Source organism: Leifsonia sp. Leaf264 (assembly GCF_001422325.1).
Lineage (GTDB): Bacteria > Actinomycetota > Actinomycetes > Actinomycetales > Microbacteriaceae > Orlajensenia.
Genome location: NZ_LMMR01000005.1, coordinates 107,529 through 218,140 on the forward strand (window position 1 = coordinate 107,529; position 110,612 = coordinate 218,140).

General features: G+C 65.6%; 127 protein-coding genes (2 of these 127 cut by a window edge). 45 read left to right on the forward strand and 82 right to left on the reverse strand.

Annotated elements, in window-relative coordinates; translation table 11 throughout:
- The 24 genes from ASF30_RS09520 to ASF30_RS09635 all read left to right on the forward strand — a co-directional run.
- Nucleotides 1-198, forward strand: partial view of a flagellar basal body rod protein FlgC gene (locus tag ASF30_RS09520; protein WP_055905236.1) — the 3' end only. 198 nt of this gene lie to the left of the window's left edge; 198 of the gene's 396 nt are visible here — the last part of the coding sequence; its start codon lies off the left edge, out of view; it ends in the stop codon at nt 196-198.
- Nucleotides 198-506 (forward strand): flagellar hook-basal body complex protein FliE, encoded by a 309-nt coding sequence (locus ASF30_RS09525; RefSeq protein ID WP_055905239.1) that lies wholly within the window; start codon nt 198-200, stop codon nt 504-506. Before ASF30_RS09520 ends, ASF30_RS09525 begins: the two co-directional genes overlap by 1 nt.
- Nucleotides 506-2,068: a flagellar basal-body MS-ring/collar protein FliF gene (gene fliF / locus ASF30_RS09530; protein WP_055905243.1), complete on the forward strand. Its 1,563-nt coding sequence runs from the start codon at nt 506-508 to the stop codon at nt 2,066-2,068. The genes ASF30_RS09525 and fliF overlap by 1 nt, the downstream gene beginning before the upstream one ends.
- Nucleotides 2,065-3,084, forward strand: a complete 1,020-nt coding sequence (gene fliG, locus ASF30_RS09535; protein WP_055905246.1) for a flagellar motor switch protein FliG — start codon at nt 2,065-2,067, stop codon at nt 3,082-3,084. Before fliF ends, fliG begins: the two co-directional genes overlap by 4 nt.
- Nucleotide 3,085: 1 nt before the next feature.
- Complete coding sequence (locus ASF30_RS09540; protein ID WP_055905249.1) at nt 3,086-3,685, forward strand: FliH/SctL family protein; 600 nt, start codon at nt 3,086-3,088, stop codon at nt 3,683-3,685.
- Complete coding sequence (locus tag ASF30_RS09545; protein WP_055905252.1) at nt 3,682-5,004, forward strand: FliI/YscN family ATPase; 1,323 nt, start codon at nt 3,682-3,684, stop codon at nt 5,002-5,004. The genes ASF30_RS09540 and ASF30_RS09545 overlap by 4 nt, the downstream gene beginning before the upstream one ends.
- Complete coding sequence (locus tag ASF30_RS09550) at nt 5,004-5,429, forward strand: flagellar FliJ family protein (protein ID WP_055905255.1); 426 nt, start codon at nt 5,004-5,006, stop codon at nt 5,427-5,429. Before ASF30_RS09545 ends, ASF30_RS09550 begins: the two co-directional genes overlap by 1 nt.
- 6 nt (nt 5,430-5,435) lie before the next feature.
- On the forward strand, nt 5,436-6,116 hold the full coding sequence (locus tag ASF30_RS09555; RefSeq protein WP_055905258.1) for a C40 family peptidase: 681 nt from the start codon (nt 5,436-5,438) through the stop codon (nt 6,114-6,116).
- A 2-nt stretch (nt 6,117-6,118) separates the two neighbouring features.
- Nucleotides 6,119-7,483 (forward strand): flagellar hook-length control protein FliK, encoded by a 1,365-nt coding sequence (locus ASF30_RS09560; protein ID WP_055905261.1) that lies wholly within the window; start codon nt 6,119-6,121, stop codon nt 7,481-7,483.
- Nucleotides 7,484-7,492: 9 nt separating this feature from the next.
- Nucleotides 7,493-7,930, forward strand: coding sequence for a flagellar hook assembly protein FlgD (locus ASF30_RS09565; protein ID WP_055905264.1), 438 nt, complete (start codon nt 7,493-7,495; stop codon nt 7,928-7,930).
- Nucleotides 7,931-7,959: 29 nt separating this feature from the next.
- The gene (locus ASF30_RS09570; RefSeq protein WP_055905267.1) at nt 7,960-9,123 is read left to right on the forward strand and encodes a flagellar hook protein FlgE; all 1,164 of its coding nucleotides are present in this window, start codon (nt 7,960-7,962) and stop codon (nt 9,121-9,123) included.
- A 119-nt stretch (nt 9,124-9,242) separates the two neighbouring features.
- The gene (locus ASF30_RS09575; RefSeq protein WP_055905270.1) at nt 9,243-9,518 is read left to right on the forward strand and encodes a flagellar FlbD family protein; all 276 of its coding nucleotides are present in this window, start codon (nt 9,243-9,245) and stop codon (nt 9,516-9,518) included.
- Complete coding sequence (locus ASF30_RS09580) at nt 9,518-10,282, forward strand: motility protein A (RefSeq protein WP_055905273.1); 765 nt, start codon at nt 9,518-9,520, stop codon at nt 10,280-10,282. The genes ASF30_RS09575 and ASF30_RS09580 overlap by 1 nt, the downstream gene beginning before the upstream one ends.
- 6 nt (nt 10,283-10,288) lie before the next feature.
- Nucleotides 10,289-11,212 (forward strand): OmpA/MotB family protein, encoded by a 924-nt coding sequence (locus ASF30_RS09585; RefSeq protein WP_082467669.1) that lies wholly within the window; start codon nt 10,289-10,291, stop codon nt 11,210-11,212.
- Nucleotides 11,213-11,323: 111 nt separating this feature from the next.
- Nucleotides 11,324-12,202 carry a flagellar motor switch protein FliM gene (locus ASF30_RS09590; RefSeq protein ID WP_235480316.1) on the forward strand — a complete coding sequence of 293 codons (879 nt, stop codon included), beginning with the start codon at nt 11,324-11,326 and terminating at the stop codon, nt 12,200-12,202.
- Nucleotides 12,199-12,855 (forward strand): flagellar motor switch protein FliN, encoded by a 657-nt coding sequence (gene fliN, locus ASF30_RS09595; protein WP_082467671.1) that lies wholly within the window; start codon nt 12,199-12,201, stop codon nt 12,853-12,855. Before ASF30_RS09590 ends, fliN begins: the two co-directional genes overlap by 4 nt.
- A complete protein-coding gene (locus ASF30_RS09600) occupies nt 12,855-13,313 on the forward strand; it encodes a FliO/MopB family protein (protein WP_055905281.1) in 459 nt (152 codons plus the stop codon). Before fliN ends, ASF30_RS09600 begins: the two co-directional genes overlap by 1 nt.
- Complete coding sequence (gene fliP, locus ASF30_RS09605) at nt 13,310-14,164, forward strand: flagellar type III secretion system pore protein FliP (RefSeq protein ID WP_055905283.1); 855 nt, start codon at nt 13,310-13,312, stop codon at nt 14,162-14,164. The genes ASF30_RS09600 and fliP overlap by 4 nt, the downstream gene beginning before the upstream one ends.
- 2 nt (nt 14,165-14,166) lie before the next feature.
- Nucleotides 14,167-14,442 (forward strand): flagellar biosynthesis protein FliQ, encoded by a 276-nt coding sequence (gene fliQ / locus ASF30_RS09610; protein WP_055905286.1) that lies wholly within the window; start codon nt 14,167-14,169, stop codon nt 14,440-14,442.
- 4 nt (nt 14,443-14,446) lie between these two features.
- On the forward strand, nt 14,447-15,211 hold the full coding sequence (locus tag ASF30_RS09615; RefSeq protein ID WP_055905289.1) for a flagellar biosynthetic protein FliR: 765 nt from the start codon (nt 14,447-14,449) through the stop codon (nt 15,209-15,211).
- Nucleotides 15,208-16,308, forward strand: coding sequence for an EscU/YscU/HrcU family type III secretion system export apparatus switch protein (locus ASF30_RS09620; protein ID WP_055905292.1), 1,101 nt, complete (start codon nt 15,208-15,210; stop codon nt 16,306-16,308). Before ASF30_RS09615 ends, ASF30_RS09620 begins: the two co-directional genes overlap by 4 nt.
- A gap of 3 nt (nt 16,309-16,311) precedes the next feature.
- Entirely contained in the window at nt 16,312-18,363 is a 2,052-nt protein-coding gene (locus ASF30_RS09625) for a flagellar biosynthesis protein FlhA (RefSeq protein ID WP_055905295.1), read from the forward strand.
- Nucleotides 18,344-19,276, forward strand: coding sequence for a hypothetical protein (locus ASF30_RS09630; protein WP_055905298.1), 933 nt, complete (start codon nt 18,344-18,346; stop codon nt 19,274-19,276). Before ASF30_RS09625 ends, ASF30_RS09630 begins: the two co-directional genes overlap by 20 nt.
- Nucleotides 19,277-19,374: 98 nt before the next feature.
- Nucleotides 19,375-19,647, forward strand: a complete 273-nt coding sequence (locus ASF30_RS09635) for a carbon storage regulator (protein WP_235480317.1) — start codon at nt 19,375-19,377, stop codon at nt 19,645-19,647.
- An 80-nt stretch (nt 19,648-19,727) separates the two neighbouring features.
- On the opposite strand, the gene ASF30_RS09640 is transcribed toward ASF30_RS09635, so the two are convergent.
- The 9 genes from ASF30_RS09640 to ASF30_RS09675 all read right to left on the reverse strand — a co-directional run bounded on the left by ASF30_RS09640 (nt 19,728) and on the right by ASF30_RS09675 (nt 30,085).
- Nucleotides 19,728-20,096 (reverse strand): flagellar assembly protein FliW, encoded by a 369-nt coding sequence (locus ASF30_RS09640; RefSeq protein WP_055905304.1) that lies wholly within the window; start codon nt 20,094-20,096, stop codon nt 19,728-19,730.
- Nucleotides 20,093-20,977: a flagellin N-terminal helical domain-containing protein gene (locus tag ASF30_RS09645; protein WP_082467674.1), complete on the reverse strand. Its 885-nt coding sequence runs from the start codon at nt 20,975-20,977 to the stop codon at nt 20,093-20,095. The genes ASF30_RS09640 and ASF30_RS09645 overlap by 4 nt, the downstream gene beginning before the upstream one ends.
- Nucleotides 20,974-22,392 carry a flagellar hook-associated protein FlgK gene (gene flgK, locus ASF30_RS09650; protein ID WP_055905310.1) on the reverse strand — a complete coding sequence of 473 codons (1,419 nt, stop codon included), beginning with the start codon at nt 22,390-22,392 and terminating at the stop codon, nt 20,974-20,976. Before flgK ends, ASF30_RS09645 begins: the two co-directional genes overlap by 4 nt.
- Before the next feature lie 2 nt (nt 22,393-22,394).
- The gene (gene flgN, locus ASF30_RS09655; RefSeq protein WP_055905313.1) at nt 22,395-22,883 is read right to left on the reverse strand and encodes a flagellar export chaperone FlgN; all 489 of its coding nucleotides are present in this window, start codon (nt 22,881-22,883) and stop codon (nt 22,395-22,397) included.
- Between the two features lie 140 nt (nt 22,884-23,023).
- Nucleotides 23,024-24,256: a hypothetical protein gene (locus ASF30_RS09660; protein ID WP_055905316.1), complete on the reverse strand. Its 1,233-nt coding sequence runs from the start codon at nt 24,254-24,256 to the stop codon at nt 23,024-23,026.
- A 41-nt stretch (nt 24,257-24,297) separates the two neighbouring features.
- Complete coding sequence (locus ASF30_RS22650) at nt 24,298-24,453, reverse strand: hypothetical protein (RefSeq protein ID WP_157497144.1); 156 nt, start codon at nt 24,451-24,453, stop codon at nt 24,298-24,300.
- Nucleotides 24,454-24,822: 369 nt separating this feature from the next.
- Nucleotides 24,823-25,296, reverse strand: coding sequence for a hypothetical protein (locus ASF30_RS09665; RefSeq protein ID WP_055905319.1), 474 nt, complete (start codon nt 25,294-25,296; stop codon nt 24,823-24,825).
- A gap of 45 nt (nt 25,297-25,341) precedes the next feature.
- Nucleotides 25,342-26,883 carry a CCA tRNA nucleotidyltransferase gene (locus ASF30_RS09670; protein WP_082467676.1) on the reverse strand — a complete coding sequence of 514 codons (1,542 nt, stop codon included), beginning with the start codon at nt 26,881-26,883 and terminating at the stop codon, nt 25,342-25,344.
- Nucleotides 26,884-26,911: 28 nt separating this feature from the next.
- A complete protein-coding gene (locus tag ASF30_RS09675) occupies nt 26,912-30,085 on the reverse strand; it encodes a WD40/YVTN/BNR-like repeat-containing protein (protein ID WP_055905324.1) in 3,174 nt (1,057 codons plus the stop codon).
- Nucleotides 30,086-30,168: 83 nt separating this feature from the next.
- On the opposite strand from ASF30_RS09675, the gene ASF30_RS09680 reads away from it, so the two are divergent.
- On the forward strand, nt 30,169-30,594 hold the full coding sequence (locus ASF30_RS09680) for a DUF4279 domain-containing protein (protein ID WP_055905326.1): 426 nt from the start codon (nt 30,169-30,171) through the stop codon (nt 30,592-30,594).
- Here ASF30_RS09680 and ASF30_RS09685 read toward each other — a convergent pair.
- The 6 genes from ASF30_RS09685 to ASF30_RS09710 form a co-directional block, all read right to left on the reverse strand.
- Nucleotides 30,591-31,019 (reverse strand): hypothetical protein, encoded by a 429-nt coding sequence (locus tag ASF30_RS09685; RefSeq protein ID WP_055905328.1) that lies wholly within the window; start codon nt 31,017-31,019, stop codon nt 30,591-30,593. The two genes, ASF30_RS09680 and ASF30_RS09685, sit on opposite strands and share 4 nt — an antisense overlap.
- An 88-nt stretch (nt 31,020-31,107) precedes the next feature.
- On the reverse strand, nt 31,108-31,563 hold the full coding sequence (locus ASF30_RS09690; RefSeq protein WP_055905331.1) for a hypothetical protein: 456 nt from the start codon (nt 31,561-31,563) through the stop codon (nt 31,108-31,110).
- A 5-nt stretch (nt 31,564-31,568) separates the two neighbouring features.
- Nucleotides 31,569-33,353, reverse strand: a complete 1,785-nt coding sequence (locus ASF30_RS09695) for an RCC1 domain-containing protein (RefSeq protein ID WP_157497146.1) — start codon at nt 33,351-33,353, stop codon at nt 31,569-31,571.
- Nucleotides 33,354-33,364: 11 nt separating this feature from the next.
- Nucleotides 33,365-34,048 carry a PulJ/GspJ family protein gene (locus tag ASF30_RS09700; RefSeq protein ID WP_055905337.1) on the reverse strand — a complete coding sequence of 228 codons (684 nt, stop codon included), beginning with the start codon at nt 34,046-34,048 and terminating at the stop codon, nt 33,365-33,367.
- A 3-nt stretch (nt 34,049-34,051) separates the two neighbouring features.
- Nucleotides 34,052-34,813 (reverse strand): hypothetical protein, encoded by a 762-nt coding sequence (locus ASF30_RS09705; protein ID WP_055905340.1) that lies wholly within the window; start codon nt 34,811-34,813, stop codon nt 34,052-34,054.
- 227 nt (nt 34,814-35,040) lie between these two features.
- The gene (locus ASF30_RS09710) at nt 35,041-36,585 is read right to left on the reverse strand and encodes a hypothetical protein (protein ID WP_055905343.1); all 1,545 of its coding nucleotides are present in this window, start codon (nt 36,583-36,585) and stop codon (nt 35,041-35,043) included.
- A 172-nt stretch (nt 36,586-36,757) separates the two neighbouring features.
- On the opposite strand from ASF30_RS09710, the gene ASF30_RS09715 reads away from it, so the two are divergent.
- Entirely contained in the window at nt 36,758-37,123 is a 366-nt protein-coding gene (locus tag ASF30_RS09715; protein ID WP_055905346.1) for a hypothetical protein, read from the forward strand.
- Nucleotides 37,124-37,256: 133 nt separating this feature from the next.
- On the opposite strand, the gene ASF30_RS09720 is transcribed toward ASF30_RS09715, so the two are convergent.
- The 13 genes from ASF30_RS09720 to ASF30_RS09780 form a co-directional block, all read right to left on the reverse strand.
- Nucleotides 37,257-37,880, reverse strand: coding sequence for a hypothetical protein (locus ASF30_RS09720; RefSeq protein WP_055905349.1), 624 nt, complete (start codon nt 37,878-37,880; stop codon nt 37,257-37,259).
- Between the two features lie 152 nt (nt 37,881-38,032).
- Entirely contained in the window at nt 38,033-38,386 is a 354-nt protein-coding gene (locus tag ASF30_RS09725; RefSeq protein WP_055905352.1) for a hypothetical protein, read from the reverse strand.
- A gap of 29 nt (nt 38,387-38,415) precedes the next feature.
- A complete protein-coding gene (locus ASF30_RS09730; RefSeq protein ID WP_055905355.1) occupies nt 38,416-38,754 on the reverse strand; it encodes a hypothetical protein in 339 nt (112 codons plus the stop codon).
- Nucleotides 38,751-39,236 (reverse strand): hypothetical protein, encoded by a 486-nt coding sequence (locus ASF30_RS09735; protein ID WP_055905358.1) that lies wholly within the window; start codon nt 39,234-39,236, stop codon nt 38,751-38,753. The genes ASF30_RS09730 and ASF30_RS09735 overlap by 4 nt, the downstream gene beginning before the upstream one ends.
- A gap of 173 nt (nt 39,237-39,409) precedes the next feature.
- Nucleotides 39,410-39,976 carry a hypothetical protein gene (locus ASF30_RS09740; RefSeq protein WP_055905361.1) on the reverse strand — a complete coding sequence of 189 codons (567 nt, stop codon included), beginning with the start codon at nt 39,974-39,976 and terminating at the stop codon, nt 39,410-39,412.
- Nucleotides 39,973-40,500, reverse strand: a complete 528-nt coding sequence (locus ASF30_RS23160; RefSeq protein ID WP_200918456.1) for a hypothetical protein — start codon at nt 40,498-40,500, stop codon at nt 39,973-39,975. The genes ASF30_RS09740 and ASF30_RS23160 overlap by 4 nt, the downstream gene beginning before the upstream one ends.
- Nucleotides 40,497-41,186 carry a hypothetical protein gene (locus tag ASF30_RS22655; RefSeq protein WP_157497148.1) on the reverse strand — a complete coding sequence of 230 codons (690 nt, stop codon included), beginning with the start codon at nt 41,184-41,186 and terminating at the stop codon, nt 40,497-40,499. The genes ASF30_RS23160 and ASF30_RS22655 overlap by 4 nt, the downstream gene beginning before the upstream one ends.
- The gene (locus tag ASF30_RS09755) at nt 41,183-41,401 is read right to left on the reverse strand and encodes a hypothetical protein (protein WP_055905364.1); all 219 of its coding nucleotides are present in this window, start codon (nt 41,399-41,401) and stop codon (nt 41,183-41,185) included. Before ASF30_RS09755 ends, ASF30_RS22655 begins: the two co-directional genes overlap by 4 nt.
- A gap of 58 nt (nt 41,402-41,459) precedes the next feature.
- Entirely contained in the window at nt 41,460-42,065 is a 606-nt protein-coding gene (locus ASF30_RS09760) for a hypothetical protein (protein WP_055905367.1), read from the reverse strand.
- 52 nt (nt 42,066-42,117) lie between these two features.
- Nucleotides 42,118-42,468: a hypothetical protein gene (locus tag ASF30_RS09765; protein ID WP_157497150.1), complete on the reverse strand. Its 351-nt coding sequence runs from the start codon at nt 42,466-42,468 to the stop codon at nt 42,118-42,120.
- 143 nt (nt 42,469-42,611) lie between these two features.
- Nucleotides 42,612-43,028, reverse strand: coding sequence for a hypothetical protein (locus ASF30_RS09770; RefSeq protein ID WP_055905372.1), 417 nt, complete (start codon nt 43,026-43,028; stop codon nt 42,612-42,614).
- A gap of 36 nt (nt 43,029-43,064) precedes the next feature.
- On the reverse strand, nt 43,065-43,259 hold the full coding sequence (locus ASF30_RS09775; RefSeq protein ID WP_055905375.1) for a hypothetical protein: 195 nt from the start codon (nt 43,257-43,259) through the stop codon (nt 43,065-43,067).
- A 101-nt stretch (nt 43,260-43,360) separates the two neighbouring features.
- Nucleotides 43,361-47,995, reverse strand: coding sequence for a DEAD/DEAH box helicase family protein (locus tag ASF30_RS09780; RefSeq protein WP_162240743.1), 4,635 nt, complete (start codon nt 47,993-47,995; stop codon nt 43,361-43,363).
- A gap of 204 nt (nt 47,996-48,199) precedes the next feature.
- Here ASF30_RS09780 and ASF30_RS09785 point away from each other — a divergent pair, with 204 nt between their 5' ends.
- The 3 genes from ASF30_RS09785 to ASF30_RS09795 all read left to right on the forward strand — a co-directional run bounded on the left by ASF30_RS09785 (nt 48,200) and on the right by ASF30_RS09795 (nt 49,837).
- Nucleotides 48,200-48,625, forward strand: coding sequence for a hypothetical protein (locus ASF30_RS09785; protein ID WP_055905381.1), 426 nt, complete (start codon nt 48,200-48,202; stop codon nt 48,623-48,625).
- A 62-nt stretch (nt 48,626-48,687) separates the two neighbouring features.
- Nucleotides 48,688-49,059, forward strand: coding sequence for a cytotoxic translational repressor of toxin-antitoxin stability system (locus tag ASF30_RS09790; protein WP_200918457.1), 372 nt, complete (start codon nt 48,688-48,690; stop codon nt 49,057-49,059).
- A 43-nt stretch (nt 49,060-49,102) separates the two neighbouring features.
- Entirely contained in the window at nt 49,103-49,837 is a 735-nt protein-coding gene (locus ASF30_RS09795; RefSeq protein ID WP_157497154.1) for a hypothetical protein, read from the forward strand.
- Nucleotides 49,838-49,858: 21 nt separating this feature from the next.
- Here ASF30_RS09795 and ASF30_RS09800 read toward each other — a convergent pair whose 3' ends face one another.
- The 6 genes from ASF30_RS09800 to ASF30_RS22975 form a co-directional block, all read right to left on the reverse strand.
- Nucleotides 49,859-50,380: a hypothetical protein gene (locus tag ASF30_RS09800; protein ID WP_055905390.1), complete on the reverse strand. Its 522-nt coding sequence runs from the start codon at nt 50,378-50,380 to the stop codon at nt 49,859-49,861.
- A 22-nt stretch (nt 50,381-50,402) separates the two neighbouring features.
- On the reverse strand, nt 50,403-50,960 hold the full coding sequence (locus ASF30_RS09805; RefSeq protein ID WP_055905393.1) for a 3'-5' exonuclease: 558 nt from the start codon (nt 50,958-50,960) through the stop codon (nt 50,403-50,405).
- 4 nt (nt 50,961-50,964) lie between these two features.
- Nucleotides 50,965-51,501 carry a hypothetical protein gene (locus ASF30_RS09810; RefSeq protein ID WP_055905395.1) on the reverse strand — a complete coding sequence of 179 codons (537 nt, stop codon included), beginning with the start codon at nt 51,499-51,501 and terminating at the stop codon, nt 50,965-50,967.
- 77 nt (nt 51,502-51,578) lie between these two features.
- Complete coding sequence (locus ASF30_RS09815; RefSeq protein WP_055905398.1) at nt 51,579-54,737, reverse strand: hypothetical protein; 3,159 nt, start codon at nt 54,735-54,737, stop codon at nt 51,579-51,581.
- A gap of 57 nt (nt 54,738-54,794) precedes the next feature.
- Nucleotides 54,795-55,682, reverse strand: coding sequence for an NAD-dependent epimerase/dehydratase family protein (locus ASF30_RS09820; protein ID WP_055905401.1), 888 nt, complete (start codon nt 55,680-55,682; stop codon nt 54,795-54,797).
- Nucleotides 55,682-56,431, reverse strand: coding sequence for a hypothetical protein (locus ASF30_RS22975; protein WP_055905404.1), 750 nt, complete (start codon nt 56,429-56,431; stop codon nt 55,682-55,684). The genes ASF30_RS09820 and ASF30_RS22975 overlap by 1 nt, the downstream gene beginning before the upstream one ends.
- Between ASF30_RS22975 and ASF30_RS22235 the strand changes: the two genes are divergently transcribed.
- The gene (locus ASF30_RS22235; RefSeq protein ID WP_162240744.1) at nt 56,430-57,125 is read left to right on the forward strand and encodes an HAD hydrolase-like protein; all 696 of its coding nucleotides are present in this window, start codon (nt 56,430-56,432) and stop codon (nt 57,123-57,125) included. The genes ASF30_RS22975 and ASF30_RS22235 overlap by 2 nt on opposite strands.
- Before the next feature lie 24 nt (nt 57,126-57,149).
- Here the strand turns inward: ASF30_RS22235 and ASF30_RS09835 are convergent, their stop codons facing one another.
- The 14 genes from ASF30_RS09835 to ASF30_RS22980 all read right to left on the reverse strand — a co-directional run bounded on the left by ASF30_RS09835 (nt 57,150) and on the right by ASF30_RS22980 (nt 69,512).
- On the reverse strand, nt 57,150-58,973 hold the full coding sequence (locus ASF30_RS09835) for a putative Ig domain-containing protein (RefSeq protein ID WP_055905411.1): 1,824 nt from the start codon (nt 58,971-58,973) through the stop codon (nt 57,150-57,152).
- Between the two features lie 87 nt (nt 58,974-59,060).
- On the reverse strand, nt 59,061-59,693 hold the full coding sequence (locus ASF30_RS09840) for a hypothetical protein (protein WP_055905414.1): 633 nt from the start codon (nt 59,691-59,693) through the stop codon (nt 59,061-59,063).
- Entirely contained in the window at nt 59,690-60,061 is a 372-nt protein-coding gene (locus tag ASF30_RS09845; RefSeq protein ID WP_055905417.1) for a hypothetical protein, read from the reverse strand. Before ASF30_RS09845 ends, ASF30_RS09840 begins: the two co-directional genes overlap by 4 nt.
- Nucleotides 60,062-60,164: 103 nt before the next feature.
- Nucleotides 60,165-60,665: a hypothetical protein gene (locus ASF30_RS09850; protein WP_055905418.1), complete on the reverse strand. Its 501-nt coding sequence runs from the start codon at nt 60,663-60,665 to the stop codon at nt 60,165-60,167.
- Nucleotides 60,662-61,195, reverse strand: a complete 534-nt coding sequence (locus ASF30_RS09855; RefSeq protein WP_055905421.1) for a hypothetical protein — start codon at nt 61,193-61,195, stop codon at nt 60,662-60,664. The genes ASF30_RS09850 and ASF30_RS09855 overlap by 4 nt, the downstream gene beginning before the upstream one ends.
- Before the next feature lie 14 nt (nt 61,196-61,209).
- Nucleotides 61,210-61,956: a hypothetical protein gene (locus ASF30_RS09860; RefSeq protein WP_055905425.1), complete on the reverse strand. Its 747-nt coding sequence runs from the start codon at nt 61,954-61,956 to the stop codon at nt 61,210-61,212.
- Nucleotides 61,957-61,975: 19 nt separating this feature from the next.
- Nucleotides 61,976-62,101, reverse strand: coding sequence for a hypothetical protein (locus tag ASF30_RS23455; RefSeq protein WP_268765549.1), 126 nt, complete (start codon nt 62,099-62,101; stop codon nt 61,976-61,978).
- Complete coding sequence (locus ASF30_RS09865) at nt 62,098-62,766, reverse strand: hypothetical protein (RefSeq protein ID WP_055905427.1); 669 nt, start codon at nt 62,764-62,766, stop codon at nt 62,098-62,100. Before ASF30_RS09865 ends, ASF30_RS23455 begins: the two co-directional genes overlap by 4 nt.
- Before the next feature lie 94 nt (nt 62,767-62,860).
- Nucleotides 62,861-63,607, reverse strand: a complete 747-nt coding sequence (locus ASF30_RS09870) for a J domain-containing protein (RefSeq protein ID WP_055905430.1) — start codon at nt 63,605-63,607, stop codon at nt 62,861-62,863.
- 49 nt (nt 63,608-63,656) lie between these two features.
- The gene (locus ASF30_RS09875) at nt 63,657-64,739 is read right to left on the reverse strand and encodes a J domain-containing protein (protein ID WP_055905434.1); all 1,083 of its coding nucleotides are present in this window, start codon (nt 64,737-64,739) and stop codon (nt 63,657-63,659) included.
- A 227-nt stretch (nt 64,740-64,966) separates the two neighbouring features.
- Complete coding sequence (locus ASF30_RS09880; protein ID WP_055905437.1) at nt 64,967-66,655, reverse strand: UvrD-helicase domain-containing protein; 1,689 nt, start codon at nt 66,653-66,655, stop codon at nt 64,967-64,969.
- 37 nt (nt 66,656-66,692) lie between these two features.
- Nucleotides 66,693-67,691, reverse strand: a complete 999-nt coding sequence (locus ASF30_RS09885; RefSeq protein ID WP_055905440.1) for a J domain-containing protein — start codon at nt 67,689-67,691, stop codon at nt 66,693-66,695.
- Between the two features lie 12 nt (nt 67,692-67,703).
- Entirely contained in the window at nt 67,704-68,828 is a 1,125-nt protein-coding gene (locus ASF30_RS09890) for a hypothetical protein (protein ID WP_055905444.1), read from the reverse strand.
- Nucleotides 68,829-68,855: 27 nt separating this feature from the next.
- Nucleotides 68,856-69,512, reverse strand: a complete 657-nt coding sequence (locus ASF30_RS22980) for a hypothetical protein (RefSeq protein WP_055905447.1) — start codon at nt 69,510-69,512, stop codon at nt 68,856-68,858.
- A 138-nt stretch (nt 69,513-69,650) separates the two neighbouring features.
- Here ASF30_RS22980 and ASF30_RS22985 point away from each other — a divergent pair, with 138 nt between their 5' ends.
- The 3 genes from ASF30_RS22985 to ASF30_RS23460 all read left to right on the forward strand — a co-directional run bounded on the left by ASF30_RS22985 (nt 69,651) and on the right by ASF30_RS23460 (nt 71,691).
- Nucleotides 69,651-70,571 (forward strand): DUF2637 domain-containing protein, encoded by a 921-nt coding sequence (locus ASF30_RS22985; RefSeq protein ID WP_055905450.1) that lies wholly within the window; start codon nt 69,651-69,653, stop codon nt 70,569-70,571.
- A gap of 44 nt (nt 70,572-70,615) precedes the next feature.
- A complete protein-coding gene (locus ASF30_RS09905; RefSeq protein ID WP_055905453.1) occupies nt 70,616-71,494 on the forward strand; it encodes a hypothetical protein in 879 nt (292 codons plus the stop codon).
- Nucleotides 71,495-71,565: 71 nt separating this feature from the next.
- A complete protein-coding gene (locus tag ASF30_RS23460; protein ID WP_268765550.1) occupies nt 71,566-71,691 on the forward strand; it encodes a hypothetical protein in 126 nt (41 codons plus the stop codon).
- An 86-nt stretch (nt 71,692-71,777) separates the two neighbouring features.
- On the opposite strand, the gene ASF30_RS09910 is transcribed toward ASF30_RS23460, so the two are convergent.
- Genes ASF30_RS09910 through ASF30_RS09920 form a run of 3 tightly spaced genes read right to left on the reverse strand, consistent with a single transcriptional unit; the run spans nt 71,778 to nt 72,709 of the window.
- On the reverse strand, nt 71,778-72,095 hold the full coding sequence (locus ASF30_RS09910; protein WP_055905461.1) for a hypothetical protein: 318 nt from the start codon (nt 72,093-72,095) through the stop codon (nt 71,778-71,780).
- Between the two features lie 47 nt (nt 72,096-72,142).
- Nucleotides 72,143-72,397 (reverse strand): hypothetical protein, encoded by a 255-nt coding sequence (locus tag ASF30_RS09915; RefSeq protein WP_157497162.1) that lies wholly within the window; start codon nt 72,395-72,397, stop codon nt 72,143-72,145.
- A 21-nt stretch (nt 72,398-72,418) separates the two neighbouring features.
- Complete coding sequence (locus ASF30_RS09920) at nt 72,419-72,709, reverse strand: hypothetical protein (RefSeq protein WP_157497164.1); 291 nt, start codon at nt 72,707-72,709, stop codon at nt 72,419-72,421.
- A gap of 126 nt (nt 72,710-72,835) precedes the next feature.
- Here ASF30_RS09920 and ASF30_RS09925 point away from each other — a divergent pair, with 126 nt between their 5' ends.
- A complete protein-coding gene (locus ASF30_RS09925; protein ID WP_055905471.1) occupies nt 72,836-73,216 on the forward strand; it encodes a hypothetical protein in 381 nt (126 codons plus the stop codon).
- A 94-nt stretch (nt 73,217-73,310) separates the two neighbouring features.
- Here ASF30_RS09925 and ASF30_RS09930 read toward each other — a convergent pair whose 3' ends face one another.
- The 12 genes from ASF30_RS09930 to ASF30_RS09990 all read right to left on the reverse strand — a co-directional run bounded on the left by ASF30_RS09930 (nt 73,311) and on the right by ASF30_RS09990 (nt 83,906).
- Nucleotides 73,311-74,753 (reverse strand): flotillin family protein, encoded by a 1,443-nt coding sequence (locus ASF30_RS09930; RefSeq protein ID WP_055905474.1) that lies wholly within the window; start codon nt 74,751-74,753, stop codon nt 73,311-73,313.
- 187 nt (nt 74,754-74,940) lie between these two features.
- Nucleotides 74,941-75,474 carry a hypothetical protein gene (locus tag ASF30_RS09935; protein WP_055905477.1) on the reverse strand — a complete coding sequence of 178 codons (534 nt, stop codon included), beginning with the start codon at nt 75,472-75,474 and terminating at the stop codon, nt 74,941-74,943.
- A gap of 79 nt (nt 75,475-75,553) precedes the next feature.
- Nucleotides 75,554-76,312, reverse strand: coding sequence for a hypothetical protein (locus tag ASF30_RS09940; protein ID WP_055905480.1), 759 nt, complete (start codon nt 76,310-76,312; stop codon nt 75,554-75,556).
- 46 nt (nt 76,313-76,358) lie between these two features.
- Nucleotides 76,359-76,874 carry a hypothetical protein gene (locus ASF30_RS09945; protein ID WP_082467686.1) on the reverse strand — a complete coding sequence of 172 codons (516 nt, stop codon included), beginning with the start codon at nt 76,872-76,874 and terminating at the stop codon, nt 76,359-76,361.
- A 44-nt stretch (nt 76,875-76,918) separates the two neighbouring features.
- Complete coding sequence (locus tag ASF30_RS09950; protein WP_055905486.1) at nt 76,919-77,347, reverse strand: hypothetical protein; 429 nt, start codon at nt 77,345-77,347, stop codon at nt 76,919-76,921.
- Nucleotides 77,348-77,411: 64 nt separating this feature from the next.
- Nucleotides 77,412-77,816, reverse strand: coding sequence for a hypothetical protein (locus ASF30_RS09955; RefSeq protein ID WP_055905488.1), 405 nt, complete (start codon nt 77,814-77,816; stop codon nt 77,412-77,414).
- A gap of 20 nt (nt 77,817-77,836) precedes the next feature.
- On the reverse strand, nt 77,837-78,289 hold the full coding sequence (locus ASF30_RS09960) for a macro domain-containing protein (RefSeq protein ID WP_055905491.1): 453 nt from the start codon (nt 78,287-78,289) through the stop codon (nt 77,837-77,839).
- A 967-nt stretch (nt 78,290-79,256) separates the two neighbouring features.
- On the reverse strand, nt 79,257-80,075 hold the full coding sequence (locus tag ASF30_RS09970; RefSeq protein WP_055905497.1) for a hypothetical protein: 819 nt from the start codon (nt 80,073-80,075) through the stop codon (nt 79,257-79,259).
- A gap of 156 nt (nt 80,076-80,231) precedes the next feature.
- Entirely contained in the window at nt 80,232-82,433 is a 2,202-nt protein-coding gene (locus ASF30_RS09975) for an Ig domain-containing protein (RefSeq protein ID WP_055905501.1), read from the reverse strand.
- A 198-nt stretch (nt 82,434-82,631) separates the two neighbouring features.
- Nucleotides 82,632-82,949, reverse strand: coding sequence for a hypothetical protein (locus tag ASF30_RS09980; RefSeq protein ID WP_055905504.1), 318 nt, complete (start codon nt 82,947-82,949; stop codon nt 82,632-82,634).
- 91 nt (nt 82,950-83,040) lie between these two features.
- Nucleotides 83,041-83,394 carry a hypothetical protein gene (locus ASF30_RS09985; protein WP_055905507.1) on the reverse strand — a complete coding sequence of 118 codons (354 nt, stop codon included), beginning with the start codon at nt 83,392-83,394 and terminating at the stop codon, nt 83,041-83,043.
- 38 nt (nt 83,395-83,432) lie between these two features.
- Nucleotides 83,433-83,906, reverse strand: coding sequence for a macro domain-containing protein (locus ASF30_RS09990; protein WP_162240746.1), 474 nt, complete (start codon nt 83,904-83,906; stop codon nt 83,433-83,435).
- 141 nt (nt 83,907-84,047) lie between these two features.
- Between ASF30_RS09990 and ASF30_RS09995 the strand changes: the two genes are divergently transcribed.
- Entirely contained in the window at nt 84,048-84,536 is a 489-nt protein-coding gene (locus tag ASF30_RS09995) for a hypothetical protein (protein WP_055905513.1), read from the forward strand.
- Between the two features lie 19 nt (nt 84,537-84,555).
- On the opposite strand, the gene ASF30_RS10000 is transcribed toward ASF30_RS09995, so the two are convergent.
- A complete protein-coding gene (locus tag ASF30_RS10000; RefSeq protein WP_055905516.1) occupies nt 84,556-85,122 on the reverse strand; it encodes a hypothetical protein in 567 nt (188 codons plus the stop codon).
- 115 nt (nt 85,123-85,237) lie between these two features.
- Between ASF30_RS10000 and ASF30_RS10005 the strand changes: the two genes are divergently transcribed.
- Nucleotides 85,238-85,699 (forward strand): hypothetical protein, encoded by a 462-nt coding sequence (locus tag ASF30_RS10005; protein ID WP_055905519.1) that lies wholly within the window; start codon nt 85,238-85,240, stop codon nt 85,697-85,699.
- Between the two features lie 3 nt (nt 85,700-85,702).
- Here ASF30_RS10005 and ASF30_RS22245 read toward each other — a convergent pair whose 3' ends face one another.
- The 4 genes from ASF30_RS22245 to ASF30_RS10025 all read right to left on the reverse strand — a co-directional run bounded on the left by ASF30_RS22245 (nt 85,703) and on the right by ASF30_RS10025 (nt 88,920).
- Nucleotides 85,703-86,257 (reverse strand): ribonuclease HI, encoded by a 555-nt coding sequence (locus ASF30_RS22245; RefSeq protein ID WP_082467692.1) that lies wholly within the window; start codon nt 86,255-86,257, stop codon nt 85,703-85,705.
- Entirely contained in the window at nt 86,251-86,487 is a 237-nt protein-coding gene (locus ASF30_RS10015) for a hypothetical protein (protein ID WP_055905524.1), read from the reverse strand. The genes ASF30_RS22245 and ASF30_RS10015 overlap by 7 nt, the downstream gene beginning before the upstream one ends.
- A 65-nt stretch (nt 86,488-86,552) precedes the next feature.
- A complete protein-coding gene (locus ASF30_RS23165) occupies nt 86,553-87,266 on the reverse strand; it encodes an HNH endonuclease (RefSeq protein ID WP_055905527.1) in 714 nt (237 codons plus the stop codon).
- 325 nt (nt 87,267-87,591) lie between these two features.
- Nucleotides 87,592-88,920: a WGR domain-containing protein gene (locus tag ASF30_RS10025; RefSeq protein ID WP_082467694.1), complete on the reverse strand. Its 1,329-nt coding sequence runs from the start codon at nt 88,918-88,920 to the stop codon at nt 87,592-87,594.
- Between the two features lie 108 nt (nt 88,921-89,028).
- On the opposite strand from ASF30_RS10025, the gene ASF30_RS10030 reads away from it, so the two are divergent.
- The 4 genes from ASF30_RS10030 to ASF30_RS10045 are packed head-to-tail and all read left to right on the forward strand — an operon-like array spanning nt 89,029 to nt 91,377.
- A complete protein-coding gene (locus ASF30_RS10030) occupies nt 89,029-89,490 on the forward strand; it encodes a hypothetical protein (RefSeq protein WP_055905532.1) in 462 nt (153 codons plus the stop codon).
- 10 nt (nt 89,491-89,500) lie between these two features.
- The gene (locus tag ASF30_RS10035) at nt 89,501-89,980 is read left to right on the forward strand and encodes a hypothetical protein (RefSeq protein WP_157497168.1); all 480 of its coding nucleotides are present in this window, start codon (nt 89,501-89,503) and stop codon (nt 89,978-89,980) included.
- Between the two features lie 53 nt (nt 89,981-90,033).
- Complete coding sequence (locus tag ASF30_RS23465) at nt 90,034-90,780, forward strand: amidase domain-containing protein (RefSeq protein WP_055905538.1); 747 nt, start codon at nt 90,034-90,036, stop codon at nt 90,778-90,780.
- Between the two features lie 60 nt (nt 90,781-90,840).
- Nucleotides 90,841-91,377 carry a hypothetical protein gene (locus ASF30_RS10045; protein ID WP_157497170.1) on the forward strand — a complete coding sequence of 179 codons (537 nt, stop codon included), beginning with the start codon at nt 90,841-90,843 and terminating at the stop codon, nt 91,375-91,377.
- An 84-nt stretch (nt 91,378-91,461) separates the two neighbouring features.
- On the opposite strand, the gene ASF30_RS10050 is transcribed toward ASF30_RS10045, so the two are convergent.
- Nucleotides 91,462-91,965 carry a GNAT family N-acetyltransferase gene (locus tag ASF30_RS10050; protein ID WP_055905544.1) on the reverse strand — a complete coding sequence of 168 codons (504 nt, stop codon included), beginning with the start codon at nt 91,963-91,965 and terminating at the stop codon, nt 91,462-91,464.
- A 134-nt stretch (nt 91,966-92,099) separates the two neighbouring features.
- Here ASF30_RS10050 and ASF30_RS23470 point away from each other — a divergent pair, with 134 nt between their 5' ends.
- Nucleotides 92,100-94,529 carry a collagen-like protein gene (locus ASF30_RS23470; RefSeq protein ID WP_055905547.1) on the forward strand — a complete coding sequence of 810 codons (2,430 nt, stop codon included), beginning with the start codon at nt 92,100-92,102 and terminating at the stop codon, nt 94,527-94,529.
- Between the two features lie 141 nt (nt 94,530-94,670).
- Here the strand turns inward: ASF30_RS23470 and ASF30_RS10060 are convergent, their stop codons facing one another.
- The 5 genes from ASF30_RS10060 to ASF30_RS10075 all read right to left on the reverse strand — a co-directional run bounded on the left by ASF30_RS10060 (nt 94,671) and on the right by ASF30_RS10075 (nt 96,211).
- Nucleotides 94,671-95,009, reverse strand: a complete 339-nt coding sequence (locus tag ASF30_RS10060) for a hypothetical protein (RefSeq protein ID WP_055905548.1) — start codon at nt 95,007-95,009, stop codon at nt 94,671-94,673.
- A 13-nt stretch (nt 95,010-95,022) separates the two neighbouring features.
- Nucleotides 95,023-95,385: a hypothetical protein gene (locus ASF30_RS10065; RefSeq protein ID WP_055905549.1), complete on the reverse strand. Its 363-nt coding sequence runs from the start codon at nt 95,383-95,385 to the stop codon at nt 95,023-95,025.
- A 43-nt stretch (nt 95,386-95,428) separates the two neighbouring features.
- Entirely contained in the window at nt 95,429-95,572 is a 144-nt protein-coding gene (locus ASF30_RS22665; RefSeq protein ID WP_157497172.1) for a hypothetical protein, read from the reverse strand.
- A gap of 88 nt (nt 95,573-95,660) precedes the next feature.
- On the reverse strand, nt 95,661-95,858 hold the full coding sequence (locus ASF30_RS10070) for a hypothetical protein (RefSeq protein WP_055905551.1): 198 nt from the start codon (nt 95,856-95,858) through the stop codon (nt 95,661-95,663).
- A complete protein-coding gene (locus ASF30_RS10075) occupies nt 95,855-96,211 on the reverse strand; it encodes a hypothetical protein (protein ID WP_235480318.1) in 357 nt (118 codons plus the stop codon). The genes ASF30_RS10070 and ASF30_RS10075 overlap by 4 nt, the downstream gene beginning before the upstream one ends.
- Before the next feature lie 284 nt (nt 96,212-96,495).
- On the opposite strand from ASF30_RS10075, the gene ASF30_RS10080 reads away from it, so the two are divergent.
- From ASF30_RS10080 to ASF30_RS10095, 4 genes are read left to right on the forward strand one after another with little or no spacing between them, the layout of a single operon-like run.
- Nucleotides 96,496-98,037 (forward strand): DUF2397 domain-containing protein, encoded by a 1,542-nt coding sequence (locus ASF30_RS10080; protein ID WP_055905558.1) that lies wholly within the window; start codon nt 96,496-96,498, stop codon nt 98,035-98,037.
- A complete protein-coding gene (locus tag ASF30_RS10085) occupies nt 98,034-99,203 on the forward strand; it encodes a TIGR02678 family protein (RefSeq protein WP_055905561.1) in 1,170 nt (389 codons plus the stop codon). The genes ASF30_RS10080 and ASF30_RS10085 overlap by 4 nt, the downstream gene beginning before the upstream one ends.
- A complete protein-coding gene (locus ASF30_RS10090) occupies nt 99,200-103,285 on the forward strand; it encodes a TIGR02680 family protein (RefSeq protein WP_055905563.1) in 4,086 nt (1,361 codons plus the stop codon). The genes ASF30_RS10085 and ASF30_RS10090 overlap by 4 nt, the downstream gene beginning before the upstream one ends.
- Complete coding sequence (locus ASF30_RS10095) at nt 103,285-104,553, forward strand: TIGR02679 family protein (protein ID WP_055905565.1); 1,269 nt, start codon at nt 103,285-103,287, stop codon at nt 104,551-104,553. The genes ASF30_RS10090 and ASF30_RS10095 overlap by 1 nt, the downstream gene beginning before the upstream one ends.
- Nucleotides 104,554-104,599: 46 nt before the next feature.
- Here ASF30_RS10095 and ASF30_RS10100 read toward each other — a convergent pair whose 3' ends face one another.
- From ASF30_RS10100 to ASF30_RS10135, 8 genes are all read right to left on the reverse strand, one after another.
- The gene (locus ASF30_RS10100; protein WP_055905568.1) at nt 104,600-104,830 is read right to left on the reverse strand and encodes a hypothetical protein; all 231 of its coding nucleotides are present in this window, start codon (nt 104,828-104,830) and stop codon (nt 104,600-104,602) included.
- The gene (locus ASF30_RS10105; protein ID WP_055905573.1) at nt 104,827-105,309 is read right to left on the reverse strand and encodes a hypothetical protein; all 483 of its coding nucleotides are present in this window, start codon (nt 105,307-105,309) and stop codon (nt 104,827-104,829) included. The genes ASF30_RS10100 and ASF30_RS10105 overlap by 4 nt, the downstream gene beginning before the upstream one ends.
- Entirely contained in the window at nt 105,306-105,566 is a 261-nt protein-coding gene (locus tag ASF30_RS10110; RefSeq protein WP_055905576.1) for a hypothetical protein, read from the reverse strand. Before ASF30_RS10110 ends, ASF30_RS10105 begins: the two co-directional genes overlap by 4 nt.
- 70 nt (nt 105,567-105,636) lie before the next feature.
- Nucleotides 105,637-106,077, reverse strand: a complete 441-nt coding sequence (locus tag ASF30_RS10115) for a hypothetical protein (RefSeq protein ID WP_055905579.1) — start codon at nt 106,075-106,077, stop codon at nt 105,637-105,639.
- Between the two features lie 33 nt (nt 106,078-106,110).
- Nucleotides 106,111-106,881: a hypothetical protein gene (locus ASF30_RS10120; RefSeq protein WP_157497174.1), complete on the reverse strand. Its 771-nt coding sequence runs from the start codon at nt 106,879-106,881 to the stop codon at nt 106,111-106,113.
- A 289-nt stretch (nt 106,882-107,170) separates the two neighbouring features.
- Nucleotides 107,171-108,922 carry a BspA family leucine-rich repeat surface protein gene (locus tag ASF30_RS10125; protein WP_162240748.1) on the reverse strand — a complete coding sequence of 584 codons (1,752 nt, stop codon included), beginning with the start codon at nt 108,920-108,922 and terminating at the stop codon, nt 107,171-107,173.
- A gap of 134 nt (nt 108,923-109,056) precedes the next feature.
- Nucleotides 109,057-110,025: an ATP-dependent DNA ligase gene (locus tag ASF30_RS10130; RefSeq protein WP_235480319.1), complete on the reverse strand. Its 969-nt coding sequence runs from the start codon at nt 110,023-110,025 to the stop codon at nt 109,057-109,059.
- Nucleotides 110,026-110,102: 77 nt separating this feature from the next.
- Nucleotides 110,103-110,612, reverse strand: partial view of a potassium channel family protein gene (locus ASF30_RS10135; RefSeq protein WP_235480320.1) — the 3' portion only. Its footprint extends 222 nt past the window's final position; only the last 510 of its 732 coding nucleotides appear in the window; its start codon lies off the right edge, out of view — the gene reads right to left on this strand; its stop codon occupies nt 110,103-110,105.

Below are 110,612 nucleotides of genomic sequence, written 5' to 3' on the forward strand. Positions count from 1 at the left end.
GACGCAGAGGGCCGACTCGCTTACGAACCCGACAACCCTCTCGCCGACGAGAACGGCTATGTCCGCTACCCAGACATCGATCTCAGCTCCCAGATGAGCCAGCTCATCATGGCGCAGCGCGCCTACCAGGCGAACGCAGCCGCGATCGATCGCTCACAATCCATCGCCCAGGCCGGAATCAAGATCGGACACGCATAATGCCCATCACCCCCATCGCAGCAGTGGAAGGTGTGACCGGAACCGGTTACATCACCGAAGCACCTGCTGTCGCCGCCCCCAGCGGAGGTGACAACTTCGCCGCCTCCCTCGCTGGCGCAATCGACTACAGCCAGTCACTCCAAGGCGACGCGAAGACCAAAGCCGTCCAGGCCGTCACCGGCGACCTCGACGACATCCACGACGCCACCATCGCAGCCACCCGCGCGCAGGTCCAGCTTGAGCTCGTCTCCGCTGTCCGCGGGAAGTTCGTCGAAGGGTTCAACGAGATCATGAGGTTGCAGGCCTGATGCCCAAGCAGATCACCGCCATCCTGACGCGCCTGAAAGACTCAGCCGCCGGGTTCTCCACCGCACAGAAGACCATCGCGATCATCCTGATCGCCGTCCTCGGCCTCGGAGTGTTCGCCCTCACATCCTTCGCGTCCAAGCCGAGCATGACCCCTCTGTTCACCGGCCTCGCCGCCGAAGACGCTTCCGCCATCGTCGACCAGCTCAAGACCGACAAGGTCGCGTACGAGCTCGCAGACGGCGGCAACACCATCATGGTCCCGCAGGAATCCGTCTACGACGAGCGACTGAAGGCAGCCTCCGCTGGCCTGCCGTCCTCCTCAACAGGCGGCTACTCCCTGCTCGACAAGATGGGCGTCACCTCCTCCGAGTTCCAGCAGAACACCACGCTGAAGCGCGCCATGGAAGGTGAGCTGGAGAACACCATCTCCGCCCTCGACGGCATCCAGCTCGCGAAGGTACAGCTGGCCATCCCGAAGGACTCCGTCTTCGTCGACGAGAAGCAGGACCCCACCGCCAGCGTGTTCATCGACACGAAGGCCGGCGTCACCCTCTCCACCGACCAGGTCAACGCAATCGGCCACCTCGTATCCGCCTCCATCGAAGGCATGAAGGCCGAGGACGTCTCCGTCGTCGACGCGGAAGGCAACGTCCTGTCCACGATCGGCGCCGGAACGTCCGGCTCTGCTGACAAGCAGGCCTCCGACTACGAGGAGAAGGTTCGCACCAACGTGCAGGCCATGCTCGACCGCATCGTCGGCAGCGGAAGCTCCACCGTTGCAGTGTCAGCGACCGTGTCCAACGAGACCGCACAGGTCACCAGCGAGAAGTTCTCCCAGCCGAAGGACGTCGACCCGCTCAGCGAGTCGACCGACACCGAGAAGTACACCGGCAGCGGCTCCACAGCCACCGGAGTCCTCGGACCGGACAACATCGCAGTCCCCGAGGGCGAGGACGGCAACGGCAACTACGAGTCCACGAAGTCGGTGAAGAACAACGCCGTCGACAAGACCACCGAGGTGCGCAGCATCCCCGCCGGCGCTGTCGCCAAGCAGACCGTCTCCGTCGCCATCGACAAGAAGGCAGCCGCGGACTTCTCCAAGGCTGACATCCAAGCTCTCGTAGCCGCAGCAGCCGGCATCGACACCGACCGCGGTGACAGCGTCGCCGTGCAGATGGTCGGATTCAACGACACCAGCGCGAAAGCAGCCCAGGACGCCCTCGACCAGGCCCGCGAGCAGCAGGAAGGCGACCGCGTCGCCGACCTGACCCGCACCGGAATCATCGCCGGATCGATCGTCCTCCTCCTCGGACTCGGCCTCATCCTGTTCTTCCGCCGCGGACGCCAGACACGCGAACCGATCGAGATCGACGGACTCCTCACCGAGACCGACACCATCGAACAGGCTGAACTCCCCGAAGTCATCGACGAGGAACTCCCCGTCGCCGCACCGCCGTCGATCGACGTCAAGCGTGCCGAGATCAACCGTCTCGCCAAGAACGACCCCACCAGAACCGCAGCGTTCCTGCGCGCACTGAGCGATGAAAGGCCCGGAGCATGAGCACCATCAAGAACGAGCTGACCGGTCCGGAGAAGACCGCGATCATCCTCATGAACCTCGACTCCGACGCAGCCGCCGGGATGCTCCAGGAGCTCAGCGAGGAGGAGCACGAGGAGATCGCCTCCGCGATCGTGCGGATGCAGAAGGTATCCGCCGACGTCACCGAAGCCGTCCTCGACGACTTCTACGCCCTCGCCCTCGACGGTCGAGTCGGCGCACGAGGCGGCAAGGACAAGGCTGAGGAGCTGCTCTCCCTCGCCCTCGGCGGAGAGAAGGCCGCCGGCCTGATGCACCGGGTCACTAACTCCATGGCCGGTCGGTCGTTCGAGTTCCTCTACACGGTCGACCCCGGCCAGGTTGCAGCGCTCCTGGAAGGGGAGCTGCCGCAGACGATCGCCTTGGTCATGGTGCACCTCCCGTCCGCGCACGCCTCCAACATCATGTCCGAGCTGCGTGACCCGCTCCGCACCGACATCGCCGAATGCATCGCCGAGACCACCTCCGCCACACCGGAAGCCATCTCCGCGATCGCGTCGTCGTTGAAGTCCCGCGCAGCAGCCGTCGTAGGCACTCGCAGCCAGGCGGAGGTCGTCGGTGGCGTCCAGCCGCTCGTCGACATCATCAACCGGGCCCCCGTGGAGACGGAGAAGGCGGTCCTCGCCGGCCTCGACCTCCGCAACCCGGCACTGGCTGAAGAGATCCGCTCGAAGCTGCTGACGTTCCTCGACATCATCAAGCTGGAGGCGCGCGACGTCCAGCAGGTCCTCCGCGGCATCGACGCTGTCATCCTGGCAACCGCCATGAAGGGCGCCCCGGACCCGGTCCAGCAGAAGATCCGCGAGAACCTGTCGGAGCGCAACCGTGAGCTCCTCGACGACGAGCTCGACGCCATGGGCCCGATCCGTCAGTCGCAGGTCGAAGAGGCCCGCGCTGAGATCGTCCGCGCCATCCGCGGACTCGAAGAGCAGGGCGCGATCACCGTGCACCGCGGCGACGAGGACGGCTTCGTTGACTGACATGTTCACCGCTGTCGCTTTCCCCGACCTGACGGTCAGCGACACAGATGCGGCGGAAGCTTCCGCCGCACAGACCCGCGGGTTCGCTGTCGGGTACGCCGAAGGGCAGCGGAAAGCTGAGCAGGAGCTCGCCGAGCAACGTGCGCAGCTGACCGCTGAGTCCGAAGCAATCCGCATGCAGTCGGAGGCGCGCACGGCTCTGGCTGTGCAGGCTTTCGACCGCGCGGCGGCCGCCGTCCACGCAGTCGTCATCCCCGTCGCCCAGGAAGCCGAGGAGACCGTACTCGCAGCGGGCCTCCAGCTCGCCGAAGCCATCCTCGGAGCAGAACTGTCAGACGGTGAGACGAGTGCGACCTCCGCAATCACGCGAGTGTTCGCACACCCGTCATCCGCAGCCATCATCACAGTCCGAATGAACCCGGTCGACCTCTCCGTCATCCAGGACGACCCCCGGGTCGCCGGGAACGACGTCGAGTTCCGTGCAGATCCGTCTCTCGCCCGTGGTGACGCCGTCGCGACCCTCCCTGTCGGCTACATCGACGCGACGATCACAACGGCCGTCCAGCGCGCACAGGCGGAACTGAACGGACGTGCCGCATGACCACCGTCAGCCTCTCCGAGCGGTTCCAGGCTGCGGCCGCCGCCGGACGCCCCGAGCTCGTCGGGGAAGTCTCCTCGGTCGTCGGGCTGTCCCTCGACGTGCAGGGGCTCGACGTCGCCGTCGGAGACCTCATCACCATCGGAGACACCGAACCGGTGGACGTGGAAGTGGTCGCAGTCAACCGCGACGCCGCCCGCTGCATGCCGCTCGGCCGGATCTCCGGCATCCGCGCCGGATCCCCCGCCCGGACGAAGAACGCACCAGCGCTTGTTCCCACAGGCGGCGCCCTGTTCGGCCGTGTCCTCGACGGACTAGGCCGCCCCATCGACGGCAAAGGACCGCTGGACGTTGACACATGGGTGCCCATCCACAACGAATCCCCCAACTCCATGCTGCGCGCCCGCATCGACACGCCGCTCTCCACTGGTGTTCGCGTCCTGGACACCCTGACCACTGTGGGTCGCGGACAGCGCATGGGCCTGTTCGCCGGCTCCGGTGTCGGCAAGTCCAGCCTGCTGTCAATGATCGCGCGCGGAACCGAAGCTCAACTGTCCGTCATCGCCCTCGTCGGAGAGCGCGGCCGTGAGGTCCGCGAGTTCCTCGAAGACGACCTCGGTGAGGAAGGGCTCGCACGCAGCGTCGTCATCGTCGCGACCAGCGACGAACCCGCGCTGATGCGTCTCCGTGCAGCTTTCACTGCCACCCGTATCGCGGAGACGTTCCGCGACGCCGGCGCCGATGTGATGCTGATGATGGACTCCCTCACCAGAGTCGCGATGGCACAGCGAGAGATCGGCCTGTCAGTCGGCGAGCCGCCTGCAACACGCGGGTATCCACCATCGACATTCGCGATCCTCGCTCAGCTGCTCGAGCGCGCAGGTACGGCGGAGCGCGGCTCCGTCACCGGCATGTACACGGTGCTGGTGGACGGAGACGACCACAACGAACCGATCGCCGACGCAGCCCGCTCCATCCTCGACGGGCACATCGTCCTTGACCGCAAGTTCGCCGTTCAGGGGCACTTCCCCGCCATTGACGCTCTCGGCTCCATCAGCCGCGTCGCGTCGAAGGTGAACCCCCGCAACCGTCAGGATGACGCCACAACCCTCCGCCGAGCCCTCGACGCGAAGAAGCAGGCCCAGGACCTTCTCGACGTCGGCATGTACCAGGCCGGAGCGAACCTGATGGTGGATGCCGCGGTCACCTACGACGAGCAGATCACCGACTTCCTCCGCCAGCGCATGGACGACCAGACACCCCCGGAGAAGTCGTGGGCTGAGCTCGCGAACCTCGCCGGAATGATCAAGGCGGTGGCCTGATGGCTCAATGGTCCCTGATCGGACTTCTCCGCATCCGCAAGATGCAGGAGGACCAAGCAGCCGCCGGCCTGGCCGCGGCGAACCACCGAGTCCGCGAATCCAAGGTCAGCCAGGACCGAGTCCGGCATCGCCTCGCTTCCCTCGGAACAGAAGCCACCGACGTTGACACGCTCCGTGCGATCGCCGCCAGCCGGGCCGCCAGCGCCGCCAGCATCAGCGACTTCAACCACCTGATCAAGATGGGCGCGGCCGAAGTCGAGGAAGCCCAGACCGCCTTCGCCGAGGCGAAACGGAACACATCATCCCTCGAGAAGCTCCACACCCGCTTCACCGACGAGCAGCTAGCCGCTGAACTGCGCGAAGAGCAACTCGTCCTGGATGAAATCGCATCATCCCGTCACACCCGAAACCCAGAAAGCAAGTAACACCCCATGCCTATCAGCGAAGCCCTCGGCCGCATCGAAGAGATCAAGAACCAGATCGTCGAACTGACCACACCTGCCGAGCAGACACCTGCGACCACAGCGGTGAACAGCACCAGCGAGACCGAGTTCGCCACTGCCCTCGGCAGTGTCACCGACACCGTCCCGTCCAACGGCACGGCAACCGGAGAGTCGATCGTCGAGGAAGCGAAGAAGTACCTCGGCATCCCGTACGTGTTCGGAGCGGAATCACCTGAAGACGGTTTCGACTGCTCCGGGCTCGTCCAGTACGTCCTGAAGCAGCAGGGCATCGACGCTCCCCGACTTGCTCACGAGCAGGCCACCATCGGCACCGAAGTTCAGGGCGGTCTCGCCAACGCACAGCCCGGCGATCTCATCGTGACAACCAACTCCGACCACATCGTCATCTACGCCGGCGACGGGATGGTCGTCCACGCCCCCACCGAAGGCCGCACAGTCTCTTACCAAAAGAACTGGTTGACCGACAGTGACATTCAGACGATCAGACGCGTCGCCCCCGCCGCGACTGCGGCCGCCAGCAACACCGCCAGCACCCAGAGCCAGCAGATCGCTGAGCTTCAGAAGATGCTGAACGGCACCGCTGGCACCTCAACGAACAGCATGTCGGATCTGATCACAGCCATGCAGATGTCCTCCTTCGGAAAGTGACCATGACCATCCCACTCATCGGATCGTTCACCCCCACACCTCCCAGCGGCCCCGCCGCGGGGTCCGCCGGCGGCGGCGGAGACCAGTCAGCATTCGCAGAGCTGTTCAGCCAGGCAGCGCAGTCACAGGACGGCTCCACTGTGCCCAGCGCTGGGATCGCACCAGCAGCCACCACGTTGCCAGCTCAGGCCGAAACCACCGCCGGCAGCGGCCCTGCAGCCAGCGTTCCGGTTGCCCCCGCTGACGCCACCCTGGAGGCCCCAGCTGCCTTCCTGGCGGCTGTTGCCGCAGCCGCACCCGCCGCTGCACCCGCAGCGCCCGACGACGTCGATGAGCCCGACGAGACCGACTCGACTGACGACGGGAACCCCTCCGACGCTGGAGCCGCAACTCCGCCCCTGGTCCCAGCTCAGCTTCCTTCGACGCTGACCCAGCAGGCCCAGACCGTGGTTTCGCCCGACGCTGCACCTACAAGTTCGGACCAGGTTGAGCCTGACAACGGAGCGGTCAGCCCGCAGGGTCGCTCGGCCGCCACCCCAGCTCCCGAGGCCGAGCCGGCGGCAACCGCCGAGTCGAGCACGACGATCAAGCCTGCCCGGTCGGTGTCAACAGTCGTGAATGTCTCAGCTGAGACACCCACCACTCCGGCGGCGACCTCCTCGGCGGCGCAGTTCACCGCAGCCGACAGTGGCCGGCCATCAGCAAGCGCAGCCACGGGGTCTCCTCTGAAGACTCAGCCCGCCCAGACCACTACTGTCGGTCCGATCGCCGGACAGGAGCCCGACGAGGGCAGCCAGCAGGCGACTGCACCCACGCCGGCAGCTCCCGCGGCCACCGCTGCCCCCACACCGACTCCGGCGGCACCCGTTCAGCAGGCAAGCCCTTCAGCCCCAGCCCAACAGGTACAGGCGGCAGCCGCACCTCTCCCGCTGAACACCCAGCTCGCCCAGCCCGTCGTCCGGCTCGCCACCGCCGGCAACGGCGACCACACCCTCATCGTGAAGGTCAACCCGGACAACCTCGGGCCCGTCACCGTGAAAGCCCATGTGGACGGACAGAAGATCTCCATCGAGCTTCTCACTCCCGACGCCACCGGACGCGAAGCGGTCAAGCAGGTTCTCGCAGACCTCCGCCGTGACCTCGCAGTCACCGGGGTGAACGCCACCGTCACAGTCTCCGACCAGTCCACCGGCGGCTCAGCCGGGCGCGGCGGCAGCGACCTCAGCCAGGGCAACGGCGGAGGCACTTCCGACCGCCGCGAACCCGGTGCTAACGACAACCGCCGAGACAGCCGACAGTCACACAGTGACAGGCCACAGCGAAACGCTGCGCACATCCCCACTTCCGCCCTCGATGTTCTCGCGTAAGGAGACACCATGACCGACGCGATCACCGGAACCATTTCGAACCAGACCTACAACGGTTCGATCACCTCCATCGCCAGCGGTTCGGCGCGCACCAGCGCTCCGAAGCAGGAGATGGACTCCGAGATGTTCCTCAAGCTCCTCATCACCCAGATGCAGAACCAGGACCCGTCCAACCCGATGGACTCCTCCCAGATGGTGCAGCAGACCTCGTCTCTTGCCCAGATGGAGCAGCTCACCGAGATGTCGGACTTGACCAGCGAGTCGTTCGGACTGCAGATGCGCAACGCCGCTGCCGCCCTGATCGGCAAGCAGGTCAGCTACACCGACGCGGACGGCAAGGACATCACCGGCACAGCCACCGCCGTCTCCTACAAGGACTCAACGCCCAAGGTCACCGTCAACGGTGTCCAGGTCAACCTCGACGTCATCTCCGGCGTCACCAACTAACCACTCCAGCAACACCCGAAAGGCACATCATGCTTCGCTCCCTCGGTTCCGGAATCTCCGGAATGTCCTCCAGCCAGAAGATGCTCGACGTCACCGCCAACAACATCGCCAACGTGAACACCACCGGCTTCAAGGCCAGCTCCGTTCAGTTCCAGGACACCCTCAGCCAGCTGCTGCGCGGCCCCGGCCCCGGCACCCCCGAGGTCGGCGGAACCAACCCCGCCCAGGTCGGCCTCGGCGTCCAGGTGGCAGGCATCGCCACGAACTTCGCACAGGGCTCCGCGAAGGCGACCGGTCGCGCCAGCGACATGATGATCGCCGGCGACGGTCTGTTCGCTGTCAAGCAGGGCGGCGAGACGCTCTACACGCGCGCCGGCGAGTTCGACTTCGACACCGACGGCCGTCTCGTCACCCCTTCGGGCGGGCTCGTCCAGGGTTGGACGTTCACCGACGGCGTCCTCAACCAGGGTGCTGGCCTGCAGAACATCCAGCTGCCCCTGAACATCGTCTCGAAGGCGACCACCACCACGGCGGCGACGATCACCGGAAACCTCCCCGATGACGCTGCAGTCGGAGACGTCCTCGTCCGCGACCTCGACGTCTACGACGCCGCCGGCAACAAGAGCGTCCTCAGCATCACCTTCGAGCGCACCGCAGCAGGCTGGGACGTCGGCGACGGCTCCACCGTCAGCGGGTCCCTCTCCTACACCGGCGGAGCGCTCACGGGCAGCGGCGCCGTCAACGTCGGCGGTGTCGACATCGACCTGTCCAAGACCACCGGCTTCGCGAAGCTCACCACCATCGCTCTCAACGGACAGGACGGCCACGCTGCCGGCGGTCTCGACTCGTACTCCATCGCCCCGGACGGCACCGTGGTCGGTTCCTTCTCCAACGGTGTCACCGAGAACATCGCCCGGATCGCGCTGGCGACGTTCACCAACTACGGCGGACTGGAGAAGGCTGGCGGATCCACCTACCGCGAGACGGTCAACTCCGGGCCCTCCACCCTCACCACCGCGGGCCAGAACGGAACCGGTGCCCTCGCGGCCGGGTACGTCGAGATGAGCAACGTCGACCTGTCGCAGGAGTTCTCGAACCTGATCGTCGCCCAGCGCGCCTTCCAGGCGAACGCCCGCATCATCACCACCTCCGACAGCGTCCTGGAGGAAGTCGTCAACCTGAAGCGCGGATAGCAGTAATCCGCTCCAGCCAATCGGCCGTTCCCGCCTAACACCAAGGCGGGGACGGCCGATTGTCTTTGTGAGGGCAACCCCGCCCCTTGACGTACGCCCAACGAAAGGCCCGCCCCACCATGATTTCCGTCACCAGGCTCAACGGCCAACGGTTCGCGGTGAACCAGGACCTCATCGAACAGGTGAGAGAGATCCCCGACACCACCTTGGTGCTTGTCGACGGAACCACGTACAACATCACGGAGACGTACGACCAGGTCTCCGACCTCATCGATCTCGCCCACGCACGCGTCCTGGCTGCGGCCTACAATCTTCGCGCTGGCACCGCTGAGGTCATCCACACAGAAACCACCGTCGCCCCAGGCGCCCCCATCAGGAAGGGCGGCCTCCTCTGATGGACATCGCACTCATCCTCGGACTCGTCATCGCTTTCGGGTCCATCGTCGTCACCGTCATCATCGAAGGCGGACACCTCGAATCACTGATTCTGCCTGGCCCGATGCTCCTGGTCATCGGCGCCACCCTCGGTGTCGGCATCGCCTCAGGCCGACTCTCCGACGCCCTCCGGGCGTTCGCCACCATCCCGAAGATTCTCATCGGCAAGACGCAGAAGCCGCAGGCTGTCATCGATCAGATGGTGCAGATCGCTGAGAAGGCCCGCAAGAACGGCCTCCTGTCCCTCGAGCAGGACGCCGCAGAGACTGACGACCCGTTCCTGAAGAACGCCCTCCAGAACATCGCCGACGGCACCGACTCCGAAGAGCTCCGGGTGCTGCTGGAGGAGGACCTCCACTCCAAGATCAAAGAGAAGAAGCACGCCGGGAAGTTCTTCAAGATGCTCGGCGGGTACGCCCCCACCATCGGTGTTCTCGGCACCGTCGTCTCGCTCACCCACGTGCTGGAGAACCTCGACGAACCCGACACGCTCGGCCCGTCGATCGCCGCGGCGTTCGTCGCGACCCTCTGGGGTCTCCTGTCCGCGAACTTCATCTGGCTGCCGCTCGGCGACCGCCAGGGACGTCTCGCGCAGATCGAAGAGGACAACAAGACCCTGATCATGGAGGGCGCCCTCGCCATCCAGTCCGGAACGCCGGCACGACTGCTTGGAGAGCGTCTGCGGGCGATGGTCGCCGACCACGAACTCTCCAAAGAGAAGTAGCCCCGGATGAGCAAGCGGAAGAAGCGGGGCGGCGGTGACGTCGAGCACCACATCGATGAACGCTGGGCCATCTCCTACATGGACATGGTCACGGTCCTCATGTGCCTGTTCATCGTCCTGTTCGCGATGTCCAGCCCCGACGCCGAGAAGTACGAGAAGCTGAAAGACTCCCTCGCCACCGGGTTCGGAACCGAGCAGTCAGAGACCGTCGATGTCGCCGAAGGAATCATCGTCCCGCCCGAGCTCGAAGGCGAAGACGAAAACCTGACGAACATCGACATCGCAAAGAAGGAACTGGCGACCTTGAAGGCGATCCGCGACCACATCAACTCGAACCTCACCGCCCAGGGCAACCAGAACGCCGTCAGCTACAAGATCGACGAGCGTGGACTCACCGTCTCCCTCGTCGGCGCGGAGACCTTCTTCCAGGGAGGGTCCACGGACCTGTCAGCGAAGGCAGTTGACATCCTGAACGCGATCGGACCGGTCGTCGCACCCATCAAGAACCAGCTCAGCGTCGAAGGCCACGCCGACCCGCACGGGTCCAGCGCACCGTTCCCCACCGACTGGGAGCTCTCCTCCGGGCGTTCCACCCAAGTCGTCCGGTTCTTCACTGAACGCCAAGGCGTCGCCGCGAACAGGCTCGCCGCGATCGGATACTCCTCAGCCCGACCCGTCACACAGGACGCATCCCCTGCAGGCCAGCAGCAAAACAGACGCGTCGACATCGTCATCCTGTCCGACAAGACCGACGCGGTCCGTGCCCTCATCCCCGGACTTCTCGCAGCCGAAACCGACCCGGCGAAGGCGGCAGAAATGAAGGCAGAGGCGGAGAAGGAAGCGGCGGAGCTGAAGGGCGCCCACGAGGCAGCCGACAAGTTGGAGAAGTCGACCAAGAAGGCCGAGAAGAAGAAGTCGGGCGGACATTGACAGCCGGCCCTGTTGCTCGCGCATAGAACCACTACCGGAAGTTCCGGTCGTCTTACCCTCCCGCAGCCGCGGCCGATGGTCATAGACGTGGCAATTCGAAAAGGCTCCCCAGTGAACCACCCAGAAGAGAAGGTCGTCGAACCGTACGACTTCCGTCGACCGACCACGCTCGCCCGCGAACACTCCCGTGTTCTGGAGAACGCTTTCGAGACGTTCGCCCGGCAGTGGGGAACCCAGCTGACCGCGAACATCAGGTCCCGCTCGCAGGTGACGTTCGACTTCGTCGCCATGAACTCCTACGACGAGTACGCGTCATCGCTTCCCGGCTCCACCACGATGGTCCTCGTCGACCTCGGAGACGACGCGGCAAAGGGTGTCATCCAGTTCCCTGCCACGGCGGCGTTCGGCTGGTTCAGCCACATGCTCGGCGGCACCGGAAAGCACAAGGAAGTGGAACGCCCCTTCACTCCGATCGAGTCGTCCATGCTGAAGAAGCTCCTCGACGACCTCATCGAAGACGTCAAGTACAGCCTGTCGCAGCTCATCGACTACGACGTCACCGTCGAGTCGGTCTCCCACAACTCTCAGTTCGCCCAGGCAGCCGCCCCCACCGAGCTCATGGTGGTCTCCACGTTCACCGCCCAGACCGGCGAGCAGTCCAACATCGCCACCATCGCCATCCCCTCCGAGATCCTGCTCCGCAAGCTCGGAACCACGAACCCCGTGGTCAAGGACGAAGACACCCGAACGCAGATGGCATCCCAGCTCGCCGATGTCCCCATCGAAGTGTCCCTGCAGATCCCGCCGGTCGACACCACCGGCTACGACGTCCTCAACCTCACCGTCGGTCAGATCATCCCGCTGCGCCACCCCGCCAGCAGACCTCTCGACCTGGCCGTGGATGGACACCCTCTCGCTCGCGCCGCATTCGGCAAGAGCGGCACCCGACTCGCATGCACCATCACAGACATCAAGGAGAACCACCGATGACCACCAACGCAGCAGAGCAGCTCCTGAAGCTCCTCCCGTCCAGCATCCCCCTCACCGTCACGCCCGGCGCACAGACAGCCGACGCGCAGTCTGTCCACCCGGGTGAGGCTTTCACAGCCACCTTCGTCGGCTCCACGTCCGCAGACATCACCCTCGTCATCAAGGACCTCAGCGTCCTCCCCAGCGACGGACTCGACCTCTCCGACGTCGTGACCCCCGCGATCGAAGCGGCCGCCAAGACGATCGGCGCCGGCGTCCTGTCCGCCGTCAGCACCGGCGGCACCGTCCTGTTCGGAGACCCCGAAGCCGACACCTACACGCTCACCGGCAACGGTGTGGTCCTGGGCTACATCGCAATCCGCATCCGCGCCAACTCCTCCGCCACGAGCGCCGGAGACGTCACCGGCAAGCTCAACCGCATCAACGACGTCGAGATGGCCATGACCGTCGAGATCGGCCACACCCGCATGACGGTGAAGGACCTGCTGTCGCTGGAGCCCGGCGCCGTCGTCGAGCTCGACCGATCCGCTGGCGCTCCGGCTGACATCAAGCTGAACGGCAAGCTCATCGCCCACGGCGAGGTTGTCGTCGTCGACCAGGACTACGCCGTGCGAGTCACCCGCATCATCAAGGACGAGGACACCGCAAACTAGTGGACCTCCCCTCGATCCTCAGGGTCGTCATCTCGCTCGTCGCTGTCTTCGGGGCCATCTGGTGGACCCGCAAGAAGCTCCTCGGCGGGAAGACGGCAACACTCCTTCGCAAGCAGCAGCTCGTGAAGGTGGTGTCCCGCACCAGCCTCGGCAAGAGCGCATCCGCAGTCATCATCGACACGGACGGCCGCCGACTCCTGCTCGGCGTCACCGAGCATGGCGTGTCCGTGCTGCGTGACTCCGAAGCCCCGACGGAACCTGTGTTCGACGCGGTTCTCGCCGCTGCCGACCTCAGCCTCGCAGAAGGCGAAGCAGAGGCGGCAGCGCCTGCCGACAAGCCAGCACCGACCAAGACCACGAAGAAGCCCGCATCGCAAGGATCGCTCAGCGGGTCCATCCTCTCGCCTGACACATGGAAGAAGTCAGGCGCAGCCCTAGGAGTAGGTGCCAAGAAATGAGCATTGCCGCGACCACAACACGGTCGCGGAGCTTCGGCCGAGCAGCGGTTTACGCCGCCCTCTTCCTGATCATCGTCATCGCGATTTTCATGCTGACTTCCACAGCAAGCTTCGCTGCCCCCATCGACCCGACCGACCCGAGCGCACCCGCTGACCCGACCGCGCCGACAGACGCCGGGACCGGCGGATTCGGAATCTCCATCAACGGACCCGACGGCGGCCCGTCTTCCGCGATCGTTACCCTGATCGGCATCACCCTCCTCAGCGTTGCACCGTCACTGCTGCTGATGATGACGTCGTTCACGAAGATCTTCATCGTCCTCGGAATGACCCGCAACGCCCTCGGCCTGCAGGCGATCCCGCCGAACCAGGTCATCGCAGGCATCGCCCTGTTCCTCAGCCTGTTCATCATGTGGCCGGTGTTCACCGACGTGAACAACGCCGGCATCCAGCCGTACCTGGACGGGAAGATGAACTTCGATCAGGCCGTCGCCGCGGGAACCGAACCGTTGAAGCATTGGATGCTCAGCTTCACCCGCGAGGACGACATCGCCCTCATGACCCGCGCTGCAGACCTCCCGAACCCGAAGACGCCGGAGTCGGTGGACATGATCACGTTGATCCCCGCCTTCCTCATCTCGGAGCTCCGGTCAGCGTTCATCATCGGGTTCGTCATCTTCATCCCGTTCCTCGTCATCGACCTGGTCGTTTCGAGCTCGCTGATGGCGATGGGCATGATGATGCTCCCACCGGTCATGATCTCCCTGCCGTTCAAGATCCTCCTCTTCATCCTCGTCGACGGATGGGGCCTGCTCGTCTCCGCACTCGTCAAGTCCTACAACGGAGGCTGACCATGGACACCAGCCAGATCATGGACATCGGCATGCAGGCGTTCATCGTCGCCGGCAAGCTGGCCGCTCCGATCCTCATCACCGGCCTCGTCGTCGGTTTCGCGATCTCCCTCTTCCAGTCGATCACCCAGATCCAGGAAGCGACCCTCTCGTTCGTCCCGAAGGCGGTCGCCGTTGCGGTCGCGCTGATCGTCTGCGGCCACTGGATGATCTCCGAGATCGTCGCATTCACCACAGACCTGTTCGACAAGATCCCCGCCCTGACAGGAGTCGGATAACCCCATGTACATCCCGATCGACTTGGCTTGGATTGAGGCGGTGATGCTCGCCTCCGTCCGCATGGTGGCGTTCGTCATCATCGCGCCTCCGTTCTCGTTCAAGGCGTTCCCCGGGACAGTGAAAGGCATCATCGGGGTCGGCCTCGGCGTCGCAGTCGCCCCGCGCGTCACCGACGGGTTCGAAGTCATGGATGACTGGGAGTTCCTGCTCGCCGTCGTGAGCGAAGCGACGATCGGAGCTGCGCTCGGATTCCTCGTGTACCTGATCTTCTCCGCCATCCAGGCGACGGGTGACCTGATCGACATGTTCGGCGGCTTCCAGGTCGCATCCGGGTTCGACCCGAAGCTCAACACCAACGGCGCTCAGTTCTCCCGCCTGTTCGGCATGGCCGCGATCGCACTCATGTTCACGACCGGTGCGTACCAGGTGGTGTTCGGTGGCCTGTTCCGAACTTTCGACGCTGTCCCCGTCGGAGGGATGCTGAACCTCCCGGCCACAGCCGAGCAGCTGGTGAAGTCGCTGTCCGGCATGTTCGTCGGCTCCATCCAGGTCGCCGGCCCCCTCCTTATCGTCCTGTTCCTCGCCGACCTCGGGCTCGGCCTGCTCACCCGTGTCGCGCCTGCCCTGCAGGCATTCTCGATGAGCTTCCCGGTGAAGATCGGCCTCACGCTCATCCTCGGGGTTCTCGTGTTCACTGCATTGCCCGCGTTCGTCACCTCCCTCACCACCGCCATCGCCGAAGCGTTCGGGGCGGTGACGTCCCCATGAGCGATTCCGGAGAGAAGACCGAACAGGCAACCGAGAAGCGGATGAAGGAGGTCCGCGAGAAGGGGAAGCTTCAGAAATCCCAGGATGTCGCGGCCTGGGTTGGCGTCGGTGCAGCAGCGGCCGTACTCCCCACAGTGATCAGCGCTGGGACGAACGCAGCCACCATCCAGCTCCACACAGCTCTGGACACCATCGCCCACCCCGACCCGACCATCGCCGTGAAGGCTCTCGAGGACGGCCTCATGTCGATCCTCCCGACCATTGCGATCATGCTCGCTGTCGTCGCTGTCGCCATCATCGTCTCCACGGTCGCGCAGGGAGGCCTTCACCTGAAGAAGTTCGAGATGAAGGTGGAGCAGTTCAACATCGTCAGCGGAATCAAACGCAGTTTCGGAACCCAGGCTCTGTGGCAGGGCGTAAAGGCGCTGCTGAAGACCGCCGTCATCGGGTACGTCCTCTACTCGGTCATCCAGGGGCTCATGCCGGTCCTCACACAGGCTGGTGGGATGAGCGTCGCGTCGCTTCTCGTCTCCGCCTCCAGCGGCGTCACAGGGCTCCTGACCTCCGCTGTCGTCGCAGGCCTGATCGTCGCAGCTGCTGACGTGTTCGTCGTCATGAAGAAGAACCGGAAGCAGACGAGGATGACGAAGAAGGAAGTCACCGACGAGCACAAGAACACCGACGGCGACCCGCTGATCAAGTCTCAGCGCCGCTCCCGACAGCTCGCCATGTCCCGGAATCGAATGATCTCCGACGTCGCAACCGCCGATGTTGTCCTGGTCAACCCGACCCACGTGGCCATCGCCCTCAAATATCAGCAAGGTGTCTCCGCTCCGCGCATGGTAGCTAAAGGAAAAGGCGTCATAGCCGCCCGCATCCGAGATGAAGCAGAGAAGAAAGGCGTGCCGATGGTCAAGGACATACCGCTGACCCGTGCACTCCACGACGCCTGCAAGATCGGCCAGGAGATCCCCACCTCCTACTACGGAGCCATCGCCACCGTGCTGGCCTTCGTCGCCTCACTGAAGCGTCAAGGCAAAGCCGCCGGCGTCCACCAGATGTCCAAACCCATCCCAGTACCGACCACAGCGAGTTAGAACATGAAGAATCTCATTCCGAAGATCGGCGTCCCCATCGGGGTCGTCGGCATCCTCCTGCTCCTGATCATGCCGATCCCCAGCGTCCTGCTGGACATCCTCATCGGCTTCAACATCATCTTCGCTCTGGTCATCCTGCTGACGACGATGTTCGTGCGGAAGCCGCTGGACTTCTCCGTGTTCCCCAGCCTCCTGCTGGTCGCCACCCTTTTCAGGCTCGGCCTGAACGTCGCCTCCACACGACTTGTGCTCGGCGAAGGCTTCGCCGGCCAGGTCATCCAGGCGTTCGGCCATGTAGCCGTGGGCGGCTCCGTGATCATCGGAACCGTCATCTTCCTCATCCTCGTCGTCATCCAGTTCGTGGTGGTGACCAAGGGAGCTGAGCGCGTCGCAGAGGTCGGAGCACGCTTCACCCTCGACGCCATGCCCGGCAAGCAGATGGCGATCGACGCCGACCTGAACGCTGGACTGATCGATGACGCAGAAGCTCGCCGTCGGCGCGCCGAGGTCAGCGCCGAAGCTGACTTCTACGGCGCCATGGACGGTGCCTCCAAGTTCGTCAAGGGTGACGCGATCGCCGGAATCATCATCATCGTGATCAACGTCATCGGCGGTATCGCGATGGGCATGCTGATGAAGGGCATGGAGATCGGCGAAGCCGTCGAGCACTACACGATCCTGACCATCGGCGACGGACTCGTCACGCAGATCCCCGCCCTCCTCATGGCAGTGTCCACCGGCATGATCGTCACCCGATCCAACGCCGAATCCGACCTCGGCTCCACGACCAGCAAGCAGCTGTCGCAGTCCCGGCTCGCTCTCAGCATCGCCGGTGTCGCAGCGATCGCGATGGGGATGATCCCCGGAATGCCGTTCCTCGCGTTCGCCGCGATCGGGTTCACCCTCGTGTTCATCGGGCAGCGGATCAAGTCGAATGAGAAGAAGGCCGAGCAGGACGCGAAGGTCCAGTCGGCACTGGTCCCGCAGAAGACCGAAACCGCAGACGACATCATCGACCAGATGCGTGTCGCCGGCCTTGAGATCGCCCTGTCGCCCGACCTGGTGGACATCGTGTCCGGTGCCAGCGACGACTTGCTCGCACGTGTGCGCTCCCTCCGGAAGAACATCGCCCTGGAGATGGGGTTCATGATCCCGCCGGTTCGCACCCGCGACAGCGTTGACCTTCCGGTCGGGACCTACTCGATCTCCATCGCCGGTGCTGAGGCCGCCCGAGGCCAGGCGCCGAGTGGGATGGTGCTGGCCATCGGATCCGGTCCGGGACTGGACGCTCTGCCGGGCGAAACAACCATCGAGCCTGTCTTCGGGCTTCCCGGCAAGTGGGTCCCCAGCGAGATGCGCCGCAACGCCGAAATGGCCGGGGCAACAGTCATCGATCGGGTCTCTGTCGTGGTCACCCACCTGAACGCCGTCGTCCTCTCCAACGCACCGCGCTTGCTCACCCGCGAGGACGTGCGCATCCTCACCGACCACGTGAAGAGGTCCAACCCCAGCGCCGTGGAGGAGCTCACCCCGAACCCGCTGTCTCTCGCCGAGGTGCAGCGGGTCCTGCAGGGCCTCCTGACGGAACGCGTGGCGATCAACGACCTGCCCCGTATCTACGAAGGTGTCGGGCTCCGCGCGAAGACGACCTCCGACCCGGAGCAGCTCATCGAAGCCGCCCGCGCGTCCCTCGGTCCGGCACTCGTGCAGCCCTACCTGGAGGACGGCACCCTGAACGTGATCACCTTCGCTCCGACGTTGGAGCAGCAGCTCCTGGAGGGCCTCCGCCCGTCCGAGGGAGGCACCGTCCCGTACGTCGGCGCTGACGTCACCGAGTCGATCATCTCGTCGATCCAGACCGTCTTCTCCGCCGTGAACGACGACGGCGCCGAGACCGTCGTTGTCTGCTCACCGCAGCTGCGGCCAGCGGTGCGTCGCCTCATCGCAGCGCACAAGGAAGGCGTGCCGGTGCTGTCGTACATCGAAGCGACCGCTGTTCCCAACACCAACATCAACACCGTAGGAGTGATCCGCCATGAGCCGGCACACGTATAGCGGCCAGTCGATCGAGGAAGCCAAGCGAAAGGCGACCGACGCCCACGGACCCAAAGTCCGTTTCGTGGAGGCGAACCGCCTCCAGCAGGGCGGAATCGCTGGGTTCCTGTCGAAGACCTCGTTTGAGGTCGTGGTCGACTCCCCCGAACCCACCTCCATGTACGACCCCTCGGCGCTGCTGGGCCTGCTCGACGAGCAGGACAGCCATGTGACATCCGAAGGCGCTGTGCGGGTGTCCACCGCCTCTTCAGCGTTCGACGACGTGTTCCAGAGTGTCACGAAGACGACCGGTCACAGCGCGGAGAACACCGCGCCGCCTCAGACCGAGGACGTCGGCATGTACGGCCGACGCACCGCCGTCACACAGCCAATCCCTCCGGCCATCCAGCCTTCCGTCGAGCACCAGATCCCCGCGGCGCTGAGCGCCCCTCAGATCGGCCCACAGCCGGCCGAACCGTCCCGCGTACCCGGAGATCTGGTGCTCGTGGTCGGCTTCTCAGACGATGCCTTGGCAACCGTCAGGGCCATGGCGCGTGCCGGCAAGCCCGTCGACATCCGCGCCGGCGGCGCCGCCACCATCAAGAACACCGACCCGATCAACGACCGTCGTAGCGCCCTCCCCGCCCGAGCAGACGCCGTCGGCCGGTCACGGGCCGTCTATGTCGCCTACGGCATCGGCTCCGATATCGACCTTCGCGAAGCGGTCTCCGCGATCCAGCCCGATCAGGTGTGGGCGGTTGTGGACGCGTCGATGAAGACCGGAGACACTGCCGCCTGGGTCACCGCTTTGCCTGCTGTCGATGGCCTCGCCGTGGTGAACACCGCACGAACCAGCACACCGGAGACGGCGAACCTCCTCGGCGTCCCCATCGGCTTCGTCGACGGAGAGCCCGCCGTCTCAGCGCGACTGTAACGCCACCCGCAGAAACCCGATCGTCCGCGCATGTAAGTGGTAAGCCGTCAGCCCTGACGGTGGGCCATGGAAGGCGAAAGGGGCCACACATGCTCGTGATGACACGAAAGACTGACCAGAAGATCATCATCACCATCCCCACGGGGGAGACGGTGGAGATCAGCATCCTCGAGGTGCGAGGCGACAACGTCCGCATCGGGTTCGAAGCCCCGAGAAGCGTATTCAGCATCGACCGCCAGGAGGTGGCCGACGCCGTAGCGCAGACCAACTTGGAGGCTGCAGCAGGAACCGCAAACGACGCTGCCGAGGCTGGCCTGAAGGCCATGTTCGGTGGCAACTCCGCACAGACTGCGTTGCTAGGCAACCGCTGAGCGACTAGCTCACATCGCCGAATGGCGGAAACGACTGAAGGCCGGGAGGCGAACCTCCCGGCCTTCATTTTCGTTTGTGCCTACGCGGCCAGCTTCTGGCGCAGCGGCCAGTTCTGGCCATCCAGGATCACCTGCGCGCTCACTCCGGTGTCCCGGTGGACGATGATCGGGGCGATCAGGTTCACCGTCGTCTCCTCCTGCGCCGGGTTCACGACAACGAAGACGTCAACCTTCTCGATTGTCGTAGCCCCGATGACTGCGAGCCTGTCGGCGCTGAGCTCCGGGCTGTAGGTGGGGAGGTGGACGGCTGCGTCGAGGACGAACAGGCGCACATCCCCTCCGCGGAGGGCGTACACGGCGTCTGCACCGTCGATGGGGTCAAGGGCGAAGTCGGTCAACGAGCCGAGACCGAGCGGGGGCTGCGCGAAAGTCAGCGCTTCGGCCCTCATCGGAGGAAGTCCATCAGGTTGTGCTGGTTGGACTTGGCGGTGACGGACAACGCCGTCTGGTAGGTCAGTTCCTGCATCTGCAGCTCCATGATGATCGTGGGGAGGTCGATGTCTTCCAGGCGGACGCGCTGGTCCTCCAGGTCGACCTTGCGGGTGGCGAGGGATTCCTCAGTGGTGAGCACGACGTTGTGTCGGGCTCCGATGGTGGACTGGGCCTTGCGGACATCGTCGAGGGTCTTGTCGATCTCGCCGATCCGGGCTGACGTGGGAACGCCGGCGCGGAGGTCGGAGATCAGTCCGTCGAGCTTGGCGAAGATCGAGTCGGTCCCGGTTCCGAAGATGGCTGCTCCGTCGGCATCGACCTTGATGGTCGCTCCGTCTCCGAGGCGGCGTTCTACCGATGAGCCGGCGATACCGTTGTAGCTGTAGTCGTCGTTGAAGACGACCCCCGTGTCGCTGGTGCCTGCGTACACGGAGCGTCCCTGGTAGTTTGCGCTTGTCTCCTTCAGAAGCGAGTCCTTGATGGTGGTCAGTTCCAGCGCGATGGCCTCCTTCGCCTGAGGCGACATGGATCCGTCGTTCGCTCCCTGGACTGCGAGGTCGCGGGCACGAGACAGCTGGCTGTTCACCGTCATGAGGGACGAGTCGATGGTGGTGAGCCATCCGAGCGCGTCAGCGATGTTGCGGGTGTACTGCTCGCCGGAGGCCTGGGCCTTGTGGACGCCGAGGAGGTTGGCGGATCCGGACGGATCATCCGAGGGCGCTTGGATCCGCTTGCCGGAGGTGGCCTGGTTCTGCAGGGTGGCGTACTTGCTGCCGGCTGCCTGCAGGTGACGCGACTGCGTCTCCATGCGCATCAGGTTTGTGGTTCGTGTGATCATCGTCCAACGAGTCCTGTCTTGTTGATGAGGGTGTCGAGCAGCTCGTCCATCGCGGTCATCGCTCGGGCGGCCGCCTGGTACGCGGTCTGTGCGGAGATCAGGTTCATGCTCTCCTCGTCCAGGTCGACGCCAGCCTGCGCCTTCTGGGCGCCGGAGGCGTTGCCGTAGGAGAGGTCAGCGAGATCGGACTGGCGAAGCTCACCCTGTGAGGTGACTGCGATGGAACCGACGAATGCGTTCCACTGGCCGTCGGCGGAGAGGTTCCCGACTCCCAGCTGGGAGATCTTGTCGGCAATCGATCCGTCGAGGTTGCCGGCGCCGGCTGCGCCCACAGCGATGTCGTTGATGCCTGTGGCGATCACGTTCAGGCCGAGAGCGGCAGGTGCCCCTGGGGTGAACCCGAAGAAGTCCAGCCCGGTGACACCTTCGAAGGTGGAGCCGGTGCGGTGGACGTCGTTGACTGTGGCAGCGAGAGTGGTTGCAACCCGGTTGTACGCCTCTGCGGACTCCGCGAGGGCACCTCCGGTGCCTGTGGCATTGGCCGGCTTCAGGAGCGACAGGTGAGCGGCGAGCTCCCCACCGTCCATGGCGATCGCCAGGCCCGGGTGCTTCACCCATTCGAGGTGTACGTCGGAGCCGAGGGTGGTGCCGCCGACAGCCTTCACTTCGTTGAAGTCAGCGCCGCTGACGAGGGGGTTGCCGCCGACGAGGACGTCGATGCCTCCGTCGGAGCGGCCGACGACAACGCCGCCGGCTGTCTCCGCGACGTGCTCGGCGAGGAGGTTGCGTCGGTCGACGAGTTCGTTGGTGGAGCCGCCGGCTGCCGCCTGCTTGCGGATCTGGTCGTTCAGCTCGGCGATCTGCCGTCCGGCGTTGTTGAGCTCAGCGGTGACTGCGTCGACTGTGCCGCGGGTTGAACCCCACTGGTCGTCGATGGCCCGGTAGCCGTCCGCGAGCTGGGCGCCGAGAACGTGCGCCTGCTCGACGACAACGGAAGCTCCAGCAGCCTTACCTGCGTTGTTGGAGAGGTCCTGCCATGAGTTCCAGAACTTCGACAGCTGGGCTGCGAGCCCGTCCTTGCTGGGTTCGTTGAGAACCTTCTCGATGTTGGAGAACGCGGTGGCGCGAGTGGCGTGGAACCCGGAGTTCGACAGGGCGGTGCGGACGCGAGCGTCGAGGAACTTGTCGCCGAGCCGGTTGATGGCGTCGACGGTCACTCCGCCACCGGCGGTGGGGAGCGGCTGCTCGAGGATGCCTGCCTTGCCCACGGACGCGACGGAGGACTGCGACACTCGCTGGCGGGTGTAACCGGTGGTGTTGGCGTTGGCGACGTTCTGGCCGGCGACGTCCACGGCGGTGCGTGCGGCGGTCAAGCCCATGAATGAGGTGTTCAGGCCTGCGAAGGTGCTGCCCATGTTCAGAGTTCCTTGTCGATGAGTCGTGCTGTGGCGCGACCAGAGTGGGTGGCGCCTGAGGCGTTGTAGACCGCAGCGGAACCGTTGGCGTCGGCCAGGGTCTCCTGGGTGGAGCGGATCGCGGAGCGGATGAGGTGTTCGTTGGAGTCGCGGAGCCCGGCGAGCTCGGTGAGGGAGGAGGTGAGCGCCTTGTGGTGGGAGACGAGGATCTCCCTCCAGACGTCTTCGGCTGCGTCGCTGTCGGCCAGCTGGAGCAGGGAGGAATCCTCCGGGAGGTCCCATTCTGCGGCGACGATCGACACCTCGACTGCGAGGGCGAGGTTCACTTCGGAGAGCTTCGACTGGATCTTCTCGATCTCACCTGTCGCTCGTGGGAGCCAACGGGTCTTTCCGGCGGTCAGCAGGAGCTGTTCGGTCTCCAACTTGAAGACCAGAACGTCGAGGAGTTCACGTTCTGCCCAAAGCAGCGCACTTACTTCATGCATGCTCATCTGTGTCCCACCTCCTTTTCTTTTCTCGGGGCCGACGGCGGGGTGCCGGCCAGATTCACACGTGACTATCGGGCGGACCGGAGGGTGTGTAAGCAGGAACGGCCGCCACCTTGCGGTGACGGCCGTGTTTTCCTGTCAGGTCAGGCTCGGGTGAGCTCGCGGATGATCTCGGATGCCCGGATGAGGCCGTCCTGCTCGTCGCGGTCGGCTGCTGCGGCTGCGAGGGCTGCGGCGACGATGGCGTCGTACGCTTCGCCGAGGACGTCTGCGCGAAGTTCGTAGCCGGCGGCGAGGATCTGGTCAGCGGTGTTGCCGATCTCTTCGGGGTGGTCGATGTCGAGCCGTGCGGGCCCGCCGATCGAGGAGGAGATGAGGACGATGAGGTCGTCGCGTCCGGCGTGCTTGGGTGCGGCTGCGAACAGGTCGTCGCTGTGGTTGGTCACGGTTGTCTCCGGTGTTGGGGTGGTGGACAGGTGGGCGCTGCGGTGACCGCTGCCGAGCCCGTAGAGGTCGTCGGCGACTGCCACCCACTTCTCGACAGCGGCGATGTCGGCGGGTGCATCGGAGGATGCGATCCGGCGGGCTTCGTCGTCGCCGTGGGTGATTCGGCCATAGGTCTCGGCGATGGCGTCCCGGTCGGCGAGCGTGGGCTGCTCGGTGACGACGGCGGGGACGATGAACGACGGCGCGACGGCAGGTGCGGGTATCGGCTCAGCGGGTGTCGCCACAACAGGGGTCTCGTCTGCTGCTTCCTCGGCAACGGGGACCTCGGTGACCGGCTCGACTGCGGCGGGCTCTGCCTGCAGGATGAAGTCCGGCGCCGGCGCCAGGGTCGGCTCCGCAACTGCCGTGTCGATGATCGACTCGGATGTCGGTGCGGAGTGCTGCTCCGGCTTCCACTTCTCGGGCGTCCATGCGCCGGGTGCCCAGCCGGTCGCCGACGCCGCAGGGGCCGCGTCTTCAGGCTCCGGCTGTGGTTCGACGGACGGTTCGTCGACGGGGTCGACGGGGTCGGCGGCGACGGGCTCAGCTGTGGGTTCAGCTGCAGCCTGGGTTCCCCAGGAGGGTGCGGCGGAGAACGAACCGAACGTCGGAGCGGCCGATGGCGCGGCGGTCTCTGTGACGGTTTCGTCGGTCGGGACGGCAGCGTCGGCGAAGCTGAACTCGGCAGCGAGGGCGTCGTAGTCGAGGGTCCCCGCAGGAGCTGCGGACCAGTCGGTCACAGCTCCGAATGCGGGTGCGGGCTCGTCAGCTTTCGGGGTGCCGAAGGCGGGGAACGGGGAGGCGGGCGGTGCGGATGTCGCACCGATCTCGGGGTCGTCTTGGACCGCCGGCTCGGAGGCCGGGTCGGTCTTCTTGGTGAAGAGGTTCATACCGTGAACTGTCGGTGGTGCCGGCGGTCACGGTCAGTGTCTCAGCGTTCGATTCCGAGGTCTTCTAGGATCCGTCGCTCGTCTGCAGTGAGAGGTGCAGCGCAGAGGCTGTCGGTGTTGATGGCCCCGCAACGGATGCAGAGGTCGGTGTTGTCGTTTGCGGGCGCGTGGGCGCCGAGCTTGGGTGGGAAAGTCATATGGGTGTTTCGGTCTTTCGGTGTTTCAGGTCTGAATGGAACAGCTTCCCGCCTGCCGGTGGCGTCGGGATGTGTGGGCGATGTCGTCGCTGTTCGGGACGGATCGCATGCGCGACAGCTTGTCGCGGATGATGCCGGGTGTCCGCTTGTTCTTGGCGGTTCTGCCAGCCGGGTTTGGTCTCCGGCGGCGTGGTCGTTCAGGAAGGTGACGGCGGTGACGGTCTGGCCAGTCACGGCATCGGTGCGTCGTCCGGGACGGCGCGGAATGGTTCGCGTTTCGCTTCCATGTCACATACATGTGCGGATGCGGCGAGAACCGACTGATCAGACTATCTGAAGTTCTTTCACCACGCGAATCGGGGCTGGAAGTCAGAACGGAGGGTTGCCGTCCCCGCCGTTGAGGAATCGGCTGACGGCAAGCCGAACAACCCCTTCAGGTGCGATGCCGAGTTCCGCTGCAGCCGAGTCCAGACCATCCAAGCCGGTCAGGTCCACCTCGACGGTCCGAGCGGGGCTCGGGGCGTACTCAGCAAGGATCCGCTCTGCGAACACCGGGCCTGCTGCAACGAGGATGTCGTCGGCGCAGTCCGGTCGGCCGCAGACGTCGTCTGGCAGGTAGCCGTCGGGGACTGAGGTCTCCAGCTTCGCTGCGACCGCCAGCACCTCCGCGGTGATTGCTTCGGCGGCCACCTCGGCCGCTGCCAGCAGCATGAAGTCCTCGTCGTGGATCCCGAGGATGCGGCTGTCGCGACGGTGCAGGTCGACGGTGCCGCTGTCCTCCCGGATGGCGGCAGCACGAACAGCAAAGTCAGCAGCCAGCTGTGCTGGCGTGGGGACGGTCATCGATGTGCTCCTGCGGGGTCACCGTCAGGGCATGTGGCGGAACCTTCAGCTGAGCTCAGCGAGGTGCTTGTCCAGCCAGGCGACAGCCCCGGCTTCGTCGGTGAACTCCCCCGCATCCTGCGCCTCCACGGACGCGGCGAGGATCGGCTTGAACTCCTTGCCGGGGGCCATGCCGCGTGACATCAGGTGCTCACCGCGGAGGATGGAGATCCGGGGCCGGCCGTTGCCGTTCTCGTACACGTCCAGCCACTGCGCGGCAGGTGAGATTTTCGCCCCGGGCCCGCGGCCAGCCTGATCTGCGTCGACGACAGCGGCCCATTCACGGAACGGGACATCCCCGAGAGCTCGGGCGAGCTTCCGGACGGCGTAGGCGGAGGGCTTGGTGCCTTGATTCGCGGCTGTGCGCATGTGGAACTGCACAACGGTGCTTACCCATTCAGCTGTCTGGACGGGCGCTCCGATCGACAGAAGGAAGTCGTGGACGACGGGCGCCCCGGATTCGGCGTGGCCGTGGGAGGTGATCCGTCCGTCGTCGTGGAACTGGGTGTCAGTGACCTTTCCGAGGTCGTGCAGCATCGCGCCGAGCACAACCCGTTCCCGTGCTTCCGCGTCGAGCTCGTACCGGGCAGCTGCGTCCACAGCTTCGTCGGCTGCCAGCGACAGGTGGGTGAACACGTCACCTTCCGGGTGCCAGGTGCTGTCCTGCTGGATGCCGCGGGTGTCGTTCAGGGCGGGGAACCAGGTGATCCACCCGGTCTGCACCAGCACGTCGAGGCCGCGGGACGGGGTGACGCCGACACGGGCGAGTTTCCTGAACTCCTGCCAGACGCGTTCCTTCGCGATATGCGGGAACTCGTCATGGATGGATGCTGCCAGGTCGGCTGTTTCCGGGGCCAACGTCATGTCGAACCGGGCGGCGAATTGGACGGCACGCAGCACCCGGAGAGGATCCTCACTGAAAGCTGCGGTGGTATGCCGGAGGACCCGGTCATGGAGGTCGGCGATGCCGGCGTACGGGTCAACGAGCTCGCCGGCGGCGGTGTCGTAGCCGATGGCGTTGACGGTGAAGTCCCGGCGCCCGAAAGCCGCCACCTCGTCCAAGGTGGGGTCGACTTCGACGTCGAACCCGGTGTGTCCGTCACCGGTCTTCGAGTCCCTTCTCGGCAGCGACACGTCGAAGTCTTCCCCGTCGACGGTGAGCTTCAGGACCCCGAAGGACACCCCGAACAGGTCGACTGAACCGAGCTTCCCGAGCTCGCGGGACAGCGGCTCGTACCCGGTGAGTCCGTGCACTTCGATGTCGACATCCTTGGGCTGGTGTGCGCCCTCATGGAGGGCGTCACGGACCGATCCGCCTACGATCAGCGGCTGGCCTCCGGCTGCTCTACAGGCCGCGAGAACGCGTTCTGTGGCCGCTGTGAGTGTCAGCAGGCCGGGAGCGGCGCAGCGGTGCGACACGGCTCGAGGGCGCTCCGTCCCGCAGTTCGCGCAGATGGTCGACTCGGTACGGATCGGAGCCTCCGACGGGTTCAGGTAGCGGGCGTACCGGCCAGCGGTGTCGCGGGGCGGGTTATCGGATTCTGGCACGCCTCTTAGGTATGTGGCGGCACCGCTGTCAGTTTGCCGAGTACCGAAGCGATGCGACCATCTGCGGCTTCACCAGGGTGACGTATTTGCCGTTCGCAGAAGCGACGCTGTCAGACCAGGCGCTGGTTGCTCCAGTGGTCTTCGGCGACCAGGTGTTCCCGGTGTCAGCTGACGCCCAGACGGTCCCGTCGCTGACGGAGCCGGTGAGCTTCACTGCGTCGTCGGAGATGGTGACCTGGCGCCATCCTTTGGCGCCTGCCGCGGTGATCGGAGCCCAGGTGGCGCCGGCGTCCGTGGAACGGAACAGGTTCTGGCTGTCGGCGCCGACGACCATCGTCTTCCCGTCAGCGGTGACAGCGGATGTGGTCCACGAGGCTGACGCCGGCCAGACACCGCCGGTTCCCGGCGCCGTCCAGGTGGCTCCACCGTCCTTCGACACGTAGAACGCACCGGTGGTCGCGGTGGTGGCGATCATGGACAGACCGTCGTCGGTCATCTGGATGTTCGACCAGGTCCTCGATCCGGAGCCAGTCCGTTTCGTCCAGTTGACGCCGGCGTCAGCGGAGGTCCACACGTAGTCGCCGTTCACAGCCAAGGCGATCCGTTGGCCGTCGCGGGACATCGCCACCTTGTAGCCGGTGCCGGTCCACGGCTTCGCCGTTGCGGTCCAGGTGACTCCGCCGTCGATGGATCGGTACAGGTTGACGTAGGCGCTGGCGCGAACGAGCAGGGCAACCTTCCCGTCATCGGCCATGGCAACGTCGGTGACTGCAGTGGTGTCGATTGCGGGCCGCTCCACCCAGCTGACCCCGAAGTCGGTGGAGGTGTAGATGTTGGAGTTCCCGCCACCACCAGGCGCGGCGATGAGTGCGGAACCGTCCGAGGAGGATGCCACAGACCCGAACGTCTGCGACCCCATCCCCGAGGTCCAGGTGGCACCGCGGTCGCGGCTGAGGTAGAGCTGCCCGGATGCCGTACCGGCAGCCAGGAGGACTGACCCGTCTGCGGAGGAGGTGAGCTCATTCCATGTGCGGGTTCCGGCGGTCGGCTGCGCCGTCCAGGAGGTCATGTTCGTGGTGGTGTAGATGGTGCCGTTGGCGTGGGCGACCCACAGCTGGGCACCGTCACCGCTCATGGCGATCCGGTAGGCGTTCCCCACCCATCCGATTGGGATCTGCGTCCAGGTGGCCCCGGCGTCGACGGAGCGGAACACGTTCGCCGATCCGCTCTCACGGAGCGCTGTCATCGTGTTGCCGTCGGAGGAGATCGCGACGTCAGTCCACTTCTGACCCGCCCCGTAGATGAACCGCTGGGACCAGGTGCGGCCTGAGTCGATTGAGGTGTACACCGAGTCGCCGGTTCCTTGCGGGGCGGCGATCAGCTTGGTGCCGTCGGCGGTGGCCGCGACGGTGGTGTACCCGATCGCTGGCGCCAATGTCCACCATGTGGCCCCTCCGTCGGAGGAGTGGAAGATGACGCTGCTGGTCCCGATCGTGGCAACCAGTTTGAGTCCATCGGAGGATGCGGACAGTGAGTTCCAGGCGCGGGTCCCTGACGACGCGCGGGCTGTCCAGTTCTGCCCTCCGTCGGTGGACGTCCAGAAGATTCCGCTGGTGAGTGCGGCGGAGATCCGCAGTCCGTCAGCGGAGATGGTGGCGGCTTTCGTGTTCCCCGACCAGGGGCGAGGCAGCAGGGTCCAGCTGGCCCCGTAGTCGACGGATCGGAAGAGTGCGCTGGACCCGCTGTCCCGGACGGCGAGCATGTACTTTCCGTCGTCGGAGATGGAGCTGTTCAACCAGTTGCCGGCGTAGCCGGAGTTCTTCGCAGCCCAGGTGACCCCGAAGTCGGAGGAGACGTAGATGCTGGCAGTGCTGGTGTTGGAGGTCGCCACCATGTACTTGCCGGTGGAGGATGCAGCCAGGCCCGCCCAGGTCAGCCCTGTGCCGGAGGTCGACCGTGGGGTGAGGGTCGCTCCGTCGTCGGTGGAGGTATAGATGTTGCTGGAGTTGAGACCGGCGGCGAGGACGGTCCCGTCGCCGGAATACGCGATGGTCCGCCACGCGAGGGTGCCGAGAGCGTTGCGCGTTGCCCAGTTCTTGCCGGCGTCAGGTGACGTGTAGATGAACCCATTACTGTCGGCTGCAGCGAGCTTCTGCCCGTCGGCGGAGGAGGTGACAGCAGCCCAGGTGTGCGACCCGGCGCCTTGCCTTTCGGTCCAGGTGACACCGCCGTTCGTGGAGGTGTACAGGTAGCCGGTGGCGGCCGCGGCGAGGATGGCCTTCCCGTCAGTCGAGGAGGCGGTCTTGCTGTAGATCCGTTCGACAGGTTGGCCGTCCCAGGTGACGCCTCCGTCGGTGGAGTAGTACGGGGTTCCTGTGGCGTTGACGGCGACGAGGTTGAGGCCGTTCTCGGAGATGGTGACGGAACGCCAGTTCTGGGACGTGGCCCGCTGCGTCCAGACGGAGCCGGAGTCGGTTGAGGTGTAGACGAACCCGGTGCCGGCGGCGGCCACCATCTTTGTGCCGTCGTCGGACATGTCGACGGCTGTCCACGCGAATGCGCCGGAGCCTGGCAGGTCGGTGAAGGTGAGCCCGCCGTCGGTGGAGAGCTGCAGCACGCGGGAGGTTGCGGCGGAGAGGATGCGGCGGCCGTCGGAGCTCACGGCGGTGCCCTGCCAGCTCGCGGTCGCTGATCCGCGCCGGTCGAAGCTGGTCAGGTTGGCGAACTCGTTGACGGGGGCGCCGGTAGCGGCACCGATCTGGGAGATCAGGTCACCGATCGGTTTGCATCCTGGTTCGGTGTGCCCGTCCCATTTGGTGATGTCGGCTGTGTTGTCACGGGCCCAGAAGTAGGTGTCCCCGGACGCGGATTTCGACACTCCGAGCCAGCAGGTTCCATTGCCGCCTGTGCCGACCGCGACAGTGTCTTTCCGTTTCAGGTAGCCGGCTGTGGCGAGCCCGGCGTCGTTGAGGTACTTGGCTGGCTGCGTGTCCGTCCGGGTGAGGCCGTACGCGGCCGCTTCCGCGGTCTTGACGGCGCTGAGGTCACCGGCTGCGGCCCGGTCCTGCGCCCAGGGGACAACACCGAACACCGCTCCGGTGATGATGCCGCCGATGATCGCGATGACGATCACTCCCACCATGATGGAGGCGAGGTCAAGCGCTGCCCGCGGGTCGCGGATCAGCAGGTGAAGTCGGAGCACGTCGGAGCAGGCCTTTCAAGGGAACGTCAATGTCTCCTGTCAGGCATGTGGCGAGGGTCGGTTGCGGGTCCTATCGTTGGCGGATGGTCATTGATGACATCGCGTCCCTGTCGTTCTACAGCGAGACCTTGACGGTGGCCGAGATGACCGCTGTGCTGGGGCTGGAGCCGGACAGGTCGCATGAGCTCGGTGACCCTGTCGGCGTTCGAAGCGGCCGTGTGCATGACTCCGCCCTGTGGTCGTGCACGGTGAAACGGACCGGTGAAGATCCGGGGACGCTGAGCTTGGAAGGCTTGCTCGAGGTGTTCGCCGACCGTTCCGACGCGATCGACCAGCTCCGGGACTTGTGCGAGATCCGGCTGTGGTGGTCGGGGACGTCGGACAGCGGCCAAGGCGGGTTCGTCCTCAAACAGGAGACGGTCGCGGCGATCGCTGCCCTGAAGTGCGACCTCTTCGGCACCGTGTACGTCGACGACGACGAGGATGACGGGGACGACGGGCTCGGTTAGCTGAACAGCTCCCGAAGGCTCTGGATGTGCCTCCGGTACTGGTTCCGCTCCGCCGGAGGCAACTTCCCGAGGTACTCCGCGGAGGTGAAGTCGTCCAACGCAGCCAGCTGCACTGTCAGGGCGACCCGGTTCTGACGGACCGCGTCGACGTACTCGTCTCCGTCGGGCCCGTCGGGACGGTTGAGGACGGTGACGGCTTCGCGGAGGTCGTTGTCGAGGAACTCCAGCAGGGTGTCCGCGTACGGGGATGCTGCAGCGTTCGTGTCATGGAGGACGGCGACAAGACGGGCGGCCCGGCTGTCGAGAGCTCTTGCGGTGCGAAGTGAATGGTCGACCTTCGGGGCGCCGGTGATCGGGTCCCGTTCCCCTTTCAGGTCGTTCCGGGCGAACAGGATCGCTTGTTGGTACGGAGTTGCCGCTGTCATCAGGGCTCCCCTCGCGCCGTCTGATGCGTGGAAGTATGCGCCTGCCGGGCCGCTGTTGTCTAGCGTGCGGTTGCGGCACCCGGGAAGGTCACCAGCGGAGTTCGTCCGCGGCGCGTCGCTCGAGCCGGCTGGTGAGGTCCACATTGGCGGCTTCCAGCTCCTTGATCCGCTGCTGAAGCGCGTCGGTGTGATCGCCGTCCCAGATGTCCTCGGTGAGTTCGGAGAGGCGGTCCACCATCCACCCGAGGTCCGGCTCCGGGTTGCCGAGCTGCCAGCTGAGCTCCTCACGGATGACGGTGCGGGCGCGGAGACGGTGCGCCGACAAAATGTCCCACGCTTCGCCGTCCAGGTAGCATTCCGGGTCGATGCTGTGACCGTATTCCGCCCAGTCGTCGATGACCGCAGCCAAGGCTGTGTCCGGTGTGGGGTAGACGCCGTACCGTTCGCTGGCCGGCGGTCGGATGTCGTCGGAAGCGAACCCCATGACCGGTGTGAACTGGCCGGGGCTGAGCTTCCGAACGAGGTAGAAGTTGTCTGAGGACACGGTTGCTACCGTCCGATCGAGGTGTAAGCGGTGAATGGGGTGGTGCTGCTGGGGACGGTGACCGCTGTCGGCAGGTTCACTGCGGCGGTTGAGTTGACGCCGGCCTGCCCGTTGGTGTTCTTCCCCCACGAGTACAGGCGGCCTTTCCAGTCGAACGCGAGGACGCCGTTGGGGCCGGCGGTGACGTCAGCGAACTTCACCTTCCCGGACGCCGTGGACAGGGCCGCATCGGTGGGGACGTTCTGGTTGGCGGTGAGGTTGTTGCCGATGGTTCCGTTTGCGCCGTTGCCCCAGCAGTACACGTACCGGTACTTGTCGACGGCGCAGTTGAACGTGTCGCCGACAGTCAGAGTGGTGAAGGTGCGGCTGCTGCTGACTGTGGTGCCGCCGACGACGGTGTTGTTGGCGCCGTTGCCGATCTGTCCGTTCGTTCCGAGGCCCCAGCAGGTGACGTTGGCGGTGGCGTTCGTGGTGAGCCCGCAGGCGGTGCCGGCGTTCACCTGGAGGCTGGTGAACTTGTAGGAGCCGGTGACCATCGCCAGGCGCGCGGCGCTGCTCAGTGCGGTCGCGGAACCGAAGGTGGTCTGCTTCGGGCCCTTGCACCAGACGTCCTTGTTGGTGTCGAGGATGCAGACGTTCCCGAGGGCGTCCATGTCGGCGGACACGACCTTGTTCGGGGCGGTGAGCGCGCTGGTCAGAACCGGGGTGATCGAGCTGCCCCACTCGTTGTACCCCCAGCAGAACAGGGCGTCGGGGGTGGTGTCAGCAGGAGTGGTGACGCCGCAAGTGGTGCCGCCGGTGGTCTCCAGCCAGCGGTACTTGTGGCTGTCGGCCACCGCCTGCGGGGTGGTCTGGTCGGTGCTCCCGCCGTTGCCGACCGCGCCGGCGCTGGTGCCGGAGTTCACACCCCAGCAGTACGCACTGTTGTCCGCGGCGCTGATGCCGCAGGTGGTTCCGGATCCCTTGGTGATGCTTGTCCAGGTGAACCCGGGGATGGCGGTCGGGATGAGGAGCGGGTCGATTGCCGACCCGACGCCGAGGATCGAGGCGGGGTTCGGACCCCAGCAGTAAGCAACGGCGGTGGTGGTGATGGCGCAGGTGCCGCCCAGGGTGCTGTTCTGGCGGTCGGTGACGACCTTCGCCACAGTGAGCGCGACGGTCGGCGCCGCGGGTGCCGCGACGACGATCTTCTTGGGGGTGGCGGATTGGGCGTTGCTGTTGTCCCCGAGACCGTTCTTCCCCCACGCCCACAGGTTGCTGGTGCCGTCCAGGTTTCCGGCTGCGTCGATCGCGAACGTCCGGTCCTGGCTTGCGGAGTAGGAGTCGACGGTGGCCGCGGTCTTGAACCGGGTTTCTGTCACCTTGCTGGCGGTGCCCCAGACGGGAGCGCCGATGGAGTCGTACCCGACGATGTGGGTGTTGACACCCGAGGTGAGGTCGCGGTTCTCGGTCTTCGTGACAGCGCCGTAGGTCGCGGTGACAGCGATCGGGGTGTGCCCAGCGGCGGTGGTGCCGACGGTGATGGCGGCGGTGACTCCGTTGTAGGTTCGGGCGTCGGTCGTGGCGGTTCCGGCGCCGGCGAGCTCAGCGACGTAGGCGTCGTACCGTGTCTCCAGCGCGTTGTTGACAATGTAGGCGGTGTCAGCGGTCTTGTAGGTGGCTACGGTGTTGATGCCTGAGGTGGCGAGGCCGACGGAGATGACACCTGCCATGAGGACGAACGCGGCGGATGCCATGGCGGATCCGCGCTGGTTGCGGCGCAGCGACCGGAACGGGTTTCTGATTGTCACGTGCAGGGTCCTTAGTTTCCGACGAACTTCGTGGTGGCGCTGGTGGTGCCGTTGAGGATGGAGACGCGGTTCGCGACCTGGTCTGCGGTCACTGTGACCGGGCGGGCGGTGCTGGTGTTGATGGTGGTGTTGAGGACGGCGGACTTGTACGCAGTGCTCTCCCACTTCACCTCGGAGACCTGGAGGTCTCGTGTCTTCGCTTCCAGCACCAGGTTGGCGCCGCTCCACTGGAACAGGCGGCCGCCGGCGTTCCGGTAGCTGAACGGGTCAGCTGCGCCGGAGTCGGGGATGACAGTCTCGGTGGCGTGGCTGGTTTCGGTGCCGAGGCATCCGGTCACGCCGATGCCGGATCCGGCGGGGAAGTTCGTCTGGGTGACGGTGATGTTCTTCTTCGCGACCAACGCCCAAGTGCTCGTGACGCAGGTGTTGTCGGTGCGGACGTAGGAGAACTTCACCTGCTCTACTGCGGGGATGATGACGGTGGCGTGGTCGACGTCGTTCCGCCACCGTGTCTGCGCCGCAGCGATCTGCTGTTGGGTGTTGGCGGTGACGTCGACGGACAGTTTCGCGTAGTTGGCGGCGATGGTCCCGCCGACGATCGCGGTCATGCAGAGCGCGGAGACGATGACGGCGACGATGGTGTCGGGGAGGGAGAATCCGCGCTGGTCGTTGCGGAGGCGGGTGAGGAGAGTCACGGGTCAGGCTCCCTTGTAGACGTTGAACCGGGACAGCTTGACTGTGCCGCCGTTGATGGGCGCGAAGTTGACGGTGATGGTGGTGCCGGCGGGTGCGAACACCGACCCGTAAAAGTAGGAGTTGTCGGTGTCGTCGAACTGGATCGATTCGAGCTTCGTGGCGCCGTTCATGAAGTCGATCGACCCCGGGCCGGAGGCGGTTGTGGCATTGATGTTGAGGACATAGCGGACCTCAGTGGCGCCGACTGGCACCTGGAACGTTCCGACAGCCCCGGCGGATACGGTGGCCGGTGCGGTAGTAGGTCCGGACACCGCGGTGCCCTTCCAGGACGGGTTCGCGTCGACGATCTGAATGCCGGGCTCTGCGATGGGGACTGAGACCGTCGTGGTGAGGCACGTGGCTTCCAGAGCTGCCGGGTTGGTGCATCCGGTCGCCCCGGTTTTCGGGACTGCGACATGGATGACAGCCACACCGGGCTTGTCCTCACGCCAGGTGGTGACGCTTGTCGTTCCGGCGCCGGTGTTGACGTTGGCGCTGACCGGGGTTGTCAGGACGGCTGTGGGGTTGCCGACTTTGCCGTGGGCGATGTTCTGGATGACGGTGAGCCGGGTCGCCTGGTCGCGGGTGGCGTCGACGACGTCGGTGGTGGTGACGGCGACGCTGACGAGGGCGGTCATCGTCAGGGCGGTGATGACGACACCGAACATGGCGTCGATCAGCGCTGAACCGCGTTCATTCGCAAGTCTGCGGCGCAGCTTGTTCATGGGCGGGGCTCCTTCGGGGACGGGGTGGTCGGGATGACTTCATGCCTGACTATCGGCAGTGCCGGCGGTGTCCGTCACCGTCGGCCGGCACCTCTTTGCGGTCCGGCTGATGTCGCGGATGCCTCCTTCATGCGCGGATCTCGGCGGTTTCGGATCTACTCGCACCGGGGCGCGCAGAAGCCCCGCCGCGGCTGTTCGCCGGGCGGGGCTTCCGAGTGGTGCTGGTGCTACTTGGTGGCGCGGCGTGCGAGCTCGTCGAGGATGCGGCCGGCGAGGTCGTGCAGCTGCGCGGGGGTCATGGCGGCAAGGTCGCCGTCCACCTCGACAGGCTCGGAGGTCGAGCCGTCATCGCCAGGCTGGGTGCCGGTGCGGGTGACCTCGTCGCCATTCTTGTCGTAGAGGATGGCGTCACCGTCCTGCTCGATCACAGCGCGGTAGACGATGTTCTGGCTCTTGCCGATGGAGGCGACCCAGTTTCCGTCCTCACCGGGGACGACCTCGAACACCTCCAGGCCGGTAGCCCAGTCAGGCATCCAGGAGTACTGCGTCTCGATCTCCTGGGCGATGGACGAGTTCGCGGAGCGAGTGTGACCCTTGGCGTACTTGTGGACGGAGAGCGTGTTCAGCTTCCCGGACGTCGACTCGGTGGCGTCGATGTTGGCGATGGCGACCACCGAGGTGGAGGATCCGCGCGGGGACAGCGGGGTGGAGTATCCGGCGTCGGAGTCTCCGGCGTAGCGGAGGGTGAACTCGGACCCGTTGAAGGAGCCGGTGTCGTTGGCGTTCTCGAACCCGTTGCGGTTCTGGACATGGTCCTCCCAGGTGCCGACCTTCCCGTCCTTGTTGAGGGCGTCGAGGGCCTGGCGCTGGATGGCGGCGAGGGACTGCGGGTAGACGGGGCCGGGGATGTCGGAGGTGTCCGTGAACACGGTCACCTGGCCGGTCTTGCCGTCGTACACGGCGGCGCCGAACACGTTCCACTTTGTGATCCAGAACCCGTCGTGGGACTTCAACGGGACGACGACCTTCGGGGTGTCACCGTCGCAGTAGCCGTACACGTCGCCGCTGTCGAAGGTGACGTTCACCGGGGTCTGCGCGTTGACCATCAGGTCGAGGGACTCATGCGGGAGGACTCCGCCGAGGCGCTGCTCGGCAGCGTTGACGTCGAAGTTGCAGTTCTTCACGTTGGAGGCGTCGGCAGCACCGAACATGGGAATGTCGATCGTCTGCACCGACTCGTAGCCGACCTGCCAGCCGTTCCGCTCAACGAGGGTGGTCCACAGGCCGGACTTGCCCTGGTCGATGAGCACCTTCGAGTTCAGTTCGGTGCCGGTGGTGTCACCCATCAGCTTGTGCGCTGATGATGCTGCCACGTCGTACGGGGCGCGGGGTGCGTAGTCCGGTGCGGGGTCGGTGACGACCTTCACACTGGACACGTACTGGGCGTGGGTGTCGAACGTTGTCCGGACAGCGGTGATGATGCTGAGGACGAGCAGCAGCAGGATGCCCAGGACGGCGATAGTGCCGATGGCAGCCCCCGGGCCGTTTCCTGCGGAGAAAGCGATGACAGCCACGACGAACAGGGCGACGATCGCACCGATGAAGATGAAGACGGGCGCGGCGGAGATGAACACGTCAGCCCAGCCGTGAGCGAGGGATGGGCCCCAGACCAGCCACGGCCACCCGAGGACGGCGACGGCAGCGATGGCCATGATGATGTAACCGGTGATGCTGCCGGATTCGGATCGGGACGAGTTGTAGTTGTAGCTCATGCGGGGTGTTCTTCCTGGGCGGCGGCACTGTGCTCGCCTGCTCGTTACCTACATGGGCGGAGATTCCCGTTTCTGTGCGCGCACGCTGTTTCCAGCTGTTTCGTTCCGGTCCGCGCATGGAGGTGGAGAAGAAGAACCTCAACGCCGCAGAAGCGGCAGAACGGATACAACCTTGATCGACGGAATCTCCACCATCCACTTCGGGCTCAGCATCGACGACCTCGCGGAGGTCCCCGAGGTGTGGGGTGCGACCGTGGACGGCGACGGCTGGAACGCATGGGGCGACAAGCCTGGCGTCGACGTCAACGACGCCGACACGCTCCACCTGTCCATCACCCGCCACAACGAAGCCATCGACGGCACCGTCCGTACGGTGATCGCCCGCCTCGCGGACAAGCTCGTACAGATGGGCGGCTACGACAGCCAGGCCGGCATCGTCCTCGTCGTCACCGACTCGGCCGACTGGTCCGAGCAGAAGAAGTCGCTGAAGAAGGGCGAGCCGTGGATTGGCGCCTCCAAGGCGTTCGTCGCCGCGTAACCCCGGCCGCAATCACGAAGCCCCGCAACTCCTCGGAGGTGCGGGGCTTTCGTCATAGCGCCGGCAGAGGTGACGCCCGTGTGGTGTTGCTGCCGGACGGCGCGTGCGCTGGTCAACGCCGCCCGGCAGGTTGTTACTCCGAGACGGTGATGACAGTGTTCAACCGAACGCTGTTCTGCAACGTCTTGGCGAGCTCGTCGTCGTCCTGGCAGGTGACGTTCACCGTCACCCCGGTGTGGGTGCGGGTGCTGGCACGCATCGTGGTGAACGACACACCGTTCTCCACGGTGAGGGTGTCGACGGTGCGGCCGGAGGTCTGCGTCTTGAACGCCGCCCACTGCTCCTGCTTGGTCTCGTTCGGCGCGGAGTCGGAGAACACGGAGTCCATCCACTTCTGGGTGGCTTCGCGGTCCTCCCCCAGGTCGGTGATGGCGTCGCCGAGCTCGGACGTCCAGATGTCGGCGGTGCACCACGGCTCGTCGCCGCCGTCCACGGACTCGAAGCTGGCCCAGTTGAGGGTGGAGGGGTCGGAAGTGCTGACGTCCGCCTTCTTCCACAGGGTGTCGTGGTCGAGGTTGGTGGCGAAGTCCAGCTGCGAGTTGATGTCCAGGATCCCGCCGCTGGCGAAGTCGAGGTTGGAGATCGACTCCGGCTTCGTCGGCATCCCGTATGACAGGGTCGCGGGGACGAGGACGGCGAGAGCTGCAGCGGACGCGACGAAGAAGCCGATGACGCGTTTCGTGTTGGTGGTGGGCATGAGGAGCGGGGGTTCCTTTGCTTGACGTGGCAGCCCGGTGTTCCGGGCATCATCAAGACATGTGGCAAGTCCTCGACTGGTCGCCGAACCGCCCTGCGAACCACATCTGGGCAGCACGAAGCCGCCCTTCCTCCCGTTTGCCCGACGTATGCCTAGGAGCCCGGCGTCCAGACCGTCTGGCGGTACCGGTCGACAATCTCAACCTGCCGTTCGCGGGCACGGCTCAACCGTCGGTACGCCCTCATGCTCAGCACCATGAGGTACACGCCGGCGAGCGTCGCGACAGAGCCGGGGATGCTCACCAGCCGGAGGAAGGACAGCCCGGCGAGCGACGCGCACAACGACACGACCGTCAAAGTGACAGCCGTCAGAAGCACCCACCGTGCCGACCGGTTCAACATCAGGAACCGGGTGCGGGAAGCCTTCAGCTCCTCCTCGGCGAGGAACCGCTCCCGCTCAGCAGCGACAACCGCGTCGCCTTCAGCTAAACGCGACAGGTCCGACATGGCCGCTCCCCCGTTCGATGAGAGCGAGCCTAGCTGCGCCGGCCGCCGAGCGCATCCGGGTACTGCAGTTCGTACTCAGCGAGACGACGGATCGACCTCTGCAGATCCACCCGGTCGGAGTAACCGGACGACGCGAAGAACGTGGCGACCACCGCGACGATCGACAGGATCAGGGTGAGCAGACCGTTGAACGGGAACACAGCACCGCTGAGAGACAGGACGATGATGGCGACGCCGGCGACAGAGGCCGACACAGCCACCGCGGTCCCTCGGGCGAACAGCTTCTTCGCGACCTGGCGTTCATGGTCAGCGACGGACTTCCGGGCGAACGTGACGAGCAGCTCCCCGTCAGGCGTGGAGGTGCTCAACTGTTCACCCACCAGTTCGACTCGACACGCTCGTGGAACTGCTCCAACGCCTCAGCGTCGCCGGGGATCCACGCCTCCACCTCCACACGGATGTGCTGCCCGTCCTCCATCTGCGACGGCGGAGTGTACGGGACAGGCTTCGAGTCGGTGTCGGCTGGAGCCTCGCCGGGTCGGTAGAACTTCGCTGCCTTCAGCCAGCCGGTGAACGAGAACATGTTCTCGTCGCAGCTGCGGAACGTCAGGTCGGTGATCTCGTAGTGAGCGAGGTACGCACGGTCGCCTTCATCGTCACGTCCGGTGGGGAACTTCATCTCCACCACCCCGTAACCGTTCTGGTCGAGACGCACGTGCGCGCCGTGCAGAACCGCCACCTTCCGGTCCGTGAACCGAGGCGGACGAGCCGTTGAGGCGATGACCACCTCGGAGGTTCCTCCGTTGGTGGCGTGGTGGAACAGCGGGTGGGGCTTCACATTGGTCTCCATGGCACCAACATGTGCGGATACGCGCATTCCTGCTGTCGGAGTACGGGAAGAAGACCGGCGCGATCATCTGGACGCTCCCCCATCGGCGACGGTCGTCGCGGCAGCCGAAGCATCTCAAAGGCGAGGCGGCGCCGGAGGCGACGCCGGTCAGGTGCGGGCGCTGACCTGGGCTGTCAGGTGTTCGGGTTCCCGGGTATTGGAAGCGGGAGTTCGATGATCGTCGTCCGGATGTCGTGGAGGTCGGTCAGCGGCACGTCGCCGTACCAGGGGTCGTTCAGTCCGCGCGGGTCCTGGGAGGTGAAGATGCCTTGGCTGCGGATCCAGTCGAGGTCGTCGCCCATGTATGTGACGCCAGCCTTGTACCCGGTGGCGTCCTGCTCGACCGGCCAGCGGACGTACTGGCCGTGGTCGTCGATGACGAGGCCGAGGTTGAACGGTTGACCGCCGATCGTGCAGACAGTCTCCGTTTTGAGGTTCCGTTCCACCCAGTCGAGCGGGACGTCGAAGAGGGTGCTGCCCGGGAACCGGTACCGGTTCCTGTCCAGGTAGGGAGCTGCGGCGCGTTCGGTCACCCAGCCGAGCTCTGCGGCTTGGGCGGGGCTGGCGACAAGGGCGAGGGTGACGTCCGGCCAGGTCCAGAACATCTGCATGTCCACGTAGAACCAGTGGCCACGGACGAGCGCGTAGGTACCGCTGGGCACGACGTCGGCGCCGGGCCAGATCTCCGAGATGTCGGTCATCCAGCCGACACCGTGTTGGCCGCCTTGTGTGCGTATGCTGCGAGCCACCGGGATCCGAGGATCCGGTAGGCGATGTCGGAGGCGTCGCCGCGGAGGGTGAGGTTCTCGTGTTCCGCAGCCCAGAGGACGTGGATGAGGCCGGTGTGGTCGTCCTCCCAGTCGTTGAAGGGCGGCATCACACCGAACTGGAGTGTGTCCGGGTCGTAGTCGAGCTTCACGTTCGATCCGAGGTTCAGCTTCAGGCTGGCTTCGGTGACCTGCTGGGTGAGCTCGCCGATGCTTCTCGCCTGGGCGAAGCCGCCTTCGCGTAGGCTGCGGACGTCCTCGTTGGCCTGGTCGAGCAGGGCGGTGACGGTCGCCAGCTTCTCTGTGAGCGCGGCGTTGTCGGCACGGAGTCTCGTGTTCTCCTGAGCGGCGGCGAACCCGCCCTCTCGAAGCGTCTGGACGTCCTCGTTGGCGCCTTCCAGGAGTGCGTTGGCGTGGTCGAGTGACTTCTGGAGCTTCTTCTCGTCGGCTGCCGTCATCGGGCTGCTCCGTTCTCGGCGGCGTCGTGTCGTTGGGCGGCGAGCCAGCGGGAGTGGTTGATGGTGGTGGCGATCTCGTCGAAGTCGTCGAATAGGTTCAGGCCGCGGTGGCGGACATCCCAGAGGATGTGCACCAGGGAGGTGTGATCCTTCTCCCACGGGTCGAACGGCGGCTCGAACCCCTTCTCGGCGGCGGCCCGGTCTCCGCTGGTGGTGTTGCCTGGCTTTCCGCGTTCGGCGGTGCCGAGCTTCTTGTCGGCTTCGGCGAGACGTTCGGTGAGGTCCGCGATCTGCTGTTCCATGTCGGCGATGCGGCGCGCCGGTGCGAGGTGGTCGGTGCCAGCTGTCGGCTGCTGTGTCTCGTCGGTGACGAGGATGGAGGCTTCGCTGTTCACGAGCTGGCTCGGTTGGATGACGTTCTTGTCGAGGAGCACCGCGAGGGTCGCCTCGGCGATCGCCGAAGCTGTGGCGGGTGAAGCGGGAACCAGTGTGCTGGCTGTGGTGGTCAGGCGGTCACGGAGCCACTCCAGAGGCTGGAAGGAGATGCGGGCGGCAGCCAGCGCATCGCCGGAGAACCAGACGGCATCGTCATCGGACGGGCGTGCCGTCACGTGGAGGGTCTGTCGGTGGAACGCTGCGACGATCCTCATGCGGATCATCTCGTCTGATTCGGTGAGGGTGTTCATGCTGCTCCGATTGTGGTTGTGCCGGTCAGGCAGTCGCGGCATACGAGGGACTGCGGGACGGTTTCGGTGTTGCTGCCGAGGAGGATGCCTCCGCCGCACTTGACGGGCTGGAAGTCCGACTCGGCCGGCCCTGCCAGCAGGTGGTAGATGTGGGCGTCCGGTTCCGGGTACTTGGGTACCCGCTCCGCGATCACGCGTCGCATGCGTTCAGCCATCGTCGACTCCTTCTTCTCGCACCCTACATGCGCGGTTGAGCGAAGTTTCGGGCGACGATCAGTCTGTCTTGACGGATACGTGGGTGACCAGGTCGGCGAAGGCTACGTCGAAGTTGCCGCCTGCGGCGCAGGTCAGGTCGGTGAAGAACGCGTAGCCGGACGTGGAGAACACACGGGCGCTTGTCACCCATTTGGCGCCGTCGTCAGCCGCGCCCTGCAATGACCGGATGTCGGCTTTCTCGTTCCCGTACACGTAGGTGGCGTTCTTACCGATCTGGTTCACTGTCGCTTCCGGCGCCCCGTACAGCTTCGCGAGGTACCGGTCGGTGGCCTTCTTGTCGTCGCCGTCGGTGGCGACGTCCGACGGTTTCGGGCCGGAGTGGATGGTGGCGACGCAGGACCCGTTCGAGTCCTTGTAGCTGCGCTCACCGATCCGTTCGTCTTTCAGGTCCCAGCCGGCATCCTCGAGGGTGTTCTCCAGCACCGGCTCAACCGTCTCCGGGAGCTTCTCCGCACCGGACCAGGTGAGGTCCAGCACGGTTCCTTTCGGGACTGCGGTGGCTTTCACTTCGTCTGGCATCTGCACTTGGACGCAACCGGAACAGGCGATCGCCACGGCGGCGGCCGCAGCAGCGAAAGCCGCGATGGTCGATGGTGCGCGCATGGCGTGGTGGCCCCTGACTTGTCGGTGATCTGTCGTCAGGACATGTGGCGGATCAGCGCTTGGCGAGAGTTCCGGCGGGGAGTTTCGGGGACGGTCCAGGCCAGGTTCCCAGCTTGTCCATGCTGTTCAGCTGGTCAGGCGCGATGAAGATGACCAGCGGGTCCGGGTCCTTGGCCGGTTCGACCCATCCTCCGTCGGCGAGAGCGTCGGCGATGTTGAAGTCACCGTCGGCTCCGGGGACGACTGTGAGGATCAGCCCCTGGTCGGGCTTCGTGTCGTCGACGGACCATGCGAGCTTCAACAGGTACTCGGCGAACTGTTCAGGCTTCTGGACGGTGTACCCGTCTTCGATGAATGCTGTGACAGCGATGTCGTGCCCGTCACCGAATGTTTCCACGTCCACTGATGTGGATCTGAGACCGGCGATGCCTGCGAGTGCGTCGCCGGCCGCGACTGCTGTCCCGTTCGACCCGGATGGCGTACATCCCGTCAGCGCGATCAGCAGGGCTGCACCTGCAACGGCTGCCGCGATTCTGCCGGCGGATCTCATGCCGCCGCCTTCGAGATGCTTCGAGGGCCCCACCCGAGCCTGCTGATTTCGTCTGCTGCTGCCAGGAAGATGCTGTCTGGTGCGGCGCTGGCGCCGACCGTGGAGGTCGCCAGCAACGACGATGTGAGCGAGCCGGCCAGATCATCCCGCGCCTGCGGCGTGGTGACGATCCGGGTGGGTGACCTCCCCCAGCCTGCGGCACTGACGGCGCCGGCGATCCGGCGGAACTGGCGTCGCTCATGCTCCGGGATGTCGATCCATTCCAGTTCGCCGCCCTGGGATGAGTGCAGCTGCACAGCGAGCTCCTCCATCTGTTCGATGGTGGGTTCGGCGATGTCTGGCGTGGCGGTGAACAGGGCGATGATCTCGTCGATCGGGTCGTCGAGGTCTGAGAGGTCGGCTACGGAAGTCATGAAGCTCTCATGTGCGGACTGATGAGGATTCGTCTGTCACCGCTCGAGCGCGGTGGCGAGAGCTGCAGCGGCGATGCGTCGTCCTTCCACGCGCTGCAGGTACCGTTTCCGCTGCCAACCGCGGGGTGTGCGGAACTCCATCGTCTTCACCGCTCGGGTCAGGGCCCGGTTCGCGTTCCTGTGGGCGTTGTCGACGGCGGGGTCGCCGGTCTTCTCATCGAGAAGCTTCATGGGTGGTCAGGTTCCTTCCGGGCGGTCCCCGGGCGGGGCGGTAAGCCTCCGCCTCGGGTCAGCAGGAACTATCGGCTGTCGCGGCCGGGGTGTCAGCGGAATCAGGCAGCGGCCAGCTGCCTTTCTGCTGCGTCGTTGATCGCCGCTTCCACGGTGGCGAGAGCCAGCTCGGCTGCGAGGAGTTCGTCCTCCTTCTCGAACACCGCTGCGGCTGCGATCTGCGCGGCGTCGGCTGCTGCGACCGTGTCGGCGGCAGCCTGGGCACGGAACCGGGCTGCGGCGTCGGCGAGGCTGTCGAGCCAGGCGGTCAGGCGCGTTTCCAGGATCGCGGCGATCTTGTCGTGGTCGCGGCGGAGTTCCGCCTTCGTGAATGTGATCGTGTGGGCTGTGCTGTACGCGCTGTACCCGACGATGACGCGCGGGTCCTCGTTCCAACGCTTCTCCGCACGGACCCGCAAGCCACGCCATCCGGTCGCTCCGATGAAGTCGGAGAACATCTGACGGACCACCGACTGCAGACGGGCGTTGTCGGCCGTGTTGGGTGGTGTGACAGCGGCGAGGATGTCCTCGGCGTCGTTCGCCATCCGGGTTCGCTCCCGCGCTTCACGGGTGGCGCGCTCAGCTTCCTGGCGGAGAGCGTTGACGCCTCGGAGCCAAACAGCACGGACGGTGCGGAGCCGGCGGACCTCGCCGGCGAGTTCGGCTTGGCGCATCAGTTCCGGGTTGCCGGCGGCGATCGCCGTCACTTCAGCGAAGTTCAGCACCGCTTCGGACACGTCGTCGATCTCGCGGCTGGTGGCTCCGGCGATCATCTGGGAGATGAACCGCTGCTTCCGGGTGAGCGCCTGCCAGATGTACGAGTCGAAGGACCCTTCGGTGATGTACCGGTAGATCTCCACCTGCCGGGACAGGTTCTTCGGGCGGAGGGCGCGGCCTTCACGCTGCTCGATGTCGCTGGGGCGCCACGGAGCGTCAGCGTGGTGGAGGTAGGCGAGGCGGGTCTGGATGTTCGTTCCGACTCCGACCTTCTCGGTGGATCCGATGAGGACGGACACGGCACCTTCTCGGCACTGTGCGAACAGGTGGGCGCGGGCCTTGTCGGTGGCGGCTTCGTGGATGAAGCGGACCTTGTCGGCGGGGACGCCGCGCATGGCGAGCATCAGCCGGAGACGGCCGTAGGACTGGTTCTCGTTCGGGCGGGGCGTTCCGAGGTCGCACAGCACCAGCTGGAACGCTCCGGTGACGGGCGAGTTGCCGAAAGTCCGGTCCTTGTCGCGGTGGTGGAGCCGGGCGACGTTGTCGGCGATCGCGGTCAGTTTCGTGGAGTCTTCGTCGAGGTTGACGAGGCGGGGGTCGAGGGCGACTTTCCGGCCGTCGTTGCAGACCATCAGCATGTTGTCGAACACACTGCCGATCTGACGCTTCACTCCGTTGCGGATGTCGTCGGAGCGTTCCGCGAGCTCGCGGACGAACGCAGCCTGGTTGTCCGACTGCAGCGAGACGATGTTCTCCCAGGTGGCGTCCGGGCGTTCCAGGCCGATCTTGTCGGCGGTGAGCAGGTCAGCGGACTCGGCGAGCATCGTGGAGAGCTCCGGGACGTTCTGCATGACGGAGGGACGGCGGTACATCCGGAACGAGGACCCGTCGGGGGTGACCTCCACACGGGTTTCGTAGCGGACGAACGTGGCAGCCCACTCATCGAACGATGCGACGCCCGCCTCTTCCAGACGGTTAGGTTGGAGGTACTTCTGCCAGACGTACGTCTCCGCGAGGGTGTTCGTCCACGGGGTGCCGGTGAACAACGCGACGATCGGCTTGCCGGGGTACCGGTTCGCGAGGGTGTCGATCTTCAGCAGCAGGTCGGTGGCGCGCTTCGATGAGCCGAGGGAGAACCCTTCAGCGCGGGTGGCGACAGCCAGACGCTTCGCGTAGTGGGCTTCGTCGTAGCTGATGTGGTCCACGCCGAGCAGCTCGAAGGTGATCTGGTCCCGGTCGGTGACCTTGTCGCGGAGCTCAGCAACACGGTTGCCGAGCTTCCGGATCTGCGCGGCGACGTTCTTCGCGCCGGCTGCGGAGCTGTTCTTCTCCATCAGGTGCCAACGGAGGTCAGCCTGCTGTCCGGCGACCCAGTCCTCTTCCACCTGCGGGTCGACACCGATGGAGGTGAACGCCTGGTGGGTCATGACCACGGCGTCCCAATCGCCGGTGGCGCAGCGTGCAGCGAACAGACGGCGTGCGTCTTTCGCGAGGTCGTCCTTGGATGCGATCAGGAACCGGGCGGCAGGGTACGCCTGCTGCGCTTCGCGGGTGATCTGGTCCAGCAGGTGGTTGGGGACGACGATCATCGGCTTGTTGGCGAGGCCGAGGCGGCGAAGGGTGAGGGCCCCACCGATCATTGAGAGCGTCTTGCCGGAACCGACGGGGTGGCCGACGAGGACACGGTCCTGCGACACGACACGGTCGATCGCGTCCCGCTGCCACGACCACAGCTCGATGCTGTCGTCCATGCCGGGGAACGTCAGGTAGGAACCGTCGCCGCGGCGGACGACGTGGGAGTTGAACCGACGGTTGTACTCGGCGACGATCCGGTCGGATCGTTCCTGGTCCTCCCACACCCAGGTGGCGAAGTGCTCCTGGATCTTGCGGAGCTTCTCCTCGGCGGCGAGCGTCTCCACCTGGTTCCGGATGCGCTTCGTCCCGTTGACGGTCACCTTGTCGTCGTAGACGACCGGGGACTTGCCGTTCAGGCCGCATTCCAGCAGGCGGGTCGCCTGAACGCGGGTGGTTCCGTACTCCAGGGCAGCCTGGTAGTTGACGCCGCCGTCCACTTCCCACAGCGCCGCTGCGGGGGTGTGGGTGACGGTCGCCCAGCCGTGGAACAGGTACTTCGCGAAAGCTTCGACGTCGGAGGCGGGGATCCATGTGACGCCCAGCTGGACGCGGATGTCGAACGGGCCGAGCACGGCGGGAACGACCTCGGTGAGAGCGTCGACGTTCCTCTGGAACACCGGGTCTGTCTCCGCTGCAGTGCGGGCGGCGGCGAGCTTGTCGCGGACGTTGCCGGTCAGGTAGTCGCGGGCGGTGACATATGCGCCGGCGGTGGGGTCGTTGAAGATCAGGCCGGCGAGAGCGCTGACCGCTTCAGCTGCCGAGGGAAGGCCGAGCAGCTCGGCGGTGCGGTCCAGATCCACCCGGCCGGTCTCGCCGAGGGTGACAGCGAGAGCTTCCTGGGGTGTGGCTGCCGTCTCCGTCTTCACGGGGCGGTGGGTGACCCGGCGGAGCAGGATCGGGGCAGGCGCAGCCTCGCCGGTGTCCTGGTCGAACCGTTCCAGCGCGAACGCGACTGCGGCGTCCGGGTCTCGGCGGAACCCGCCCATGGTGGGACGGACCCACGTCTGGGAGAACTCGCCGGTTTCCGGGTCGACCGCTCCGATGCGGAGCTCGCCGCGGTTCAACGGTCCGAACGCAGCACGGTAGGACTCGTACAGATCAAGGGTGCGGCTGCGAGTGTCGGCGATGGCCTCGTCGGGAAGGTCGAGGTTCGCTTCCATGCTGATGAGGTCGAGGGCAGCGTCGCGGAGGCCGATCAGGTGGGTGAGCTCCGCTGCAGCCCGTGCGACGGGGGTCGCGGCGCCGTTGATGACACGGTGCACCTTCCCGTCGATCAGGTGGAAGGAGCCCTCCTTGCGGCCGACAGGGTCGGTGAGCACCACATCGTCGAGCGGGTCGGTGATCTCCACGACCGGCTCAACGGTGATCATCTGGCGGGCTGCGTTCCCGGCTGCGACGATGGCGGTGTCGATGTCGTCGGCGCGGACGTCCAGCGGGACCTGCGACCAGTTGGTTGCGGTCAGGGTTCCGGCGACGCAGCCGGGGTTCTCCTTCCAGAAGGAGGAGATGTCGACGCTGTGGAATCCGGTGCGGACGGTGTAGGAGTCGTCGCCCCAGAAGTCCTGGTTGTAGAGGCTGCCGCGGTTCACCTTGGCGGGCTTCCAGCCGGTGACGGTTCGGGCGCCGCCGCGGCGTCGGAGGACGATGATGTCGGCGACAACCTTCGTGCCGGTGAACGCTCCGCTGGGGAGACGGATGGCGGTGACGAGGTCGGCGTTCTGCTGGAGGAGTTCCAGGTTGGCGGGGGTGTCGAGGACGTGGCGGCTGGTGGCGGCGATGACGTATCCGCCGGGTTTGACGGCGTCGAGGGCGCGGACCAGGAAGTAGGAGTGCAGGTTGGGTGCGTCGTAGGTGGGGTCGAAGACGCCGGTGTGGGAGAACGGGACGTTCCCGATGACGGCGTCGAACCCGCCGGCCTTGAAGACCACCTTCTCCAACGGCTTGTTGATGATCGTGGCGTCCGGGTTCAGCGCGGCGGCGATGCGTGACGCGACCGGGTCGATCTCCACACCGGTCCAGTCGACATCCCAGGAGGTCGGGATGGCGGACATGAAAGCACCCGATCCGCAGCCGGGTTCCAGGATCCGGCCGCCGGTGAATCCGGTGGCGGCGAGGAGGGAGAAGACGGTGTCGGCGACCAACGAACCGGTGTAGAAGGACGTGTCGACGACGGTGCGGACGACGTCCAGTTCAGCTTCGGGGACGAACACGTCGATCAGGTCGGCCACTTTCGCCCAGCCGCCTTCCGGTCGCATCGCGAGAGCCGGAGAGAGCGGGCCCCAGCCGGGCCAGGCTGACAGAGCGGCGCGCTGCTCCTCGGTCGGGTTTCCTTCCAGAGTCGACAAGGCATGGAGCGCGTCGATAGCGATCTTGGGAAGGGAGGCGCTGGTCACAAGCTGTCCGATCTGGAAGGTGGGGTTCGCAGGGTCACAGCTGCGATTTGATTCCCCTCCTACATGCGCGGACGGCCTCGGATCTGCCGAGTGTCGCGGAATCAGTTCGGAGGCGTACATGTTGTACAGGACGTACACGACGATTAGGATCGAGTCATGCCCAACGCCTCCCCTGTCCAGCGATATGACACGGCATCCGCCGCGCGCGCAGCCTTCAAAGACGTCCTCGACGTCGCCCAGATCGGCGCGTTGGTGACTGTCAGGCGGGAAGACTTCAGCGCCGCGGTCGTCCCTGCTCAGCAGTTCCGCGTTCACCTGGCTGGGACGGTCAATCCCGATGTGCGGGTAGCTCAGGAAGACAACGGCAGGTGGTCGGCGATCATGGACGGCCGCGGATTCGCCTCCGACGGCGCCACCCTCGACGCTGCGCTAGACGACCTCGCCGACTCGCTCCGGGAATACGAAGCCGAATGGACTCAGCACTGGGCTTCCGCGCCGAACCATCAGCAGAACTGGGCTCTGGTGCAACTGGTCGGCCTGTCCACCGATGCGCAGCTGCGGGAGTGGCTGGACCCGAGTTGAGCCGATGGCCGGCGGCGAACCGTCAGCATCACGACACGTTCTGCGTCACAGAGAAGTGGCAGGTGGTGAACGACGCCACCGGTAAGGCTGTTGGCCATCACCTCACCTACAAACTTCCTCTCGACGACGGCCGCGTCCTCCGCACAAGGATCAGCACCCCAGTCGACAAGAGCACCTACGGGGACAGCCTCTGGTCGGCGATCCTCCGAGACCAGCTCGAGGTGACCGCTGATGTGTTCTGGGGCTGCGTGAACGATGGGACTCTTCCTGTCCGGAGCGCCCCCAAAGCGGCCCCGACGAAGGCGCTCCCCTTGGGGCTCATCCGACAGCTGCAGAAGACTGGGCTGAGCGCAGAGGACGCCGCGAAGCTGAGCGTGGAGCAGGCTGGGGTCGTCATCGCCGCGTACTGGGAAGGGGTTGCCGGTGCCGAGTAAATGTCTCGCTCTCGCACTCGTCTCGTTCGCTGCGCTCGGGGCATTGGTCCTGTCCGGATGCTCGGCACCTGAGAAGGCTGCCGGCGGCTGCGCGCTGACGGCAGGGAGCAACGACTGGGCATCACTGGTTCCGGAAGCCCGCCCGTACACGGACCGGTATCTGGAGGACAACGACGTAGCCAAGGACCAGGTGTACCAGCCGGAGTTCTCATCCGGCGCGCCAGTCGAGGCTGTGCTCCAGCAGATGAGGTGCGACGTTGACGACCCGTACTTCAAAACCGCGGTGCGTGCGGCGTTCACGGAGAGTTTCGCTGACATGGACACAGGGCCCACTGCAACGGAATCAAAGGATACGAGCGGGCAGGTGGAGGGGTGCCCGCTGATCTGGGATCCGGAAGCTGCTGTACATGAGGCTGCTGAGCCGGCGGTGCCATACGTGCAGGGGTGGTTCGAGGGTCACGGCACCGACCTGACGGCCCGGGAGCAGCAGTACCGCGACGCCGCCTGGTACGACAAGTACGGAGACGACGGAACAGCAACCAAGGAGATTGTCTCCGAGATGGGTTGCACGACACAGGAATACTCCGACCTGATCGTCGCCGAGGCGATCACGCAGGTGCTCTTCGCCGCGCAGCAGGCTGCATACGAAGCGACCAAGGCGCCGAGCTCAGGCGGTGAGGGCGGTGGCGACATCCCTGATGTGGATGTACCCGACGTGAACCCGTTCTACTGTTCCTGGTCGTTCCGGGGTGGGTTCAACTGCGGGGTGCACGGATAGTGCGAGCGGGCTGCCGCGAGCTCAGTACCCGCCGAACGGGACCCGGTTCGCTTTCGCACCGTAACCGTCCGCGCTGAGGTCTTCCAACCATTCTTCGACCGTGCCGACGTACGGGAAGTCCTTCACACCGAATTGGCTGGCGGTGAAGTCGACCACCCATTCCTTGTCACCGCGGCGGCAGAGGACGGCGCAGTGCTGGGTGAACCACACCTGCGATTCGATCGGTTCGGTCTCGTCGGCGCCGAGCTCTTCCGGGGTGAACTGGTGGATGAGGGCTTGGGATACACGGAAGCAGTTGTTCCTGGCGTGGGACTTCACCTTCATCTTGGACAGCGGAAGGTGCACCGGGGTGCTCGCGTATCCGCTGGCGTTGTTCCGGTTCCTGATCATCAACGTGTCAGCGTGATCGGCAAGGAACTGCTGCGCGGCTTCCAACGGTGTGCCGGCGTCGCGGGTGAGGACCAGCTCTGCATGGTGGGCGGCGCGGCCTTCGAACCGGCCGGTGGTGTCCGAGTGGAGGTTGCCGGTGCCGTCTGTGCTCATGCCTTGTAGGTGTGTGGCCCGGCTAGCGGATGCGGCGGTCTCCGAACACCCACGGGAGAAGGGCGACGATGTTGCAGCTGTCGTCGATACCGCGGTGGGCGGTTCCTTGGAATGTGAGTTCGGCACGCCGGACGGCTCCGCCCAACCCGAGACGGCGGACACCCTGTGCGTCGGAGAACGCCTGCTTGAGGTTGATGTGAGGTTGCGGGAGCGGGTTCGGCACCCGGTGGAACTGTACGTCCTTCGTCAGCTGGTTCCGGTCGTAGTCACCCCAGGAACCCCACCATTGGACGTCATACTGCGCCACGAACTCAGCGACCGCCGCAGCCACCTCCGGGAACGTCGGCGCTGTGTCGACCTCAGCCTGCCGGATGGTGGTCAACTCCCGGCAGAAGTCAGTCAGTACCGGGTTCCGGATCGGACGGACGAACGAGGAGAACTCGGCCACGACGTTCAGGTCGGGGCCGACAACGATGCCGGGGAACTCGATGATCTCATTCTGCTCCCGCGGGAACTCGTTGATATTCGAGCAGGTGGCCTCGAAGTCGACGATGAGACCGTTGCCGGTCGGTGCGTGCATCAGTTCAACGCTCCTGGTTGTACACGTCGCCGTCGTTCACAGCGATCCGCAGGCGCGGCCCGTGGTCCTTCTCGAGGGTCTCGCCCGTGTCGATGCCGATGAGCGGAAGGCCAGGGGTGGTGCTGGACCAACCGGCCCAGATGTTGATCGGGACGGCGTCACCTTCGGCTGTGCGGTAGGTGACGTAGCCGTCCTCGACAACCGGGATGAACATGCCACCCTCACCGTCGACTGCGTCCTGCTGACTGGGCGTGAGGCCCGACTCCGGGTCAGCCGGCGCCGGCACAGTGGAGGGTGCGACGGGAAGCTGCTCGCGGAGCAGGTCAGCGAGGACACCGACCAGGTCGGTCATCGCGTCCTCGTGCGTCTCGAACGACTCCTGCTCGTTGTCGTAGTCGTTCAGCTCCTCCATCTCGGCGACCTCAGCGGTGCGAGTCGCTTCGACCTGGTCGAACGTGGCGAGGATCGCGCGGGCGCGGACCTCCCAATTGCCTGTGATGGTCTCGCCGGTGACGGGGTTGGGCAGGATGTTCTTGGTCATGGGTGATGCTCCTTCTTCTCATCACCAACATGTGCGGACCAGATGGCTTCTGGACGCCGAGTTGGATGACCCGTGTATCAGCGCAGCTCGAACTCGAACCGGATCAGCGGGTTGACGTTGGCGCTCACGCCGATGGCGTATTTCCCGTTCTGGGAGATGACGAGCCTGTAGAAGATCACCGGCACAGCCGTTACGTGGTCAGTTCCAGACACGCCGCTGTCGATGGAAGTCCACACCTTCCCGTCAGGGCCCGCTGCGATGATCCTCTTACCATCGCCGGACACGGCGATCGATTTCCACAGCCGGGGGCCGCCAGCATCCAGCGAGGTCCAGTTCGCGCCGTCGTCGGTGGACTTGTAGATGTTCTCGGTGAGGCTGGACACCGCGACGATGGTCGACCCGTCGGCGGAGAGCCGAGCGTCCACCCAGGACTTCGACGCACCGATCGTGGTCCAGGCTCCGTTCTTCCACAGGTACAGCTGGGCGGTGCCAGAGGCGCGAGCCAGGATCTTCGTGCCGTCCGCCGAGACGGAGAGGCCCTGGTACGTCTTCGACGGAGGGCTCAGTTGCGTCCAGGTGCGGCCGCGGTCGTCGGAGTAGTTGATGGCGGTGCTCGCAGCGACCACGATCCGTCCGGTGTCGGCGGCGACCGCGACATCTCTCGGGCTCGAGGATGCCGAGCCGGTGTACTCGTAAGTGGCGAACTTGTCCGTGGTGACTTTCACGTTCGATGCCCCGAACCCGTAGAAGGTGCCGCCATCAGGTGCGACGGCGATCTGGTCCCAGGCGTAGCCGGCGCCGCTGGAGAAGCTGCGTTCCGACCAGGTGAGGCCGTGGTCGGTGGAGTACAGCAGCGGACCGGTGCCCGTCGGGTCGGCGAGGATCGTCTCTCCGTCCTTGGAGAACGCGATGTTGTCCCAGGTGCGGGCGGGGACGCCGGTGCTGCCGAAGTTCTTCCCGCCGTCGGTGGAGACCTTGATCATCGTGGATGCGTCAGACGCGACCAGCGAAGCGATGGAACCGTCCTTGGAAAACGACCCGCGGATCCAGTCATGGTTGGAGCTGTTCGATACGGACCAGGTCGCACCGCCATCCTCGGACAGGTATGCGAGCTGACCGCCGCGGTCCAGCGCCATCTGCTTGGAGCCGTCACCGTTCGCGGTGAGGGCGTAGAAGTACGTGGACCCGGGCAGTGTGTTCGTCCAGGTGACGAACCCATCGGAGGACTTGTACACCTTGTTGACGAGGCTGGCCATGGTGACCTTCCCGTCCCGGGAGATGCCGACGGAGTCGAACGACAGCCCACCGCCGGATGCCAGCTGCCGTTCATCCCAGGTGCGTCCGTAGTCGACGGAGTAGTACAGCGGGCTGGTGCTGGTCTTGTCGGCGATGAGGGTCTTCCCATCGTCGGATGCGACAACGTTCGTCCAGGTACGAGCGCCGGACCCGCCGGTAATGTGGGCGACGCTGTCTGCGGTGCGGAACACCGGGTCGGCAGCGGTGGCTGTGGCGAAGTTCCCACGGACGCCGTCACCGGACAGCGCGACCCGCCGCCAGGACTTCTCGAACCCGGCGAACAGCGTCCAGTTCGTGCCACCGTCGACGGTCTGCACAACCGAACCGCCGTTCACCATCACGACGGAGTTGCCGGTGGTCGACGAGGCGATCGAGTAGACACCCGTCGCGTTCGTGGTGGTGCGGATGTTGGTGGAAAACTGATTGTCGGACTTGTAGAAGTAGATGGACGCGGCCGCGAACACGTACGTCCCGTCGCGGGAGATGCCGACGGCGTCGAAGCTGGTGGACCCGGTGAACCGTTGGGTCCAGGTGTGGCCGTAGTCGATGGAGGTGTACAGGTACCCGGTCGATGAGTGGTCGGCGATCAGCTTGGAGCCGTCGTCTGATGCGGAGATCCCAGTCCAGGTCTTAACGAGCGACCCGGTGCTGGTCAGCCAGGATGCCCCGTGGTTGTCGGTGTAGGTGAGAGCGGAGGCAGCTTTGGCTGCGGTGAGGTGCTGCCCGTCGTTGGCGACGGTCATGCCTCCCCAGGTTGTGGCGGTGCCGGCTCCCGAGTCAGGCCAGGTAGCCCCGCCGTCGTCGGAGAGCAGGAGGCCGCCCGCGGCGATGGCCGCCGCCATGTGGTCGCCGTTGCCGGAGATCGCCACTCGGGTCCAGGCCTGAGAGGTGCCGCGTTGGGTCCAGGTTTCCCCGCCGTCAGTGGAGGAGTACAGGAATCCTGGGTTCGACGCTGCAAGGACTTTCAGTCCGTCGGCGGAGACGGCAATATCGGAGTAGCTGGCGAGCGGCCCGCCGACGGTCCAGGTGACCCCTCCGTCAGATGATGCGGTGATGCTCGCGCCGGTGGCTGTTGCGGTCATGTGCAGTCCGTCGTCGGCGATCGTCACGGCTGACCAGGTGCCAGTGAGTGCGCCGGGCCGTGCTGTCCAGACGACGCCGTCGTCGGAGGTGTAGACGGTGTCGGCGGTGGCAGCGGCGATGAAGTGTTTCCCGTTGCCGGAGATGCCGACCTTCGTCCAGGGCTTCGGAGCACCTGCCACGGCCGCCCAGGTAGCGCCCTTGTTGGTGGAGATGAACAGCTGCCCGGTCGCGGTTCCTGTCGCCGCGATGATGGTCTTCCCGTCGGCTGACATGGCGGAGTCCGTCCAGGTTCTGGTGCCGGACCCTTCCAGGGCGTACGACGCCAACGTGGCGACCTTCGGTGGGGCTGGCGGGCCCTCGGGGACCTCGACACCGCCCAGCTCGTCGAGGATGGCCACGTATTCGATGTCGGTGACGCAGCCCGGTGACGCCGTCTCAGATGTCGGTGTGAAGATGGTTGTGTTGCCGCTGACGGTCGCGAACACCCCTGAGCCTGACGCTGACTTCACCACGGCGAGGTAGCAGGCCCCTGCACTGTCGGTGTCGACGGTCAGGTTGGGTGTGTTGTCGGAGTTGTGGTGGCCGGCGTCGGCGGCGTCCGGTTCGAGCAGCTTGGCTGTGACCAGCCCAGCAAGATCCGTGTACCTGTCTTCGGGGCCAGCCTGCATGGATGCTTCCGCGACCTGGACCTGACGGAGGTTCTGCCGGGCTGCTTCATCCTGTGCCCATGGGATCGCGGCGAAGACGGTGCCTCCGATGATCCCGCCAACGAGCGCGATGACGAGGACGCCGACCATGACGGAGGCAAGGTCGATCGCCGCCCGCGGGTTGCGGATCGTGTGGATGGCTCGGAGCACCTTGTGGCCTTTCAAACTTCTTCGGTTCTCCGTGAAGTCATGTGGCGGACGGACGTCTCAGCGGCTGGGGAAGGACCTCGCCAAACCGTCGGCCGTCGGTCTGTACCCGAGCAGCTCTGTCGCCGGCTCGATGTCGAAGGTGCGGTCATGCCCGAATTGGAGGAGGGAGTAGTACGACAGCTGCGCTTTCAGCGGCAGCTTCGACGTGATAGCCGACACAGCCAGCGCCGCATCGACAGGGATGTTCAGCACCCGGTGCGGGCCGAGCGCCGAGAGTGCCGCTTCCCGGACAGTGATCGCTTCAGGGTCGGTGATGTTGAACGTGTTCACGCCGGGGAGGGCCGCATCTACGGCGCAGAGGATCGCATGGACGAGGTTCCCGACCCAGGTGAACTGATGGACGGCGTGGCCGCCGTTCGGCAGGGGAAGGACGCCGAACCGTCCGAGCCGGCGGAGCGTTGGAGCGAAGCTGGCGTCCCCCGCTCCGTACACCGCGTGTGGCCTGAGGATGGCGGCGTTCCGTCGGAGACCGGTGATCAACCCTTCGGCGGCGAGCTTTGACGGGCCGTACGAGTTGAGGAACGGGTAGAAGAACGATGCGTCTTCCGTCTTCGTGTTCACCGACGGTTCGGACATGTTGTAGACGGCGGCGGAGGACAGGTGGATGAAATGCCCGTCGGAGAGTTCGAGGGCCGCTTGGGTGAGGCGGATGTTGGCTTCCTCGATCTCTTCCGACCAGCCGTCGCGGGTGTCAGCGGCGCAGTGGATGACGGTGGCGTCACCGAACCACGGCATCTTCCCGAGCTCGAAGTCGGTGCGGTAGAACTGCACATCCGACCCGGACCTGCGCCCCACCTCGGTGACGTTGTGGCCGGCGTTCCGGAGCGCAGCCACGGTTCGTGAGCCCACGAACCCGCTGCCTCCGGTGACGACGACGTCTGCCATCAGGCCGCCCGGAACAGGGCTTCGATCGCGGACCGGACCTGACCGTCGGAGTCGTAGCGGAGCTTGTCCGCGGCGAGGATTCCGATGTTCGGGTTAGATGCGACGGCCCGGCGGACCGTGACGGTGGTGTCGCCGGCGAGGACCAGGAGCAGATCACTGGGGGTGGCCGGGTTCGCAGCGACCGCACGGCGAACACCGTCGTCGCTGTCAGCTGCTGCGTTGGTGAGCAGCTCGACGGTCAGCTGCGAGTTCTCCGCTGCGTTCTGGCGGACGTACGCGTCAGGGTGATCGATGAGCGCTTCGAGGACGTCGACCGGTGTGTGCGGGTTCTCCGCGATGGTGGCGAGTGGGATCTCTGCATGCCCGGACTCGACCATCTCCCGCAGCTTCGCCGGGCTGGTCTTCAACGAGCGGGCGAGGGCGCGGATGACGTCGTGGGTTTCGTCGTCGTACAGGTCAGCGATCACAGCGGCCGGGGTGGCGGAGTTCGCGACGACGGCGGCGCGGACGTCCGGGTCGTCATCGTGGGAGAGGACGGTGAGCAGGTCGGTGCCGGCGGTTTCGTTCGTGGCGACCGCGACTCGGAGACGCTCGTCGGCGGAGTGGGCGAGCACCTCCAACAGCTCGAGCGGGGTGTCATACGAGTCAGCGACCCGAAGCCAGTACTCGATGCCGACAGCTTCGATCAGGTCCGACACGGTGAGCTCGTCAAGGTCGAAGTGGGCGTCGTTGGTGGAAGGGGTCGTCATGCCGGAAAGCCATGTGGCGGAATGGTGCACGGCCCTCCCCGCCACATGTCTCCCGGCCATGCACGCCCGCGCCACCTGGACTGACTCCATCGCCCGCCAGATGACCATCGCCGCAGCCGCCGGCAGGAACGTCATCTGGGATTTCGACGGGACCATCGCCGACACTGAACATCTGCACGAGGAGTCATTCCGGGCGGTGCTTGCCGTCCGAGGGTTCCACGTCCCCGACGACTACTTCGAGGTGAACTTCGGCGGGTCAGAGGAAGCGATCTGGCTTACCCTCCGCGACGTGCACGGTGCGCCGATCGACGAGATCGCAGACGTCGTGGCCGAACGGAAAGACGTGTACGCGACCCTCGCTCAGCAGGTCGAACCCGGCTGGCTTGTTGAAGACCTCGCACCGGCATTCGAGCAAGTCGGTGCGGTCCAGTACGTGATCTCCAACGGTCAGCACGACACCAACGCCGACCTGATCCGGCGGTTCGGGTTCCACGACCTCCTCCGCAGCGTCAACCGGGGCACCCGGGACAAGTCCGACTTCTACCCGGAGCTGCGGCCTGCTGTCATCCTCGACGACCGCAGCCACTACCTCGGCCGCGGGAGGACGCTCGGCGCCCTCACCGTGGGTGTGCACAACAACCGGAATCGCGGAGCGCAGCTCGGCGCCGACGTCACTGTGGACATCGCCGCCTGAGCTGCTCCCCGCTTTGTCGGTGTCCTACTGAGGCGGGATGATCGCCGGCGCCGTCATGCCAGCCCTTCCCCACATCCACACGTTCCCGCTGGTGTCCAGAGCTGTGACCCTGTACCCGCTGACGTCCACAGACGCGAACGTTGTCGTTCCGACGGTGTCCAGCAGCCTCGGCGTGCCCTGAGTGAGAGGAGAAGCCCCGAACCCGAGAGACAGACCAGAGCTGTTGTTCGTGCCCCACGTGTAGATGTGTCCGTCTTCGTCGAGGGCTGCGGCAGCTGAGGAGCCTACTGAGAACTGCTTGAACTTCGCCGATGGGTACGCGCCGAGGTTAGCGGCAACGGGCGTGGCGGAAGTGACGGATGCCACTCCGGTCCCTGCCTTGCTGAGGCCGGCGATGCCCCACGTATAGAGCTTGCCGTCTGTTCCGATGGCGATGGCCTGGTACCCGTAGATCTCCACCGACTTAAAGGTGGTGGTCCCAAACATCTGTGTGGGCACGGAGAGGGTCACGACTCCAGATCCGCCGAGAACGCTCCCCTGGTCGGACTTGCCCCACATCCAGATGTGGTCGTCGACGTCGAGGCCGATCCCGACTGCTCCGGTTGCGTATGTCTGAGTGGCGCTGATGTGCTTGAACTTGACCGATGTGGGGATCTTTGTCGGCTTTACTGTGTCCGAGGCGGCGCTACCCAGAAGGTTTCCTGTGCTGGAGCCCCACGAGTAGATGTCGCCGTCCTGGGACAACGCGATCGCAGCGCTGGTGGCAGCAGCTACTTCCTTCCACTTCACGCCGGCGCCGATCTGCGCGGTCCGGGACGCCGGTGTGTTCACAGGTTGTCCGTCGCCGAGGGCGGTTCCACCCTGGCCCCACATGTCTCCCTGGCCGTCAATGATGTAGGTCCTGCCGGCTCCGTTGGTGGAGATCGCAACGGCCGGCTTCGTGAAGTTCGTCAGCTGGGTGATCACGTCGGTGGTCCCCGACTTCACGTACTGGTAGATCCGGCCGCCCTGATCGCTGACGATCTCAACGTCGGTGTTGTTTCCGGCGAACACCGGGTCGGTGGTGATGATGATCTGGCCGGCGACCGGGGAGCTCGTCCCGCCGTCGTTCGTGGCGGTGAGGGTGAAGTTGGAGACGCCGATCTGGTTCGGGGTCCCAGAGATGACGCCCGTGCTCGCGTCGAGTGCGAGTCCGAGCTTCGACAGGCCGTCAGCCGGCTGGACCGCGAATGTGAACACGGTCGGGCGGCCTGTCGCGGAGATCGTGACCGGACCCCAGACCTGCCCGACCTTCCCTGCGGGCAGAGTCGGGACCGTGAGAGTCGGGGCGATCGGGAGGACGGGCGGCGGGGGCGGCGGGGTGAAGTCGTCGCCAGGTAGCGCGATTCCTGCGATGACGTCCTTCAGCGGACGGAGCAGTGGAGCGCAGAAGTCTGCGTGGGTGCTGTCGGCTTCGGACTTGTAGTCGCGAACCGTGGGGCTCTGGGAGGTGGTGTAGAAGAAGCTGCCGTCCCCTGACCTGATCGCTGCGACCCAGCAGGTGCCGTCCGTGTCGGTGGTGACGTCGAGGGTTGTCTTGTGCTCGATCAGGTCGACCGGCGCGGTTGACAGGATCCCGTACTCCAGATACTTCCCGCCAGCTTCCGGCAGCATCTTGGCGAGGGACTCAGCGACCCGCACGGTGGCGAGGTCCTGCTTCGCGGCTTCGCGCTGCGACCAGGGAATCACACCGAACACGGTTGCGGAGATGATTGACCCGACGAGAGCGATGACGATGACGCCGACCATGATCGATGCGAGATCGATCGCAGCTCGGGGGTTCCGGAGGAGTCGGAGAAGGCGAAGCACAGAGATGACACGTCCTAACGGCTGACGGTCAGCCGGCTCTCAGACATGTGGCAAGTGCCCCACCGAGCCGGCGCCCTCGGTCCGGTTCTACGAGCCTGCTTTCTGTTCGTCGTACTGGGCGATGACCGTGACGATCCCCCACAGTGCCCACAGGAATCGGTGGGTGTAGACGGTGAAGTCGTTCTCCCAGACGTCGTAGAACCGGCAGTCTCCGAACTGGAACTGGTCGATGGCGCGTCGGAGTTCGGAGTCGTCGTCGGCGTAGCAGGCGAGCTCCTGCGCGACAGCGTCTTGGAGATCCTGCTTCCAGGCGTCGTCGGCGTCTGCGTTCTCGTCGAGCCAGTCGGTGACGGTGTCGTCGAGGAACTCCATGACGGCGTCGACTGAGTGCTCCTTGAAGTCGGAACTGGCTGTCATCTTCTCGCCCCAGTAGTGCGGGTTGATGCCGCGCTTGCCGCGGAAGAACTCGAACATGTCGTCGAGGCGTTCGAAGACGTAGGTGCCGGTGTCGCCGTACACGGTGAGGGCGCCGGGTGTGGTGATCACGTTGAACGAACCCCAGCCGGTGCCGGGCGCGCCGTAGTACAGGTGCCGGTACACGCCGTCGTCGCGGACGATGGTGAGCCGGTGGTTCTTCGTGTCGTCGAGGAAGGCTTCGCGAACTTTCAGATCGCGGGCGGCTGCGGTGCTGAGGGTCGGCTCAGCTGTGGTGGCGGTCATCGGAGGACCAGGCCGTAGAACGGGCCGGGACGATTCGGCTCCTCGAAGTTGGCGAACTCCAGCGCCCAGTCGAGGCGCTTCATCAGGACAGCGAACTCGAAGTCGGTGAACTGGGGATACGCGCGCTTGTTCGGCCTCAGGAACTCAGGGTTCCACTTCGGAGCCGCCTCGTGGAATAGCGACACCTTCGCGTGGCTGTAGATGTGGAGGTGGATCTGACCGCCCAGGAGGTACATGTGGAAGGAGTCTCGCTCCGGCGTGTACCCGTACACCAGGGTGCGCTCCGACTGGTCGTGCAGGTCGGTGACGCTGAGCCGGTCGGGCTCGTTGGCGAGCAAGCCCAGTTGGGCGAGTTGATCGGTGTTCACGTGATGCTCCTTCAGGATGCGTGCCGGCAGGTGTGGCCTGGCTACTTCACAGCCCTCATGTGCGGAGCTGTAGAGAACTGTCGGTACCCGGCCCGGTGGATAATCAGAACAGGTCGACGAACGCCCCGGCGGCCATGATGAGCCCCCGGTACCGGCGCTGGAACGTCTCCTCGTCCCGGAGTTTCCTCTCCGACGTGGCGAGGTACTGCTCGTCACGAATGACCCAGTCCTCCACTTTCTCCACCCATGCTTCGGCTCGGTCGAGTGCGTTGAACCGGTCTGTGATGTTGGTGCGGTCGTTGGCGTACCAGCCGATGAAAACGGATCCGACGGCGGCGACGAGGATGCCGAGCCCGACGTAGCTGATCGGGAGGACATGCACGAGGATCAGGACGAGTAGTGCGATGAACGCACCGAAGATCGCAACGCCGAGGATCAGCTTCCAGGTTCCGGGCTTGCCGGGGTTCTCGGCGTATTCGGCTGCGGCGTCGCGTTCGCGGATCGCCGACTTCAGGTTCTGCTGGCTTTTTCGAAGGATCTCCTTGGCGATGCCGACTGAATAGTGCAGATTGTCGAGCTTCCGCTGGCTGTACCAGGTGTTCATGCGTGTGATCCTGTCGGGTTGGTGAGCGCTGCGATCGACGCTTCGGACAGGTCACCGTCGGTGATGCGGCGCCGGAACGCTGCCTGGAACTCTGCCTCTGCGACCTCTTCCGCGTGGGCGGCGCTCAGGGCGCGGGCTGCCACCTCATACTCGGCGTTGAGGGCAGCCACTCGTCCTTCGTAGTGGGTGATGTCATCGGCGATCTTGGGGTGTCGACCGAGATCTCCGATGAGGTCCAGGATGGCGAGGAGCGCATCGATCAGGAAGATGACGGTGAAGACGATCCCGAGGATGCGACCCAGCTGGCTGAGCCCGCCGAGCATGTCGAAGCCGGCGAGGATGCCGATGACGCCGAACACCAGCAGGCCGACGACAGAAATCGTTGCTCGGATCACGCGGGGACGCGCGTACCGCCAGGCGGTCATCTGCTGCTGACGACGGAGGGTGGTCAGGGTCGCCTCCACAGAGTTGACCTGGTAGCCGGTGGTGTTGAGTCGCCTCTGGTGCGACTTGATCAGTTCGGAGTTCATGCTGTCCTTCCGGGTTACGCGGCGGCCGGCTGGGTGACGGCGAGGTTCGACTGGGCCAGCCGGTTCGCGGTGAGGATGCGGCGCATCTCAGCCGCGTCGCTGGTGAGCAGCGTCTTGAAGTTCGGAGTGAAGAGCCCGACCCCGGCCACGGCGATGACTGCGATGCCTGCTTGGCCGAGCAGTCCGAGGTTTCCACCGGCCTGACTTGCGAAGATGGTGCCGCCGACGGCGAACACGGCCGACCCGAACAGCAGGAACGTGTTGCCAGCGATGGTTCGGGTGACGACTTTCGCTTGACGCTTTGCGTGGGCGGCTTCGTATAGCCAGATGCCGCGGAGGATCTCCATGTCGCCGGATCGGTTCACGTCGGGTGCGAGTTCAGCGAGGGCAGCATCTGCTCTCGCCGCAGCGTCCTGGTACTCGGCGACGCTGGCGTCGAAATCTCCGCGGTGCCGAGCGTTGACGACCAGGGTGTGGACGCTGCGGATCACAGCGACGATGAGTGCGACGGCGGCGACGGAGCCGAACAGTAGGACCGCTGTGGCGGCGGCATGTTCCGGTTCGGTGACCTCTCCCCGGCCGCCAGCTGTGACAAGCCACGCCTGAGTGGCGCCGTACAAGGCGACGAACCCGGCGACGAGAAGGACCGTGAAGGTGGTCTCCCAAGGCCGTGACGCGTAGGTGGCTGCTCGGTTCATGTCTCGCTCTGCGGCTCTGGCTTCCTTGCGCAGGTCGAGGGCGATTCGGTACTTCTCAATCATGGTGTCTCCGTATCTCAGGTCAGATGGTGGTTGTGCGGATGTGCTCGTGCAGGATCTCGCGGAACTTCAGTTCTTCAGCGGCTTCGTCTTCGGCTCGGGTGCGTGCAGCCTCCGAGGTGCGTCTGAGCCAGCCCAGCAGTGTCACGAGCTCACAGTGACAGCGGCGTATGACTTGTGCGCTGCCCGGAGCTGGGCGATGACGTCTTCCGACCAGTTGTGCTTCGCGGCGACCTCGTCGAAGTCGGTGTGGCCGTGGACGATCGCGTACAGGCGGGCGTCGGCGTCGTCGGCGGTCCAGTCCCGGTCGGTGGTGTCGACGACGGTGCTGATGGACCCGATCACCTTGGGGAGCTGGTTGACGGTCTGGATGAACTGGGCCCGCTCCACTTGACGGGCAAGCGCTCCATCCAGGAGCTCCTGGTACTCCTCGCGGTAGTCAGCCCACCGCGAGGCGGAATTGTCGCTGTCAGCGGCTTCCCTCTTCCAAGAGAAGAGGTCGTGGACGCGTGAGCACACCACCAGGAAGAAGACGCCTGCGGCGATGGCTGCCAGCACCCCGAGAGGTCCCACCCGGTCGCCGAGGTCCTTCGGGACGGAGAACCCGAACCAGAGCAGAGCCGCGGCGAGCAGCGCCAGCCCGACCGCCCAGGTGAGGGGCTTCCAGATGTGAGCGAACGGGTGCGCAGCCCCGATCCGGCGCCACTCGGCGGCTTCCTTCTCCGCTGCCCTGATCCTGAACTCGCAGGTGGAGATCGAGCTGCGGTGCGAGTGGACGTCGCGGTCCACGTTGTCGTTCCAGAGGGAGTTCAAAGCGGTCCTTCGTGTGTGGGAGTGTTCTTCTCCCACTCACATGTGCGGACTGCTCCGGTTTAGTGCGCCCGGCCAGGCCGACCGCGTTGGAGCGTCAGACCTGTTCGATCTTCCCGCCGCGGCTGGCGTGCCACAGTGCGACGTACCACCAGGAGAGGACCATGAAGATGAGGGTGACGATCGGTACCCATCCGCCTTCGCGGTGCATCGGCATCATGTCGAAGATCAGGGACAGCAGCCCCCAGATTGCGAGGACGCCGCCGAGGAAGAAGGCGGGAACGGCGAGGATCATCCGGTTGTTGTTCCAGCCGGCGAACGGGACGGCGATGACTCCGATCCAGACAATCATCTGGGCGATTGACGAGCCGGCCATCAACGCGTCCCGGGTGGCGTCCTGGACCGGGTTCAGCAGCAGTTGGTAGTAGTACAGTCCGGCGCTGGACAGGATGCCGGCGAAGAAGAACGCGGCGGCGATCGTCAGGTCGCGGGCTGACCCGGGTGGGAAGTTCCGCTGCTTCCACGAGGGGCGGGTGGCCGCCGGCACCTGCTGCGAGGCCTGAGGTGCAGACTGCGCCGGCTGGTAACTGGGTGCCGAGGTGCGATCCGGGACGGGCTGACCTGTACGAGCTCGGCGGGCGAGACCGCGGTCGTACACCTTCCGGGCGTCCACGTCCCGCAGGATCGTGTACGCCTCGTTCACCTTCTGGCTCATCGTCGCACCGGCCTCACCGGCGCGGTCCGGGTGGTAGTGCCGGATCAAGGTGCGGTACGCGTCGACGATCTCACCATCGGTGGCGGTGTCGGCGACGCCCAGCGTCTCGTAATGGGTTGCTGCACTCATTAGGCTTCCTTCCGGTCCGGATTGTTCCGCACTTGCGGGGTGGGCAGGATTAGCGGCCGGCTCGGGCTTCGGTCTTCTTCCAGTCGTTGGCGGTACCGGCTGCGACCTTCAGGAGCACCTGACCGTCTTCTGCCAAGACGAGGATCTCGTCGGTTGATGCTTTGGCCTCGCCGGGGAAGCGGAATCGATCGCCGGTGGACCAGTGCTCGACAACGTCGACCTTTCCGAAGTCACGGCACTTCACAACCTTGTAGGGGCCGTAGCCTCCACCGGTGCTGCCGAGGCGGAGTGCGTTTGCGAACTCCCAGCTGCCGACAACACGGTGACGAGCAGTGTGGTAGCTGAGAGCTGCCATGCTCACGAGGAACCAGACGACAAGTGCAGCGAACACCAGGTGATACGCGCCTCCACCGAGACCCCACGCCCCGAACACGCCGGTGAACCAGATAAACCCGTAAACGAGGACGCCGCCGGCGCCGACGAGGACGGCGAACATCTGCAGACAGCTGCTCATCCGCGTCCCGACGACGAACGCCATCGGGAGAATGAACACGGAAGACCAGGCGGCGAAGCCGGCGGCGTTGTGCCAGGACTCACCGATCTCGTCCGCGGGCAGGAGAAGGAAGAGGCCCCACGCGGCTGCGACCCCGGCAACGGCGAGGATGATCGAGATCAGGAGTCCCGGGATCCCGCGGGCAGGAAGGATGCCAGCGAGCAGCGACGGCTTCGGTCCGGCATCCGGGTAGATGGTGCCGGCACGCTTGACAGCCCACGGGTAGATGGGCTTCTCCGGCTCCGGGGCCGGCTTCGGCTTCTCCTGCTTCGGTGGCGACTGCTGGTAGTTGGGCTGCTCGTATCGGGGCTGCTCGTACCGCGGCTGCTCACGCTCCTGCTCGCGCTGCTGCTGCTCGTAACGCTCGTTCTCTTCCGCGATGACGAGCTTCCCGTCGTACTCTCGACGGCGGGCGTCATCTCGCAGGATGTCGTATGCGTGGTTTACCTTCGCGGCCATCGCTGCGCCGCCGGGGCCGGCGATGTCGGGGTGGTAGATCTTCACCAGTCGTTTGTATGACCTGATGATGTCCTCGGTGGACGCGTCGGCGGTGACGCCGAGGACGGTGTAGTGGGTCATCGTGTCAGTGGGCAAAGCGTTCCTCCAGAGCGGTGCGGATCGATACGTTACGGCCGGTTCAGGTCCGGGGTGATGCGATGGTTCGGCGAGTGTGTCCGTAAGCCCCGGAATGGGGTGGGTCCTGCTTCGTCGTCACCTTCATGTGCGGCGCAGCCGAAGAATGTCCCTGAACACAGAAAGAGCCGGACGCCTGCGCAATGCAGACATCCGGCTCAGGCCGCCTGTTTCTAGCGGGCTTCTGCTTCGTCCTCGGTGACACCAGCAGCGAAGTCGTAGATCCAGGCGATGTTCTTCGCGTCGAGGTGGCGCATCGCACGGGTGACGGCGACGTACATGAGGCGCGCCTCCTCCGCCTTCAACGGCTTGAACTCGCCGGTCTCCTTGTCGATCTTCGGGTAGGGGAAGTCAGCGCCGATGCGGACGTGGCGCCACTCGAGCCCCTTCGACACGTGGGCGGTGGAGATGCTGATGTCAGCCTGGTCAGCGGGGACGCAGGAGTCGATCGCGGCGATCACGTCGACGGCGCCGACCCGGACGATGGTGTTGATCATCGAGGCCAGGTTGGTGTTCTCGTCTGCGTCCTCGGAGGCGACGGAGTCGAGGACGTCCTGCCACTTCCGAAACCCGGCGAAGTCGGGGTGGCTGGTCCACCCGTTCTTGTCCAGGTCGATCGCAGCCTGGGCGATGGAGCGGAGCTCGGCAGCCTTCTTCTCACCGGCGATGTTGACGTTCAGGCCCTGCTTCAGGAAGAAGAGCACTTCGTTCATCGCGCCACCGTTTGTGCGACAAATCACGGCATCCGGACGTCGGTCGGAGTGGCGGTCGGTGTGCACGGAGGCGCGCTTGCCCTCGGTTCCGCGAACACGGAGATCCGCGCCGAGGGTCTCCAGGAACACGTTGGCGAAGTCGGCGATCTCCTCACCGAAACGGAACGACTGAGTGAGGGCGATCTTCTCCCCCTCGAACCCGTCGAGGGCGTCGACCGCGCCACGCCATTTGTAGATCGCCTGGTGCCGGTCGCCGACGACGATGACCTGTGCACCCTTCTGGGCGAGGACGACGCTGGTGGTGACAGGGTCGGAGTCCTGCGCCTCGTCGTACATGATGTAGTCGAACGGCAGCTGCGGCTTGGACAGCGCCCACATCTTCAGGTAGTGGGAGTGGGTGACGGGGAGCACACCGCTGGCCATGCGAACCTCGGCGTACGGGTCGGCGGGGATCTCGAACCCGTTCTCGTCGTACTCGACGACGACACCGCCGCCGTCGACGACCAGCAGGTCCTGCCAGTAGATCTTCGCCCAGCGGACGACCTCGTCGATCAGCTGCTGGGTGGCGTTGTCCTCGACCTCCTCGGCATTGGCGAGCTGGACGACGTCGTTGCCGATGATCGCCTTCGCCTTGTCGGACACCGAGAACAGGAATCGGGCGGGCAGCTGAACGTGCTGACGGCCGATCTCCTCATCCGCTGTGGTGCAGAACCGGTTGACGGTGTCGATAACGATCTTCATGGCAGAGTTCGCGGCGACCTTGTGGACCATCTTGTAGCCGGGGATGTCGATGCGGTCCATCTCCAGCGCCTTGGCGCTGTCGGTGGCGTTGAGTCGCTTGTCCAGGCGTCCTCGGCGGGGTGCGCCGTGGGTGGCGTAGGCGAGCGAGTGAGCGGTGCGGGCGTCCACGTTGGTGCCCTTGAACTTCTCCGCTGCTTCCAGTGCGATCGCGCGGTTGAACGCCAGGTAGAGGCCGCGACGCTCGGGGCGTCGGCGGGCGATCATCTGCAGGGTGGTGGTCTTGCCTGTGCCTGCGAGGGCGATGATGACGAAGTTCTCGTTCGTGTCGGCCAGGTCCAGAGCGATCTGCTGCTCGGGGGTGGGCTGACGCTCTCCGGTGAGAAGCGGCGCGGGTGCGGTGATGGTCATAAACACCACATGTGCGGATCGCTCGGGTTTCGCGGCCTCAGCGTGCTCGGAAAAGATCCTTCAGTTCCGACCAGGTGACCGTCGCTGTCGCTGGGACAGAGGAGAGCACTTTCCCGAACTTGTTCAGCAGCACCCACATTCCGGGTTCCACCTTGGCCATGATCATCTTCAGGTTGAAGCGAGCGCCGTTCTCGGGATGCTCGGCGAGCCAGTAGTCGCCGCCGGCGTGTTCGAGAACCTTCCACGGCCCGGTCCCGTCCCGAACACCTTCGAACATCAGCCGTTCCAGCTTCTGAGCGTCGGTGGCTCGGGCCCGGTACAGCGACCATCGCCACCCGAACAGGTACCCGGCTGCGAGGAGGGCCCCTTCCACGGGGATGACCCAGGCGGCGCTGCTCAGGTAGAACGCTCCGAACAGCAGGGACAGCGGGACTGTGACCCAGGCGACGACGTAGATGGCCAGCGCAGCGTACCGGGTGATGAGGCCGAGCCATCCGCGTCCGGCCAGAAGGATCGCCGGCGCCCCGAACACCCACATGTAGCAAGCCCAGGCGGTTGCGGAGATGTACGCGTCCCGACGGAAGTCAAGGTCGGTGTCGACGGCGGATTCGTACCAGCGGAAACCCCATGCGAAGATGCCGGCCACGGCGACGAAGGCGACTGCTGCGAGGAAGTACTTCCCGGATCCGGGCGGGACCAGGCGGACGCGAAGCGGGAGCCGCCGCCAGGTGCCGGTCATGTCCGGGCGCGGCGCCGGCGCCGCAGGTTGGGGTGCCTGTTCCGGGCGTGGTTCAGGCGCGGCGCTCGTGGTGCTGGATGCGGGACCCTGCACACGGTCACGGTCGTAGAGACGTCTGGTGTCGGGGTCGCGAAGCACCGCGTACGCTTCGTTGAGCTTCTGGGACATCGAAGCGCCCGTCGTGCCGGCGCGGTCGGGGTGGTAGTGCCGGATCAGGGACCGGTACGCCTTCCCGATTGTGTCGTCGTCGGCGTCCTCGGGGATCCCGAGGAGTTCGTAGTGTGTGGTTGCGCTCATCCGGAGGAAACCTTATCTCGCGGGCGTGTCCTCTGCAGAATCCCGGCGTTTCCGGGTGCCTGCATTCTCTTCACGTCGGCGGTTGTTCACCCATGCTGTGGAGCTGCGGCCGGGTGCGGTCGCGACGATCACTGCTTCGCTGTTCAGCACCACCCACGTGTTCCTTTGAGCTCTCCCCCACGTGTCGATGCTGAACTCGCGGCCGTCGGTGGATTGCACCAACGCGGAGGTTCCGTCGATCGCTGTGACGAGGAACGGCCCTCCGTTTTCTGCTGCGGCAGCGGAGGCTTTCAGCAGCTCCCATCGGTGCACCAGACCGCGGTCGGTCGAGAGGGCCCTCCACGATCTGATGCCAGCGCCGGCGAGGAACCATCCGGCGACCGCGGCGATGGTGGCAGCCGCGGCGGAGGGGGAGACGACGTCGATCACCCCGACCAGTGAGAGGACGGCGCCGGCGACAGGCGCGAGTTGGGCGAGGGCTGCCCACAGCTTCAACCGCCGTTGTGCGGCGCCGATGATTCCGATGATCGCAGCGAGCACGACCAAGGTGGTGTCATCCGGTGCGGGGAGGGTCGCAACGAACACGGATGAGCCGAGAATGACGGTTGCTGCTCCCGCGAGCACGTATCCCCTGTTCGCCCATCCGGCTGGGAAGAGTCGCTGGGTGCGGGTCGGAGGTTCAGGCATCTGAGGTGCCGCAGGTTCTGCTGCGACCGGTCGGTGCAGTGGGATGGGGGCCCACGCCGGCTGGGCTGGGCCTGTCAGCTGGGGTTCAGCGGCGGCCGGCTGACGCGACAGAGGGATCGTCGACCATGGCGACGAAGGGCGTGGGGTTGTCTCGGCTGCGGCGTCGGTTCGATCCAACCGCCATTCCGGTGCGACCTTCACAGCGGGCGCGTGATTCGCCGGCGGTTCGACCGACTCGACAGGCGCAGCGTTCGCCTGTGCGGGGAGGATCTTCGAGTCGTAGTCGTGGCGGCGTTCTGAGTTGCTGAGGACGTCGTAAGCGAACTCGACCATGCGGGCATGCTCGTCTTCGCGGAACCCGCCCTGGCGCAGCAGGTCGCGCGCAGCGGTCAGGTCCGCGGCGGTGGCGTCACGGTGGACGCCGAGGATGTCGTACAGGGTCTCAGCCATCAGAGCCTTTCAGCTATCGGTGCTGGGTCACGCGTTCGTGAAGTAGGTCCCTGTGACGGCGATGTCAGCCTCGGCGACCACGTCGGCGACGTCAGCGACGCTGAGGATCACCTCAGCGAAAGCCAGGTGACCTGCTCCGGTGCGGCGGCCGGGGACGAGACGCGGTGCGGGCTGCCGCACTGCAGAGGAGTCCTCCTTCAGCTCGGTCAGCGACAGTCCACTCACCGGGCTGTACAGCAGGGCTGCGTACGCTTCAGCGTTGCTGTGGGCGAGCATGACAGCGTCGGCTCGGGCGACGCCGAGCGCGGCAGCAGCCACCACTGCGGAAGCGTGCGGAGTCAGGGTTGCCTCGACGACGGTGACGTCGTCCGAGTCGAACACCCCGTTCTCCTCCAGCCAGCGCACGGCGGCTTCGATGTCAGCGGTCTCCACGTTCAGGGTGACGTCAGCGGTCCAAGTGCGGCCGAACTCCTCACGGAACTTCGGGTCGGACAGCACCGGAGCGCGAACCAGCGAAGGCACGGACAGGGCGTCGTCGGTGAGGGAGTCGATGAAACCTCCCAGCTCCGCCTCGAGCTCCAGCTCGGACGGGCGCCCCGGGAAGCTCAGCCCGATCTGCAACGTCCACCGGTCGGCGTCGACGGTTGTGCGAGCGGAAGCGGAAACGATGATGTTGGTGCTCATGGGGTGGTTCTCCAAGATGGGGTTCTGCGGCTGGCAGCGTCTGCTGAGCCCGGACCCTGGAAGGACATGTGGCGAAGCGCGGCCGGGCCGCGACCCCGGAACTGTGCAGAAGCGCCGACATCCGCGCATGGAGGAGGTATGCACGACTCCGCCGACCCCACGCTCACCCTCCAGCAGGAGACCGGACGACCTTCAGACAGGTTGGTCCGGTGGCTGCTGTGGCCGGTCGCGCTCACCCTCGTCGTCATCATCGCGAACGCGTTCGTGATCTCGTTCCAGTCCCAGGTTGACCTGGCGATCCTCGCCCGCATCCACAAGGACGTCGCCTTCGGCTGGCCGATCATCGTGGACGGCACCATCGTCGTGTCCACGTTCGCGGCGTTCATGCTGCACCGCCACGGCGTCCGGGTGTCCTGGTACCCGTGGGCGATCCTGATCCTGTTCGGGGCCGTGTCCATTTGGGCGAACGGCATCCACGCCACCGGAGCGGACGTGTCCCTGCCGGAGCTGTTCCTCGTCGGCGCCGTCCCCGCGGTCGGCATCCTGCTGTCCGTCCACCTGTTCGTGATCGTCATCGCACACCACAACCGGCCCGACCCGGTCCGGCCGCAGAAGGCGTCACCCGCCGCCGAGCTGCCTGCCGCGGCCGCTCCGGCGCACCGCGCCCCGCAGGCTGTCGTCACCGACGCAGCATTCACAGACGCGGCCGTCACTGAGCTTCCCAAACCTCCCCGTCCAGTCGCCGTGGAGCTGCCTGCCGCGCCGGCGCCGGAACTGGCTGCCAGCAACGCACACCCAACCTGGGTGCCCGAGACGGTCCTCCCGAAAGCTGCACCGTCTCCGCAGCCTGCCTCGAAGCCGGCTCCGAAGGAGACGAAGAAGGCTGCAGCCCCTCGCACCACCACGAAGCCGATGACCCGCGCTGAAGCTGGCGCGAAAGTCCGGGAGCTCGAAACCGCAGGGACCCAGGTCACCGCGGATGACATCAGCTCCTGGATGAACGTGTCACCGGCTCGTGCCGCAACGATCCTCACTCAGATCCGGCAGGAAGCCGTCTGAACCGCCCCGAGGAGCAGGACGCTCGCTCGACAGAAGGGCTGACCTTGTCAGATCCCCGCACCACACCTGCACACCAGAAGACCTCGTCGTACCACCCGACCGGAGGCTGGAACGAGAAACGAACACACTCGGACGGCCACTCCTACTGGCGTGACGGGAAGCTGCACCGGGAGGACGGCTACGCCGTCGACCGCCGCAGCAACCGGCAGGTGTGGATCGGCGGGAAGCTGATCCCCGCACCGGAGACGAAGCAGGATGTTCGGCTGACCTTCACCGGTGTCACGAAAGCCGGGTACCTCCACTGGGAGGACCAGGACGGCATGATCCGCGTCCGGGCCCACCTGAACGCCCGCAACGCCTACGAGATGCGCTACTTCGACGTCGAAGGTGAGCCGGAGCCGCACTGGGCCGGCGGATACACCCTCGTCGTCCACTACGACGACGGTGAGCGACGCTACTTCCGTCAGGACTACGACCACGGCGTCCCGAAGCTGCACCGGCTCGACGGGCCAGCCATCCAGCTTCCCGTCACCACCAGGAACCACGCCGCGAAGTCGAAATGGCTGGAAGACGGGCAACGAGTTGACGGCCCTGTCGAGCTGTTCATCCGTCACCGGATGAAGATGAAGGCGCAGCCGGATGACTGGTCGCCGCCGGTGATCACGGACCGTGAAGCTGCCCGACTCCGCGCTGTGGTGATCGCCGACCCGGAGTCGCCGATCGCACTGGATGTGGCGTTCACCTACTCGAACGAGTACTCAGAAGCGATCTGCCACATCGATGGGCTCCCCGCCCCGCAGCATCACAGTGTCGCCGATGAAGCCGCCGCCTGGCTGGCCGCCCTCACCGGAGAAGACGACGATGACACAGCGGGCGATGAGTTCATCACCGGCCCGGACGACACGGACGAAACCGGGAACTGAACCCCGCACAGCTCAAGCTAAACTCACATGCCCCGACAAGCCTGCCGGGGCCGTAACCCCCTGGAGAAGACATGACACGCGACAGGTACGAACCCCTCCTCGACGTCGCGCCGGAGCGGGAATACGAAGAGCAGATGCGGCTCTGGCAGGAACTTGCCGGACCGCCCGCCGAAGAGACCATCAGAGAAGACCAGTAACCAGAGACGGCAGAAGCCGGCACCCCAGGCGGGTGCCGGCTTTCTCATGCCTTCACGAGGTTTGCTCGCGGGAGCTCAGATGATGCTCACCAGTCCGCTGATACGTCCCCGCCGCTGAAGTAGTCACCGACGCGGGCGCCGTCGTAGGTGTGCTCGCTGACGATCACCCAGCCGTCCTTGCCGCCCCGGGTGATGTCGAGGCGGTATTCGTCGTCGACGTAGTTGGTGAGCGGCATCGTCACGCTGCAGTTGCCTTTGCTGTCGTAGGCGGCACATGTGGTCGACACGTACGTGTACGCCGGTTCGTAGTGCTTCCCGGTGATGGTCCCGGAGGAGATCGGGGAGCAGGCGGCGAGGGCCGCGACGGCCAGGGCAGATGCGACGACGGTGAGGATCTTCTTCATGCCTCCCTCATGTGCGGACCGGAGCTGTCCTGCGACGAGAGAGGGGGCTAGTCGATGATGTCGCCGACGTTGGCGAAGTGCCACACCGTCTCGGTGACGTACACCCAGCCGCGGCGGCCGTGGAAGTCGACGTCGAGGCGGTACTTCGGGCGGCGGGTGCCGTTGAACTCCACCACCTTCGTCAGGATCCGGCCGCGGCGTGTGCGAGGTGCGTGGAAGACGGTGTGAAACGCGCCGGCGATGAAGGTGATCGAAACGGCTGCGACCAAGGCTGTAACGGTGTTCTGGCGTGGGGTGCTCATGCTGTCAAGACATGTGGCGTTTCACGCTGCGCGGCGGCGGTGCTGTGAGTACCGGACCGGCTTCCGAGGCTGCATCCACGCCTGAACGACGGGGCCGCGGACGTACGCCTGCTCCTCGACTGCGCGGATACCGGTGACGATCGATGACAGGGTGATCACCCCGGTGGCTTCCACCTTCAGGGTGGTCTCCTCATCCCATGCGTCGTCCGTCTTCCGAGCTGCCTGCGTCGCAGGGTCGCCGAGATGCTCGGCGATGTCCTTGTCGGACCAGCCGCGAACCCAGAGACGGGATCGGGTGACGGTGGCGTGCATGGGTGGGTTCTCCTTGTGTGTCATCACCTCCATGTGCGGTCTGACGCCGTTCTGTTCCAGCACCCGTGTCTGCCACCGCCGATACGATCGAGCCGGCACCCCGCCACCAACCGGAAGGCTTCAGCTGTGACTTCGATCAACGACACCATGCGCCGCTTCACCGAAGGCCTCCTCGAGGACGCGATGGAGGACGCCAGGCAGAAGGTTCGGGACGACCGGGATGACCGGAAGCTGCGGAAGAAGGTGGAGCGTGAGGTGGAGTTCATGGTGTTCCACATGTTCTCCGCCGCCGCGATCGGCCGAGCCGCCGGGCAGGTGGGTGGCGGCCGCCGGCAAGCTGTCGGGGTCCTCCTCGCCGCGCTCGGAGCGGATCCGATTCCGGGCGCACCCCGCGACCAGGTGTGCGGGGAGTGCGGCCGCGACGACGTTGTGGGGCTCGCCGGGTTCGACACCCGACCGCAGAAGACGATCTGCCAGGACTGCGGAGCGGTGGACGTGAAGCCGTAAGCCTGCGGTGGAAGGCGCGAGCCGGCGGGCAAACGAAAAGGCGGCTGCCGCACGGGTGTGAACCCGGCAGCAGCCGCCTTCGTGTTGAGCTGAACTACTCGGCCGTGTTGCCGACCTTCACGTCGATGGACGCGGGAAGCTCCACCTTCGGGAGGGTGACGGTGGCGGCTGCGGAGTGACCGGCAGCCTTGCCGGCTGCGGTTCCGCCGATGACGGAGCCGAGCAGGTCCTTCAGGCCGATGCCCATGGTGGAGGACAGCATCGAGTCGACCTCGGTCATGCCGGACACGACGTTCTTCGCCAGCTGACCGGCGCCGTCGGTGGAGATGACGGTGAGGTTGTCGATGTTGGACATCGGAGCGGCGAGCTCACGGGCGATCAGCGGGAGCGCCTCGATGACCTTCAGCTGGAGCAGCGCCTCGGACTGCTGGGCGACAGCCTCAGCTGCAGCCTTCGTCGACTCGGCCTCAGCCTGACCCTTCGCGTAGATGGCCTTCGCCTCAGCCTCACCCTCAGCCTCAAGGGCTGCAGCGGCAGCCATGCGGGAGTCGCGCTCAGCGTGGGCGGCGATGAGGTTCTCGTCAGCCTTCGCCTGGGCGATCTTCGTCACACGGTACGCCTCAGCGTCAGCGACGGCGCGGACCTCGGACTCCAGCTCAGCGGCACGCAGCGAAGCGCGCTTTTGGGCGGTGATCTCCTGCTGGGCGACGACGGCCTGCTGCGACTGCGCCTCGGCGAGCGGGCGAGCGGCTGCAGCCTCAGCGGCAGCCTTGTCGGTTGCCTTCTGCAGGTCAGCCTTGCGGAGAGCGAGGGCGTTCTCAGCCTCGGCGATGGACTGCTCAGCGGAGACGGCAGCCTCGCGGGCCTCCTTCTTCGCGATCGACTCGGCGATCTCGGCGGTCTTGCGGACCTTCGCCTGCTCGGCGCGGCCGAGGTCCTCGATGTAGCCGTTGTTGTCGCTGATGCCCTTGATCTCGAACGAGTCGACGTCCAGGCCCTGGTTCTCCAGCGACTGGCGGGCGATGTCGAGCACCGCAGCGGACAGCTCGTCACGCTTCGTGATGATGGTGAGGACGTCGGTGGCGCCGACGGACGAGCGAAGCGAACCGGACAGCACCTCCAGGGCGAACCCGTCGATGTTCTTGTCCTGGCCGAGGAAGCGCTGCGCGGCGGCGCGGATCGCGGTCTCGGTGGATCCGACCTTGACGATGGCGACAGCGTCGACGTTCATCGTGATGCCGTTGTTCGTCTGAGCTACCGCCTGGATGTCGATCGCGCGGGAGCGGAGGGAGATCTTGTGCGCCTTCTGGAAGAACGGCATGATCCAGACGCCCTGGCCGTGGACGACACGCTGGCCGGACTGCTCCGCCTCGATGCCGTTGACGAGCTTGCGCTTGGAGCGCTTGCCGGTGACGACGATCGCCTCGTCGGGCGAGACGTTGCGGTACAGGACCTTGGCGTAGATGAAGATGATGACGCCGATGACGACAAGGGCGAAGATGATGCCGAAAGCGGGGCCGAACAGGAAGTCGAGCAAGCGACTTCTCCTTTCAAGAGGGAACGTGCGAGTGGGTCACACCGGGCGGTGTGGCATGCGGGTGGCATGTGGCGGTACCTTCATGTGCGGCATCCGGTGGATTCGCTGGCGTGAGCCTCCGACGGCCGGGGCGCGCGAAAATCTCTAGTTGGGTGCTGCGAAAATCCCAGGTAGCGAGCTGGGAAGCCTAGCTCGACGTCGTGGGTTCCAGTCCGCGCGCTCCGCGGAGCTCGGCGAGTTCCGCCTCGAGCTCAGCAACACGGGTTTCAGCGGCGATCGCTCGCCCTTCCGCTTCCAGTCGCGCTGCGTGCGGAGTGATGCCGGTCTTCCGCTGGACGGTGAAGGTGTACAGGGACTCATCGTCCGGGTAGATGATGTCGGTTTCGACGTAGTTGGTGCCGCCGACGATCCTGAACCAGCGGTGGATGAGCTCCGCGAGGACGAGGGTGGCGCCTTGGGTGTCTTCGAGGGTGACTTCGATCTCCCCGTCCCTGATCGACTGGCGATGCAGGATCATGTCCTCACGGCTGATCTGGTTCGCCTTCCGGCGGCCGGTGACGATGGGTCCAAACCCACCCTCCGGGGCGATGACTCGGATGGTGTCGCCGTCGGCGGCCATCATCGTCTCGCCGGTGCCATAGATGCGTTCGATGGCGCGGCCGATCTCCTCCATCGCAGTCATCGGCATGGGGAGGCTGAATGCGGCTACGGGCTTGCCCATCTCTGCTTTCCAATCGGTTCGGTGTGGCGGGGGGGGGGGGGGGGGGGGTCCAGACATGTGGCAGCGGTTCCCCGCAGGGTCAGTCGAAGAAGACGCCTACGGTGCGGGCGATGGTGTCGAGCTTCTGCTCGTCGGTTCGACGGTGGTCGCGGACTGCTTTCTGGATCTTCGTCAACTTCTTCGCGTCCGCGGTGGCGCGGCGTTCATGCGATTCGAGCCAGTCGCCGTCGACGACAACGTCGTCAGGTCCGTAGTACGTGGCGTCAGCTCCGGGCTGTTTCCGGCCGAGGTAGGTGGAGGGGCGCTCGTCCCTGCCGGCCAGCCACTCCTTGCGCTCTACTCGCTCCTTAGCGAACTCGGCGGTGCGGGCCTCCTCCGCTTCAAGGTCACGGGCGCGGTGGCGGGCGAGCTCTGCGGTGAGGGTGGCGATGGTGTCGGCTGCGTTCAGGGCGAGGGCTTTCGCGTCTCCGTCGAGGTTGAGGTCACGCAGCCCGGTGACGATGGGGGCGATGTCCTCCTCGGTGCGGGCAGGGCCGGGCTTGATGTGTGCCCGGAATCCGATGAGGTCGCGGTCGATGGCGAAGTACTCGGCCACCTGGTCGAGGATCTCGGCGCCGTCCGTTGAGGAGATCCGAGCACGGAGAGCTGCGATCTTGTCTGTCCATCCGTCGACGACGGGGAGTTCCGGGGCGGTCGGGTCGATGTAGGCGCGGAGCTTCGCGATGGTTTCGTCGCGGCGGCGGATGACGTCCACCGCTGCCAGGAGCAGGTCAGCTTCGGGGACTGTTTCGCCGAGCTGCAGGCGGGTGATGGTTCGGCTGACGATGCGGTCTGTCATGCGGCGCTCCTGATGGGTGAGGGGAAGTGCGTGGGTGCGGGTGGGTTCACAGGACGGCTGAGGCCGGCTCGTAGAAGTTCAGGGGGTTGCTGATCCGGTCCAGGTGAGCTTCCGCCGTTCGTGACAGGTGGGGGCGGAGGATGCTGGAAGCTCGGAATGACTGGAACAGCGAACCGAGGACTGCGGCGGTGGCGGCTGGGATGCCGAGCACGAGGATGACTTTGCTGGTGTCGTCGGCGAGGGCAGTGATGGATGGCGCTTCGAACACTCCGGCGTACACGGCTGCGAAGTCGGCGACGATCCCGACGGCCACTCCGACGGCCCAGCCGAGGTTCCGGTCGACCCGTTGCAGGTGCGTCTCCACGTCGTTGCGGCTGGCGAGCTGCATCCACCGTGCGGGCGCCCAGTATTCCTGGGTGAGGTCGTCGAGGGTGACGGCGAGAGTTCCATGCTGGAACCGTTCGACGTTGACAACTTCCCGGACTCGTCCGTCGCGGACGACGAGGGTGCCGGCGGCCAGTTCAACGGGGACGGTCGGTGCAGTCGGGTCGTACGCGGTCATGAGGCCTTCATGTGCGGTCGGAACCGGTTTCGGGGCGGGCTCGGTCACGAGAGGGAATGGACGGTTTCGATGCGACCGGCGAGGACCTGGATGTCGTCGATGGTTCCGGTGTGCCGTTTCGGTCCGAGCACCAGCGACCAGGAGGTGCCGATGACGGTGACGTGCATGGGCGGGGTGGTGTCCGGCCATGAGAGATGCCAGGCGCCGGAAGGGTCGTCGGCGACGTCAGCTGCGTCGAACACGTCTGCGTCGAGGAGGGCGACGAGGGCCCTGGCGGTGTCTTCGGAGGTGACGGCGACGTCGGTGCTGGCAGGAGCCTGCACGGAGTTTGCGGCGGCTTCAGCGATCGCAGCTTCGACTTCGGCGGCGGCGGTTGCTGCACGGCGTTCCCGCCATCCGTCGATCTTCTCCCGGTTCCAGTGGTACACGGTCATGCCGATGGCTACGAAGATGAGTAGGGCTGAGATCTCCACCCGTGCTGCCTTCCGATCGGTGTTGCTGGTCGGGGAGGAGGCATGTGGCGGGCGCCGGCCGGGGTCAGTCTTCAGGTGGGGTGTGCAGGTCGATCAGGTGCCGGCGGACATGCAGGTCCGGTTCGGTAAGGATCTCCGCCCGGATGTCCCGTTTCGCGACAGACACGGTGACATCTTCGTCGAGGACGAACGAGGTGCCGTCGATGACGACCTGCTTCATCCCGAACACATCGCGGACGGATTCGAGGACGCCGCCGGTCGGTGGAGCGGACTTGAAGTGGATGGTGACGTCATCACCGACGTTGGCGCTGTCGAGCTCGGCAGCGGCCATGAACTCGGCGGTGCCGAACACCGCTTCGTGGGTCAGGAACGCATCCGAGGCCGGCTGCAGCTTCGTCGGAAAGTGCCCTGTCCTCTTCTCGTAGGTGTGCCCGGAGGAGGTGACGGATACCGGCTTCGTGTAGTTCATGCCGTCGTAGGTGTGCGGGGCTATCCCTCGTAGGTCCACAGTTCCAGGTCGCAGCGGTACTCCGCAGCCACCTTCTCCAGCACCGGGAGGGCGTCCTCCCAGACGAGGCCGCCGATACCGCAGCCGATCTGCGGCAGGGCGATGCGGGTGATGCCGTTCTGGTCGGCGTGCTGCAGTGCGGCGCGTGTGCCGGTCTCCAGCCAGTCGAGGGAGGCGTTCGGGCCTGTCTGGTCCTGGGAGGCGATGTTGTACACCGCGGGGAGCTCCTCGGTTGCCGGCCAGAAGAACATCCCACCGGGGATGAGGGCGCCGGAGCGGCACACCTTCGCGTACGCGTCGAACATGCCGGCGAACCGGAGACGGAACACGTTCGCGATGCCGGCGTGCATGGCGCCGACAACGTTCACCCCCTGCCCGAGTGCGGGTGCGTCAGAGGTGAAAAGGTCGCCGGACTTGTGGGTCACTGTGGTCATGACACCTACATGTGCGGACAACCTCGGATCCGGCCGGTCGACATCGATACGAGGTTCGCCATCCTGGAACCGAGGAACCGTTTAGAGGTTCGCTCTGTCAGGCCAAGTCGTACGTCTGTCGCGCAGGAATGCGGTGAGAGCAGCGGAGGTGGCACGCCCGTCAGCAGGTCGAGTCAGCCACCTCGTGTCGTACCGCCTCTCCCACTCTTCGGCTTCCAGGCGTCGAGGGATCTGCACGGACTTCCAGTACCCGCGGTTGTCTCGAGCCCATCCTGTTCGGTCGAACCTGGACCAGTCGGAGGTCCATCGGTTGAAGTCGGAGAACTCGAGTGGATTTCCCTTCCGAACGACAGCCACCGAGTCGTCACCGGTGGCGATGAGCTGCCCGTCGACGGTCAGCAGCAATCCACCGCCGCGGTAATAGAACAGCGGGAAGGGTTCATCTTTCGCTGTCCACCAAGTTCGGTATCCCTCGCTGATTGATACGGAGATCACCCAGAACGGGTACGTCACGTTCCAGGTTGGCAGCTGCGAGTACGTGGGGACACCGTCCTCATGAAGCAGGCGGGCCACCTTGTGTGCGTACCTGTCCAACCTGTGCTGCCAGTCCTCGACCGGTTGAACACGTGCGGGCGGAACGTAGAGGAGATCAGGTGCTGGTGACCGCGGGCTTGCAGATTTTGAGGTTCGTGCTCCCAACAAGCGTGAGAAGAAGCCCATCGAAGGCGTTCCTCAGCTGATCTTGATGCCGCAGACGGGACATTTCTGGAAGCTGCTCGGCGATGCGATTTCAGTGCCGCATCCCCGGCAGACGTAAGCAGCTCGGTGGGGTGTTTGCATCAGACCACTCATAGCTTTTGCTCCCATCTGGGAGGGCGCAGCGCGCCCCCTGATGGTGGAGACAGTACCGCAATGGCGGCATCCGCGGCCGACCAAAGTTCTGCCCCGATGCCACCGCCGGCGACGGTCAGCGGATCTTGTCGACGAACGCGATGAGCAGTCGCCGCCACAACGGGAGCGGTTCCGGCTTCCGGGCGCCGGAACGTGCTCCCCCGATTGAGTATCCCCGTCGCGCTGCACCTCCTGGTATCAGTTGCAGTTTCGGGAAGATCTGCGCCGCGTGCTTCCCCGGGTACTTCATGGTCAGCTGCTCGTATTCGGCACGGGATGTCGCAACCCCGCCGATGAAGTCCGCTGCTCGCTTCGCCGTGTGCGCGTCATGGATTTCGTCGACGATGATGAACCCGAGCTCTGCGGCTTTGCGTGCCTCGTCGCCGTCGATCAGAACACCGTGGTACCGGTTGGGGCGGTCGGGATGCCACCGGTCTACGATCGCGGCCACCTGATCCTTGTAAGTCTGGCCTTCCTCGCCTTTCATGGATGCCGGCTTCTGGAGAGCAGCGACGTCGCTGGCGATCCGCGCGTTCACCCGGTCGAAGTACGCGGCCTCCCAGGAACGCCCCTGCCGGGTCCGGGCTTCGAGGCGATGGAAGACGCCGGTCGGTTCGCCGTTCTGAGGGGCATCCGGTGTAGGTTCCGGCTGGACAGGGATCGGGGTGGTCGCGGGCGCCTCCGTTGCAGGCTGGACAGGCTCAGACATGGGCGCCTCAGCCGCAGGCTGCACGACGACCGGAGCGGTCGGTGTCGTGTCCACGGTCAGCTGCGGGAGCCCGGCATCCGGGTTCAGTACCTGGCAGTTTTCGCCGTCCCAGTGGAATCGCTCCACCGTGCATGCTGAAGGGTTCGGGCAGATGACTGCCTTCGACCTGTACGACGTGACCTGCATGCGGGTGCTCCTCTCAGCGCCGCGAACCGCGGACAGAGCGTAGGTGTGCGGCAGAGCCTCCGTTCACCTCGCTGTCCCTGGCGTCCCCATCCAACGAGAAACCCCGTCAACCGGTGTGGTTGGCGGGGCTCCTATGGGTGCTGTCAGGTGTGCGGTTTACTCCGCTGCCACCTTGCGGCGGCGGACCATGAGGGCTGCGCCGCCGAGGAGCATCAGAGCGGCAACACCGAGGAACGGTGCGCCCTCGAAGCCGAGGCCGGGGATGACATCGGTGCTGTCACCGGCTGCGGCGACTGTGATCTCGGAGATGAGGTACTCGACACCGTCCTCGTCCACGAAGTACAGGTGGTGCGTACCAGCGGGGGTGTTGAGGGGAATCGTCACACTGGCCTCGACCTTGCCGTCGGAGTCGGCGGTGAACGAACCTAGGGTGACCGGGTTGGACCTGAGGACGACGGTGACATCCGAATCGGGCGCGAAGCCGCTTCCGCTGACGGTGATCGTCGCGCCGGCGTTTGTCGTCCCCTCTTCCATCCCTCCGGGCGGGTTGACGGACACTGGCGGCCTCACAGCGACCCCAAACCGCTTCGCCATGGAGCCCTCATCGTTGAACGCGGTGACTGTGAAGTCGTACAGTCCGTACTTGGTGGGCGTGCCGGACAGTACACCGGACTTGCTGAGGGTGATACCGGCGGGCAGGTCGCCGGAGCTGACCTCCCACTGGACGTCCTTGTCAGAAGTCAGCTGCTTCGAGTAGGGGACACCCTGCTGCATCTTGCCGAGATCCCTAGTGGTAGTGGTGATCACCGGGTTGCTCTTGCCGCCGTCGTGGTGACGGGTGACTGTTCCGCGGTAGACCTGCTCGTCGGTGTCGTCGGTCTTCTCCTGGCTGCCGATGACAGCGAAGTCGTAGTATCCGCCGTACGCCTCGTCACCGTACTCAACGGTGCCGGACAGGGTTGCCGTTTCACGGTTGAAGGTCAGACCTGCGGGCAGGGTGCCGTCCGTCTGCCAGAAGTCCACGTTGGTGCCGGTGAACGTGTGGTTGATCTTCTGTCCGGCGGTCAGGTTGCCGAGAGCGTAGCCGTCGACGACGGGCTTGCCCTTCTTGACGTTGATGGAGAAACCGTTGAACACGCGGGTCTCACCGGCGGCCGGGTACCGCGTGTTGGACGCGATGACGTTGAAGCTGACGTTCCCGACCTTCGTCGGGGTGCCAGTGATCATGCCGACGCCGTGCTTGTACTTGAAGGTCAGACCGGCGGGAAGGGTGCCTTCCAGGGTGAGCGTCTCCTCGTAGTTCGCGACGATCGCGGCCGAGTACTCCTCGCCGACGCGGGCGGTACCAGTGAACTCGGTCTGCTCGCGCGGGAAGTTCGGCAGGCCCTGCAGGGCAGTGCCGTAGAGAGTCTTCTCGTACTGCTGACCGCCGACCGTTGCGTTCAGGGTGATGCCCCAACCGCCGTAGGTCGTGAACAGACCGTCGAGGTAGAACTTGCCGCCCTGCTTGACGATGGACAGGTCGTAAGTGTCGGAATCGCTGCCGAACGTGACGTTGGTGGCTCCGGGAACGTTGATCAGTTCATGGGCCTGCGCGCCCTGCTCGAAGGTGAACGTCTCGCTCATCCACGGGTCTTCCGGCTGCGCCTCAGCGATGTGGATGGTGAACGTGTGGGGGGTTCGGAGAGTCCAATCCGGTCCGACCGCCACCAGGGTGAACGTGTAGTCGCCCGCCTTGGTTGGGGTGCCGAAGATGGCTTTCCGTTCAACGTCGAGGTTGAGTCCGGGCGGGAAGTTGAAGCTACCGTCGTTCTCTTCGACCGACATGGAGCCGTTCCAGTTCGTCGCTTCGAGCTGGAAGTAGTACGGGGAGCCGACCGTTCCGGACGGTTCTGTGAGGGAGAGCCACACCGGGTGGTAGTCGGGAGCCTCGACCCTGGTGACGGTGCCGGTGAACGTCTGGTCGGACGTCCCCTCAGCGCCGTCGGAGGCGGTGACGGTGAACGCGTACGCGCCGGGGACGTCGGCGACGGTGCCGGTGAGGTGGCCGGTGCTGTCGACGTTCAGGCCGAGGTCTGCGACGCTGGCGTCCGCGGCGGCGTAGGAGACGGCGCCGGCCGCCATCAGGTAAGAGTCGACGGTGTCGCCGACAGTCAGGTCGCCGACGGCGTTGGGCTGGGACATCCACGTGATGCCGGTGCCGCTACCGGGGCCGCCGGGGAGGCCACCGGGGCCGCCGGGGAGGCCACCGGGGCCGGAGGCCATTGCGGGAGTGGCCGCGAAGATCGTGGTCGCAGCGACGGCTGCTGCGGCGAGGGCGGCGCCGAAACGGCGACCGCGGGTCAGAGTGCTACTCAAAGGTGGATCCTTCCAGATAGGTGGGGTGGTGCATGTTGGGCGGTGATCCGCCGATGGCTTCATTCGCAGTGCAGCGCAGCACCAGGCAAATCCGGCGCTCCGACATTGCCACGTCGGTCATCTAGGTGTGCGGTGACGCACAGACCGTGCCGTGCACTGGGGGTGCGAGTGCGGCCTCCAGACGGTGGGCCTCGGCGATCATCCGGAGATGGCGGCGCCGATCATCGACAGGATGTCGGAGGCGTCCAGAGCTCTGGCGTCCAGCAGCTCCTGCAGGATCTCCTCCGCCGTGCGCGGGTTGTCGTCCTCGTCTGCGTAGTTGGCTGCGACGACCGCTTCCGCGACAGCTGCAGGGTCGACCGGCGCCTTCTCGCCACGAGCGACCTGGATGGCGTCGGCGACGTGATGCGTCAGGGTGTCCAGAAGGTCGTCGGTCTCATCGCTTGACGGGACATCGAACTGCTGGAACAGGGCGGTGAGCTGGTCGTTGATCGAGTAGAAATCGTTGGTCTTCATGAGGGTGATGCTCCTTCTTTGTCACTACCCACATGCGCGGATTTCCGCGGTTCTGAAGCTGATCTGGCGACTGTTCAGAGTGCGCGATAGTTCACTGGCGGCCGCGGAGCGCGCTGTTCCTGTGCACGGAGAGGATGAGGTCGTGCAGGCGGATCTTGTCGACGGAAGCGAGCTCCTCGTCTGTGAGGCCGAGCTCGGCGGTGGTCAGGGTGACACCCCGATCGGCGAGAACGGTCAGCACCTTGCTGATGCCGGCGGCGAAGCCGCGCTCGTACTTGGACGTCAGCTCCTCGTCGAGGGCCCGGTCGATCTCGGCGACGGCATCGTTCAGTTCGGGCGCGGCGATGAGCTCACGGATGGGGCGGAGGACGTTGCCCAGCGCGAGACCGGACTTGTAACCGCCCTGATCGTCCAGAGTGGTGTCGGAGATAGTTGCGATGGCCATGGTGTCCTTCGGTAGGTGGAGTGGATCGGAGTGGTGGGTCACTTGCGGGGGCCGATGCCGAAACGGCGTTGGGTCCACACTTCGACGTCGCACTGGTGCGATTGGGCGAGCGCGGCAACGACAGGTTCGACGTCGGCCCAGTCGAGCCCGCCGACACCGCATCCGATGCGTGGCATGGCGACGGTCTTGAAGTGGATCTCGTCGGCGTGGTCCAAAGCTTTCCGGAGCGACTCCTCCAGCCATTCGAGGCGGGCGTTCGCGCCGCGGCGGTCCTGGGAGGCGAGGTTGAACACGGCGGTGCGGTTCTCGATCGGAGGCCAGTAGAAGAACTGCCCCGGCTTGAACGTCTGGTTGGCGCAGATGCGGAGGTACATGTCGTGCATCATCGGGAACCGGTCACGGAACGTCGGGGCGATGCCGGACCACATCTGACCGTCCACGTTGACCCCTTGCATCAGGGCAGGGGCAGTCGAGGTGAACAGGTCACCGGTCTTCAGGATGAGGGCGCCCATCGACAGTCCTTTCTCGAGGTGCGCCTCCACCATGTGCGGAGCAGGAGGAAAACACCTGCCGGAGGTCGAACCGCGGCATCCGGGCGCCCCGGGCCGAGCGATTTCGCTGCATCGTCGGCGGCGCATGGCACGATGGCCGGCATGGGATTCCTCGACAAGCTCCGCAGCAAGAAGAACGAACCGACGGTGGTCGCTACCGTCACGATCAACCAGTCCGACCTGCGGGCGGCTGGAACCTCCGTGGAGGCGAAGCTCGTCGACTATGAAGCACTGCAGAAAGCGGAGGACCAGGCGTCGAAGGTCCGCGGAAAGCACTACACCGAATGGGGCGATGACCTCGATCGGCTTCGGAAGGACGGACCTGAAGACGAGTACCTGGCGTTGGTTCTCGACTGCGTCGACGGCGCCGAACGCGCAGCGAAGGTGAACGGACGCGAACCGGCTCCCGCCTACACGGAACGGGCCGCAGTGGTCTACCGACGTCGGAAGGACTACGCCGCAGAGGTGGCTGTGCTCCAGCGCTGGGAGGATGTCTGCCCTCCGGAGCGACGAGGTCCCGGCGCGACACAGCCGAAGCTGCTGGTGAGGAAGGCGAAAGCGTTGGAGCTGCTGGCCTCAACCGGCAGCTGATCCGCCAACCTGATTCGGGTCAGGCGGCCTTTCGCTGCTCCGGGAACTCGTGCAGGTACCCGCGGGTTTCCGCCCGGCGGAGGACAGTGGAGTGGTGCACGTCGATGGTGCGGGCGTACTCGGTGACACCCATCGCCCAGACGCCGGCGATGACGTCGGCTTTGTCGGGGTCAGGTCGGTCATCAGTGCGGCCGGCGGTGTGCAGGATGCAGGTCAGGTGCAGGGCGCTGCGGAGCTTCGTGCCGCACCAGCAGGCGTACTGCTTCGCAGTCCTCGACTTCGGGAGCGGATCCACACCACGGCGAGTCAGCTCCTTACGGCAGGCGTTGCCCGAGACACCGCAGACACGGGACAGCTCCTCCCAGGAGTCGTACTCGACGATGTCGAGCATCTCCGCGGTGGACGGGTAGTTCGCCTTCTCGCGGCGGCCTGCGGTCTCGTATTCGGTGATGTCCCGGCGGGCGAGCTCCTTGCGGACACTGGTCGCGGAGACGCCGACACGGCGGCCCATCTCAGCGACTCCGTGCTCGGCGATGATCGCGAGCATGATCTTGGTGTCCGGGTAGGCGGTTTTCTTCTGCGGCATGATGCTGCTCCTTCTTCTCGGAGCATTCATGCGCGGAGCTGGCGATTAATGCTGGAGCGTGGGAATCCGCTGGGTGTACCTTGTGGACACAACGCGATGAAGCGGAGACCCGACCATGAGCGCTTTCGGTATTGCTACAGGCAGCCCGACCTCCCCCGGCGGTCCCATCGAAATCAACGCCAGCGCCAAGGACAAGACGATCAACGCGCTCGGCGCGCTCGTGAAATGGATCCCCGCCGATGTGGTCGCCGGCTACGGCATCGCCACCACCCTGAAAGTCGCGAACAACAAGGACGCAGACCCGGACTGGGTGGCGTGGTGGATTTTCCTGATCATCGCGCCGATCTTCGTGGCGGTCGTCGCATGGGCAACGAAAGAGACCAAAGACTTGGCGTGGAAGGTGATCCTCGTCGTCCCAGCATTCATCCTGTGGTCATCCACGATCCCGGCATCCGTGTGGAACACGTTCTCCTGGTTCAAGGATGCGACAGCCCTCACCTACGGGGTGCTGTTCATCATCGCCGTGTTGTTCACGATCGTCGCACAAAGACTGGCACCGCCATCGGACGGTGCATAACCCCTACCTCTGGGCGGCAGCCTTCCGCGCCTGCCTGGCAAGCCTGTCCGCTCGTTCGTTCAGCGGATCACCTGAGTGACCCTTCACCCGGACGAACACCACCGTGCGTTCCGACATGAACGCGTCGATGTACGCCATCTCGGCATCCGCGCCGCGCTTCACCCAGGCGTTACGGCGTTCCCCGGACTGGTACATGCGGATCGCTTGGAGCGCCTCCTTGCAGTCGCAGAACACCGTGATCCGCTCGTACAGGGCATGCGCTTCCAACGCTTTCGCGATCGCCCGGAGCTCCGCACCGAACGACGACTCGGACGCCGGTCCGGAACCCTGCCCGCCGATGCTGGACACCCACCCGTAGCCACCGCGCCCGTACCCGCCTTGATCGGGCTCCCCGGAACCGTCAGTGGCGACGGTGATGGACAGGCGAGGGATCGGGCGGCCAGCGATCGGCTGGTCAGGGCCGACAGCAGGTTCAGGGCGGGCCCAACGGGTCCGCGGAACGTAGGTGGACGCGATCGACGGCAACGGGGCGGCTGGTGGGCGCGGGATTGTCACCACGGCAGGGGCGGCACGCCGACGAAGATGACCGTGTAGCCGTCCTCGGCGAGTGACTCAGCGACGTACTCGGGGCTCACCTCGCGGCAGTCACCGCAGTCGTTCTCGAACCAGCGGCCGTCCTGCTTCACCAACGTGGTCAGATCGGGGTCGGTGAGGTGGCCGACGAAGGCGTTCTCGTAGAGGTCGCCGAGGTAGGCGACGATCGCTTCGTGGCTGGTGAGGGTGGGCATGTGCGGTCCTTCAGGTTGGCTTATCCGTCACCTTCATGCGCGGAGTTGCCCGGAATCACCCAACCTCAGCTGTTCCCCTTGATGACGTTGCACCACCAGTGGGCTGCCTGCAGGTTCTCTGCGGTGTGGCCTCCGTCGACGGTGACGGCTTGGATGTGGTCGAGGGTGACGGACCACGGGTCCGGATGCTGGAGTGTCTTGTCGATCTCGGTGCCGCAGATCCCGCACATCCAGTCGCATGCTTCGTACACGGCTTGCGGGTCGACGTAGTCGGCTTGCGGGTCGATGTGCCCAGCGGCGCGGGCTCTGGCCAGGTAGGCGCTGCGTGCGCGGGCGGCCCTGGATAGGGAGTGGCGGGCTGGCGTCCACAGGGACTGCGGCTGCACTGGGGAGAACACGTACGCTTCCCAGCGGTAGTCGTTGCCGTGCTCGTCGACGTCGGAGATGAGCTCCCGGGCGAACCACGTCTCCGGGTCGTCGAGGAATGCGGTGCGGTGCGGCAGCTCGAACAGGTCGGCGCCGACTCCGATCACCGGGAGGGTCAGCATGCTGGGCCGGTAGTCAGGGCCGACGGCGACGAGGCCCCACATGTCGGTGCCGATGAGGTCTGCCACCATGACGGTGTCCGGGGAGGCCATGCCGGTCAGGTACCCGGCGGCGGCTGCGTGCCCGTGATGCTCCGGTTCCAGCAGCGCGTATGAGGTGATGAGCCCGTGCCGTTCGACGGCGTCGCCGGGTTTCGGCCACCGGCCATGCTCGTACGGGAACTCAGCATCCATGTTCGTGCGGAAGAACTGCGGTCCACGGGCCGACTCTTCAGCGCGCGCTTGAACCTTCTCCGGCCGAGGTGCAGGAATCACGGTCCCTGGCCTGTCGAGGGTTCTGCTGATGCTGCGGCGCAGGTTCGCGTTGCACCGTGGGGAGCAGACATGCCGGTCCCGCTGCTTCCAGTGCGCCTTGGCGGGGATCGGGTTGCCGCACTTCACGCACGGTTCGCCGCCTTTCGCCCGGGTCGGCTGCTTCAGCATGTCGTCCATGGCGTCGAAGTAGTCGTCAGCGTCGATCGTGCATCTCCTCAGTCGGTCGGGATATTCTCTCGCGGTTCTAGGCGTCGAACTCGCAGAGGTAGCGGACGCGGACCTGGTTCGTATCGAAAACGATGGCTTCGTGGTTCCGCACTCCAGCGGTCCCCGGCTTCACGTTGATGGAGTTCCACGGCTTACCGAACTTGTTGACCGTGGAGTGGGCTTTCGGCCAGTCGGAGTAGTGAGAGGGACGGTACTCGGATCCCATCGCTACGTCGTTGAGGAGCATGAAGCAGTTGTTGTCTCGGCCGCCGGAGGTCCAGTAGCCATTCGAGTAGTTGAGGCTCTTCGTAGAGTCGAGCGAAAGATACAGACCGTCGCCGAACATGCGCCCGGCGATCTGGATACCTGAACCTGACCGCGGCGGGACGAACAGCCCCTTCTGGAGGATGGAGAGCAAGTTTGCGGCGCGGGTCCCGTGCCACATCTGCTGCTCGTTTCGGATCTCCGCAGCGATCCTCTTGTAGGTGGCGGCTCCGACCGGATCGACAAGCTCGAAGACATGCTTCAGGTTCAACTTGGCTGACGTGTGCATGCCGTTCTTCGTCTTCGCATACCGCTCTTCGATCCGCTTGAAGACGGCCCCGCCGTCGGCGACGGCGCGAACCTTGTACTTGAAGAGGTTGTCGTATTCGTTGCCGTCGACGTCGTCGATCGCTGCGGTGGTGGCAGCGGCGAGCTGGGTGTTGAAGAACTGGACGGAGTCGCGGAGGGAGTCGAGCAGCTCGTGCTGCTTCTGGAAGGTGTTGTCGCGGTTGAAGAATGTGGATGCCCATCCGGCGTTGCGGCCGATGTTCTGGGGGACGAGGGTGAGGTAGTCCTCCAGCAGCCGGGTGCTGGAGGTGTCTTTGACGCCGCCGGCCTGTTCGATCTGCGTGAGGAGGCCGCGGGCTTCGCTGATGGAGTAGTTGGTGATCAGGCCGAGCGGAGTCTTCACCTGGCCGCTGGTGTCGACGGTGATCTTTCCGCCGGAGAGGGTGGCGATGTCGTGGGCGTTCACACGACAAATACGCTCGATCAGGTCAGCGACTCGGGTGTCGGTGCGGGCCTTCCCCTTCGTCAGGGCAGTCTTCGCGATCGTGGTGATCTGCGTGTTCGCGGCCACTGACGTGGTCGCTGTGGGCGGGGCTGCGATCGCGACCTTCTTGTAGCCCTTCCGCTCCTTCGCGTAGACGGCGTTGTCGAAACCGAGCCGTCCGGTCTTCTCAATAGACATCTGACCGTCGGCGCCGACACGACCCCAACGCTTCGTCACGGTGATCCCATCCGAGGACAATTTCACCTCGTAGAACTTGTTGTTGTTCGCTTGGGAATCCACGTAAATCAGCATCGTTGTCGTCTCATTCATGTCACCTACATGTGCGGACTGGGACGTTTTCGGCCGGACAGAACCCCGAGAATCCGCTCATGTCAGTGGTGAAGAAGACCACCAACTGAGAGAGTTCGAGACCACCGCATGCCCATCCGCCACAAGCTCACGATCGCCGCTCCCGGCATCGGAAACACCTTCACCGTCGACTCGTTCAACAAGGCCATGGAAGACGTCGACATCTGGCTGAACTGGTCCACCGACCTCGACGCGTCCGCCTTCCTCACCATCAACGACGACGAGGTGACCGCGTACTGGGAATCCAACTACGGCGACTGGGCCGAAGCTGAGGTGTACGCCATCGAGCAAACCGACGCGAACGACGAACTCACCGTCACCCTCGACTCGTACGACACCGACAACGACGCCCGCGCCGACATCCGCGTCTACCGCGGCGGGCAGGAGACCATCGAGGACGGCAAGGTGACGGCCGTCGTCCCCGCGGTGTTCGGTCGACTGATGGCGGACCTGCGCGACGCTCTCGAGAGCGGTGGCGACGCAGATGTGGTCGCAGCATCCCGAGCACTTTCGGAAGCGTTCCCCCGGTAGGCTTCCGCACGTGTCAGAGTCGGAGCAAGGTTCGGACGCCTGGGGCATGGTCCTGGTCGCCGGTCTCGTCGTTTTCGTCATTGCGACAGCCGTGACCCTCTGGTACATCACACTGCCCGCCCTCGCGCTCGGCATCTACCTCCTGGTCCTCCGGGGAAGACGGAGAAAAGCCAAGCGGGACAAACGCGTCATCGAGCTGGCCAGCCGCATCGAACACTTCAAGACGCCGACGCCCGCCTACACAGCATTGGTGGAAGCTCTCTGGGCGATCGCCGACACCGATGAAGCGCCGACCTCCACGCTGCTGCAACGTCGCGTCGGATACTCGAAGGTTTCAGCTGACCAGGCATTGGACCTGTTCGAATGGGCGGGCATCATCAGCCCACGCGTCGACAACCGCCGTCGAACGGTGATCGTGGATCGCAGCGAGCTCTGGGACGCCGCCGTGCAGCTCCGGAGCACAGCCGCCCTCACCGACGCAGAGAACTAAGGCGCCGCAGGTTCTCCACATACCTCAGGGGAAACACCCCTTGAGGAGAACCTGTGACCCCCGCCACACGACGCCTCGGCATCACCATTGCCGGCGCAACCCTCGCCGGAGCGCTCGCTCTCGGCGCCGGAATCCTGACCGCCGACCAGCCGAACACAGTGCCGGCCGCCGCCCCAACCCCGTCAGCGCCGCATGCCGTCGCTAAGCCAGCGCGGCCCGTCCCCTCGTCAACCCAGGCCGCTGTCCCTGTCCAGCTGCCGCCGGCATCGGCCGCCCCTGAACCAGCCCCCGCTCCGGCACCTGCACCGGCGCCCGCCCCTGCCCCGGCAGAGACCGGCGTTGCCGCGCAACTGGCGTGGGTCGCCGATAACGCTTGGGTGAAGTCGTACACCTGGGGTCACCCGTACATCCCCAACGAGGACTGCGCCAACTTCACCTCCCACTCACTGGTGGTCCGCGGTCTGCCGGACAGTGTGTTGAACATCTCCTCCACCAGCCTCCGCAACTACCTGACAGGGAACGGGTATGCAGAAACCGCGGACTCCCCCGACGCCCGCCGCAACGTGAAGCTCGGCGACGTCATCCAGTTCGACTGGCAGCCCACCGATGAGAACCCCGGCGACCGCGACCACACCGGAGTCGTCACCGGCCTCACCACCAACCCGGACGGCACCGTGCAGGTGCTGTACACCGCCCACACCGACCCCGGCGACGACCCGAAGATGGACCACACCATCGAAGCGTCCCTCGCAGACGCCGGCCACGACATCAACGGACGGGTGTACTTCATCAGCATCTGAGATCTGGTCGCCACATGACTTCTCCCCGGTATGAACCACACCACCGAGAAAGGCTTCCCCTTGTCTGATTTCAAGCCCACCTTCGCCCCGTTCGCCTGGGAGCCGCGCCGCGTCATCATCTACGCCCTCGCCGCAGCGTTCGGTGTCACCGCCGCCTACGCCGGAGTGTCCGCCTACCAGGACGACGTCCGCAGCGCCGAGAACACCCTCGCCGGCAGCATCCACGAAGCCCACGACCGCGCTGACCTCCTCGCCCTGAAGGCTGAGACCGGCCGGGCCTACGTGGAGGAAGCGAACCGGTACGCAGCACAGAACACCGACAGCGTCGACAAGCGCACCGTCACCGCCCTGTACGACGCGATCGACGCTGCCGCCTTCCGGATCGACTTCGCCGACAAGGCTGCAGCCGCGACGGACATCGCAGCGGACAACGCCGCCGGCATCACCGGGAACCCCGCCGGGATCCGCGACGCAGCGAAGAACCTCGACAAGCTGATCTCGGACGACCCGAAAGTCACGGGCGCCATCGACGCTGTGAAGACCGCCGTGCAGGCAGTCAACCTCGCCAACATGGCGGGGGTCAGCGCTCACCGCTGACCAGCAACAACAGACGCCGGCCTTGGCATCACCTCATGGTGGTCATGGCCGGCGTTCTGTTTGTGGTGATGCCGTTCTAGTCGACTAGACGGAGCGGATGTAAACCCGCGCAGCACATCCGCATGGGTTCCCGTCCTCCGGGCAGGAGTACTGCTCGACAACCGAGTCGGCACGCCAGAACCCGGGGATGGTGACGACCGGCCGGAGACCGTTCGCGGTGTTCGCTGACCCTGCCGGTGCGCGTCCGCCGCGCACCCAAGCGCACGCTGCCACCTGCACGCCCGGGTGAGCTTCGACGACAGCGCCGACGAGCGCGGTTCCGACCCCTTCACCGCGTGCCGAGGGGATGACGACAAGCGATTTGACGAACACAGCATCATCGCTGACGAGTTTCGACACAGATCCCCACTGGGCAGGCGGCACAGCTTCGGGCAGCGCAGCGCTGGTGACCGCGCCGACCATCACCCAGCCGTCGAACGCAGCGAACCCCTCCAGACGTTCAGGGGCGTGGCTGCTGAGCTCGGACTGGAACAGGGTCTCGACGGCGGCTCGGTCATCTTCGACAAGCGCTCTGAACGTGATTGGCATACCGGGTAGGCATGTGGCGGCACCTCGAATGCGACCCGATCGGGGATTCCTGTGCGGTCCGCACATGAAAGTAAGGAAGCAAGCCGCGACTGCGCGGACCCCCACCCCTCCCCCACTGAACGGACAGCACAGCTATGCAACGCCGTACCAAGATCACCCTTGCGTCCATCTCGGCCGCGATCATCATCGCCGGAGTCTCCTACGGCATCGTCGCGAACGCCGTCACCTTCGACGAGCTGACCGGCGGAACCGCCTCCCCCACCCACACCGCATCAGCCCCGGCCGACACGTCAAGCTCCCCGCGCGACGCCGCAGCCATCGTCGCAGGACCCGCCGGCAAGCAGGGCGAGCCCGGAATCGACGGTGTCGACGGTTCCGACGGGCGGAGCATCACCGGGCCTGCCGGGAAGGACGGCGCCGCAGGCGCTACCGGCACCAAGGGCAGCGCTGGCAAGGCGGGAACAAACGGCCTCGACGGCGCTGACGGTGCGGAAGGCGTGACTGGAGACACGGGCGAGACGGGAGCGCAGGGCGCGACCGGAACCAACGGAGTCGACGGCCAGACCGGTGCCACCGGCGCCACCGGTGCCACGGGTGCCGCAGGAGCCGCGGGCAAGGACGGCGCGACTGGGGCTGCTGGTGCAGATGGCGCCACGGGTGCCGCAGGCCGCGATGGTGTTGATGGCGCTACCGGTGCCACCGGCGCAGCAGGCAAGGACGGCGCCGCGGGTGCTTCTGGTTCTGCAGGCCGCGATGGCAGCGACGGCAAGACCGGCGCTACCGGCGCAGCGGGCAGGGACGGCGCCGATGGCGGCCGAGGATTCCAGGGCATCCAAGGACTCATCGGGTTCACCGGTGAGCGCGGCGTGCAGGGCATCCCCGGACTCAACGGAGCGGCAGGCGAGAAGGGCGACACCGGAGCGGCCGGCAACGACGGACGCGATGGCATCAACGGCGTCAACGGTCGCGACGGAACGAACGGAGTCGACGGAGCCACGGGAGACCGAGGCAACGACGGAACAGACGGCCTCAACGGTATCGACGGCACGAATGGCGTCGACGGCGCACAGGGGCTGACCGGCCTCACCGGAGCAGCGGGCACCGACGGAACGGACGGCGCAGCCGGTCGCGACGGCGTGAACGGCATCGACGGAACGAACGGCACGAACGGCACGAACGGTGCCGACGGTACCAACGGGCTCGACGGAACGAACGGCACAGACGGCGCTACCGGCGCCACCGGCGCCACGGGCGAGCGCGGGTTCCAGGGCCTCATCGGCCTCACCGGAGCTCAGGGGATCCCTGGCCTTCCTGGCATCGACGGGAAGGACGGCAAGTCCGGCGCCAAGGGCGACGCTGGCGCAGCCGGCATCGACGGCCGCGACGGAGCCGCAGGAGCCGCAGGACGCGACGGTGTCGACGGCACCGATGGCGCGGCGGGAGCAAAGGGCGACCGCGGCCTGACGGGACTCGACGGCACGAACGGAATCGACGGAGCCGCAGGCGTCAACGGGCGCGACGGCGCTCGAGGCATCCGCGGCCTGCAGGGCATCCAGGGTCTGACCGGCCACACCGGAGCAGCCGGCAACGACGGCATCAACGGGATTGATGGCGCGACCGGCGCTGCGGGCCGCGACGGCGTCGACGGGATTGATGGCGCGACCGGCGCTGCGGGCCGCGACGGCGTCGACGGTGCTGCTGGCGCGACGGGTGCTGCTGGCCGCGACGGCGTCGACGGCGCAACCGGTGCAACCGGTGCAACCGGTGAGCGCGGCTTCCAGGGCATCCAGGGCCTCATCGGCTTCACCGGCGCGAAGGGTGAGCAGGGCATCCCCGGCCTCCCCGGATTCAACGGCAAGGACGGCATCTCGATCACCGGCGCGAAGGGCGACAAGGGAGACCCCGGAACCGCCGGCACCGCCGGACGTGACGGAGCGAACGGGGCCAACGGCCAGACCGGAGCAACCGGCCCCGCCGGACAGCCCGGCACCGCCGGACGCGACGGCCAGAACGGCGCCAACGGATTCACCGGCATGAAGGGCGACAAGGGAGAGAAGGGTGACACCGGCGCGACCGGAGCCGCCGGCAAGGACGGCTCCGCCGTCTGGAAGGGCGACAAGGGCGACCGCGGCGAGAACGGACAGCCCGGCCAGAACGGACAGAACGGACAGGCCGGACAGAACGGCCAGCGAGGCGACAAGGGCGACACCGGAGCCCAGGGCCAGCAGGGCCCCGCCGGACAGCCCGGACCCGCGGGACAGCCGGGCCAGAACGGCCGCGACGCGGTCCTCGCCATCCAGGTCGTGAAGAACACCATCACCGTCACCGGTGGAGTGTCCACCCAGACTGCGCTGTGCCCATCAGGCTTCTATGCAATCTCCGGCGGAGCGAAGATCTCCTCCGACGCACGCGACGTCGTGTTCCTCACCGGGAACGACGCCACCGACGTGCAGGGCGACAACATCGCCCGCCCCCGCGGCTGGGAGGCATCCGCCGTCCAGTTCAACGGTGCAGCACGCACGTACACGCTGACTGTCACCGCCAGGTGCACCAACTCCAACTAGCGCGGACACGCGAGAACGCCGTCCCGGTTGCATCCACTCGGTGCAGGCCGGGGCGGCGTTCTTCATTCCAGTCGAACCCCTAGACGCAGAAATGCCCCGCCTGTGCCGGAGCACGTGCGGGGCATCTCAAAGGGCGGGACGTCAGGCGGCCGACAGGAGGGCCGTAGCGTCAGGAGTCGGCAGCTCAGCGACGGCTTCGTCGATCGCAGGCTGCAGTACCGACCAGGCGATGTGCTTCTCGTTCGCCAGGTGGGTGCGGATCGCACCTTCGAGCACACCGTCTCGCCTGACGAACTGGGTGAAAGTGTTCACAGTGGTGCGCCACTGCTCGGTGTCGAAGTCGTATGTGAACCAGATCTTGAACCCGACGACCTGCACGAGACGGTTGGCCGTAAGGTACCTCGGGCCGTCATCCAGCTCGACGAGGTGGACGACCTGAAGCTCGCGCTTGACGGTCGTGTTGGTGGCGGTGATGCGCATTGCGGTTCTCCTTCTACTCGGCGCCGGCTGCGAGGCGCAGCGCGCGGACGCGGGTGATGACCTTCTCGGCGTGGCTGAGCAGGCTGATCTGCTGTGGTGAGAGCTCGTGGCCGGGGGTCGGTTCGTCGTTCTCGTCGTCCCACGCTCCGATGGAGTCGAGGATGTCGGCGATGGTCCCGGTGTCGTACTGGGTGTCGCCGCGGAGGATCTCTCCGAGGTCGGACACCCACCAGCCGGAGAACCCGTCGACCTGCCGGAATCGGTCCAGGATCGGGTTGTGCGGGTGGGCGGTGGCGTCGCTGCCACCGATGCTTTCAGGGTCGACGGATCCGAAGATGGCGAGGCGGGTGGTGTGAAGTGATGCGGTGAGCGTCATGGGAGGTCTCCTTTGTCGCCTCCTACATGTGCGGATCTGTCGCCTACTGGTCGCGGGTGTGACGGAGCCGACGCATGGGCCTGGGTCGACGATTCGATTTCCGTCCGAGCTTGCCCCCGATGAGGTCCACGAAGAACCAGGAGAACACCTCGATGAGCACTCCTACGATCGACAGCACGAACTCCAACGGATGCTCCTCTGTGGTGATGCGGGCTCGGGGTCCGAACGTCTGTCATCGCTGGCGTCGGGACGAACGCCTGGTCGTCGTTCACCGTTCAGGCATGTGGCAGTGCAGCCTCGTACGCGTCGATGAACACGTCCACCCAGTCGGCGTACGTGTCCTCACCGGTCTCCTCGTCGGACTCCAGGCTCTTATGGATGTCGTAGTCGAGCTCGGCGATGGTGCGACGGAGCGCCTTCTCGGCGCGAGCACGATCGATCGGCGCAGGGCCGGCTGGTGCTATCTGGCTCACAGCCCGATGCGGAGGTCGCTGCGGATCCCGGCGAGCACATCGGAAGGCAGGTGCTGCTCCGGGAACCGGATGGAACGGCCGACCGGCTGGGAGTGAGCTTCCGCCCACTCTCCGACACGGGCGTGAAGCTCCTGTCGGGTGAGGTCGTGGTTCACGTCAGCGTCGGCGTGGGCGAGAACCCACTCGTCGACACTCTCGTGAAGGGCGTGACGGCCGGAGGCGGGCTCAGGAGCGGCGGCAGCGTCGAGCGCGTCTGCGGCGAACCGCATCAGCTGATCGACAGTCAGGTTGCGAGGCAACTTCGCCAGCTCAGGCTCACGGAGCCAGGAGATCAGATCAGTCGTGGCGGACACAGGAACGGTAGGGCGAACAGCTGTGGATGAGGTCATGCTACTTTCATGTGCGGCATTCAGACGAAGCGTCTAGCGGGCTGCAAATCGCGCTTGGTTAGGGCGTTTCTTTGTGTCAATTTCCGGGACGAGAAACCCCGATAAGACGATGTTTCGTCATGCATCGAAGTTGCGTCATTTGACGTTTAAGTTGCGTATGCTAACCACGGTTCGGTAGATTCTGTATTACAGATAGGATTTCACGCACGAATTGTGCAATGTCGTCTGTTGGGTGTACGTTCCTGCCCATGGCCCGAAACGACCCCGCCGATGGACCCACCGCACCCCCGCGTGCTGAGCTGTCCACCGACGCCCGGCAAGCCCGCCGGCAGCTGTTCGCGTACCTGACGGCGGAGCACGCCGACGTGTACGGCGCCATCATGCGGGCCCTCGGCGGCGACGTCCTCGCCCGCGAGATGTCTGCAACAGAGATCACCGATGCGCTGCGGGCTGACTACGACGTCGACGAGGCATTCGTTGACGTGCGACTGGTTCAGCTGGTCGAATGGGGAAACGTCATCCCCGGCGTTCGGAACCCTCGCGTGTCCACCATCTCGGAGATCCTCCGGTCCCGAGGCCGGTACCAGGTCTCCAAGCTCGGGGCGAGAGTCGCCCGCGACTCCGACGAGATCCTCGCCGCCGCAGACGGGGCCCGCGAAGTGGCCCGCGAACTCCTCGGTGTCATCTCGGACCAGCTCGCAGCCCTCCTCGAATCCTTCCGCGACGGCCGCGACCCAGACACCGGAGAGATTGCCGCAGCGGTCACCTCGGTGTTCAACAACCACCGGGTCTTCCACAGCTCCCTACGCGACTTCTACGGGTATCTCAACACCGTCATCACCCGGTTCGACCTCGTCGGCGACGACTACATGGACCTGAAGACGATCCTCATGGGGTACGTCGACCTGATCGGTGCGGACGTCCGACGGAACTGGCCGGCCATCCACCGCACCCTCGCCGAGCTCGAACCGCACTTCGACCTCATCATCGACAAGCTCAACGCCTGGCAGACCCTCACCGACGAGAACATCGAACGGGCCGCTGGCCGCAGCCGGGTCGAGTGGGAGGAACTCAGCCGCTGGTACAACGGCGAGGAAGAGACGTCCGGCCCGGCCTCACTCCGGAACGCCACCGACCAGGCTCTGAACCAGTTGATCGTGAACGCCAGACGGATCATCTCCAACGCTGGATCTGGTGTGTCCCGCCGCGGCGACCTCCTCCGTCTCGCCGTGCAGTTCGACAGCGCCGAACCGGAAGATGCGCACACCCTGTTCGCGGACTCGTTCGGCTTGTACAGCTGGAGGCACCTGCTGTACGGAGAGACCCAGACGGTCCAGCCGATCGCCTCCACCTCCTGGCTGAACGCTCCTCCGGTCGACATCGCCGTCAGCCTCCGAGAACGCGGAGATCGGAGCGCGCGCGGCCGGACCAGCCCCATCCCCGACACCGACATGTATGACCAGCTCACCATGAAGGAGGCTGAGGAGAAGGAAAGCCGACGGCGCATGGCCGCGGCCGAGCTGATCGCCGCTGGAACCCTCGACAACGTGAAGCTGTCAGCGGCCGCAGAAGCGATGTTCCTACACGCTCTCACCCAGATGGCGATCGGGACCGCAGGTGAGGAAACATTCGACTTCCTCGAAACCGGGATCAGCGTCCACCGCGGAGCAGTCGACGGAGTGACGACCATCCTTCTCGACGGAGGGTCCCTCACCATCGAAGGGTTCCTGTTCACCGTCACGGCATACAGGATGGGCGCCGCACTGACGGAACAGGCGGTGAACGCATGATCGAGGAAGCAATCGAACCGGACCTCGTCGCCGCGGCGAGGTCCTTGGAAAGCACCCAGTTTCTGGACAGCGCCACCGACAAGGACATGTTCGCGTTGGTGCGCCGGCACGGGGTCGAGCTGAAGTCCAGGTTCTCGCACAACCTCGGCTACCGCCTCATCATCGAGCCTGGGTTCGCGCGTCTGCTGAAAGCCGAGCAGCCTGATGGCACTCCGGCGAGGACGCCGCTGCGGACAGGTAAGGGCGTCCCGGTGACCAGCGCCCGCGTGTACCGCGACATCAGCCTCATCGCAGCCTCCCTCCAGGCACCCGGAGTCGGGGAGCAGATCCTCATCTCCCAGCTGCTCACCCAGATCCGCGCCGACGCTGCCGAAGCGGGCATCGTGCTCACCGAGACGATCACCGACCGCCGCGACTTCGTCACCGCCATCACCATCCTCATCAGCTGGGGGCTCATCACGGAGACGGACGGTTCAGTCGCCGACTGGTCCGCCGCCCAGCACGAAGTGCTCCTGACCGTGGACCGCAACCGGTTCCCCTATCTGCTCGCCAATCTGTCCAAGGACCACGGCGGCCGCCGGGTCAGCGCCCTCCAGTCGCTCACCAGGAAACTGACCGAGAACCCGGTCGTTGTCCGAGCAGACCTCCCCGAGGATGAGCAGGTCACCCTCCGCCAAGACCGCGCCAAGCTGGAGGCGGCGCTGGCGATGTTCGGTCTGAACCTGGAGCTCCGACGCGAAGGCGCGCTCGCCTGGGATGACAAAGGCGACATCACCGACGACCCGTTCCCCGGCGAAGGTGCGCTTCGCCAAGCAGCACTGCTGTTCATCAACAGGGCCACCGCAGACAGGCAAGCGTCCGAAGACGGGTGGGTGACGCTGACCGCCGGCGCAGCCACCTCCGTCGTGCAGAGCCTGCTCGACGAGAACAAGGGTTTGTGGCGGAAGGAGTTCGAGCCGGACGCACCCGACGCCGCAAGCCGCGTCCTGCGTGACGTTCTGACCTACCTGACCGGCTTCGGGCTGATCAAGGAAGGTGACGGCTACATCACGATTCACCCGGCCACCGCACGGTACAAGCCCACGATCAAACGCGAGCCGACCAGCACACCTCCGAGCCCGGAACCCGAGCAGACAGCACTCTTCGACGACCTAGGAGAACAATGAGCATCGCCACCGTCACCAGGATCGCACCCGCCACGACAACCGAGTTCGACGATCGGGCCAGATGGTGCCGCGCCGGCATCGTCAACGTGCACCGCTACGCGAACATCACCTTCCACTTCTCCAACGGCCGCCTCTGCCTGCTCGGAACCAACGGCTCCGGGAAGTCCCGCGGCATGGACATGCTGTTCCCGTTCGTCATCTCCGGCGATCGCCGCCGCATGGGGTCGGGAACCAGTGGCCTCGTGTCTGTGGAATCCCTCATGAAGAAGATGATCGGGTCCGTCACCAACCGGGTCGGGTACGTGTGGGCTGAATGCATGCTGCCGGACGGCAGCTACCTCACCGTCGGTGCGTACCTGAAGTACTCCACTGCCACCCGAACCTCGAAGGTGGAGTACTTCATCACCGACCTGCGAGTCGGCATCGACCTCATCCTGGTCGACGACGAGAAGATGCCGTTGCCGAAGGACCAGCTGACCGAGCAGATCGGCTCCCACCGGGTCACCAGCTCCGCCAGCACCCACCGGGAACGGGTCGCACGTGAGCTCTACGGCATCACCGACGACCGCGGCATGGAGCGGTTCCGCGCCTACCTCGACCTGATGTACAAGCTCCGCGCCCCCGACATCGGAGTCCGCATCAACGGCGGTGAGCTCACCCAGCTCCTCTCCGAAACCCTCCCTCCCCTCTCCGACGAAGTCCTCGCCCAGGCTGGCGGTCATCTCGACGGACTCCAGGATATCCGGGCCGAACAGTCACGACTGGAGCGGCAGACGGAACAGGTTGATGCTGCCCTGAAGGTGTACGCCGGGTATGCCGTCGGGGTACTCAGCAACGCCGCGAAAGATGCCGAAGCCGCTGCCGTTGAGGACCGCGGTGCCCGCATCCGGCAGGCTGACGCCCAGGCGTCCCTGGACGAGGCCCGGGACGAACTGGCGAAGGCGCAGAGCGAAGAGTCCACCGCTAGGCAGGCAGCTGCGACCGCCCAGTCTCGGCTGACGGCCATCGTGAGCTCCTCGGCTTACAAGGACCATCTCGCCCTCAACGAGAAGTCAGCCACCGTGGCTGCGATCGCGATGACCGCGAACACCAGCCTGGGCTCCTGGGCCACCGCCCGGGCGGCCGCTGACCGCTACACGGGGACGGTGACCGAGGCGGCCGAAAGCGTCGAGCTTCGCGGCCGTAAGGCCTCCGCCGCCGTCTCCAGTCTCAGGGCAGCCGCGGCCGGCGCGGGCATCGCCACCGACGTACCCGATGTGCAGGTGGTGTTGACCTCGTCATCCGGGAAGGTCAGGACTGTGCGTCTGACGGTCACAGAATCGGAGGTGGATGAAGCTGCGCCCGACATGACGGTCGTGACGGTCGACGATGTAACCGCAGCCTCCACCAAGGCCACCAACCTCCGGGAAGCCGCCGCCACGAAACGGGATGCGGCTGCCGCAAGGCATGCGGCAGCGGAGCTGCTGCACGAAGACGGCCGTCAGATCGAGGCACTGGAAGCGGAAGCCTCCGCCGCCGCGTCAAGAGCGGAGGCCGCCCGCGCACAGGTCGAGCAGATGACAGCTGAAGCTGCATCCGCCAGGGCAGAGCTCGCCAGCCGTTGGGTGGCATGGTCCGCTGATGAATGGGTTCGCCAGGCGTTCACCGGGTACGCATGGGCCGACTCGCCGATCGGCGGGTTCCTCGAGGATCACCTCGACCCGTTCCCCGACCCGGCCCAGCTCGACCGGCTCGCTGACACCGTTGCCGGCGGCGCGAGGGACCGGCTGTCTGAGAGGGCATCCGCTCTGACGACATCCGCCGCTCAACTTCGCACCCAGGAGTCCGAGCTCCGCGCGGAGATGCAGGCGCTCACCGACCGGACCGTGGACATCGCACCGACAGCTCCGTCGTGGGCGGGCAAGACCACAGGCCTTCAGCTCTGGCGATCGGTCGACTTCCGCCCGGACGTAGATGATGCTGTGCGTGCGGCTGTTGAATCCGCTCTCGAAGCCTCCGGCTTGCTCACCGCCGTCATCACCGACTCCGGGGCCGTCATTCACGACGGTGAGCTGGTGGTCTCCGCAGACGGCCCGGTTGCGACTTCGTCTCTGAGTCAGGTGCTGGCGTCGGAGCCCGACACCGACGTGACGGCGGTCCTGGACAGGATCGGGTTCAACAGCCTCGAACACCCTACGAACATCAGCAGCGACGGGTCATTCCGCGTCGGGCAGCTCCACGGCAAGCAGGCCGTGTCGTCCCAAGCCCGGTTCATCGGCGCGACCTCTCGTGAGCGAACCCGGAAGGCTCGCTTGGAAGAGCTGCAGGAACAGGTCGCCGGCATCCTCGGCCAGCTGACCCTGCACGATGAGATGCAGGCCCAGGTCAAGCAGGAGCGCGAACAGATCTCCAAGCTGGTGTCCGAAGCACCTACCGCCGACGACGTCCGGAACGCCGACGCCAGAGTGGGAGCGTCCAACACGGAGGAACGCCGTCGCAGGAAAGAGCTCGACGATGCCGAGGAGGCTGCCCTGAAGGCCCGCTCCGGCTGGGACACCCGGATGCAGGCTCATCGGAACCTCTGTAGCGTCGCCGGCCTCCCGTGGAGCCGGACCGAGCTCGCCACCGTGCAGAGCGCCGCCGAGGCGACCCGTGCGGCCGCCGAAAACCTCGTCCAGGTCCTCGCGGAACTGACCATCGACGTCCGCCGGTTCGAGGAAACGATGGCCCGTCGAACCCGCAGTGAAGAGGAAGCTGCAGATGCGGGAGCGACTGCGTTGCAGGCGTGGAGGGAATGGTCGGCCGCGAACACCGAACTGGTCCAGCTTCGAAGGTCCGTCGGAGCGGAATCGGCTGCTGTTCTCGCAGACCAGGAATCTGCCACTGCCGACCTGAACGCAGCCACGAAGCTGATGAACCAGTGGGGGTCAGCTGTCCCCAGATTGTCCAAGGTCGAAGGGACGTGTGAGTCGAACCTCGCCACAGCCTCATCGGAGGCGACCACGGCCGCCGCTCGTGCGGCTGAAGCGCTCGGAGGGTTGCGTTACATCTGCCAGCGCCCCGGCATCCTCGCCGCAGCTACCGGCCAGGACCTCATCGCCCAGGCGAACGTCGCCACATCGCAATGGGTGAGGTCTGCGATCGGGAACCGGTCACGGGCTCGTATCGACAGCGTCTTCGTCGCCCTCGACGCGCTCATCACAGATCTGTCCTCGGACTTCGAGGTGGTCCGCCACACAGACGATCTCGCCGGCGTTCTCATCGTCGAGCTCGCTGACGCGGAAGGACAGCACTCCCTCGCCGATGCTGCTGCCACTCTCCGCGACCGAACCGTCACCGGGAAGGTCACCCTGGCACGCGAGGAGAATGAACGCTTCCAGCGGTACATCATGGACAGCGTCGGTGAGGAGCTGCGCCAGTCGATGCTTCTCGCTGAGGAGACCATCGCAGCCACGTCGAAGCGGGTGTCGCAGTACCGCACCAGCAACAACATCGGGGTGCGGCTTCGGATGACGGCGAACGACACCCTCGGGACGGAACTGGTCCGCATCCGTGAGCTGGTGAGAATCGCCGGCCCTGTCCGAACCGAGCAGCAGACCGCTGAGCTCTCTACGCTGCTCCGCGGCGTTGTCGACCAGGAGCACTCCGCGAACCCGGGCGCCGGCTATGAGGCAGCGCTGGCGAAAGGGTTCGACTACCGGAACTGGTTCACCGTCGAAGCTGTGATCCTCGGACCGGAGATCGGTCAGGAGCGTGGCATCCGTGGCGCGCAGCTTTCCTCCGGTGAACTCCGGTACATCTCCTACCTGACGTTGACCTGCGCGATCGATGCGCAGATGTCCGCGCTGCCGTCTGCCGCCCCGCGCCTGTTGCTGATGGATGACGCGTTCGCGATGGTGGATGTCACCGGACGTCGGAACCTCGTCCAGGTGATCGTGGAACGTGACATCGACTTCGTCATGACCGGTCACGACCTCTGGCTCACTTACCCGGAAGTGCCGGGGATCGACCTGTACGAAATCCACACCCACGGCGAGGATGCGCCGGCTACAGCCATCCACTACCACTGGGACGGCAGCAACCGGAAGATCCAGTTCAGCTGATGCCGGTCTCGGAAGGAACGCTGGAGTACCTCCGCGATCCGGCACTCGCTGCCCTGTGGGATTCGGTCTCCGCACGGCTTGAGCGGAACGACTTGGAGGCGACCGGCGCTGTCCGGGTGCCGTTCAGCCCTGTCGGTGCAGCCCAGTTGTCCGGGCTCCTGGGCCGCACTGTCGTATCCGGCACCGTCACGGTGAAACTCGCGGAACTGGACGAGAGGCTCCGTGGGCTGGAGGGAAGCGGCGGCCTCCTGGCCGTCACCGAGCAGGTGCGCGGTGTGAAGCTGACGGACAAGCGAAAGGTACGAGCCGACCGTTCGCAGGCGGCGTTCGAGCTGTACCGGCAGTGGGATGATGCCATCGCCGAGGCCGGGCTGACACCTGCTGCAGCTCAGTCACTTGGTGCGTCGGTGCGATCCTCAGGCATCCTCACTCGCGCCGGCGGGACGGCAAGCTCCGGGATCGCACGGTTCGCAAGCGGCTGGGCTGAACTCGTGAAGGTGGGGGCGTTCGACGCCATCGGTGAACCCAGGCTGCTTCTTGGGGAGCTGGCATCGAAGACCACCGGAACCGCGCACGGTTTCGATGAAGGCACCGTCGCTTCGAAGTTGATGATGCGAGCGCTGGCGGCGCGGTTCGACGAACCCGTGCCGGAAACCGGAGAAGACCGAAGGCGCCTCTGGATGATCGCCGGTGTGTCCACCGACTCGGTTTCGGGGACCGCGTTGATGTGGGGTTTTCGCCCACCCGGCGACGACCCTTGGTCCGCCATGATGCGATCCCGGGCTGACCTTGAAGTTGTGACTCACCTGACCCTGCAGGAGCTGCGGGTGGCGGCAGGGGTGCTTCTCGCCCCGCCAGGCTCGACAGTGTTCGCGTGCGAGAACCCGCAGGTCCTCCAAGCCGCCGCGAAAGCCGGCGCATCGTCAGCCGTCCTCTGCCTGTCCGGTCAAGGGTCGGCTGCGGCTTGGCTTGTGCTGCGTCGACTCATCGCAGACGGCGTCACCGTCGCTTACCATGGCGACTTCGACTGGCCTGGCGTCGCGATCGCCGGGAGGGCGTATCTGGCTGGGGCGACCCCGTGGAGGATGTCGGCTGCCGACTACGTCGCGGCGGTCGTGGAGAGCGCAGAGCAGGAACCGTTGGAAGGCCGCCAGACAGCCACTCCATGGGAGACGGGCCTGGCTGGAGCGATGCGCACACACAACACTGCCATCCACGAGGAAGCGGTCATAGACAGTCTGCTCCGGGACGTCGGCGTCCCCGTCTGATCTATCCGGACCTATCCGGTTTTATCCCTCGATTCGGGATAAACGGTCAGCCGCCGGCGGTCACCGCTCGTGCGTCGTGGAGGACCTCGTCGATGACGGCGAGGATCTTGTCTGTGGCGGTGTCGATGTACCCGGCGACGATGTGGTCGATGTCGTCGGATCCGTCCGCTTTGATGAGGTCGGCGACGAGGTTGTACACCTGCGTGTAGTGGTCGTCGGTGACGATCGGTGTGACCGGGCTGGGTGCAGGCCTCGGGTCGTCGTAGTCGTTGATCATGCGGTGGTCTCCTTCATGGTCAGCACCCGTCGCAGCACGGCGCGAGCGTGGGCTCGCTGTTCGTTGAACGGGGCGGCGAGCGGGTCGTGGCCCCAGGGTTCCGGGCGTGCGCCGTAGTGGCGTGTGAGGTTGTGGTGGACGGTGTCGATCAGATCCCATTCCGGTGAGTCGGTGAGGATCAGGTCGGGGTTGTACTGCTCGAGCTCGTTCAGGAACGACTGGAGGTTGTCGCGGCGTGAGCTGCCGCCACGTGTCTGATGGGTGCCGGCGCCGTCATCCACTGACATGCGGGCTGCGACCAGCAGCAGGTTGTGCGGGTGTGCTGTCCTGGGGATGGTGGCCGGGTCCGGGTGGAACAGGCTGGTCTCCGCTTCCGGGTCGAACTGGGCGGTACGTCCGACGTCGTTGTGCATGTCGAACGACTGCCACGGGGTCGGGTCGGTCGTGAACACTCGCGGGTCGATGGACGCGAAGATCATGCGGAGAGGGCTGCTTCCAGGCAGGCGGCACAGATCTTGAACTGCGGGCCCTGCTTCGCAGCCAGGTCGGGGAGCTTCTTCAGGGTGATCTCCTCGGTGTCCCAGCCGACCTTCGTTCCGCAGAACGACAACGTGTCGGCACCGCCGGACTTCAGCATCCCCTCACGGGTGAGCTGACGGATGTGCAGCGGCGTGAACGGGCCGGCGACCACGGTCTCGCAGAACGCGTACCGGCGGCGGGGGCTGATGCCGAACATGGGGCTCCTTCTTCTCACCACTATCATGTGCGGCAGTGAACTGGTTCGCAGGGATGCGGCCAGGTCGTGTTCAGCCGGCGGCGTGCCGGGCGGTGCGCCGGTACGCGCGGCGGGTGAGCCGGGCGACCTTCGCCGGGTCCGTGAGGATCCCGCCATCCAAGACGTCCATGCTCGCGTAGTCGCCGGTGACCACAGACAGCGCCCACCCGTTGCTCGTCACTTCGAGGATGACGGTGCGGGGATGCAACGGCCAGGTGATGTTCACGCATCCGTCCGCTCGGTCTTCCAGCTGAGCGGTCAGCAGCAGGTTGACGGGGAGGAGAGCGAGGAGGTTGGCGACGTTCCGCTGCGGGCGATTCCGGTTCGACCCGGTGGACAGCAGGATCCGGCGGGCGAGGCGGGTTCCGTGCACGGTCGCCAGGATGTGGGTGGCGATGATCGTGACGGTCACAGCGACAGCTGCAACAGCGATGACGAACCACAGGTCGGCGGGCAGGTCGGAAGGTCTCATGGAACCAACATGTGCGGCGTCGCACTCTCCTGGTCAGGACTTCGCGATCTTCGCCAGGCTGCCGTCCGTGTACGCGTTCCCGAACCATGCGACGGGGAGGAGCGGGTTCCCGATCGCGGCGAGGTTCCGGTGGTTGCCTTGGTCCCCGGTGAACGTGTTGTTCGCGACGATCCCGAGCGAGTAGTCGGGCTGGCTGTTGCCGGTGCCGAGCCCGCCGAAGTTGAACGCGGCCGCGCCGCCGGCCACCCAGTTGCCGATGACGGTGAGGTCCTCCGGGAACGACGTGATGTTGTTGAACATGATCGCGGACATCGCCTGCGTGTTCGGGAACCGCGGGTTCCCGCCGGTCAGGACCCCCGCAGCGTTCCGCGTCACCGGTTTCCCGGCAGCACCGAACTCCGTGGTGAACCAGGCATCCAACCGGTTGTAGCTGATCTGGTGGCCGGCGCCGCCGTGGATCTGGATGACGTCGTCGTGGGAGTGGTCGTTCACCCGGCCAGGGTCCGGGGACAGCAGCACCAGGTCGGAGACCCAGTTGTGGTCGACCACAGCCGTGCCGCGGACCAGGCCGATGCCGTCACCGACATGGGAGATGCGGGTGCGCTGCAGCGTGCCGCCGGCCATCCGGACCCCGTCGACATGCTGGCCGGGGTTCTGCGGCCGGACCGTCGAATCCTGAACGGTGCCGCCGTCCAAGATCGTGACCAGTGCCTGCTTCGTCACCCCGTCACCGACGACAACGGAGTTCTCCAGCACCCCGCCGGCGCTCACCGTCACAGCACCCTCGAACCGAACCCCGGACACCCGAGATGTGATCGTCTGCGGGCCCCTCACAGTCCTCGTCGGCAAGGAGATCGCCCCGACCGGCGTGCCGTCAGGCAACTCCGGGCGGCCGTCAGAAGCGAACACCTCCGGAGGGGCGATCGTCACTGGGCTGTCAACGACCACCGGGTCCGGGAAGCCGAACGTGTCAGCGGAAGCGGGCGCCGAGAACGCCAGCAGCACAGCAGCGACAGCTGTCGCCCACAGGACCCGAACTCCGGAAGTTTTCCTCACCTCCTGCAGGCATGTGGCGGCAGCCCGACCTACGGCATCACGGAAACAACGGCAGGTGCGCCGGAGTCAGCAACGATCCGCCGCTGAACGACCCGTGATCTGTGACCTTCGCCACGTTCCACCGGGACAGGTCCTGGTTGAACGCTCGGGAGCTCCAGAACATGTCGCTCATGGTGGTGACGTTCGATGTGTCCCAGTCACCGATGTCCTGGTTGAAAGCGTCCATGTGCCCAAACATGGACGACATCCAGATGGCAGATGACGTGGCCCACTCCCCCAGATCCTGATTGAACACAGTGGCGCCGTCGAACATGGTGTTGAACGAGGTGACCTTCGACACGTCCCACGATCCGAGGGGCTTGTTGAACGATGACGCGCTCCGGAACATCTGGCTCATGTCCGTGACTCGGGCGGTGTTCCAGCTGGACAGGTCCTGGTTGAAAGCGGTGGCGAGGAAGAACGCGCTCGACATGTCAGTGACATGGGACACATCCCACGATTCGAGCGGCTTGTTGAACGCTGTCGCCCCGGTGAACGTCTCACCGAGAGATGTGACCGCTGACGTGTTCCAGCTGCTGATGTCCTGATTGAAGTTCGGAGCGCTCTTGAACGTCTGGAGCAGGACTGTGACCTTGCCGGTCTTCCACTGATCCAGAGGGTGGTTGAACGCCGACGCCATCAGGAACGTCTGGTTCAGGTTGGTGACCTGAGAGGTGTCCCACGAGTTGATGTCCTGATCGAACGCTGACGCCATCAGGAACATCCGCTCCATCGTCGTCACCTTCGGAGTCTTCCAAGCGCTGACCGGCTGGTTGAACGCAGCAGCACCCTCGAACAGGCTCTTGAAGGATGTGACCTGGGAGGTGTCCCAGGTGCTCACCGGCTGGTTGAACGCAGCCGCCCCGTTGAACATGCTTTCCATGTCGGTGACGTTCGATCCGACCCAACCGTCGACGTTCTGGTTGAACGTCGAAGCTCCCAGGAACGCGTTCCGGTACGACGTCACAGTCCGAGGCGGTCGGGCGGCTCCGGACGCAGCTGGGTAGTTGGCATACACACCGTTGGTGGTGACCGTTCCGGTGTCCTTGCCCCAATGCTCCACCGTGACGCACCCGGTGCGGCCCATGTCGAACGTGCTGCCGACCGGGTACTGCCCGTAATGGGTGAACGTGCCGTCGACCTTGATGGTGAACACCTTGTCAGCCGCATACGTGTGGGCTGGGTACTGATTCGTGACTGTCTGCACGATTGAACCGTCACCCCAGTCGACAGTCGCTGCCACAGTCCCAGCGATCGGCAAAGCGAAAGCCGTGCATTTGCTGCCGGAGGCACCGAAGTACCGTCGGGACGTGTCAATGGTCAACGCCATCGTCGCGTCAGGAGCCTGAGCTGCCTGCGCTGAACCGAGCGCCTCCGTGTTCTCTGAGCAGCCAGCGAACTCAGCCTGGGTCGCCTTCACGGGCTCCGGACTTGACGAATCGGCCTTGAACCAGGCTTTCCCGGTACTGCTCTGGGTGATCGCCACAAACCCAGACGGGTCCACCGTGTCGACACACAACCCGTCGATGTCGTCCTTCAGCAGGCCATCGTCGACCAGCTGCTGGTAAGCGCCGTACCCGGTTGAGGTGGCGTCCGGCTTCCCGAGATGCAGGCCACGGAAAGCAGACTCAGCGTCGGCGGCGGACGCAGCCTGCTGCTTCGCAGCGCCGTCCTGAGCCCACGGAATCACCGCAAACACGGTGGCGGTCAGGATGCCGCCGACGACGGCGATCACCAGAACACCGACCATGATCGAAGCGAGGTCGATCGCCGCCCGCCACGACGTCAAATCATGACGGAACCGTCTCCGTGGCAGGGGCAACATCATCGCGAATCCAATCCGTCAGCCGGAACCGGCTCACAGATCAGACATGTGGCAGACGGCTAACGCCCCGGCGTCACCACACCGCGAGGATCCACATCAGGCCGTGCCCGCAAGAACCGCACACCATGCCGGAACGACTCCCCCGACCAAGCGATATCCGCCGACACCTCCACGACCAACGGCTCGATCAACGACAAGTGCACCTCATCACGAGACGACGAGAAATGCGACAACGCACCCGGCTTCACCACCGCCGGCCAATCATGCGCAGAAAGCGGAGGGAGCAGCAGAGGAGCGAGCGTCCGGGCTTGCGCGGGCGCGAGCGGTGTGGACCTGCCGGCGATGCGCAGGCCGCTGCCTCGCCAGAAGCCGACCACGATCTCGTACGGCCGGTCGAATGACCCTATGACCGCTCCGGCGACCGTGTCGATGGTATTCCGGTGCTTCACCTTCCCCCAGGCGCGGGTGCCGCCGATGTACCGGGCTGACAGTTCCTTCACGACCACACCTTCGATCCCGGCGTTCGGCATCGTCCACATCCACTCCTCCGCGACGTTCGGGTCGAGGGTGCGCATGTTCACGGTGAGGGGAGGCGCCCACCCCTTCCCGAGCTCGTCGAGCAGTTGCCGGCGGAGCCGTAGCGGTTGCGGGCGGATGTCGTGGCCTGCGACGGCGAGCAGGTCGAACGCAGCGAAAGATGCCGGCAGTTCATGGGCGAGTTTCGCGGCGGACTTGGCGCCGCGCCCCATCCTGCGTTGCATCGCGTCGAAGTCCAGACGGGATCCAGCCCAGATGACGGTTTCCCCGTCGACGACGCAGCCGTCCGGGATCATCTTCGACGCTGCCGCCACGACTTCCGGGAAGTAGTCGGTGAGAGGCTTCCGGGCTCTGGACCACAAAGTGGTGGAGGTTCCGTCGCGGACGATCACCGTCCGGAAACCGTCCAGTTTCGGTTCGAACTGCAGGTCTCCGCTGTGCGGGACCTTCGCCACCGGTCGGGCAAGCGCCACGTCGACGGGGACGACCAACGACGCGGGCAGAGGCATGCACCGGAGCCTACGCCCGTGATGCCGGCCGGTCTGCTGTCGGGCCTGGGTTGGGTCGTCTAAGCGACCACCTTCTCCTCGATCAGCTTCCGCAGCGCGGCGATCTCATCCCCGAGCTCGATGATCTCCTTCCGGGTGAGGGCTTCTTCCGCTTCCTCTCGGGCGCTGACCTTCTCGACGATCCAGGAGGCGAACGTGGCGGTGACCACACCGATGAGTGTGATGCCGGAGATCATCACCGCGACGGCGATCATGCGGCCCTCTGCGGTGACGGGGAAGTAGTCGCCGTACCCGACGGTGGTGACGGTGACGAACGCCCACCAGATGGCTTGGCCCAAGTCTTGGATGCCGCCGTCGTGTCCGCGTTCCGCGTCGACCATCGCCAACGCGCTGACGTAGATGAGGAGGACGCTGGCGCCGGCGACATACACGACCACCTGCCCGCGGAACTTCTCCCCGACGGTTCGGTTCAGCATCGAGACGAGGCTGACGAGGCGGAGCAGCCGCAACGGACGGAACATCGGCAGGACCACCGCCGCCAAGTCGAGAAGGTGGGTGCTCACCCACTT

Bases quoted from the DNA above. Each gene is read 5' to 3' on its own strand.
- ASF30_RS09525 (WP_055905239.1), top strand. From the start codon at position 198: ATGCCCATCACCCCCATCGCAGCAGTGGAAGGTGTGACCGGAACCGGT.
- fliF (WP_055905243.1), top strand. From the start codon at position 506: ATGCCCAAGCAGATCACCGCCATCCTGACGCGCCTGAAAGACTCAGCC.
- fliG (WP_055905246.1), top strand. From the start codon at position 2,065: ATGAGCACCATCAAGAACGAGCTGACCGGTCCGGAGAAGACCGCGATC.
- ASF30_RS09540 (WP_055905249.1), top strand. From the start codon at position 3,086: ATGTTCACCGCTGTCGCTTTCCCCGACCTGACGGTCAGCGACACAGAT.
- ASF30_RS09545 (WP_055905252.1), top strand. From the start codon at position 3,682: ATGACCACCGTCAGCCTCTCCGAGCGGTTCCAGGCTGCGGCCGCCGCC.
- ASF30_RS09550 (WP_055905255.1), top strand. From the start codon at position 5,004: ATGGCTCAATGGTCCCTGATCGGACTTCTCCGCATCCGCAAGATGCAG.
- ASF30_RS09555 (WP_055905258.1), top strand. From the start codon at position 5,436: ATGCCTATCAGCGAAGCCCTCGGCCGCATCGAAGAGATCAAGAACCAG.
- ASF30_RS09560 (WP_055905261.1), top strand. From the start codon at position 6,119: ATGACCATCCCACTCATCGGATCGTTCACCCCCACACCTCCCAGCGGC.
- ASF30_RS09565 (WP_055905264.1), top strand. From the start codon at position 7,493: ATGACCGACGCGATCACCGGAACCATTTCGAACCAGACCTACAACGGT.
- ASF30_RS09570 (WP_055905267.1), top strand. From the start codon at position 7,960: ATGCTTCGCTCCCTCGGTTCCGGAATCTCCGGAATGTCCTCCAGCCAG.
- ASF30_RS09575 (WP_055905270.1), top strand. From the start codon at position 9,243: ATGATTTCCGTCACCAGGCTCAACGGCCAACGGTTCGCGGTGAACCAG.
- ASF30_RS09580 (WP_055905273.1), top strand. From the start codon at position 9,518: ATGGACATCGCACTCATCCTCGGACTCGTCATCGCTTTCGGGTCCATC.
- ASF30_RS09585 (WP_082467669.1), top strand. From the start codon at position 10,289: ATGAGCAAGCGGAAGAAGCGGGGCGGCGGTGACGTCGAGCACCACATC.
- fliN (WP_082467671.1), top strand. From the start codon at position 12,199: ATGACCACCAACGCAGCAGAGCAGCTCCTGAAGCTCCTCCCGTCCAGC.
- fliP (WP_055905283.1), top strand. From the start codon at position 13,310: ATGAGCATTGCCGCGACCACAACACGGTCGCGGAGCTTCGGCCGAGCA.
- fliQ (WP_055905286.1), top strand. From the start codon at position 14,167: ATGGACACCAGCCAGATCATGGACATCGGCATGCAGGCGTTCATCGTC.
- ASF30_RS09615 (WP_055905289.1), top strand. From the start codon at position 14,447: ATGTACATCCCGATCGACTTGGCTTGGATTGAGGCGGTGATGCTCGCC.
- ASF30_RS09620 (WP_055905292.1), top strand. From the start codon at position 15,208: ATGAGCGATTCCGGAGAGAAGACCGAACAGGCAACCGAGAAGCGGATG.
- ASF30_RS09625 (WP_055905295.1), top strand. From the start codon at position 16,312: ATGAAGAATCTCATTCCGAAGATCGGCGTCCCCATCGGGGTCGTCGGC.
- ASF30_RS09630 (WP_055905298.1), top strand. From the start codon at position 18,344: ATGAGCCGGCACACGTATAGCGGCCAGTCGATCGAGGAAGCCAAGCGA.
- ASF30_RS09635 (WP_235480317.1), top strand. From the start codon at position 19,375: ATGACACGAAAGACTGACCAGAAGATCATCATCACCATCCCCACGGGG.
- ASF30_RS09640 (WP_055905304.1), bottom strand. From the start codon at position 20,096: ATGAGGGCCGAAGCGCTGACTTTCGCGCAGCCCCCGCTCGGTCTCGGC.
- ASF30_RS09645 (WP_082467674.1), bottom strand. From the start codon at position 20,977: ATGATCACACGAACCACAAACCTGATGCGCATGGAGACGCAGTCGCGT.
- flgK (WP_055905310.1), bottom strand. From the start codon at position 22,392: ATGGGCAGCACCTTCGCAGGCCTGAACACCTCATTCATGGGCTTGACC.
- flgN (WP_055905313.1), bottom strand. From the start codon at position 22,883: ATGAGCATGCATGAAGTAAGTGCGCTGCTTTGGGCAGAACGTGAACTC.
- ASF30_RS09660 (WP_055905316.1), bottom strand. From the start codon at position 24,256: ATGAACCTCTTCACCAAGAAGACCGACCCGGCCTCCGAGCCGGCGGTC.
- ASF30_RS22650 (WP_157497144.1), bottom strand. From the start codon at position 24,453: ATGACTTTCCCACCCAAGCTCGGCGCCCACGCGCCCGCAAACGACAAC.
- ASF30_RS09665 (WP_055905319.1), bottom strand. From the start codon at position 25,296: ATGACCGTCCCCACGCCAGCACAGCTGGCTGCTGACTTTGCTGTTCGT.
- ASF30_RS09680 (WP_055905326.1), top strand. From the start codon at position 30,169: ATGGTCATTGATGACATCGCGTCCCTGTCGTTCTACAGCGAGACCTTG.
- ASF30_RS09685 (WP_055905328.1), bottom strand. From the start codon at position 31,019: ATGACAGCGGCAACTCCGTACCAACAAGCGATCCTGTTCGCCCGGAAC.
- ASF30_RS09705 (WP_055905340.1), bottom strand. From the start codon at position 34,813: ATGAACAAGCTGCGCCGCAGACTTGCGAATGAACGCGGTTCAGCGCTG.
- ASF30_RS09710 (WP_055905343.1), bottom strand. From the start codon at position 36,585: ATGAGCTACAACTACAACTCGTCCCGATCCGAATCCGGCAGCATCACC.
- ASF30_RS09720 (WP_055905349.1), bottom strand. From the start codon at position 37,880: ATGCCCACCACCAACACGAAACGCGTCATCGGCTTCTTCGTCGCGTCC.
- ASF30_RS09725 (WP_055905352.1), bottom strand. From the start codon at position 38,386: ATGTCGGACCTGTCGCGTTTAGCTGAAGGCGACGCGGTTGTCGCTGCT.
- ASF30_RS09735 (WP_055905358.1), bottom strand. From the start codon at position 39,236: ATGGAGACCAATGTGAAGCCCCACCCGCTGTTCCACCACGCCACCAAC.
- ASF30_RS09740 (WP_055905361.1), bottom strand. From the start codon at position 39,976: ATGACCGACATCTCGGAGATCTGGCCCGGCGCCGACGTCGTGCCCAGC.
- ASF30_RS23160 (WP_200918456.1), bottom strand. From the start codon at position 40,500: ATGACGGCAGCCGACGAGAAGAAGCTCCAGAAGTCACTCGACCACGCC.
- ASF30_RS22655 (WP_157497148.1), bottom strand. From the start codon at position 41,186: ATGAACACCCTCACCGAATCAGACGAGATGATCCGCATGAGGATCGTC.
- ASF30_RS09755 (WP_055905364.1), bottom strand. From the start codon at position 41,401: ATGGCTGAACGCATGCGACGCGTGATCGCGGAGCGGGTACCCAAGTAC.
- ASF30_RS09760 (WP_055905367.1), bottom strand. From the start codon at position 42,065: ATGCGCGCACCATCGACCATCGCGGCTTTCGCTGCTGCGGCCGCCGCC.
- ASF30_RS09770 (WP_055905372.1), bottom strand. From the start codon at position 43,028: ATGACTTCCGTAGCCGACCTCTCAGACCTCGACGACCCGATCGACGAG.
- ASF30_RS09775 (WP_055905375.1), bottom strand. From the start codon at position 43,259: ATGAAGCTTCTCGATGAGAAGACCGGCGACCCCGCCGTCGACAACGCC.
- ASF30_RS09785 (WP_055905381.1), top strand. From the start codon at position 48,200: ATGCCCAACGCCTCCCCTGTCCAGCGATATGACACGGCATCCGCCGCG.
- ASF30_RS09800 (WP_055905390.1), bottom strand. From the start codon at position 50,380: ATGAGCACAGACGGCACCGGCAACCTCCACTCGGACACCACCGGCCGG.
- ASF30_RS09805 (WP_055905393.1), bottom strand. From the start codon at position 50,960: ATGCACGCACCGACCGGCAACGGTCTCATCGTCGACTTCGAGGCCACC.
- ASF30_RS09810 (WP_055905395.1), bottom strand. From the start codon at position 51,501: ATGACCAAGAACATCCTGCCCAACCCCGTCACCGGCGAGACCATCACA.
- ASF30_RS09820 (WP_055905401.1), bottom strand. From the start codon at position 55,682: ATGGCAGACGTCGTCGTCACCGGAGGCAGCGGGTTCGTGGGCTCACGA.
- ASF30_RS22235 (WP_162240744.1), top strand. From the start codon at position 56,430: ATGCCGGAAAGCCATGTGGCGGAATGGTGCACGGCCCTCCCCGCCACA.
- ASF30_RS22975 (WP_055905404.1), bottom strand. From the start codon at position 56,431: ATGACGACCCCTTCCACCAACGACGCCCACTTCGACCTTGACGAGCTC.
- ASF30_RS09840 (WP_055905414.1), bottom strand. From the start codon at position 59,693: ATGACCGCCACCACAGCTGAGCCGACCCTCAGCACCGCAGCCGCCCGC.
- ASF30_RS09850 (WP_055905418.1), bottom strand. From the start codon at position 60,665: ATGAACACCTGGTACAGCCAGCGGAAGCTCGACAATCTGCACTATTCA.
- ASF30_RS09855 (WP_055905421.1), bottom strand. From the start codon at position 61,195: ATGAACTCCGAACTGATCAAGTCGCACCAGAGGCGACTCAACACCACC.
- ASF30_RS09860 (WP_055905425.1), bottom strand. From the start codon at position 61,956: ATGATTGAGAAGTACCGAATCGCCCTCGACCTGCGCAAGGAAGCCAGA.
- ASF30_RS09870 (WP_055905430.1), bottom strand. From the start codon at position 63,607: ATGAGTGCAGCAACCCATTACGAGACGCTGGGCGTCGCCGACACCGCC.
- ASF30_RS09875 (WP_055905434.1), bottom strand. From the start codon at position 64,739: ATGACCCACTACACCGTCCTCGGCGTCACCGCCGACGCGTCCACCGAG.
- ASF30_RS09880 (WP_055905437.1), bottom strand. From the start codon at position 66,655: ATGACCATCACCGCACCCGCGCCGCTTCTCACCGGAGAGCGTCAGCCC.
- ASF30_RS09885 (WP_055905440.1), bottom strand. From the start codon at position 67,691: ATGAGCGCAACCACACACTACGAACTCCTCGGGATCCCCGAGGACGCC.
- ASF30_RS09890 (WP_055905444.1), bottom strand. From the start codon at position 68,828: ATGGCTGAGACCCTGTACGACATCCTCGGCGTCCACCGTGACGCCACC.
- ASF30_RS22980 (WP_055905447.1), bottom strand. From the start codon at position 69,512: ATGAGCACCAACATCATCGTTTCCGCTTCCGCTCGCACAACCGTCGAC.
- ASF30_RS22985 (WP_055905450.1), top strand. From the start codon at position 69,651: ATGCACGACTCCGCCGACCCCACGCTCACCCTCCAGCAGGAGACCGGA.
- ASF30_RS23460 (WP_268765550.1), top strand. From the start codon at position 71,566: ATGACACGCGACAGGTACGAACCCCTCCTCGACGTCGCGCCGGAGCGG.
- ASF30_RS09910 (WP_055905461.1), bottom strand. From the start codon at position 72,095: ATGAAGAAGATCCTCACCGTCGTCGCATCTGCCCTGGCCGTCGCGGCC.
- ASF30_RS09915 (WP_157497162.1), bottom strand. From the start codon at position 72,397: ATGAGCACCCCACGCCAGAACACCGTTACAGCCTTGGTCGCAGCCGTT.
- ASF30_RS09920 (WP_157497164.1), bottom strand. From the start codon at position 72,709: ATGCACGCCACCGTCACCCGATCCCGTCTCTGGGTTCGCGGCTGGTCC.
- ASF30_RS09935 (WP_055905477.1), bottom strand. From the start codon at position 75,474: ATGGGCAAGCCCGTAGCCGCATTCAGCCTCCCCATGCCGATGACTGCG.
- ASF30_RS09940 (WP_055905480.1), bottom strand. From the start codon at position 76,312: ATGACAGACCGCATCGTCAGCCGAACCATCACCCGCCTGCAGCTCGGC.
- ASF30_RS09945 (WP_082467686.1), bottom strand. From the start codon at position 76,874: ATGACCGCGTACGACCCGACTGCACCGACCGTCCCCGTTGAACTGGCC.
- ASF30_RS09955 (WP_055905488.1), bottom strand. From the start codon at position 77,816: ATGAACTACACGAAGCCGGTATCCGTCACCTCCTCCGGGCACACCTAC.
- ASF30_RS09960 (WP_055905491.1), bottom strand. From the start codon at position 78,289: ATGACCACAGTGACCCACAAGTCCGGCGACCTTTTCACCTCTGACGCA.
- ASF30_RS09970 (WP_055905497.1), bottom strand. From the start codon at position 80,075: ATGCAGGTCACGTCGTACAGGTCGAAGGCAGTCATCTGCCCGAACCCT.
- ASF30_RS09980 (WP_055905504.1), bottom strand. From the start codon at position 82,949: ATGAAGACCAACGATTTCTACTCGATCAACGACCAGCTCACCGCCCTG.
- ASF30_RS09985 (WP_055905507.1), bottom strand. From the start codon at position 83,394: ATGGCCATCGCAACTATCTCCGACACCACTCTGGACGATCAGGGCGGT.
- ASF30_RS09990 (WP_162240746.1), bottom strand. From the start codon at position 83,906: ATGGGCGCCCTCATCCTGAAGACCGGTGACCTGTTCACCTCGACTGCC.
- ASF30_RS09995 (WP_055905513.1), top strand. From the start codon at position 84,048: ATGGGATTCCTCGACAAGCTCCGCAGCAAGAAGAACGAACCGACGGTG.
- ASF30_RS10000 (WP_055905516.1), bottom strand. From the start codon at position 85,122: ATGCCGCAGAAGAAAACCGCCTACCCGGACACCAAGATCATGCTCGCG.
- ASF30_RS10005 (WP_055905519.1), top strand. From the start codon at position 85,238: ATGAGCGCTTTCGGTATTGCTACAGGCAGCCCGACCTCCCCCGGCGGT.
- ASF30_RS10015 (WP_055905524.1), bottom strand. From the start codon at position 86,487: ATGCCCACCCTCACCAGCCACGAAGCGATCGTCGCCTACCTCGGCGAC.
- ASF30_RS23165 (WP_055905527.1), bottom strand. From the start codon at position 87,266: ATGGATGCTGAGTTCCCGTACGAGCATGGCCGGTGGCCGAAACCCGGC.
- ASF30_RS10025 (WP_082467694.1), bottom strand. From the start codon at position 88,920: ATGAATGAGACGACAACGATGCTGATTTACGTGGATTCCCAAGCGAAC.
- ASF30_RS10030 (WP_055905532.1), top strand. From the start codon at position 89,029: ATGCCCATCCGCCACAAGCTCACGATCGCCGCTCCCGGCATCGGAAAC.
- ASF30_RS10050 (WP_055905544.1), bottom strand. From the start codon at position 91,965: ATGCCAATCACGTTCAGAGCGCTTGTCGAAGATGACCGAGCCGCCGTC.
- ASF30_RS23470 (WP_055905547.1), top strand. From the start codon at position 92,100: ATGCAACGCCGTACCAAGATCACCCTTGCGTCCATCTCGGCCGCGATC.
- ASF30_RS10060 (WP_055905548.1), bottom strand. From the start codon at position 95,009: ATGCGCATCACCGCCACCAACACGACCGTCAAGCGCGAGCTTCAGGTC.
- ASF30_RS10065 (WP_055905549.1), bottom strand. From the start codon at position 95,385: ATGACGCTCACCGCATCACTTCACACCACCCGCCTCGCCATCTTCGGA.
- ASF30_RS10080 (WP_055905558.1), top strand. From the start codon at position 96,496: ATGGCCCGAAACGACCCCGCCGATGGACCCACCGCACCCCCGCGTGCT.
- ASF30_RS10085 (WP_055905561.1), top strand. From the start codon at position 98,034: ATGATCGAGGAAGCAATCGAACCGGACCTCGTCGCCGCGGCGAGGTCC.
- ASF30_RS10090 (WP_055905563.1), top strand. From the start codon at position 99,200: ATGAGCATCGCCACCGTCACCAGGATCGCACCCGCCACGACAACCGAG.
- ASF30_RS10095 (WP_055905565.1), top strand. From the start codon at position 103,285: ATGCCGGTCTCGGAAGGAACGCTGGAGTACCTCCGCGATCCGGCACTC.
- ASF30_RS10100 (WP_055905568.1), bottom strand. From the start codon at position 104,830: ATGATCAACGACTACGACGACCCGAGGCCTGCACCCAGCCCGGTCACA.
- ASF30_RS10105 (WP_055905573.1), bottom strand. From the start codon at position 105,309: ATGATCTTCGCGTCCATCGACCCGCGAGTGTTCACGACCGACCCGACC.
- ASF30_RS10110 (WP_055905576.1), bottom strand. From the start codon at position 105,566: ATGTTCGGCATCAGCCCCCGCCGCCGGTACGCGTTCTGCGAGACCGTG.
- ASF30_RS10115 (WP_055905579.1), bottom strand. From the start codon at position 106,077: ATGAGACCTTCCGACCTGCCCGCCGACCTGTGGTTCGTCATCGCTGTT.
- ASF30_RS10125 (WP_162240748.1), bottom strand. From the start codon at position 108,922: ATGGTCGGTGTTCTGGTGATCGCCGTCGTCGGCGGCATCCTGACCGCC.